The 112,117-nt window shown below is 55.4% G+C and carries 118 protein-coding genes and 2 pseudogenes (2 of these 120 only partly in view); 49 read left to right on the forward strand and 71 right to left on the reverse strand.

Translation table 11 applies throughout. From position 1 onward, the window contains the following. Positions 1–888: the 5' end (the start) of a TonB-dependent receptor gene (locus MFLA_RS04475; RefSeq protein ID WP_011479237.1), read on the reverse strand. Its footprint begins 1,515 nt before the window's first position; the window shows 888 of its 2,403 coding nt (coding positions 1–888); its start codon is at positions 886–888; its stop codon lies beyond the left edge, outside the window. Between the two features lie 189 nt (positions 889–1,077). On the opposite strand from MFLA_RS04475, the gene htpG reads away from it, so the two are divergent. From htpG to MFLA_RS04540, 13 genes are all read left to right on the forward strand, one after another. Continuing rightward, positions 1,078–2,964, forward strand: a complete 1,887-nt coding sequence (gene htpG / locus MFLA_RS04480; protein ID WP_011479238.1) for a molecular chaperone HtpG — start codon at positions 1,078–1,080, stop codon at positions 2,962–2,964. A gap of 247 nt (positions 2,965–3,211) precedes the next feature. After that, entirely contained in the window at positions 3,212–3,829 is a 618-nt protein-coding gene (gene rpsD / locus MFLA_RS04485; RefSeq protein WP_011479239.1) for a 30S ribosomal protein S4, read from the forward strand. Positions 3,830–4,149: 320 nt separating this feature from the next. Beyond that, a complete protein-coding gene (locus MFLA_RS04490; RefSeq protein WP_229407177.1) occupies positions 4,150–4,305 on the forward strand; it encodes a hypothetical protein in 156 nt (51 codons plus the stop codon). Continuing rightward, positions 4,295–5,122, forward strand: a complete 828-nt coding sequence (locus tag MFLA_RS04495) for an energy transducer TonB (protein WP_011479241.1) — start codon at positions 4,295–4,297, stop codon at positions 5,120–5,122. Before MFLA_RS04490 ends, MFLA_RS04495 begins: the two co-directional genes overlap by 11 nt. A gap of 49 nt (positions 5,123–5,171) precedes the next feature. After that, the gene (locus MFLA_RS04500) at positions 5,172–5,921 is read left to right on the forward strand and encodes a MotA/TolQ/ExbB proton channel family protein (protein ID WP_011479242.1); all 750 of its coding nucleotides are present in this window, start codon (positions 5,172–5,174) and stop codon (positions 5,919–5,921) included. Next, positions 5,921–6,343, forward strand: coding sequence for an ExbD/TolR family protein (locus tag MFLA_RS04505; RefSeq protein WP_048811859.1), 423 nt, complete (start codon positions 5,921–5,923; stop codon positions 6,341–6,343). Before MFLA_RS04500 ends, MFLA_RS04505 begins: the two co-directional genes overlap by 1 nt. A 323-nt stretch (positions 6,344–6,666) precedes the next feature. Beyond that, positions 6,667–9,147, forward strand: coding sequence for a glycogen/starch/alpha-glucan phosphorylase (locus tag MFLA_RS04510; RefSeq protein WP_048811569.1), 2,481 nt, complete (start codon positions 6,667–6,669; stop codon positions 9,145–9,147). Positions 9,148–9,228: 81 nt separating this feature from the next. Further along, positions 9,229–9,909, forward strand: a complete 681-nt coding sequence (locus tag MFLA_RS04515; RefSeq protein WP_011479245.1) for a DUF4197 domain-containing protein — start codon at positions 9,229–9,231, stop codon at positions 9,907–9,909. 85 nt (positions 9,910–9,994) lie between these two features. Next, positions 9,995–10,564: an RBBP9/YdeN family alpha/beta hydrolase gene (locus MFLA_RS04520; protein WP_011479246.1), complete on the forward strand. Its 570-nt coding sequence runs from the start codon at positions 9,995–9,997 to the stop codon at positions 10,562–10,564. Between the two features lie 128 nt (positions 10,565–10,692). Continuing rightward, the gene (locus MFLA_RS04525; RefSeq protein ID WP_011479247.1) at positions 10,693–11,064 is read left to right on the forward strand and encodes a glyoxalase superfamily protein; all 372 of its coding nucleotides are present in this window, start codon (positions 10,693–10,695) and stop codon (positions 11,062–11,064) included. A gap of 3 nt (positions 11,065–11,067) precedes the next feature. Further along, positions 11,068–11,400 (forward strand): DMT family transporter, encoded by a 333-nt coding sequence (locus MFLA_RS04530; RefSeq protein WP_011479248.1) that lies wholly within the window; start codon positions 11,068–11,070, stop codon positions 11,398–11,400. Between the two features lie 60 nt (positions 11,401–11,460). Then, complete coding sequence (locus tag MFLA_RS04535) at positions 11,461–11,868, forward strand: bZIP transcription factor (protein WP_011479249.1); 408 nt, start codon at positions 11,461–11,463, stop codon at positions 11,866–11,868. Beyond that, a complete protein-coding gene (locus tag MFLA_RS04540; RefSeq protein WP_229407185.1) occupies positions 11,835–12,977 on the forward strand; it encodes an endonuclease/exonuclease/phosphatase family protein in 1,143 nt (380 codons plus the stop codon). Before MFLA_RS04535 ends, MFLA_RS04540 begins: the two co-directional genes overlap by 34 nt. On the opposite strand, the gene MFLA_RS04545 is transcribed toward MFLA_RS04540, so the two are convergent. Continuing rightward, a complete protein-coding gene (locus tag MFLA_RS04545) occupies positions 12,955–14,130 on the reverse strand; it encodes a GGDEF domain-containing protein (protein ID WP_011479251.1) in 1,176 nt (391 codons plus the stop codon). The genes MFLA_RS04540 and MFLA_RS04545 overlap by 23 nt on opposite strands. A 440-nt stretch (positions 14,131–14,570) precedes the next feature. Next, on the reverse strand, positions 14,571–14,762 hold the full coding sequence (locus MFLA_RS14395; protein ID WP_195742090.1) for a hypothetical protein: 192 nt from the start codon (positions 14,760–14,762) through the stop codon (positions 14,571–14,573). Between MFLA_RS14395 and purL the strand changes: the two genes are divergently transcribed. The 6 genes from purL to MFLA_RS04575 all read left to right on the forward strand — a co-directional run bounded on the left by purL (position 14,761) and on the right by MFLA_RS04575 (position 23,542). Then, the gene (gene purL / locus MFLA_RS04550) at positions 14,761–18,654 is read left to right on the forward strand and encodes a phosphoribosylformylglycinamidine synthase (RefSeq protein ID WP_011479252.1); all 3,894 of its coding nucleotides are present in this window, start codon (positions 14,761–14,763) and stop codon (positions 18,652–18,654) included. The two genes, MFLA_RS14395 and purL, sit on opposite strands and share 2 nt — an antisense overlap. Positions 18,655–18,784: 130 nt before the next feature. Next, positions 18,785–19,264: an ankyrin repeat domain-containing protein gene (locus MFLA_RS04555; protein ID WP_011479253.1), complete on the forward strand. Its 480-nt coding sequence runs from the start codon at positions 18,785–18,787 to the stop codon at positions 19,262–19,264. A 187-nt stretch (positions 19,265–19,451) separates the two neighbouring features. Further along, complete coding sequence (locus MFLA_RS04560; RefSeq protein WP_229407187.1) at positions 19,452–20,648, forward strand: PQQ-dependent sugar dehydrogenase; 1,197 nt, start codon at positions 19,452–19,454, stop codon at positions 20,646–20,648. Between the two features lie 19 nt (positions 20,649–20,667). After that, the gene (locus MFLA_RS04565; protein ID WP_011479255.1) at positions 20,668–21,237 is read left to right on the forward strand and encodes a hypothetical protein; all 570 of its coding nucleotides are present in this window, start codon (positions 20,668–20,670) and stop codon (positions 21,235–21,237) included. Positions 21,238–21,381: 144 nt separating this feature from the next. Beyond that, the gene (locus MFLA_RS04570) at positions 21,382–22,569 is read left to right on the forward strand and encodes an MFS transporter (RefSeq protein ID WP_011479256.1); all 1,188 of its coding nucleotides are present in this window, start codon (positions 21,382–21,384) and stop codon (positions 22,567–22,569) included. Between the two features lie 106 nt (positions 22,570–22,675). Continuing rightward, positions 22,676–23,542, forward strand: a complete 867-nt coding sequence (locus MFLA_RS04575) for an SMP-30/gluconolactonase/LRE family protein (protein WP_011479257.1) — start codon at positions 22,676–22,678, stop codon at positions 23,540–23,542. 166 nt (positions 23,543–23,708) lie between these two features. Here the strand turns inward: MFLA_RS04575 and MFLA_RS04580 are convergent, their stop codons facing one another. Continuing rightward, positions 23,709–26,084 carry a phosphoketolase family protein gene (locus MFLA_RS04580; protein WP_011479258.1) on the reverse strand — a complete coding sequence of 792 codons (2,376 nt, stop codon included), beginning with the start codon at positions 26,082–26,084 and terminating at the stop codon, positions 23,709–23,711. 137 nt (positions 26,085–26,221) lie between these two features. Here MFLA_RS04580 and MFLA_RS04585 point away from each other — a divergent pair, with 137 nt between their 5' ends. Further along, on the forward strand, positions 26,222–26,464 hold the full coding sequence (locus tag MFLA_RS04585; RefSeq protein ID WP_229407189.1) for a hypothetical protein: 243 nt from the start codon (positions 26,222–26,224) through the stop codon (positions 26,462–26,464). 3 nt (positions 26,465–26,467) lie between these two features. Here the strand turns inward: MFLA_RS04585 and MFLA_RS04590 are convergent, their stop codons facing one another. From MFLA_RS04590 to MFLA_RS04600, 3 genes are read right to left on the reverse strand one after another with little or no spacing between them, the layout of a single operon-like run. Beyond that, positions 26,468–26,737: a PAAR domain-containing protein gene (locus MFLA_RS04590; RefSeq protein ID WP_011479260.1), complete on the reverse strand. Its 270-nt coding sequence runs from the start codon at positions 26,735–26,737 to the stop codon at positions 26,468–26,470. 11 nt (positions 26,738–26,748) lie between these two features. After that, positions 26,749–28,386: a phage baseplate assembly protein V gene (locus tag MFLA_RS04595; protein ID WP_011479261.1), complete on the reverse strand. Its 1,638-nt coding sequence runs from the start codon at positions 28,384–28,386 to the stop codon at positions 26,749–26,751. Continuing rightward, a complete protein-coding gene (locus MFLA_RS04600) occupies positions 28,383–29,882 on the reverse strand; it encodes a phage tail sheath family protein (RefSeq protein WP_011479262.1) in 1,500 nt (499 codons plus the stop codon). The genes MFLA_RS04595 and MFLA_RS04600 overlap by 4 nt, the downstream gene beginning before the upstream one ends. Positions 29,883–30,011: 129 nt before the next feature. Between MFLA_RS04600 and MFLA_RS04605 the strand changes: the two genes are divergently transcribed. Then, positions 30,012–30,854 (forward strand): ferritin-like domain-containing protein, encoded by an 843-nt coding sequence (locus tag MFLA_RS04605; protein WP_011479263.1) that lies wholly within the window; start codon positions 30,012–30,014, stop codon positions 30,852–30,854. A gap of 53 nt (positions 30,855–30,907) precedes the next feature. On the opposite strand, the gene MFLA_RS04610 is transcribed toward MFLA_RS04605, so the two are convergent. Then, positions 30,908–32,806, reverse strand: coding sequence for a sigma-54-dependent Fis family transcriptional regulator (locus MFLA_RS04610; protein ID WP_011479264.1), 1,899 nt, complete (start codon positions 32,804–32,806; stop codon positions 30,908–30,910). 307 nt (positions 32,807–33,113) lie between these two features. Between MFLA_RS04610 and MFLA_RS04615 the strand changes: the two genes are divergently transcribed. After that, positions 33,114–34,724 (forward strand): metallophosphoesterase, encoded by a 1,611-nt coding sequence (locus MFLA_RS04615; RefSeq protein WP_011479265.1) that lies wholly within the window; start codon positions 33,114–33,116, stop codon positions 34,722–34,724. 144 nt (positions 34,725–34,868) lie between these two features. Here MFLA_RS04615 and ccoG read toward each other — a convergent pair whose 3' ends face one another. Then, positions 34,869–36,254 carry a cytochrome c oxidase accessory protein CcoG gene (gene ccoG / locus MFLA_RS04620; protein WP_011479266.1) on the reverse strand — a complete coding sequence of 462 codons (1,386 nt, stop codon included), beginning with the start codon at positions 36,252–36,254 and terminating at the stop codon, positions 34,869–34,871. 124 nt (positions 36,255–36,378) lie between these two features. Continuing rightward, positions 36,379–36,804, reverse strand: coding sequence for an Mth938-like domain-containing protein (locus MFLA_RS04625; protein WP_011479267.1), 426 nt, complete (start codon positions 36,802–36,804; stop codon positions 36,379–36,381). A gap of 53 nt (positions 36,805–36,857) precedes the next feature. On the opposite strand from MFLA_RS04625, the gene MFLA_RS04630 reads away from it, so the two are divergent. The 7 genes from MFLA_RS04630 (at position 36,858) to MFLA_RS04660 (ending at position 44,772) form a co-directional block, all read left to right on the forward strand. Continuing rightward, positions 36,858–38,147, forward strand: a complete 1,290-nt coding sequence (locus tag MFLA_RS04630; RefSeq protein WP_011479268.1) for a pyridoxal phosphate-dependent aminotransferase — start codon at positions 36,858–36,860, stop codon at positions 38,145–38,147. 51 nt (positions 38,148–38,198) lie between these two features. Then, a complete protein-coding gene (locus MFLA_RS04635) occupies positions 38,199–39,512 on the forward strand; it encodes a homoserine dehydrogenase (protein ID WP_011479269.1) in 1,314 nt (437 codons plus the stop codon). 50 nt (positions 39,513–39,562) lie between these two features. After that, positions 39,563–40,990: a threonine synthase gene (gene thrC, locus MFLA_RS04640; protein ID WP_011479270.1), complete on the forward strand. Its 1,428-nt coding sequence runs from the start codon at positions 39,563–39,565 to the stop codon at positions 40,988–40,990. Positions 40,991–41,002: 12 nt separating this feature from the next. Further along, the gene (locus tag MFLA_RS04645) at positions 41,003–41,797 is read left to right on the forward strand and encodes a thymidylate synthase (protein WP_011479271.1); all 795 of its coding nucleotides are present in this window, start codon (positions 41,003–41,005) and stop codon (positions 41,795–41,797) included. 122 nt (positions 41,798–41,919) lie between these two features. Further along, entirely contained in the window at positions 41,920–43,821 is a 1,902-nt protein-coding gene (locus MFLA_RS04650; RefSeq protein ID WP_011479272.1) for a putative bifunctional diguanylate cyclase/phosphodiesterase, read from the forward strand. Positions 43,822–43,894: 73 nt separating this feature from the next. Further along, a complete protein-coding gene (locus MFLA_RS04655; RefSeq protein WP_011479273.1) occupies positions 43,895–44,422 on the forward strand; it encodes a PepSY domain-containing protein in 528 nt (175 codons plus the stop codon). Positions 44,423–44,577: 155 nt separating this feature from the next. Continuing rightward, entirely contained in the window at positions 44,578–44,772 is a 195-nt protein-coding gene (locus MFLA_RS04660) for a YjfB family protein (RefSeq protein ID WP_048811863.1), read from the forward strand. Between the two features lie 127 nt (positions 44,773–44,899). On the opposite strand, the gene MFLA_RS04665 is transcribed toward MFLA_RS04660, so the two are convergent. The 4 genes from MFLA_RS04665 to MFLA_RS04680 all read right to left on the reverse strand — a co-directional run bounded on the left by MFLA_RS04665 (position 44,900) and on the right by MFLA_RS04680 (position 48,959). Further along, positions 44,900–45,355: a hypothetical protein gene (locus MFLA_RS04665; RefSeq protein ID WP_011479275.1), complete on the reverse strand. Its 456-nt coding sequence runs from the start codon at positions 45,353–45,355 to the stop codon at positions 44,900–44,902. Positions 45,356–45,586: 231 nt separating this feature from the next. After that, complete coding sequence (locus tag MFLA_RS04670) at positions 45,587–46,957, reverse strand: sigma 54-interacting transcriptional regulator (protein ID WP_011479276.1); 1,371 nt, start codon at positions 46,955–46,957, stop codon at positions 45,587–45,589. Beyond that, positions 46,954–47,526 carry a hypothetical protein gene (locus tag MFLA_RS04675; RefSeq protein ID WP_011479277.1) on the reverse strand — a complete coding sequence of 191 codons (573 nt, stop codon included), beginning with the start codon at positions 47,524–47,526 and terminating at the stop codon, positions 46,954–46,956. Before MFLA_RS04675 ends, MFLA_RS04670 begins: the two co-directional genes overlap by 4 nt. After that, a complete protein-coding gene (locus MFLA_RS04680) occupies positions 47,523–48,959 on the reverse strand; it encodes a sensor histidine kinase (protein ID WP_048811572.1) in 1,437 nt (478 codons plus the stop codon). Before MFLA_RS04680 ends, MFLA_RS04675 begins: the two co-directional genes overlap by 4 nt. Positions 48,960–49,105: 146 nt before the next feature. Between MFLA_RS04680 and MFLA_RS04685 the strand changes: the two genes are divergently transcribed. Continuing rightward, the gene (locus MFLA_RS04685; protein ID WP_011479279.1) at positions 49,106–49,609 is read left to right on the forward strand and encodes a dihydrofolate reductase; all 504 of its coding nucleotides are present in this window, start codon (positions 49,106–49,108) and stop codon (positions 49,607–49,609) included. A gap of 29 nt (positions 49,610–49,638) precedes the next feature. Here MFLA_RS04685 and MFLA_RS04690 read toward each other — a convergent pair whose 3' ends face one another. The 4 genes from MFLA_RS04690 to gnd all read right to left on the reverse strand — a co-directional run bounded on the left by MFLA_RS04690 (position 49,639) and on the right by gnd (position 55,105). Further along, positions 49,639–51,879: an arginine/lysine/ornithine decarboxylase gene (locus MFLA_RS04690; RefSeq protein ID WP_011479280.1), complete on the reverse strand. Its 2,241-nt coding sequence runs from the start codon at positions 51,877–51,879 to the stop codon at positions 49,639–49,641. A 133-nt stretch (positions 51,880–52,012) separates the two neighbouring features. Next, positions 52,013–52,579 (reverse strand): dCTP deaminase, encoded by a 567-nt coding sequence (gene dcd / locus MFLA_RS04695; protein WP_011479281.1) that lies wholly within the window; start codon positions 52,577–52,579, stop codon positions 52,013–52,015. Positions 52,580–52,651: 72 nt separating this feature from the next. Then, entirely contained in the window at positions 52,652–54,130 is a 1,479-nt protein-coding gene (gene zwf, locus MFLA_RS04700) for a glucose-6-phosphate dehydrogenase (RefSeq protein ID WP_011479282.1), read from the reverse strand. Between the two features lie 63 nt (positions 54,131–54,193). After that, positions 54,194–55,105, reverse strand: a complete 912-nt coding sequence (gnd, locus tag MFLA_RS04705) for a phosphogluconate dehydrogenase (NAD(+)-dependent, decarboxylating) (protein ID WP_011479283.1) — start codon at positions 55,103–55,105, stop codon at positions 54,194–54,196. Positions 55,106–55,253: 148 nt separating this feature from the next. Between gnd and pgl the strand changes: the two genes are divergently transcribed. Then, the gene (pgl, locus tag MFLA_RS04710) at positions 55,254–55,961 is read left to right on the forward strand and encodes a 6-phosphogluconolactonase (RefSeq protein ID WP_011479284.1); all 708 of its coding nucleotides are present in this window, start codon (positions 55,254–55,256) and stop codon (positions 55,959–55,961) included. Positions 55,962–56,023: 62 nt separating this feature from the next. On the opposite strand, the gene apbC is transcribed toward pgl, so the two are convergent. Beyond that, a complete protein-coding gene (gene apbC / locus MFLA_RS04715) occupies positions 56,024–57,112 on the reverse strand; it encodes an iron-sulfur cluster carrier protein ApbC (protein ID WP_011479285.1) in 1,089 nt (362 codons plus the stop codon). A gap of 112 nt (positions 57,113–57,224) precedes the next feature. Between apbC and metG the strand changes: the two genes are divergently transcribed. Then, positions 57,225–59,303, forward strand: coding sequence for a methionine--tRNA ligase (metG, locus tag MFLA_RS04720; protein ID WP_011479286.1), 2,079 nt, complete (start codon positions 57,225–57,227; stop codon positions 59,301–59,303). Positions 59,304–59,362: 59 nt separating this feature from the next. On the opposite strand, the gene MFLA_RS04725 is transcribed toward metG, so the two are convergent. The 11 genes from MFLA_RS04725 to aat all read right to left on the reverse strand — a co-directional run bounded on the left by MFLA_RS04725 (position 59,363) and on the right by aat (position 68,674). Then, positions 59,363–59,662, reverse strand: coding sequence for a ComEA family DNA-binding protein (locus MFLA_RS04725; RefSeq protein ID WP_011479287.1), 300 nt, complete (start codon positions 59,660–59,662; stop codon positions 59,363–59,365). A gap of 117 nt (positions 59,663–59,779) precedes the next feature. After that, the gene (gene pyrF, locus MFLA_RS04730) at positions 59,780–60,478 is read right to left on the reverse strand and encodes an orotidine-5'-phosphate decarboxylase (protein WP_011479288.1); all 699 of its coding nucleotides are present in this window, start codon (positions 60,476–60,478) and stop codon (positions 59,780–59,782) included. Beyond that, entirely contained in the window at positions 60,475–61,638 is a 1,164-nt protein-coding gene (gene lapB / locus MFLA_RS04735; RefSeq protein WP_011479289.1) for a lipopolysaccharide assembly protein LapB, read from the reverse strand. Before lapB ends, pyrF begins: the two co-directional genes overlap by 4 nt. 73 nt (positions 61,639–61,711) lie before the next feature. Then, the gene (locus MFLA_RS04740) at positions 61,712–61,969 is read right to left on the reverse strand and encodes a LapA family protein (protein WP_011479290.1); all 258 of its coding nucleotides are present in this window, start codon (positions 61,967–61,969) and stop codon (positions 61,712–61,714) included. A gap of 103 nt (positions 61,970–62,072) precedes the next feature. Next, entirely contained in the window at positions 62,073–62,360 is a 288-nt protein-coding gene (locus MFLA_RS04745) for an integration host factor subunit beta (protein WP_011479291.1), read from the reverse strand. A gap of 12 nt (positions 62,361–62,372) precedes the next feature. Continuing rightward, positions 62,373–64,082, reverse strand: coding sequence for a 30S ribosomal protein S1 (gene rpsA, locus MFLA_RS04750; RefSeq protein ID WP_011479292.1), 1,710 nt, complete (start codon positions 64,080–64,082; stop codon positions 62,373–62,375). Positions 64,083–64,172: 90 nt separating this feature from the next. Continuing rightward, a complete protein-coding gene (gene cmk, locus MFLA_RS04755; protein ID WP_011479293.1) occupies positions 64,173–64,853 on the reverse strand; it encodes a (d)CMP kinase in 681 nt (226 codons plus the stop codon). A gap of 23 nt (positions 64,854–64,876) precedes the next feature. After that, positions 64,877–66,166, reverse strand: a complete 1,290-nt coding sequence (aroA, locus tag MFLA_RS04760; RefSeq protein ID WP_011479294.1) for a 3-phosphoshikimate 1-carboxyvinyltransferase — start codon at positions 66,164–66,166, stop codon at positions 64,877–64,879. 2 nt (positions 66,167–66,168) lie between these two features. Then, the gene (locus MFLA_RS04765; protein WP_011479295.1) at positions 66,169–67,050 is read right to left on the reverse strand and encodes a prephenate dehydrogenase; all 882 of its coding nucleotides are present in this window, start codon (positions 67,048–67,050) and stop codon (positions 66,169–66,171) included. A 185-nt stretch (positions 67,051–67,235) separates the two neighbouring features. Beyond that, the gene (locus MFLA_RS04770; RefSeq protein WP_011479296.1) at positions 67,236–67,982 is read right to left on the reverse strand and encodes an arginyltransferase; all 747 of its coding nucleotides are present in this window, start codon (positions 67,980–67,982) and stop codon (positions 67,236–67,238) included. Beyond that, positions 67,979–68,674, reverse strand: a complete 696-nt coding sequence (aat, locus tag MFLA_RS04775) for a leucyl/phenylalanyl-tRNA--protein transferase (protein ID WP_048811574.1) — start codon at positions 68,672–68,674, stop codon at positions 67,979–67,981. Before aat ends, MFLA_RS04770 begins: the two co-directional genes overlap by 4 nt. 122 nt (positions 68,675–68,796) lie before the next feature. Here aat and MFLA_RS04780 point away from each other — a divergent pair, with 122 nt between their 5' ends. After that, positions 68,797–69,162, forward strand: a complete 366-nt coding sequence (locus MFLA_RS04780) for a hypothetical protein (protein WP_011479298.1) — start codon at positions 68,797–68,799, stop codon at positions 69,160–69,162. A 116-nt stretch (positions 69,163–69,278) separates the two neighbouring features. On the opposite strand, the gene MFLA_RS04785 is transcribed toward MFLA_RS04780, so the two are convergent. Then, entirely contained in the window at positions 69,279–69,560 is a 282-nt protein-coding gene (locus MFLA_RS04785; RefSeq protein ID WP_011479299.1) for a hypothetical protein, read from the reverse strand. An 11-nt stretch (positions 69,561–69,571) separates the two neighbouring features. Here MFLA_RS04785 and MFLA_RS04790 point away from each other — a divergent pair, with 11 nt between their 5' ends. Both MFLA_RS04790 and MFLA_RS04795 read left to right on the forward strand, forming a co-directional pair. Next, positions 69,572–70,969 (forward strand): TolC family protein, encoded by a 1,398-nt coding sequence (locus tag MFLA_RS04790; protein WP_011479300.1) that lies wholly within the window; start codon positions 69,572–69,574, stop codon positions 70,967–70,969. Beyond that, positions 70,969–72,336, forward strand: coding sequence for a multicopper oxidase family protein (locus tag MFLA_RS04795; RefSeq protein WP_011479301.1), 1,368 nt, complete (start codon positions 70,969–70,971; stop codon positions 72,334–72,336). The genes MFLA_RS04790 and MFLA_RS04795 overlap by 1 nt, the downstream gene beginning before the upstream one ends. A gap of 28 nt (positions 72,337–72,364) precedes the next feature. On the opposite strand, the gene MFLA_RS04800 is transcribed toward MFLA_RS04795, so the two are convergent. Continuing rightward, a complete protein-coding gene (locus MFLA_RS04800) occupies positions 72,365–72,556 on the reverse strand; it encodes a heavy-metal-associated domain-containing protein (RefSeq protein WP_011479302.1) in 192 nt (63 codons plus the stop codon). Between the two features lie 129 nt (positions 72,557–72,685). Between MFLA_RS04800 and MFLA_RS04805 the strand changes: the two genes are divergently transcribed. The 4 genes and pseudogenes from MFLA_RS04805 (at position 72,686) to speG (ending at position 78,882) form a co-directional block, all read left to right on the forward strand. Then, a complete protein-coding gene (locus tag MFLA_RS04805; protein ID WP_011479303.1) occupies positions 72,686–74,878 on the forward strand; it encodes a heavy metal translocating P-type ATPase in 2,193 nt (730 codons plus the stop codon). 218 nt (positions 74,879–75,096) lie between these two features. Continuing rightward, complete coding sequence (locus MFLA_RS04810; RefSeq protein ID WP_011479304.1) at positions 75,097–77,334, forward strand: YgiQ family radical SAM protein; 2,238 nt, start codon at positions 75,097–75,099, stop codon at positions 77,332–77,334. Positions 77,335–77,446: 112 nt separating this feature from the next. Continuing rightward, positions 77,447–78,135 (forward strand): annotated as a pseudogene (locus tag MFLA_RS14820) (TraB/GumN family protein); the annotation flags it as partial. A 180-nt stretch (positions 78,136–78,315) separates the two neighbouring features. Further along, positions 78,316–78,882, forward strand: coding sequence for a spermidine N1-acetyltransferase (gene speG, locus MFLA_RS14825; protein ID WP_229407293.1), 567 nt, complete (start codon positions 78,316–78,318; stop codon positions 78,880–78,882). A gap of 200 nt (positions 78,883–79,082) precedes the next feature. Here speG and MFLA_RS14405 read toward each other — a convergent pair whose 3' ends face one another. From MFLA_RS14405 to MFLA_RS14410, 7 genes are all read right to left on the reverse strand, one after another. Next, complete coding sequence (locus tag MFLA_RS14405) at positions 79,083–79,232, reverse strand: DUF2474 family protein (RefSeq protein WP_195742092.1); 150 nt, start codon at positions 79,230–79,232, stop codon at positions 79,083–79,085. Then, positions 79,219–80,226 carry a cytochrome d ubiquinol oxidase subunit II gene (gene cydB / locus MFLA_RS04825; RefSeq protein ID WP_011479307.1) on the reverse strand — a complete coding sequence of 336 codons (1,008 nt, stop codon included), beginning with the start codon at positions 80,224–80,226 and terminating at the stop codon, positions 79,219–79,221. The genes MFLA_RS14405 and cydB overlap by 14 nt, the downstream gene beginning before the upstream one ends. A 3-nt stretch (positions 80,227–80,229) precedes the next feature. Further along, complete coding sequence (locus MFLA_RS04830) at positions 80,230–81,660, reverse strand: cytochrome ubiquinol oxidase subunit I (protein ID WP_011479308.1); 1,431 nt, start codon at positions 81,658–81,660, stop codon at positions 80,230–80,232. 158 nt (positions 81,661–81,818) lie between these two features. Next, positions 81,819–82,253, reverse strand: coding sequence for a response regulator (locus tag MFLA_RS04835; protein WP_229407191.1), 435 nt, complete (start codon positions 82,251–82,253; stop codon positions 81,819–81,821). Between the two features lie 95 nt (positions 82,254–82,348). Beyond that, positions 82,349–82,981: a response regulator gene (locus MFLA_RS04840; protein WP_011479310.1), complete on the reverse strand. Its 633-nt coding sequence runs from the start codon at positions 82,979–82,981 to the stop codon at positions 82,349–82,351. Positions 82,982–83,099: 118 nt separating this feature from the next. Next, positions 83,100–83,513: a hypothetical protein gene (locus MFLA_RS04845; protein ID WP_011479311.1), complete on the reverse strand. Its 414-nt coding sequence runs from the start codon at positions 83,511–83,513 to the stop codon at positions 83,100–83,102. A 73-nt stretch (positions 83,514–83,586) separates the two neighbouring features. Then, positions 83,587–83,751: a DUF1328 domain-containing protein gene (locus MFLA_RS14410; RefSeq protein ID WP_048811867.1), complete on the reverse strand. Its 165-nt coding sequence runs from the start codon at positions 83,749–83,751 to the stop codon at positions 83,587–83,589. Positions 83,752–83,870: 119 nt separating this feature from the next. On the opposite strand from MFLA_RS14410, the gene MFLA_RS04855 reads away from it, so the two are divergent. Further along, positions 83,871–85,283, forward strand: a complete 1,413-nt coding sequence (locus tag MFLA_RS04855; RefSeq protein WP_011479313.1) for a sensor histidine kinase — start codon at positions 83,871–83,873, stop codon at positions 85,281–85,283. Between the two features lie 23 nt (positions 85,284–85,306). Here MFLA_RS04855 and MFLA_RS04860 read toward each other — a convergent pair whose 3' ends face one another. Continuing rightward, positions 85,307–86,002 carry a DUF2490 domain-containing protein gene (locus MFLA_RS04860; protein WP_011479314.1) on the reverse strand — a complete coding sequence of 232 codons (696 nt, stop codon included), beginning with the start codon at positions 86,000–86,002 and terminating at the stop codon, positions 85,307–85,309. A gap of 229 nt (positions 86,003–86,231) precedes the next feature. On the opposite strand from MFLA_RS04860, the gene MFLA_RS04865 reads away from it, so the two are divergent. Further along, entirely contained in the window at positions 86,232–86,747 is a 516-nt protein-coding gene (locus tag MFLA_RS04865; RefSeq protein ID WP_011479315.1) for a BON domain-containing protein, read from the forward strand. Between the two features lie 66 nt (positions 86,748–86,813). Here MFLA_RS04865 and MFLA_RS04870 read toward each other — a convergent pair whose 3' ends face one another. From MFLA_RS04870 to MFLA_RS04895, 6 genes are all read right to left on the reverse strand, one after another. Beyond that, on the reverse strand, positions 86,814–87,383 hold the full coding sequence (locus MFLA_RS04870; RefSeq protein WP_011479316.1) for a lipocalin family protein: 570 nt from the start codon (positions 87,381–87,383) through the stop codon (positions 86,814–86,816). An 8-nt stretch (positions 87,384–87,391) separates the two neighbouring features. Further along, positions 87,392–87,844 (reverse strand): YaiI/YqxD family protein, encoded by a 453-nt coding sequence (locus tag MFLA_RS04875; RefSeq protein WP_011479317.1) that lies wholly within the window; start codon positions 87,842–87,844, stop codon positions 87,392–87,394. Between the two features lie 17 nt (positions 87,845–87,861). Continuing rightward, on the reverse strand, positions 87,862–89,697 hold the full coding sequence (gene recQ / locus MFLA_RS04880; RefSeq protein ID WP_011479318.1) for a DNA helicase RecQ: 1,836 nt from the start codon (positions 89,695–89,697) through the stop codon (positions 87,862–87,864). A 12-nt stretch (positions 89,698–89,709) separates the two neighbouring features. After that, positions 89,710–91,257: a DEAD/DEAH box helicase gene (locus tag MFLA_RS04885; protein ID WP_011479319.1), complete on the reverse strand. Its 1,548-nt coding sequence runs from the start codon at positions 91,255–91,257 to the stop codon at positions 89,710–89,712. Between the two features lie 237 nt (positions 91,258–91,494). Continuing rightward, on the reverse strand, positions 91,495–92,208 hold the full coding sequence (locus MFLA_RS04890; protein ID WP_011479320.1) for a pseudouridine synthase: 714 nt from the start codon (positions 92,206–92,208) through the stop codon (positions 91,495–91,497). 12 nt (positions 92,209–92,220) lie between these two features. Continuing rightward, complete coding sequence (locus MFLA_RS04895) at positions 92,221–92,724, reverse strand: DUF3617 domain-containing protein (protein WP_011479321.1); 504 nt, start codon at positions 92,722–92,724, stop codon at positions 92,221–92,223. 217 nt (positions 92,725–92,941) lie between these two features. On the opposite strand from MFLA_RS04895, the gene MFLA_RS04900 reads away from it, so the two are divergent. The 3 genes from MFLA_RS04900 to MFLA_RS04910 all read left to right on the forward strand — a co-directional run bounded on the left by MFLA_RS04900 (position 92,942) and on the right by MFLA_RS04910 (position 94,050). Then, positions 92,942–93,196, forward strand: coding sequence for a hypothetical protein (locus tag MFLA_RS04900; RefSeq protein WP_048811576.1), 255 nt, complete (start codon positions 92,942–92,944; stop codon positions 93,194–93,196). Positions 93,197–93,369: 173 nt separating this feature from the next. Beyond that, positions 93,370–93,708, forward strand: coding sequence for a zinc ribbon domain-containing protein YjdM (locus tag MFLA_RS04905; RefSeq protein WP_011479323.1), 339 nt, complete (start codon positions 93,370–93,372; stop codon positions 93,706–93,708). A gap of 3 nt (positions 93,709–93,711) precedes the next feature. Beyond that, the gene (locus MFLA_RS04910) at positions 93,712–94,050 is read left to right on the forward strand and encodes a tRNA-binding protein (protein WP_011479324.1); all 339 of its coding nucleotides are present in this window, start codon (positions 93,712–93,714) and stop codon (positions 94,048–94,050) included. A 632-nt stretch (positions 94,051–94,682) separates the two neighbouring features. Here the strand turns inward: MFLA_RS04910 and dhaK are convergent. From dhaK to rpiA, 3 genes are read right to left on the reverse strand one after another with little or no spacing between them, the layout of a single operon-like run. Then, positions 94,683–95,672: a dihydroxyacetone kinase subunit DhaK gene (gene dhaK, locus MFLA_RS04915; protein ID WP_011479325.1), complete on the reverse strand. Its 990-nt coding sequence runs from the start codon at positions 95,670–95,672 to the stop codon at positions 94,683–94,685. 28 nt (positions 95,673–95,700) lie between these two features. Beyond that, complete coding sequence (gene dhaL, locus MFLA_RS04920; protein ID WP_011479326.1) at positions 95,701–96,336, reverse strand: dihydroxyacetone kinase subunit DhaL; 636 nt, start codon at positions 96,334–96,336, stop codon at positions 95,701–95,703. Next, positions 96,337–97,029 carry a ribose-5-phosphate isomerase RpiA gene (gene rpiA, locus MFLA_RS04925; RefSeq protein WP_011479327.1) on the reverse strand — a complete coding sequence of 231 codons (693 nt, stop codon included), beginning with the start codon at positions 97,027–97,029 and terminating at the stop codon, positions 96,337–96,339. It abuts the gene before it with no gap. Positions 97,030–97,121: 92 nt separating this feature from the next. Between rpiA and MFLA_RS14415 the strand changes: the two are divergent. Next, a pseudogene (locus MFLA_RS14415) lies at positions 97,122–97,265 on the forward strand (RNA methyltransferase); the annotation flags it as partial. 221 nt (positions 97,266–97,486) lie between these two features. On the opposite strand, the gene MFLA_RS14420 reads toward MFLA_RS14415, so the two are convergent. The 20 genes from MFLA_RS14420 to MFLA_RS05010 form a co-directional block, all read right to left on the reverse strand. Beyond that, positions 97,487–97,651 (reverse strand): hypothetical protein, encoded by a 165-nt coding sequence (locus MFLA_RS14420; protein WP_195742080.1) that lies wholly within the window; start codon positions 97,649–97,651, stop codon positions 97,487–97,489. Next, positions 97,651–97,788 carry a hypothetical protein gene (locus MFLA_RS14425; RefSeq protein ID WP_195742081.1) on the reverse strand — a complete coding sequence of 46 codons (138 nt, stop codon included), beginning with the start codon at positions 97,786–97,788 and terminating at the stop codon, positions 97,651–97,653. Before MFLA_RS14425 ends, MFLA_RS14420 begins: the two co-directional genes overlap by 1 nt. Before the next feature lie 12 nt (positions 97,789–97,800). Further along, positions 97,801–98,193, reverse strand: coding sequence for a hypothetical protein (locus MFLA_RS04930; protein WP_011479185.1), 393 nt, complete (start codon positions 98,191–98,193; stop codon positions 97,801–97,803). Next, on the reverse strand, positions 98,186–98,365 hold the full coding sequence (locus MFLA_RS04935; RefSeq protein WP_048811557.1) for a hypothetical protein: 180 nt from the start codon (positions 98,363–98,365) through the stop codon (positions 98,186–98,188). Before MFLA_RS04935 ends, MFLA_RS04930 begins: the two co-directional genes overlap by 8 nt. A 9-nt stretch (positions 98,366–98,374) precedes the next feature. After that, a complete protein-coding gene (locus tag MFLA_RS04940) occupies positions 98,375–99,010 on the reverse strand; it encodes a lysozyme (RefSeq protein ID WP_229407164.1) in 636 nt (211 codons plus the stop codon). After that, positions 99,003–99,224 carry a hypothetical protein gene (locus MFLA_RS04945; RefSeq protein ID WP_048811558.1) on the reverse strand — a complete coding sequence of 74 codons (222 nt, stop codon included), beginning with the start codon at positions 99,222–99,224 and terminating at the stop codon, positions 99,003–99,005. The genes MFLA_RS04940 and MFLA_RS04945 overlap by 8 nt, the downstream gene beginning before the upstream one ends. Positions 99,225–99,232: 8 nt before the next feature. Beyond that, positions 99,233–99,535: a hypothetical protein gene (locus tag MFLA_RS04950; RefSeq protein WP_195742082.1), complete on the reverse strand. Its 303-nt coding sequence runs from the start codon at positions 99,533–99,535 to the stop codon at positions 99,233–99,235. Positions 99,536–99,591: 56 nt separating this feature from the next. Next, positions 99,592–100,191: a ubiquitin-like domain-containing protein gene (locus MFLA_RS04955; protein WP_011479188.1), complete on the reverse strand. Its 600-nt coding sequence runs from the start codon at positions 100,189–100,191 to the stop codon at positions 99,592–99,594. Position 100,192: 1 nt separating this feature from the next. Next, positions 100,193–100,657 (reverse strand): hypothetical protein, encoded by a 465-nt coding sequence (locus MFLA_RS04960; protein WP_011479189.1) that lies wholly within the window; start codon positions 100,655–100,657, stop codon positions 100,193–100,195. Further along, entirely contained in the window at positions 100,658–101,008 is a 351-nt protein-coding gene (locus tag MFLA_RS04965) for a hypothetical protein (protein WP_011479190.1), read from the reverse strand. It abuts the gene before it with no gap. Continuing rightward, complete coding sequence (locus MFLA_RS04970) at positions 101,008–101,286, reverse strand: hypothetical protein (RefSeq protein ID WP_011479191.1); 279 nt, start codon at positions 101,284–101,286, stop codon at positions 101,008–101,010. Before MFLA_RS04970 ends, MFLA_RS04965 begins: the two co-directional genes overlap by 1 nt. 9 nt (positions 101,287–101,295) lie before the next feature. Further along, positions 101,296–102,102 carry a major capsid protein P2 gene (locus MFLA_RS04975; protein ID WP_011479192.1) on the reverse strand — a complete coding sequence of 269 codons (807 nt, stop codon included), beginning with the start codon at positions 102,100–102,102 and terminating at the stop codon, positions 101,296–101,298. A 9-nt stretch (positions 102,103–102,111) separates the two neighbouring features. After that, the gene (locus MFLA_RS04980) at positions 102,112–102,291 is read right to left on the reverse strand and encodes a hypothetical protein (protein ID WP_048811559.1); all 180 of its coding nucleotides are present in this window, start codon (positions 102,289–102,291) and stop codon (positions 102,112–102,114) included. A gap of 144 nt (positions 102,292–102,435) precedes the next feature. Continuing rightward, positions 102,436–103,062, reverse strand: a complete 627-nt coding sequence (locus MFLA_RS04985) for a hypothetical protein (protein WP_195742083.1) — start codon at positions 103,060–103,062, stop codon at positions 102,436–102,438. Then, on the reverse strand, positions 103,059–103,547 hold the full coding sequence (locus tag MFLA_RS04990) for a hypothetical protein (protein ID WP_011479194.1): 489 nt from the start codon (positions 103,545–103,547) through the stop codon (positions 103,059–103,061). The genes MFLA_RS04985 and MFLA_RS04990 overlap by 4 nt, the downstream gene beginning before the upstream one ends. A gap of 2 nt (positions 103,548–103,549) precedes the next feature. Then, entirely contained in the window at positions 103,550–103,870 is a 321-nt protein-coding gene (locus MFLA_RS04995; protein ID WP_011479195.1) for a hypothetical protein, read from the reverse strand. Continuing rightward, on the reverse strand, positions 103,863–104,027 hold the full coding sequence (locus MFLA_RS14430; RefSeq protein ID WP_195742084.1) for a hypothetical protein: 165 nt from the start codon (positions 104,025–104,027) through the stop codon (positions 103,863–103,865). The genes MFLA_RS04995 and MFLA_RS14430 overlap by 8 nt, the downstream gene beginning before the upstream one ends. Before the next feature lie 56 nt (positions 104,028–104,083). Then, on the reverse strand, positions 104,084–105,775 hold the full coding sequence (locus tag MFLA_RS05000; RefSeq protein WP_011479196.1) for a replication endonuclease: 1,692 nt from the start codon (positions 105,773–105,775) through the stop codon (positions 104,084–104,086). Then, on the reverse strand, positions 105,775–106,059 hold the full coding sequence (locus MFLA_RS05005) for a hypothetical protein (RefSeq protein WP_011479197.1): 285 nt from the start codon (positions 106,057–106,059) through the stop codon (positions 105,775–105,777). The genes MFLA_RS05000 and MFLA_RS05005 overlap by 1 nt, the downstream gene beginning before the upstream one ends. Beyond that, entirely contained in the window at positions 106,049–106,255 is a 207-nt protein-coding gene (locus MFLA_RS05010; RefSeq protein ID WP_052286270.1) for a hypothetical protein, read from the reverse strand. Before MFLA_RS05010 ends, MFLA_RS05005 begins: the two co-directional genes overlap by 11 nt. A gap of 206 nt (positions 106,256–106,461) precedes the next feature. On the opposite strand from MFLA_RS05010, the gene MFLA_RS14435 reads away from it, so the two are divergent. From MFLA_RS14435 to MFLA_RS05025, 3 genes are all read left to right on the forward strand, one after another. Then, complete coding sequence (locus MFLA_RS14435) at positions 106,462–107,697, forward strand: TonB-dependent receptor family protein (protein WP_011479198.1); 1,236 nt, start codon at positions 106,462–106,464, stop codon at positions 107,695–107,697. Between the two features lie 201 nt (positions 107,698–107,898). After that, on the forward strand, positions 107,899–110,424 hold the full coding sequence (mutS, locus tag MFLA_RS05020) for a DNA mismatch repair protein MutS (protein WP_048811855.1): 2,526 nt from the start codon (positions 107,899–107,901) through the stop codon (positions 110,422–110,424). Positions 110,425–110,524: 100 nt separating this feature from the next. Then, positions 110,525–110,773 (forward strand): hypothetical protein, encoded by a 249-nt coding sequence (locus MFLA_RS05025; protein WP_011479200.1) that lies wholly within the window; start codon positions 110,525–110,527, stop codon positions 110,771–110,773. 118 nt (positions 110,774–110,891) lie between these two features. Here the strand turns inward: MFLA_RS05025 and MFLA_RS05030 are convergent, their stop codons facing one another. Both MFLA_RS05030 and MFLA_RS05035 read right to left on the reverse strand, forming a co-directional pair. Further along, the gene (locus tag MFLA_RS05030) at positions 110,892–111,371 is read right to left on the reverse strand and encodes an FKBP-type peptidyl-prolyl cis-trans isomerase (RefSeq protein WP_011479201.1); all 480 of its coding nucleotides are present in this window, start codon (positions 111,369–111,371) and stop codon (positions 110,892–110,894) included. 13 nt (positions 111,372–111,384) lie between these two features. Beyond that, positions 111,385–111,846, reverse strand: a complete 462-nt coding sequence (locus MFLA_RS05035) for a peroxiredoxin (protein ID WP_011479202.1) — start codon at positions 111,844–111,846, stop codon at positions 111,385–111,387. A 241-nt stretch (positions 111,847–112,087) separates the two neighbouring features. Between MFLA_RS05035 and MFLA_RS05040 the strand changes: the two genes are divergently transcribed. Then, on the forward strand, positions 112,088–112,117 hold the beginning of the coding sequence (locus MFLA_RS05040) for a cupin domain-containing protein (protein WP_048811856.1). It continues 1,131 nt past the right edge of the window; the window shows 30 of its 1,161 coding nt (coding positions 1–30); it begins with the start codon at positions 112,088–112,090; its stop codon lies beyond the right edge, outside the window.

Raw genomic sequence — 112,117 nt, forward strand, 5'->3', positions numbered from 1 at the left:
AGGCAGGTTACTGGAATAATCAGGGCCGAAAACCGGCTGGCCTGTTACCGGATGTATCCCTAGAAACATGAATGCATTGGGTGTCCATGGCCCATACCGATAAGGCACCAGGGTGCCAGTGCTGGAATCTTCCTCGTTGTGCTCGGCAATCAGGCGCAGGTCAAACGATTCGCTGGGTTGCAGCAGCAGTTGCCCACGTGCGCCAGTACGGTTGATTTCGTTGAGGTTCTTGCCGTCGTAGGTGTTCTTTACCCAGCCGTCATCATGGGTTTTATAGGCGGCAATGCGCAATGCTGCCATCTCATTGATTGGCTGGTTGAGCATGACCTTGTATTGCTCAAAGTCGCGCGACCCGTAACTCGCTTCCGCCGAATATTCCGGTTTGAAAACCGGCTTGCGGGTGGTGATGTTAAGCACGCCGGCAGTGGTGTTCTTACCGAATAGTGTCCCTTGCGGGCCGCGCAGCAGTTCGGCCTGCTCGATATCCAGCAGGTCGAACACGGCCAGGCCGGGGCGGCCGAGGAATACGTTGTCGAGATAGATACCGGCGCTGCCTTCCAGCCCCTCGTTGGCCGGGTTGTTGCCTATGCCGCGGATGGCGATGCTGGACTGGCGCGGATGCAGGAATTGCGCCGTGAGGCTGGGCATGAGCTGCGGCAGGTCCTGCAATTGGTAAATCCTGCCGGCTTCCAACTGATTGCCTTTGACTACCGATACGGTGGCAGGGACGTCCTGCTCTTTCTCCAGGCGCCGTCTGGCAGTTACGCTGGTGGTCTCGAGTTTCTGGATTCGCTCTGTTGAGTGTAAAGGTAATTCATCATGGGCATGGCTGGGGCCGGATGTGGCGATGAGGGCGAGCATGCTGACGCCCATGGTACTGTACTTCAAGACTGGAGCTCCCGTACGAGGCTGGCAGAACCTCCGCCTCACTTATGGCAATGAATAACTTAATTTCTGATTATTTTTTGCGTATTTTATATCTAAATGACACCGGCTTACTGCCTGGTGCTTGAAATTCGTTTCGCTGCCCTTATATAGGCAACATTGTCGTTCAACTGCATAACGGGAGTGAGCAAGATGTCCACAGAGACACTACAGAAGGAAACCCTGGGTTTCCAGGCGGAAGTCAAACAGCTTCTGCAATTGATGATTCATTCGCTCTACAGCAATAAGGAAATCGTATTGCGCGAGTTGATTTCCAACGCCAGTGATGCCGCGGATAAGCTGCGATTCGAAGCACTGGCAGATAACAGCCTCTATGGCAATGACAGCGACCTCAAAATCCGTGTCAGCTTCGACAAGCAGGCGCGCACCATCACTATCTCCGATAACGGCATTGGCATGAGCCGCGAGGAGGTGATCAACAATATTGGCACTATTGCCAAGTCTGGCACCAAGGAATTCCTACAATCACTCACTGGCGACCAAGCCAAGGATGCCAACCTGATCGGCCAATTCGGCGTGGGCTTCTACTCTGCATTCATTATTGCCGACAAAGTGACCCTGACCACCCGCCGTGCAGGCAGCAATGAGGCTGTGCGCTGGGAGTCCACCGGCGAGGGCGATTACACCCTGGAGCCTGCCGAGAAGGAAAGCCGCGGTACAGATATCGTTCTGCATTTGCGCGAAGGCGAAGATGAGTTCCTCAACGATTGGAAACTCAAATCCATTATCCGCAAGTATTCCGACCATATCACCCTGCCCATCGTCATGAAGAAATCCGAGTGGAAGGATGGCGAGCAAGTGCCGACGGATGAGGATGAAACCGTGAACAAGGCTTCTGCCTTGTGGGCGCGCAACAAGAGTGATATTTCCGAACAAGAATACCAGGAATTCTACAAGCACGTCTCACACGATTTCGAGAACCCGTTGACTTGGAGCCATAACCGGGTGGAAGGCAAGCAGGAATACATTTCCCTGCTCTATATTCCTTCCAAGGCGCCGTTCGACCTCTATGACCGTGAGCGCCAGCACGGCATTAAGCTTTATGTGAAGCGCGTATTCATCATGGATGATGCCGAACAATTGATGCCGCAATATCTGCGCTTCGTGCGCGGCGTCATCGATAGCGCCGACCTGCCTCTGAACGTGTCGCGCGAGATCCTGCAACACTCCAAGGATATCGAGGCCATCAAGACCGCCTCCGTGAAACGCGTATTGAGCATGTTGGAAGACCTGGCCGAGAACAAGCCGGAAGAGTATGCCAAGTTCTGGAAAGAGTTTGGTCGCGTGCTCAAAGAGGGCCCAGGAGAAGATTTTGCCAACAAGGAACGCATTGCGGGTTTGTTGCGCTTCGCCAGCACGCATGCCGATACTGACGAACAGGTGGTTTCCTTCAAGGATTACATCGCCCGCATGAAGGAAGGGCAAGAGGCCATCTACTATATTACCGCTGATAGCTTTGCTGCGGCCAAGCATAGTCCGCACCTCGAAATCTTCCGCAAGAAAGGCATTGAGGTCCTGCTGCTGTCAGATCGCGTCGATGAGTGGCTGGTGAGCAGCCTGACCGAGTTCGATGGCAAGAAGCTGCAGTCTGTTGCCAAGGGCGACCTGGACTTGGGCAAGCTGGAAGATGAAGCCGAGAAGGAGCAGCAGAAAAAAACCGAGGACGAATACAAACCATTGGTCGAACGTATCCAGGCCGCACTGGGCGATAGCGTGAAAGAAGTACGCGTGACTCACCGCCTCACGGACTCCCCAGCTTGCCTGGTGGCGGGCGAACACGATCTATCCGGCAACCTGGAGCGCCTGCTCAAGGCTGCAGGCCAGAAAACGCCGGGCAGCAAGCCCATCCTCGAAATCAACCCCGATCACGGCATTGTGCAGCGCCTGAAGGATGTGACGGATGAGGCGAAATTTGCCGACTGGGCGCATCTTCTGTTTGATCAGGCATTGTTGGCAGAGGGCGGCCAGCTGGAAGACCCAGCTGCTTTCGTGCGCCGCGTGAACGCGATGCTTGCCTGAGCCCGCAACGTCAGGTCAGCATTGAAAAAACCGCCATTGGCCCTTGGTCAACGGCGGTTTTTTATTGTATAATCCGCCGCTTCGCATAAGCCGTTGAGCGTATGCGAAGGTTCGTAGTGTGCAGGTATGCTATGCCTTCGGGCGTGGTGATAGCGTCGAGCTATCCATTCCGTGCGTGATTGCCGGGGTGCAGGAAGCGAAGTGTCAGGTCAGCCTGATCAAACCAACTAATGAGGAGTTTTAAAGAATGTCTAGATTCACCGGCCCACGTCTTAAAGTAATGCGCGCACTTGGTATTGATCTGCCTGGCTTGTCCCGCAAGACCATAGAGGCACGCCCAACCCCTCCTGGCCAGCATGGTGCCAAGAATACACGCCGCAAGAAGTCCGACTTCGGTGTCAAGCTGCAGGAAAAGCAAAAGCTGCGTTTCAATTACGGCCTCTCAGAAAAGCAACTGCGTCGCCTGATGGTGGATGCGCGCAAGGGCAAATCCCCTACCGGCGAAACATTGCTGCAACTGTTGGAGCGTCGCTTGGATAATGTGGTCTTCCGCGCAGGTTTCGCACCAACGATTGCCGCTGCCCGCCAACTGGTTACCCATCGCCATGTAATGTTGAACGGCAAGTCCGTCAACATCCCCTCTATTCGCGTGCGTGTGGGTGATGAAATATCACTGAAAGCGAGCAGCACCAAACTGCCTATCGTAGTGGAAACATTGGCCAACCCACCTTTGACACGCCCTGAATGGATCTCCTGGGCTGAGCAAAGCCAGCAGGCCAAGGTTGCGCATCTGCCGGCAGCGGAAGATGTGCCGTTCCCAGTTGATGTTCAGCAGGTTGTCGAGTATTACGCTAACCGTCTGTAATTTTTGACAGGAATTTCAAAAGGCCGCAATTGCGGCCTTTTTTATTGCTGAAAGCCCGCAACATGATGCCATTCGACTTAGGGATAGCAAATAAGAATAATTAAGGAGTAGGCGTAATTAACTGATAGAATGCGTATTATTCTTGACTACATATATGAGAATAGTTATCATTTTTCGCTCGTGTTGCAGGGTGCTTGGCACCGTTGGTTGCAACCTAAACAACGAGCGGGATGATGATGAAGACAGCGAACAATTGTAGGCGTGTAGTGCTTGCTGGAGCTGAAGGATGCAGGGTGTTGTACTGTGAGGAGTGTAATGTCATGGAAATTGAAGTCGGCGCATTGAGTCTGCGCCTGGAAGATCATGCATTCAACTCGTTTGCTGAAATGATTCAGGAAGCGGCCACCCGCTTGGCAATATACACTGCCAACAAGTCCCATAGTCAATTTGCAACCAGCATCAAAAATGTCCACTGAATCTGCACTGGCACGTCTTTCAAAAGAGCAATATATTGAGGGGCAATTGAGTCAGACATCAACTCGCAATCTAGTTCCAAAGCGGACTCCCAGGACACCAGACGCACAGCACTTTTCTGTCAAGGCGTTGATTGTCACTATCTTGGTTCATGCCGCAGTGTTTACCGCATTGATCATTGCTTCCACCCGTGAGCCTCACCGGGAAGAGTCCGCGCCGCCTATCATGGTCAGTCTGGTACAGAGCCCAGAGCCTGTGCCTGAGGTAGCGATTACTGAACCGGAGCCTCAGCCTACACCTAAGCCGCCCCAGCCCAAGCCGAAACCAAAGCCCAAACCCAAGGTAGTGGATAAGCCTGTCCCCATTGAGGCTCCACAGCCTGTGGAGCAGGTGGAGGAGGTCAGGGAGGAGGTGTCGGAGCCACAACCGCAGGAAGCGCAGCAGGCCCCTTCGCAGGCGCCAGTCCAAGATGCGCCAGTGGTTGCTGAAAGGATAGAGCCGGTGCCGCCGCCAGAGCCAAAAGAACAGCCTATCCCGGAAGTGGCGATCAGCGGGGTCTCGTATTCGCACCAGGAAATTCCTGTTTATCCTGCCATGTCCAGGAGGCTGGGAGAACAAGGGGTCGTGATGTTGCGGATACTGATTTCTGAAACGGGCGTGCCTGAGTCCATTGAGATTGAAAGCAGCAGTGGTTCGGAGCGTCTCGACAAGGCTGCACTGGAGGCGACCAAGAAATCGAGGTTCAATCCATACAAGCGTAACAACAAGCCGATGAAGGTCTCCGTGATTGCGCCCGTCCGGTTCTCAATTGCGGATTAGCAAGTTCAACCAGGTTAGTCACACTTTAAATAAATAGGATTAATGCAATATGGAAAATGCATACGAATTTAACAGCTTGGATTTCATTTTGGACGGTGGCCCGGTTTCCATCCTGGTTGCAGTGGTGCTTGTCTTCATGTCGGTGGCAAGCTGGTATCTCATGGTGGTGAAGTTCTATCAGGCCTTGACCATTCGCAGCGCTAACCGGGAATACAGCAACAGTTTCTGGCAGGCATCCTCGATTGAGTCGGCATTGCGCCATGACAGCGGCGAGACCATTGTTTCCCGCGTCGCGAACCAGGCAGTGGATGCAGCCGAGCACCACCAGTCTCATGTCGGCAGCAACGTGGAAGATGCCTGCAACAAAGATGAATTCATTGCCCGTGCCATGCGCCGTCAGATTTCCGCTGAGAGCGAACGTCTTGATTATGGCTTGACCATGCTGGCATCGGTAGGCAGTGTCGCGCCTTTTGTCGGTTTGTTCGGTACGGTATGGGGTATTTACCATGCGTTGGCGAGTATTAGCCAAAGCGGGCAGGCGACTCTGGACAAGGTGGCCGGTCCGGTGGGTGAAGCCTTGATTATGACGGCTTTAGGCCTGGCGGTGGCGATTCCTGCCGTCTTGGCCTATAACGCGCTGGTGCGCCGCAATCGCCTGATTCTGAGCGAGGTCGAGGCTTTCGCTAATGACTTGCACATTTTGTTGACCACTGGCGCTCCATTGAATCCCAGCAGCAAGACCACGGCAGGCGTGGCCGCTGTCCGTACTGGAGCCAAGCTGAAAGAGGTGACAGCATGATGGCAGGCGGTGGAGTCGGTGGCGCGGAGGGCGGCAACCGTCCCATGTCGGAGATCAATACCACGCCGCTTGTAGATGTGATGCTGGTATTGCTGGTGATCTTCATCATCACCGCTCCCTTGTTGACTCATGCGGTCAAGATTGATTTGCCCCAGGCGACCAGTCAGCCTTCCCCGGAAAAGCCTGATATTATCGATATCGCGATTGATGGTGCTGGCACCATGTATTGGAATGACCAGGCCGTTACACTCGAAGAGCTGAATGCCAGGCTGCATGAGGTGGCTGACAAGGACCCTCAGCCGGAGCTGCATATCCGTGCAGACAAGGAGACAAGGTATCAAGTGCTTGCTGAAGTCATGGCGTATGCCCAGAATGCAGGTGTACAAAAGCTGGGTTTCGTGAGTGATCCCACTCCAAAGTAACTTTAGGTGTGTAAAGTAAAAAGCCGGCGATGACCGGCTTTTTACTTTTTTGTCACTCAGTTCCCCTGATAAGGTCTCATTTCAATCCGCTTCTTGCCATCACTGTTCAACTTTCTGCCACTATTGTAGTCTTGTAAAGAGTTCACCTGTTGTAAGCGCGTGGAGTTGGTCATGCGCGCAATACGACTCCCGGATGGCCTGATTTTTGCTCGCTGAACAATGAGAGTGCTAGGTTCGCGAGAATTTCATGTTGGTCATTCAATATGGGTTCCCACACTCAAGCCAACGGGTGGCATTTTGTAAACTCACATGGAAAGACGCCAATGACTGCTGCAAAAGAATCTAACAAGCCGAAAGCCTCCACGCTTGTGATTACCACCGAGAAGACCCCGATAGCACAAGCATTGCAGAATCACCTGATTTTTTCTGCGTTCAAGACCAGTGAAGCTTCCACGCCCCGTGACTGGTATGTGGCGACCGGATATACCATACGTGACCATGTCGTCGAACGCTGGGTCAAAACTGCTGAGGCATACAATGCCCAGGATCCTAAGCGAGTGTATTACCTTTCTCTGGAGTTCCTGCTTGGCCGCATGCTGCAAAATGCTGCACTGAATCTGGGCATCGAGGGTGAAGTGGCTGAGGGCTTGAAGACGCTGGGACACAAACTGGAGGATGTCGTCGAGCTGGAAAACGATGCTGCGCTGGGAAATGGCGGCTTAGGGCGCTTGGCTGCGTGCTTCTTGGACTCCATGGCGAGCATGGATATTCCTGGGACAGGCTATGGCATCCGCTATGAATATGGGATGTTCCGCCAGTCAATCAGCCAGGGGCAACAGGTGGAAAATCCAGACAATTGGCTGCGGTACGGCAATATCTGGGAGTTTCAACGACCAGAAAGCCAGTATCCAGTAAGGTTTTATGGCAGGGTGGTGGAGTTCCCGACTGCCAAGGGCATGGAATACCACTGGGTGGATGCGGAAAGCGTGCTCGCCATTGCCTATGACATGCCGGTACCAGGCTACGACACAGAGACCGTGAACACCCTCCGCTTATGGTCGGCCAAGGCGGCGCGTGAATTCGATCTTGCGCATTTCAACGAAGGCAACTATGAAAAGGCCGTCGAAGAGCGTAATGCCTACGAGAATATCTCCAAGGTGCTTTATCCTAACGATACCTCCGTATTGGGTAAGGAGCTGCGCCTGAAGCAACAGTATTTCTTCGTTTCGGCCTCGATCCAGGATATCTTGCGCCGCTTCTTGGCCAAGCACGACGATTGGAGCGTGTTGCCGGACAAGGTGGCGATCCAGCTCAACGATACGCATCCCGCGATTGCCGTGGCCGAGCTGATGTATCAGCTGGTGGATGTGCATCACCTGGACTGGGACAAGGCATGGAAAATCAGTGAAAAGGTATTTGCCTATACCAACCATACCTTGATGCCGGAAGCACTCGAGACCTGGTCGGTGGAGATGTTCGGCAGGCTACTGCCACGGCATTTGGGTATCATCTACCGTATCAATCATGAGTTCCTGCAGATGGTAAACCACAAATTCCCTGGCGATACCGATTTGCTCAGGCGCGTGTCTATTATTGATGAGGAGCATGGACGCCGCGTGCGCATGGCGCACCTAGCCGTAATTGGCAGCCATACCGTCAACGGGGTGGCTGCCTTGCACAGCGAGCTGTTGAAATCGACCTTGTTTGCCGATTTCAACCGCATTTTCCCCGGGCGCTTCATCAATATTACCAATGGCATTACCCCCCGTCGCTGGCTCAATCAATGCAATCCCGGATTGACCAAGCTGTTGGAAAGCGTCATCGGCAAGGATTTCCACCATGACCTCTATAAGCTGCGCGCATTGGAGCCATTGGCTGACGATGCCGATTTCCGTAAAGCGTTCCATGCGGTGAAATTGGCGAACAAGGAGCGGCTTGCCAAGCGGATTGAGCAAGTGACAGGCGTCAGGCTCAACCCTGCTGCCTTGTTCGATGTGCAGATCAAGCGCATACATGAATACAAGCGCCAGCTGCTGAATGTGCTTCACATCGTGACCTTGTACAACCGTATCCGTAGCGGGCATGTCAAGGACATCACGCCACGCGCCGTGATTTTTGGTGGCAAGGCAGCGCCGGGCTATTGGATGGCCAAGCTCATTATCCGCTTGATCAACGACGTGGCTTCTATTGTCAATGAGGATCCTGCCGTGGGGGATAAGCTCAAGGTCGTGTTCTACCCGAATTACGAGGTGTCGGCAGCGGAGCTTTTGTTTCCGGGTAGCGATCTTTCCGAACAAATATCCACCGCCGGCACCGAGGCGTCGGGCACCGGCAACATGAAAATGGCCCTGAATGGCGCCCTTACCATCGGAACGCTGGATGGTGCCAATGTGGAAATCCGCGAGGAGGTCGGGGAGGACAATATTTTCATTTTCGGCCTGACCACCCAACAAGTGGCGGAGCTGAAAGCCAATCATTACAACCCGTGGGACTACTACCATGGCAACCCCGAGTTGAAGCAGGCTCTGGACATGATCACCAACGGCTTTTTCTCCGTCGATGAACCAGATCGTTATCGTGCCATCGGGGAGGCTTTGCTGCAAAACGGGGATCAATACCTGCTGCTGGCCGATTATGCGAGTTATATCGACACCCAGGATGCGGTGGGCCAGCTATACAGGGACAAGGATGAGTGGAACCGTCGGGCGATCCTCAATGTCGCGCGTATCGGCAAGTTCTCGAGTGATCGCACCATTGGTGAGTACGTAGAGAAAGTCTGGCACGTCAAACCCGTGCAACATTAAGCGGCAATACTTGTGCGCATGGTTGTGTGTTGCGGAGTAAAATGCTGAGCTAACCTTGTGGACCATCTTCTGGGAGGAACCATGCGTCATCTTGTGACTGCATTATCATTTGCCATTTTTTCCACCCATGCGGCTGCGCTGGATCTGGGCAGCATCAGCAATGCCGATGCCAGCCAGGGACTCAAGCAGGCGCTGATGCAAGGGGCAGAGCGCGCGGTCACCCAGCTGGGACAGGCCGGGGGATTTCTCGATAACCCGGAGGTCAGGATTCCTCTGCCTGAATCTATGCAGAAGGCAGAAAAGGCCATGCGCATGTTCGGCATGGGCAAGCAGGCGGACGAGCTGGTACTGAAAATGAACCAGGCCGCGGAAGCCGCAGTCCCTGAAGCCAAGGCATTGCTCGTGAATTCAGTCAAACAGATGAGTGTGCAGGACGCCAAGGATATTCTGACTGGCGGGCAGGATTCTGCCACACAGTATTTTCGCAGAACCACGTCAGCCTCGATGGCGGAGAAATTCCTGCCTATCGTGAAAAACGCAACGCAAAATGTGGAGCTGGCACAGCAATACAATAAGTTTGCCGAAATGGGCAGCAAGTACGGATTGGTCGGCAAGGACCAGGCCAACATTGAGCAGTATGTCACCCAGAAGGCGCTAGACGGGGTTTATCGTATGATGGCCGAGGAGGAAAAGGCCATCCGCCAGGATCCGATGGGGCAGGCCAGCAATCTGCTCAAGAAAGTTTTCAGCGCCGTTAAGTAACCTTGCTTTTTTATCTCCCGGCGCCTGAGAGAGAACTAACGCCGGGAAAGTGTTCTAACCACATATTTGTGATGCGGGGAGGAACATGCAAGCAGGGACTGTCTATATCATTCACGGATACCAGGCTTCGCCGGAAAGCCATTGGTTCCCATGGATCAAGCAGGCGTTGGAAAGCCAGGGCTTCAGGGTCTTAGTGCCTGCGTTGCCGGCATCTGACCGTCCTGAAATGGAGGGCTGGCTTGACTGCCTGCATGCGCATGTTGTCCAGCCGGATCAGCATACCTATTTTGTCGGACACAGTCTGGGTTGCATCACCTTGCTGCGTTTCCTTGAGCAGCATGAGCAGCCGGTAGGCGGCATGGCGTTGGTATCGGGGTTTGCCGAGCCGTTGAGTTTTCTGCCGGCGCTGGATGCATTCACCGCAGCACCGCTTGATGTGGAAAAGCTGATCAGCCTGGTTCCCCGACGCCTGGTGTTGGCCGCTCAGGATGATTATATCGTGCCTTATCCCTATTCGTTGCGGCTCGCGGAGAAGCTTGATGCTGCATGGGAGTTGTTTGAACGCGGAGGCCATTTCATGGCACAAGATGGATTTACCGAGTTTCCAGCACTATATGACATGATTGTCGGCATGCGTGGTACATCAGATCAGTGACACTTTCCCCTGGCGCCATTGCTCTGCATTGACGCACCAAGGTCTATTTCCTGCGACAGGGCAACTGTGATGGACACCTTGCTGAGATGTGTTCGCTGTGCCAAGCCCTATTGCAAAAAGGAGGAAACATGAAGAAAGTTACCCAGCATGTCATTCCGGCGGTACGCGTCGCGTCATATGCATTAAGCAGGCCGTATTATGAAAAGCTCGGGTTTCGTGAATTGTGGACGCACCAGTTTGAACCTGGACATCCTGTTTTTGCCGCCATTGCCCGTGGTGATATGCAGATATTCCTGACCGAGCATGTCGGGGACTGTGCTTTCGGTGCGCTGGTGCATTTTTATGTGGACGATGTCGATGCAGTACATGCGGAGTTCGTGAGACAGGGCTTGCATGTCACAGAGCCGCCCGGCAACGACTTGGGGCCTAGTGTACGCAATATGCTGATGGTCGATCCGGATGGCAACCGCCTGAGTTTTATTACCGTGACCGAGCTGTGATATATGCAGCATTGGATATACTTGGGAATTGCCATCACGGCTGAAGTGGTGGCGACATCGGCGCTCAAGGCCAGCGACGGTTTCACGCAATTATTGCCCAGCACGCTGGTGATCGTTGGCTATGCGACGGCATTTTATTTTCTCGCTTTGACGTTGCGCAGCATTCCGGTTGGAGTAGCCTATGCGGTCTGGTCGGGACTGGGCATTGTGCTGGTTTCAGTGATTGCCTCGTTGCTGTATGGACAGAAACTTGACTTGCCTGCAGTGATCGGGATGGCGTTGATCATCGCGGGCGTGGTGGTCATGCAGTTGTTTTCCAGGACAACAGGGCATTAAGGTATATTTGTTGTTAGATTGATCAATGGGTATTGCCCTTTTGAATGAAAGGAATGGATTGTGGCCGCACCATGGCTGACTGTATTGAAAGTGGTTCCCTGGGTCGAGGTGATCCGCAAGGCGCCGGAGATTGCCGAGGGTGCCAGGAAGTTTTGGCATGCCGTCTCCGGCAAGCAGAATCATCATGAGCCCCCGGTATACGATGTGCCTTACAGTGAGTTGCCAAGCGATGATGACAAGGAAGCGCGCATCCAGTCGCTCGAAGTGCGCATTGCCCAATTGCAGACCCAGATGGTGGAATCCTCGAAGCTGCTCAAGACCTTGGCAGACCAGAATGAGCAGTTGGTTGCCAAGCTGGAGGATGGCCGACGCCGGGTGGCACGCCTATCCAGGATCGTCATGGTCCTGGTGATTGCCATGCTGGCGGTTTCAGCATGGATTTGGCACTTGCCACCGATGGCGGCATAGTACCTGACATCATGTTATTGGCGGGATACGCCCTTACTGCCCTGGTCGCGCTATTAACGGCGGGATCCCTGGTGCGCCGCAGCGAATGGTGGTTCCGGGGGCTTGATTTCCCGCGACTGCAGATCATGACGCTCGGGATGCTGGCATTGCTCGGGCTGGTGCTGCCCGATGCCGAGTGGTCACCGATGCGCTGGGTGGCGCTGGCGGTCCTGATGTTGGCATTGGCCCACCAACTGCGCATGGTCTTGCCTTATACCTTTCTGTTTCCGCAGGAAGTGAAATCGATCAGACCCAAGCATTACCGCCGCGACAGGCAAATTTCCTTGATCGTCGCCAATGTGCTGATGACCAATCACCAGCATTTCAAGTTGATTCAACAGGTCAGGTCACTTCGGCCTGACTTGCTGCTAACCCTGGAGACTGACCGGGTGTGGGAGCAGGCACTGACAGCAATCGAGCCTGAATACCCCTATGTGGTGCGTGCGCCGATGGATAATCTGTATGGCATGCATTTATATAGCCGCTTGCCATTACGTGATGCCGAGGTCAAATTCCTGCTCAGCCCGGAAATCCCTTCCATCCATGCCACGGTGATGCTGCCATGCGGTGCCCCGGTCAAGCTGTATTGCCTGCATCCAGAACCGCCCAGCCCGACCGAGGCACCGGATTCCGTCCTGCGGGATGCCGAGCTGTTGATTGTCGGGGATGCTGTGAGTGACACCGAGGAGAGCGTGATTGTCATGGGAGACCTCAATGACGTGGCCTGGTCGCGCACGACGCGGTTGTTCCAGCGCGTGAGCGGATTGCTGGACCCGCGCAAGGGGCGTCACCATATCAGTACCTACCATTCGGATTATCCGTTCATGCGCTGGGCGCTTGACCATATCTTTCACAGCCCGGACTTCGGCCTGATCAAGATGCAGCGCCTGCCACACATCGGTTCGGACCATTTTCCCGTGCTGACCCATTTGCAGCTTGAGCGCCATCTGGAGCACGTTCAGGCACTCGAAGAAACATCGGATGCAGAAGAACAGGAGGCTCAGGATAAAGTGGAGGAAGGCATGGAAAAATCGGAGCAATCCGGCTTCAAGCCGCTTGGGCCGATGTGATGCGGTTGCGGCCCTGATGCTTGGATTGATAGAGCGCCGAGTCGGCTCGCGCCATGAGCTGGTGCAGCGAGCCGCTTAGCTGGTCACTTTCGGTGACTGCAATGCCTATACTCAAGGTCACCGCCAGCCCATCGGGTTTCACTCTGTCAGTCTCCTGTGCAAACGCGTTTTGCAGCCGTCCAGCCACATCCCTGGCCTCCTTCTCGCCGCTCGAGGGGAGAATGATGACGAATTCGTCACCCCCCTGGCGTGCAAACAGGTCGGAGCTGCGCAATTGGTGGTGCACGATATCCGCAAAGCTTCGCAGCAGTTCGTCGCCGAATGCATGTCCCAGCTGGTCATTGACTTGCTTGAAGTGGTCGATGTCCACCAATAGCAAGGCAGTGAACGGATGGCTGTCGGAATGGCGGCGCATGGTGTTGTTTTCCAGGGCGCGCTTGAGTCCTTCGCGATTGAGGGCGCCGGTGAGCGGGTCTCGTAAGGCGCGGCCGATCCAGTTGCGGTTGATGCGTTCCATGATCATAAGCAGCATCGACATATTCCACAACGGACCGATGCTGGCCGCCAAGAGGATGACCCACATGCTCATGCCTCCGGACGAGAAAATCGAATCCCCTCCCAGGTGATAGGTGAGGCTGGCCAGTATGCGCATGCCCAACACGAGAGCTGCGAGTGTAAATATCCCGAAAACCAGGTAGGCCGACACGATGTCCTCTTCGCGTGCGATCTGTTTGGTGATCTTGGCCACCCGCAGGGCATAGTAACCACAGGCAACCGAGCTGAGCGCGGTTCTCTCATTGTAGTAACTATCTGCGTTCTGCATCATCAGGAACAAGCCCGCAATCAACCCCAGGAATAGCAAATGCGGCCACCACGTCATGTTTCGGTGATGCAGGCCCTGTGCCGTGGCCATCAAGAGAAAATAGCCGATGATGACCAGCATATTGGCGACTGCGATACTATAGAAGTCAGGCACAATGTCGCGAAAGGTGAGCAGCAGAATCCCTGCGCCTGTGCATAAATTGCTGATTCCCCAATATTTCAGCCAGCGGTCAAAACGCCCCGTCAGGGCGAGGATGGATAACACCGCACCTGTGGTCGTGGCGAATAGGCCGACTAGAAAGTAAATGGTTTTGACGTCAAGCTGCGGCATTGGTGAATGCAATAGGCCTATTGGAAACAAGTGATTATAGCGGTTTACCCTTGAGCTAAGCGCTGATCCACGATCTTTCTCGAAATCCGTGGCCGGGGGAAGGGAAGGTCAGGTTAGTACCGATGCGTTCAGCCTCTTTGCGCAGTGATAATTTTCCGTGCGGCAGCTCTCGACAGGCAGGGCCTGGAAGCTGCCACCTTGCCAGGCAGTCCTTGTCAAGGCCATCGGCATTATCTGTCTTCTGTGCTGGAAACATTCTGCCGCCCTATGGACATAGGTATTTCATGAAAAAAGAGTACATATAGGCACTCAATTTGCGCAAAGACGCGGTATCTTCCAGTCAACATTGCTGACGGGTTTGCTTTTCTTCATAGATGTCGAGCCCACTGCAGGTGTGGGGGGCTGACGGCGAACGCGCATGGATGGCCGGTTGGCAGTGATCAAGCTGATTGTGCATGGCATTGACGGTTCAGCCAAGCTTTGGCAAGCGGGGTACCTGTCCAGCAGTTTGAGCGGGTAGGCATGCTGTCGCGGGCGGCAGCGGAAAGCCGCTTATCCTTGGCCGTCAAAGCGCTAAGGGGGTGCATAATCTGGTAAAATCCCGCTTTTGCCATCACTTCGAATTTCTTCATGTCCAGCCCAATGATCAGTCTTCGTGGCAGTGCCGCTTTATCTCCGTTCCGTATCGAGAAAATCCTGGCTGCGCTGAAAGGTTCAGCGCCGCGCATCACGCATTTGTACGCAGAATTCTGGCATTTCGCCTGGTCTGACCAGCCACTGAGCGAGGCGCAGCAGGAGGTGTTGAAGCAGATCCTGACCTATGGACCGCGCATGAGCGAAGAGGCGCCGGCGGGCGAGCTGTTCCTGGTGATTCCGCGCCCCGGGACGATTTCTCCCTGGTCCTCACGCGCCACGGATATTGCGCGCCATTGCGGCATCGAGGCCATCCAGCGCCTGGAACGCGGCATTGCGTTTTACGCTGCCACTGCCGATGGCAGCCCGCTCACGGATGCGGAAAAAGCTGCATTGCGACCTTTGATTCATGACCGCATGACAGAGGCGGTGTTTGCCTCCCTGACAGATGCGCAAAAGCTGTATCACACGGCAGAGCCCGCGCCCTTATCCACTGTGGATATCCTCTCCGGCGGCAAGGCCGCGCTGGAGGCCGCGAATGCCGAGATGGGCCTGGCGCTTTCCCCGGATGAGGTGGATTACCTGATAGAGAATTTCCAACGCATGGGCCGCAACCCGACCGATGTGGAACTGATGATGTTTGCACAGGCCAATTCCGAGCACTGTAGGCATAAGATTTTCAATGCAGACTGGGTGATCGACGGTGTGGCACAGGCACAGTCTCTGTTCGGCATGATTCGCAATACACACAAGCTCAACCCTGGCAAGACGGTAGTGGCCTATGCCGACAATGCATCCATCGTCGAGGGTGGCAAGACCAAGCGCTTCTATCCGCTGGCGGATGGCCAATACGGCTTTGTGGAAGAGGATATGCATTTCCTCATGAAAGTGGAAACCCATAACCACCCGACCGCGATCTCGCCATTTGCGGGTGCCGCGACCGGTGCGGGCGGAGAAATACGCGACGAGGGTGCGACCGGATCCGGCTCCAAGCCCAAGGCCGGCCTGACCGGTTTCTCGGTGTCCAATCTGCATATCCCCGGCTTCAAGCAGCCCTGGGAGCATAACAATGGCAAGCCCGACCGCATCGCTTCGGCATTGCAGATCATGGTGGACGGCCCGTTGGGCGGGGCGGCCTACAACAATGAGTTCGGCCGTCCGAATATCGCAGGTTATTTCCGCACCCTGGAAATTGAGTCCGCAGGAGAAATTCGCGGCTATCACAAGCCCATCATGCTTGCGGGCGGTGTGGGCAATATCTCTGCCAGGCATGCGAAGAAGAACCCGATTCCCCCGGGGGCGGCGCTGATCCAACTAGGTGGCCCCGCGATGCTGATCGGCCTGGGGGGCGGTGCGGCATCAAGCATGGATACCGGGGCTAATACCGAGAACCTGGATTTCGATTCCGTGCAGCGCGGCAACCCCGAGCTGGAGCGCCGTGCGCAGGAGGTCATTGACCGTTGCTGGCAGTTGGGCGACAAGAACCCGATCCTGAGCATACACGACGTCGGCGCCGGCGGCATTTCCAATGCCTTCCCTGAGCTGGTGAACGATGCCGGCGTGGGCGCGAGGTTCCAGTTGCGCGATGTGCACAACGAGGAGCCCGGCATGTCGCCGCGCGAAATATGGAGCAATGAGGCGCAGGAGCGCTACGTGATGGCGGTACGCAAGGAGGATTTGCCATTGTTTGCGGAAATCTGCGAACGCGAGCGCTGCCCATTTGCCGTGGTAGGCGAGGCGACCGAGGAGAAGCGCCTGGTCGTGTCCGATCGTCATTTCGGCAATACCCCGGTGGACATGGATTTGTCCGTGTTGCTGGGCAAGCCGCCCAAAATGACGCGGGACGTCCAGCATGTGGCGCGTGAGCTGCCAGCCTTCGATCATTCCCGCATCGACTTGAAGGAAGCTGCCCAGCGTGTGCTGCGCCTGCCTGGCGTGGCGGACAAGACTTTCCTGATCACCATTGGTGACCGCTCTGTGACCGGCATGATCGCGCGCGACCAGATGGTCGGTCCCTGGCAAGTGCCAGTGGCTGATGTCGCAGTGACACTGGATGGTTTCGAGACTTATCGCGGCGAGGCCTTCGCCATCGGTGAAAAAGCGCCCCTGGCGCTGATTGACGCACCTGCTTCGGGCCGCATGGCGATTGGCGAGGCGATTACCAATATCGCTGCCAGCCTGATCGAGGATATTGCAGACCTCAAGCTTTCCGCCAACTGGATGGCGCCTGCCGGCCACCCGGGTGAAGATGCTGCCTTGTTCGATACCGTCAAGGCCGTGGGTATGGAGTTGTGTCCGCAACTGGGCATCAGCATTCCGGTCGGCAAGGATTCCATGTCCATGAAGACCGTGTGGGAAGAGCGCAATGAAAAGAAGGCGGTGACTGCGCCTATATCGCTGGTGGTCACTGCCTTTGCCCCAACGGCCGATGCGCGTAAGACCTTGACGCCGCAGCTGCGCACTGACTTGGGCGATACCCGCCTGCTCCTGATCGACCTGGGTGCGGGCAGGAATCGCCTGGGTGGCTCTGCCCTTGCGCAGGTCTATGGCAGTGTCGGCAATGTGGCACCGGATGTCGAGGATGCGGACAGCCTCAAGCATTTTTTCAATGCCGTACAGAAGCTTAACCGTGAAGGCCGCCTCTTGGCCTATCATGACCGATCCGATGGCGGCTTGTTTGCCACTGTGGTGGAAATGGCCTTTGCCGGACGTACCGGCCTGGAGCTCGACATTGCCAGCCTTGGCGAGGATGCCGTGGCAGTGCTCTATAACGAAGAACTGGGTGCCGTATTGCAGGTGCGTGCTGCCGACCTGGACGCCATTACCGCCGAGCTGGAGACAACCCTGCGCGGTAAGGTCCATGTGATCGGCGCGCCTGCCAGCCATGGCGATATTGTGATCCGGCAAGGCACTAAGCTGGTGTTTGCCGAAAGCCGCGTGGCATTGCACCGTGCCTGGTCGGAAACTACCTACCAGATGCAGAAGCTCCGCGACAATCCAGTATGCGCGCAGCAGGAATATGACCGCTTGTTGGACGAGCGCGATGCCGGCCTGCATGCCAAGCTCACCTTCGACATCAACGAGAATATTGCCGCACCTTATATCGCTTCGGGCGCGCGCCCCAAGATGGCGATCCTGCGCGAACAGGGCGTCAATGGGCAGGTGGAGATGGCGGCGGCATTCGATCGCGCTGGCTTCAATGCTTTCGATGTGCACATGAGCGACATTATCAGCGGGCGTGTCAGCCTCAAGGATTTCGCCGGCTTCGTTGCCTGTGGCGGCTTTTCCTACGGAGACGTGCTCGGTGCCGGTGAGGGCTGGGCCAAGTCCATCTTGTTCAATCCGCGTGCGCGCGACGAGTTTACCGCATTCTTCAACCGGACGGATTCGTTCGCGCTGGGCGTCTGCAACGGTTGCCAGATGATGAGCAACCTGCACAGCATTATTCCCGGTGCCGGGCACTGGCCGCATTTTGTGCGTAACCGTTCCGAGCAGTTCGAAGCACGTGTCGCCATGGTGGAAGTGCTGGACTCGCCATCGCTGTTCTTCAACGGTATGGCTGGCAGCCGGATGCCGATCGCCGTGGCGCATGGCGAAGGGTATGCCGAATTTGCCGATGCAGCAGCGCAGCAACGCGCACAAGATGCGCGATTGGTGACGCTGCGCTATGTCGATAATAGCGGGCTTCCGACCGAAGTATATCCATTTAACCCGAATGGCTCGCCTCAGGGAATTACCGGCCTGACTACCGCTGATGGCCGTTTCAGTATTATGATGCCTCATCCTGAACGGGTTTTCCGCACCGTGCAGCACTCCTGGCATCCCGATGGTTGGGGTGAGGATGGGCCGTGGATTCGGATGTTCCGCAATGCCAGGAAGTTCATTGGCTAGCGGTCAACAACGAGTATTAGATGTGCGTTAGGCATGTCAGCATGCGGTGCGAATTTCCGTACCCTGCAGCCTAGACAATCATAAGCACACTTAAAATCAAATGATGATTACTATGGAATGGAGAAGTCGCATGAAGAAGATGTTGAAAGTGATGTTGGCAACGTTGGTGCTGGGCTGGGCGGTCATGGCTCATGCCGAGGATCCTCACGTAGAATATACCGATGCCATTGGCAAGGGCGACCTAAAGGTTGTGAAACAGTATTTCAACAATCCTTACAAGGTTGATGAACTGTTTTTTGCCTGGAGCGGTCTTGAAATCGCCGCTAACAAGGGCCAGCTGGAGATGGTGAAGTTCTTCGTCGAGAATGGTGCCGATGTCAACTACAAGCACCCGATTACCAAGATGACAGCCTTGCACCTGGCTGCTTATCAAGGCAATAAGGATGTGGTCAAATACCTCATAGACCATGGTGCAGACGTGAACGCCAAGCTGCGCGGCAATGTTTCCATCCTGCGTGCCTTGCGGGATGAGGGCCGAACCGACATGGTAGATTTCCTGATTGCTGCAGGTGCCAAAGATGATGGCTGCCAGGAGAAGAAATGCTATTGATTTGACAATCTCCTCGTTGTGTCATGGAGAGGACAAGGCATAGCCCTTCAGGCTTGCCGGAAAATGGATGCCGGTTTCGTACCGGCATTTTTCATCGGCTTCCGGGAACCTAAGTCTGATCCCAGGCTCGTAATCTGTGAATATCAAACTTGCGCCTAGTATAGGGAACGCCATGAGGAAAACGCCGATGCGTGCAATGACTATCCTGGCCGCCAGCGCCGCGCTGGTGGCATGTACTACCGTCGCGGCAGTGAGCAAGACACCGGATGACATTGCCCGTAGCCTGACATTGCCGCCGGGCTTCCATATCAACACGTTTGCCAAGCTCAATCCGACCAAGGGCGATTATTTCCGTGGACCGCGCTTCATGGCGTTCGGTCCGGACGGCAATCTGTATCTTGCCAGTAGCGTGGACAACACCGTCTATATGCTGCCGGACCGCGATCACGATGGCGTGGCCGACGATGTCGTTCCTGTCGTGGAAGGGCTGAATGCCCCCAACAGCCTGGTCTTCGCCAACGGCAGTATGCTGGTGGCAAACCAGGATGGCGTGGTCCGCATCGAGTTGGCGCAGGATGGAAAGCGCTCGGCTGCCAGGCAGGTGCCCCTGATCAGCAATCTTCCCTCTGGCGGGCATACCCTCAAAACCGTCAAGCTTGGGCCGGACGGTCATCTTTACCTGAACGTGGGCTCCAGCTGCAACGTATGTGTCGAAAAAGATCCCTTGCGTGCCACCATCCTGCGCTACACCCTGGATGGCCGGCCGGCAGGTGCTCCTGACGGCAGCGTCAGTGGTGCCAGGAGCGCGGTCTGGGCGAGCGGGCTGCGGAATTCCCAGGGGCTGGCCTGGCACCCTGCTACGGGCGACCTCTATGCGACTAATAACGGCGCGGACATGCGTTCAGGAACCAAGGGGGGTGCCATGGATGACGAATTGCCGCCCGAGCATATCAACAAGATTGAGCCTGGCAAGCACTATGGCTGGCCGCATTGCTGGGGTAACCGGGTGACGGATCCCAACTTCCCGGGCAAGCCCGGTTTCTGTGACAATATGCAGCCGCCCGCAATTACCTTGCGCGCGCATTCCACGCCTATAGGCATCACCTTTCTCGATAAGACGGATTTTCCTGACGAGTATAAGCAGGGTGCAATCGTAGCCCTGCATGGCTCATGGAATCGTGTCCAGCCATATGGCTACAAGCTGGTACGCATTCGCTTCCAGAACAATCAGCCGGTGGCCGTGGAAGATTTCGTCACTGGTTGGCAAACCAAGAACAGCGCCTGGGGGCGTCCTGTGGATGTGATTGCCGGGCCTGATGGCGCACTGTACGTATCAGATGACCGGGCCGGTTTGGTTTATCGTATTACCTACAACAATAAATAACCTTGTAAGGAGCAATGCAATGAAAAAGCGCGTGATCGGATTGGTAGCCTTATTGTTCGCTTCATGCCTGGCTCATGCCGAAGGGCCGCAGCCTGCCAGCAAGGTGGCGGTTTACATCAGTCCGTATGAATACACCAACGAGATCAAACTCTGGCACTTCATGAAGGATTACTGGTTCGCGCAGGGTCCCTTGATAGAGCCGGTGTTGACCAAGACGCTCAGCGCCAGGCTCGGCGACACTGTCATGTGTGAGGCAGGGGTTACGGCCAATGTATTGCTCTGGGTCAGGCCCAAGATGTTTTACAACCCCCATATGCGCAATTTCTACGGCACCATCAATGCCACCATTTATACCGGGAGCGGCAGGGCCATCGCGAGCTATACTGGTGAATCGCGCCTGAGCGGCGACCTGGACATCCTGCCAGCCAATACGGTGCAGGCAACATATGATCTCGCAATCCAGCAGGTGGCAGACAAGATAAAGGCCGATCCTGTCATCACGCGGCTGATTGATGAAGGGCTGCCAGATAGCGAATCGTATACACCCTGTGCCATGATTGCGATATTGCCAGGCCTGAAAAAGCCATAGAACACCTGATCCTTGCGTAGCGCTTCGCTCGCGCTACGCAAGATAACGTATGGCGTCGTGCGGTGGCGCCAGGCTATATTGCCTCTCATCCTGACCGAGTAGGGAGGCAAGCATTGCATGACCACATCCGTTTAAACTGCTGCCATGCCGCAGCATTCTGCCAGGGCCGCTTCCCAGGTGCCTGTCGGATTTGCAATTGTGGCGATCATTCTGGTTGCCGTTGCCTTGCGTCCCGGCATTGTTTCCATCGGCCCTTTGCTGCCTGCCATCATTGATGAGTTTCAGCTTTCCCACAGCACGGCTTCACTGCTGACTACCATTCCCGACCTGCTGATGGGCTTGCTTGCCCTGCCTACACCGTGGCTGGCGCGGCGATATGGGCGTGACCCCGTTCTGTTGCTGGCCTTGCTATTGCTGTGCGTGGCGATCGCGGCGCGCGCGTTCTCCCGAAGTGTGGACATGTTGCTGCTGAGCACCGCCGGGGTGGGGGCCGGCATTGCGGTAGCCGGTGCGCTGATCGCAGGCTACATCAAGGGAAATTTCCCGCACAAGGCGGCGATGGTCATGGGTATCTACGCGACAGCACTCTCTTTCGGCAGCACCTTATCTGCTGCGGTCTCTGGCCCTGTGGCCATGCACTCCGCTGCCGGGTGGCGCATGGGAGCCGGGATGTGGAGCCTGTGCGCCGCCATTGGCCTGCTTTGCTGGCTGGGGATCGCGAGACTAGAGCGCGGGCGCGCGCATGCGGCGAGCCACCCGGTGCGGTTGCCGTGGGGTAATCGCACCGCCTGGCTGGTGGCCCTGTTTTTTGCCGCCGACAATTTTTTGTTCTATGCCGTGCTGTCATGGACGGCTCCCATGTATATAGAACATGGCAGCTCGCCTGCTGTTGCAGGCTTCATTCTCGCGACCTTTACCACGGTATTCATGATATCCAATCCTATCCTGGGCGCCATCAGCAAATCCACGGATAGACGTGGCCTGCTTGCGGCCTGTGCTGCGCTAGCCGTTATTGGCTTGCTATTGATTGCGATGGTGCCCACCTGGGCGCCATTCATCAGCATTGCCATTTGTGCGTTCGGCCTGGGGGGAGCATTCACCCTGGGCATGACACTGCCTTTGGATAATACGCATAGCGTGGATGAGGCTAACGCCTGGAATGCTTTTGTGCTGACGGTAGGGTACCTGATTGCGGCTGCCGGGCCATTGTCCGTGGGATTCCTGCGGGATTTGACGCAGAACTTCCATATGTCGAGCTGGTTGTTGGTGCTGGTGGCCATGGTCATGCTGCTGCTTACCCCATTGTTGAGGCCCCATCAACCCGGAGGATAGCTTTCCGCCTTGTGAGGTTGAGTTAGCCTGTGTTCAACCGCATAATCCTCGATACGGTCAGGTCGCGATGATCGGCCGATCATACGGATAAGTGCAGGAGGGATAAATGGTTAAAACCGTGGTGGCTGTCTGGCTGGGCAGTGCATTGATGCTTTCCGCAACGGCCTCAGGGCACGAGTTGAAGGTGGTGCAAGGCTTCAACAACCCGGAGTCCGTGCTCGCAGACAGGGCAGGCAGGGTATTTGTTTCCGAGATCGGCGAATTCGACCAGGACGGCGACGGACAGATCAGCGTGATCGAGCCGGATGGCCAGCGCCGCGTATTGGCGAGCGGCATGAACGACCCCAAGGGGCTGGCCCTGATCGGAAGGGATCTGTATGTCACTGACAAGGACCGGATACTCAAAGTGGATGGGGATGGACAATGGGAGGTTCTGGTCGATAAAAGCGCGTTCCCTGTCTCCCCCCGTTTCCTCAATGACCTGGAGCCTGATTACGAGGGGAAGTATCTCTATGTGAGTGACAGTGGCGATATCGCCAACCAGGGCGGCACCAGCGGCGCGATATACCGGGTTATTCTTGCCACCAACAAGGTCGAGACCGTGATCAGCCATCAAATGGATGACAGGATCAAGGCGCCCAACGGGTTATGGATGGATGATACGGGCGAGGTATTGATCTTTGCCGATTTTGCGCGCGGCGTGTTATACAAGCTCGACTTGCTCAACCGCCACCTGATCGAGCTTGCAACGGGGCTGGGCAGCAGTGACGGTGTGGCGATGGGAGCGAACCGCAAGCTTTATGTCAGCGATTACGTGGGTGGCAAGGTGTTCAGCCTCAATATGGAAGATGAAGTCGCGCTGGAGCATGAGGGATTCCAGAGTGCAGCCGATATCGGCGTGACGCCTGACGGCAAGATATTGCTGGTCCCGGATATGAAGGCAGGCACAGTCACTTGGCTGCATTTGCATTGAGAGGACACAGCCATGGAATTCCGCTGGTTTGGTTAAAGTCGCTTGATCAGCACGTGATCGTTTGGCGGTGCAAGAGCGAAACCGGGCTGGCAGTATCAATAACCGCCAACCTGACCTTGAATAGGCGTATTGTGCCTATTGCACTGAATCGTCCCTTCCAGAACCATCAATGATCTGCAGGCTGCCATTTCCAATCCCGGATTTCCGGCATGTCCTCGCCATGCTGCCAGATGTATTGCTTGTGTTGCGCGAGCTTTTCGTCCATGAGCGCATCCAGAACCGGAGCATTGTCGATATGCGGTAGCCAGCGCAAGGTATTCTTGACCAGATTGTAGCGATCCAGCCTGTTCAGCACCGTCATGTCGAAAGGCGTAGTGGTCGTGCCTTCTTCCAGGAAGCCGTGCACATGGAAGTTGGCATGATTGTGCCGCTTGTAGGCCAGGCGGTGGATCAGCCCAGGATAGCCATGGAAAGCGAAGATCACTGGTTTATCCCGGGTGAACAGTTCGTCGAAGGCATCGTCGGTGAGGCCGTGTGGATGCACGTCGTGAGGAACTAGGGTCATGAGGTCGACCACGTTGACGTAGCGTATCTTGAGCGCGGGCAGATGCTCGCGCAACAGCATGACGGCGGCAAGCGACTCCATGACCGGCACATCGCCCGCGCTGGCGATGACCAAGTCGGGTTCCTCGTCTGCTGCGCAGTTGCCGGCCCAGTGCCAAATACTGGCGCCACGGCGCGCATGTTCAATCGCGGCGGGCATGTCCAGCCATTGCCCTTGCGGTTGCTTGCCTGCAACGATGACATTGATGAGGTTGCGGCTTTGCAGGCAATGATCGGTGATTGCGATCAGGGTATTGGCGTCGGCAGGCAGGTAGATGCGGATGATGTCCGGCTTTTTGTTGGCGACATGGTCGATGAAGCCGGGATCCTGATGCGAGAAGCCATTATGGTCCTGGCGCCAGACATGCGAGCTCAGCAGGATGTTGAGCGAGGCAATCGGTTTGCGCCAGGGAATGTGGCGACATTCCTTGAGCCACTTGGCATGCTGGTTGAACATGGAGTCGATGATATGGATAAATGCCTCGTAGCAGGAAAAGAATCCATGGCGGCCAGTGAGCAGGTAACCTTCCAGCCAGCCTTCGCAGCTATGTTCTGAGAGTATTTCCATCACGCCGCCATGCGCTGCAAGATGCTCGTCGCTTTCCAGACGTTCGGCCATCCATTGCCGATTGGTGACCTCGAACAATGCCTGCAGGCGATTGGAGTTATTTTCATCCGGGCTGAATACGCGGAAGTTGTTCGGATTGAGCCGCCAAACTTCGGCCAGATACTTGCCGAGCTCGCCCGTGGTGCTGGTCTGGCGTTCGCCCGGCTGGGTCACGGCATAGGCAAACTTGCGGAAATCCGGCAGTGCCAGAGGCTTGAGCAGCAGGCCGCCATTGGCGTGCGGGTTGGCGCCCATGCGCCGTTCGCCCTTGGGGGCAAGCGCGCGCAGCTCTTCCTTGAGCCTGCCTGTATCGTCGAACAGTTCGTGCGGCGCGTAGGATTGCATCCAGTCCTGCAACAGCTTGATGTGCTCCGGCTTGTCTAACTCACCGAACGGCACTTGGTGCGCGTGAAAGGTGCCAGTGTTCGGTTTGCCGTCCACTTCCGCAGGTCCGGTCCAGCCCTTCGGCGAACGCAGGATGATCATGGGCCAGCGCGGACGGCTGACTTCGCGTTTCAGGCTGGCTTCGCGCTTGATCCGTTGTATTTCCCCGATGACCTGGTCCATGACGCTGGCCATGCGCTGATGCATGAAGTCAGGGTCGCTGCCTTCGACGAAATAGGGCGTGTAGCCGTAGCCTTCGAACAGTTTCTGCAGCTCTTCATCGCCAATGCGCGACAGGATGGTGGGGTTGGCGATCTTGTAGCCGTTGAGGTGCAGGATAGGCAATACCACGCCGTCGGTCTTGGGATTGAGGAATTTGTTGCCGTGCCAGGAGGTGGCCAGCGGGCCGGTTTCCGCCTCGCCGTCGCCGACTACGCAGCAGGCGATCAGGTCCGGGTTGTCGAACACTGCGCCGAACGCATGCAGCAGGCAATAGCCCAGTTCGCCTCCCTCGTTGATCGACCCCGGTGTCTGCGCCGAGGCATGGCTGGGGATGCCGCCAGGGAAGGAGAACTGCTTGAACAGCTTGAGCATGCCGGTCTCGTCCTCGGTGATTTCCGGGTAAAGCTCGGTATAACTGCCTTCCAGGTAGGTATTGGCGACGACGGCCGGACCGCCATGCCCCGGGCCGGTAATGTAGATCATGTTGAGGTCGTGCTCGCGAATGACCCGGTTGGCGTGGACATAGACGAAATTAAGCCCCGGTGTCGTTCCCCAGTGGCCCAGCAAGCGCGGCTTGATATGCTCTGGCAGCAAAGGCGTCTTGAGCAACGGGTTGGCATAGAGGTAGATCTGGCCGACCGAGAGATAATTGGCGGCGCGCCAGTAGGCATGCAATTGCGCCAATTGTTGAGCATTCAGGACATGGTCCGCGGCTTGGGATTGCATTGACATTCTCCTTGGGAGGGGCGTGATTCCATCATAACAGCAGGGAGGGGTATGGCAACCTTGAAACAATGAAGTTTCATCGTTGGCGACTTGGGCAGGCTGGTCCTATACTCTAGGACATGAATGCACAGACTTTGATGCAGTTATTGCTGGAAGTAGAGCGCGAGGATCCCATCGATTTTTCTGGATTGCCTTTTGACGTGGATGATCTGCGGCGGCTCGCCTGCCTCAATGTGGTAGAGATCATGCAGCAACTCCGGGCCGGCAATTCTGCGGAGGACGGGGAGATGGTCATGGCGGCCACTGTCACCCGCCTAGTGCTGGAAAATATGGTGTTGCAGGCAAGACTGGCCATTTTGTTGCAACAAGAGGGAGAGTAGGCCTTATCCGCCAATCAGGACATTGACTGCCCCTGGACCCATGACGATTCCACCTGTTCCTGTCATATCTCCAACGCGTGCTGCAGGCAGGCCATTGATGAAAACAGTCGATGATCCTTGGACTATGATGTCTATCCCGTTGCCATGACCCCTGCAAGCCCCTGGTTTGCCACCAATCAGCACGGTGGCGATGCCAGTATTGATTGGCTTAATGGGCTGAGTAGGCAGGAGAATATGCATCAGCATATCCCCCATTCGGGCAGCAGGTTTCATGGGGGCCTTCCTTAGTTGATGTGGATCATACTTCCCTTGAGGGCCAATATGCTGGTAGCGCTAATTTCGGCAGTGGCTTCACTGTTCAGTTTGAGGGATCCAGCCTTTATTTCAATATTTTGTCCATTCATCTTGATATCGTTGCCTTCCAGGGACAAACAACGGCTTTGCAAATGTATTCCGGCTTGGCTGAAATGGATGGAATTGTTGTGTTGATCTTCAAGCACGAGACTTTCTTTTTCATCCTTGCTCAGTTTTAACAATGGACCGTTCTGGGTGGATATTTGTATTTCCTGTCCTGCGTCATCCAGCGATAGCAATAACCCGTTGGGGCTTTTGTAACCATACTGGCTTGGATTGGCCCATGGTCTTGGCATGGCTGGGCTATGAACTGCCCCAATCACCACGATATTATTCAAGTCGCTACCATTCAGGCCTAATATCACCTCATCGCCTATGGAGGGCGTGAAGATCGTGCCGGAGAATTCACCTGCTTGTAATGTAGCCAGTCGCGCCCACACACCCTGGCCTGTGGGATCAATCAAGGGGCAGGTGACTTTGATTCTTTCGTTGACAGCTGGATCATCACTGACTTCTTGCACGATACCCGTTAGCATGGTGGGGAGTTGTTTGCTATTGGTTGGCTCAGCGCATATCTTTCGCGGCAATCCAATCTGGAAGTGGGTGACTGGTGCTGCTCCTGGAGCAAGTTCATAAGTGATCCCACTAATGTAATAGTATCCAGATAAATGGTGACTGATGTCTGACAGTAGTAATGTTTGTCCTGGATAGGCGACATGTAAGGATTGTGCCGTAATCGTGCCTTGCACCAGACTTAATCTGGAGTATGCGAGTAGGGCATCTGCCATGATTTGGAGTTGAGGTAGGGTATATTCCCCGCTAATTCGCTGTACCTTTGTGACTGGATGATCTTTGCCCAACAGTGCAAAGGCTGAAAGATGCGCATTGACTGGAAAATCAATATTTTTTGCTTCAACAGTCTCCAGCGCCTGATTGCTGTAACACCATGCCTGGAGTTCCAAAGCATCTACCTGATGGTAGGTGTCTATATCAATCTCTAGGTTGATGATGTTTTCATGTGGTAGCGGAAACCCATTTGCCGTCCCTAATTCTGGAGAGGTGACTGTGACGGTATTACCGTTACAACAGGCGACCAAGCCCGTTTCCTGAAGGCGTTGCAAGACAAAATTCCAGTCACTCGTGTTGTGCTGAATTAAATACTCATGCTGTACACCTGAGGAGTCAATGTAGGCTTCGATGCCGTGGCTAGCCAGTATTTGGTGAATGATTTCACCATCGGTCATTTCATGAAAAATTTGGTTTTGAGGCAGGGTGGTCAATGCAGTGGCTGCATGACAGCAATTCAGGATAAGTAAAGTATCTTTGACCGAGTACTGAATTTTTTGTGTCGCGATAACGCCTAAAAATAGTGGGGTGTCATTCGAGTGGATGTCTACTTTATTTCCTGGAAGTAGTCTTTTAGCAACTTGATCAAGTTCTGTGAGTGAACTGAATGCCAGTTGGATAGATGCAGAAGGCAGTGCATTCAAGCGATGTTGTATTGATAATGCATGGGGCGTGCTTAATCGCTCTCCAGCAACCAACACTTCGACGCTAGATATCGTCACGAAACCGGCTCCGATGGCAAAGGTTTGCTAGGAGGACTGGGTTGTTGTCGCTGACGGATGACAACATTGATCGGGCTTGTCTTAGCCCGGATCTTGACTCGATTTACCGGTTTTCCAGGCCTGGTGATTGCTGGTTTCAAGTCGGGGGCTGATATGACTTTATGTAGCTTTAGTATGATAAATTCGGCAGGCCTGAGCAAGGCAATGCCTACATGCACAATTATTCGTCCCGCTGCGATATCCTGGGTGGACATGGTCTGGTTAAGGCCTATCCTGACATAGAATGCTTGTTCAGGTTTATCTCCAACTAAAGCACCCTCCCGCCAAAGCGTGTGCAGAAAATCCTGGCACTGGTGACCAACCAAACTCCATGTAGCTTCATCATTTTTCTCAAAGGTTTGCTGATCCAGGAATCGACGTAGAGAGGCCTGCACAAATCCACGGGTAAGCAAATGGGCTATATAACGCCATTCGCTGTCATTGCTGGCTAATGTGTGTCCTCCCCACATCAAGAGAGCATTGTCGAAGCGACGAATGGCATTGATTGATTTACCTGTTGGGTGAATATTCAGCGATTCTTGAATGATGTTATCAATGGTGGCGCTTAATGAAATGATTTCCTTGATGGGGGTATGGTTAGGGGTTGTCCAAATGTTACGCTTGCGGGCATTGGCTTCAAATAATGCCATGATGCTGCCGCTGGGAGGAAGCATCCTGTTGAATCGTATCGCAGGGGATGCTTCCAGTTGTTTATGAAGCAGGTGAGATTGGAGCTTGGTGGCTTTGTGAAAATCATTCCAGGCTGTGGCAACGCCAGGCGTATATTTGATTTCCAGGTCGACATAGCCTGAGATGCCAGCCGCAGCTGTTTCCAGCCATGGCATGAACGCTGCACCGTGTTGCAGGCCTCGCTGACCGATATCATGGCGGAACGTATTGACCGTCATCTCCCGAGTCTGGTCATTGCAATAGGGGACATCCAGAATTGCTAGGCAATAATCCTGTTGTGCACAATATTGCAGTAGTTTCCTTTGGAGTTGAGGTAATTCTGCTAGCGAAACAGCATCGGGGATCGCAACCAGTGTAAATGCGGCGTTTAGGGGTAATGCTCTAATGGCCGCTTTCAGCGCAGAAGCATCTGGTGCCCGGGAATATGGGCCAACGGAAAGAATTTCGCATTGTCCACCTCCATTGGCGAAGTATTGATGTACGGCTGCATAAAGGTAAAAAGGACTGTAGCTGTGGGCATTGACGATATTACCTTTGCCGTCCAATAGCACGCGTAGGGTTTCTGGCGCACCTTTGCCAAAGTGTTCTTCGTATTCTGCAAGTGAGGAAACGCTGTAGCGCTTACCCAATGGTAATGGATGTCCATTGGCATCCTGGGATTTTTCTGTATGGCCAATGAATAGGGGCAGGCATGCGGCAACAGGCTCAATGTTGGGTGCAATAGCTATTTCCTGTACATAAATGCCAGGATGTTGATAGTTCCCCATGTAAAGCTCCCCTATCATTATTTTAAATATAACCATATTACGGCAATTTGTTGTCAGTATTTAAGTATTTCGTGAATTGAATGAAAAATTCTATGTGATGGATACGATGCACGCCGCTAAAATGCGCACATGAATCATCAAGTGCTTACCTCTCCCTTACCGGGAAGCAAAACAGAATTACGGCAAGCGGCACTGATGTTGCTCTGTGAATGTGACCCGGTACGCAAGTCTCAAGACGTGGCAGCCCTGCAAGCAGCCTGGAATGAAGGAAGCGTGAGCTTGGTGCCTGAGCTGCATTTGAATGCTCCCGGCAATATTCCGGGTCGTCCGGAAAAACCGGAGCTGGTAGCCCCTCAAGCATTGGGGCGACGCTCAATGAGGACTGAGCAAGGCAGGGCCGCGCTTATTCATGCTTTATCCCACATTGAGTTTAACGCGATCAATTTGGCTTTGGATGCTATATGGCGCTTTTCCGCCATGCCGGCACAATATTATGTGGACTGGCTGAAGATTGCAGCAGAAGAGGCGTTGCACTTCACCATGCTGCATGACCACTTACAAAGCCTAGGCTATCGTTACGGTGATTTCACCGGGCACGATAGCCTATGGGAGATGGTAGCGAAAACCAGCGACGATGTGTTGGCGCGCATGGCTTTGGTACCGCGTACCCTGGAGGCACGTGGACTCGATGCCTCGCCGCCTTTGCGGGCCAAGCTGGCCCAGGCTGGCGACCTCAAGGCGGCAGCCATTCTTGATATCCTCCTGCGTGACGAAATTGGTCATGTAGCAATTGGCAACCGCTGGTATGGCTGGCTGTGCGAGCAGCGGGGATTGGAGCCCGTCTCCACTTATGCCCGGCTTACCGCGCAATACCAGGCTCCCAAGCTGCGCGGCCCGTTCAATTTCCCGGCACGCCGGGCAGCCGGCTTCAGCGAAGCCGAACTGGCGCTGATGGCCGAGCGTCGGGAGTAGCAAGGCACAGATTGAAGGATGGCTCACTTTTGCTAGCAGTTCTAAAGCGCTACCTACATTAGATTCATTGCACGCATCCGCCGGTACAGCGTATTGCGGCTGATACCGAGCTGCCGCGCCACTGCAGAGACATTGCCGGCATGCGATTGCATGGCCGCCTTGATGGCCTCCGCCGTCAGTTTGCTCAATGAAAGCGCCGCGTCTTCCTCAACGCCGTTTTTCATGTCGTCGAGAAAGTCCTGCGTCAAGTGCATCATGGAGATGGGGCTTGCTCCCGACAGTGCCAGTGCCGTACGCAGCACATTATGCAATTGGCGGACATTGCCTGGCCAAGGGTGAGACTTGAATAACGCCATGACCTCCCGGTCTATCGTCTTGCCTGCGGCATTCTCTGTCTGCAGGATGGTGTTGATCAGTGCAGGCAAATCCTGGCGCTGCCGCAGTGCAGGCAGGGTGGCGGTGAGGCCGTTCAGGCGATAGTAGAGGTCGCGGCGGAATTCGCCGCGCTCGACCTTCTCGCGCAGTTTCTGGTTGGTGGCGCTCAACAGCGCGAAATTGACGGGCTTGGGTTTGGTGCTACCCAGGGGCGTGACGCTGCGTTCCTGCAATACCCGCAGCAAGCGCGCTTGCAAGGCTAGCGGCATGTCGCCGATTTCATCCAGGAACAGGGTACCGCCGTCGGCCTGCTCCAGTTTGCCCACGCTGCCCTTGCGGCGCGCCCCGGTAAAGGCGCCTTCCTCGTAACCGAATAGTTCTGATTCAATCAGGCCTTCTGGCAAGGCTGCGCAGTTGACGGCAACCCATGGACCCCGGCTGCGGGTGCTGGCTTCGTGGATGGCCCGTGCGAACAACTCCTTGCCTACGCCGGTTTCACCCTCGATCAGGATGGGAATGTCCTGATCGAGGACAAGCTCTACCTGGCTGATGATGCGGGCAACGCGCGGGTCGCCGGTATTCAGCATCTGCAGGCTGGCAGCGCAATGCCGTTCGCTGGCCGAGGAGTTGGTGGCCCCAGGCTGGCGGACGCCAGGTGCTTGTCGCAACGTCATGCGCGCGTAAAGCCGCGCTTCCCGCGTAGTATAAAGCGGTGTTACCAGTGAACTTCCCTGCGCCGCCTGCATCAGCGATTCCGGCCTGCAGGCAAACAATTCGCTGAATAGCGAGTCTTCCAGTTTCTCATGTGTGATGCCGAGCTGGAACTGGCCACTGCGATTCAGTGCCATTAGTCGGTGCCGATCGTCGAAGATGGCAATGCCTTCCCACAATGTGCCGATGAATTCCGGCCGGGCATGAAAATGCAGTGAATACGCCCCGGCATGGCTGGCGATGAACAGCCGGTTCTCGATCATTTGCGCCGACATGCGCACCAGTGCCAGGGTATGCTGCTGCGGCATGCTGGCGTCTGTCGACACGTCCAGCGTGCCCATTATCTGGTTGCGCGCGTTCAGTATGGGCACTGCCGAGCAAGCCAACACATGATTGCGTTCGAGGAAATGTTCCGCGCCTTGTACCGTCATGGGGGAACGTTCCACCAACGCCGTGCCGATGGCATTGGTGCCGCGCAGGCTTTCCTGCCAGGATGAGCCGGGAATCAGGGCCACGCGCTGGGCATCATCAAGAAATTCGCTATTGCCTTGGCTATGCAGGATGAAGCCCTGGGCGTCGGTCAGCACGATTACGCTGCGCGTATGGCTGATCTGCGCGTTGAGGCTTTCCATTTCAGGCCTGGCGTGCGATAGCAGTAACTGATTGGCTTCCTGCTTTTCCAGCAGTTCCTGTTGGGTCAGTATTTCGGTGCGCACTGGAGCGCCAGCTTCCATGCCGTTTTCCACACACCTGCGCCAGGAGCGCTCGATTTCCTTGGAAACGCTGCCTTTTTCCACGGCACCATGCGCAAGGAATTGGCTTTTTGCATCCAGAAACCGAGGCCCGTCAGGATAAGGATTATGCATGGGTTAAGTCCCTGATTGTATGGGGTTGAACTAGTGTGTTAGGCAATTTAGCACCTGTTCACGGATGACACAACTTTTCCTGAGGCTGGTGTGGCGGCATGCACGCGCAAGGCTAGCAATCGTGCTGGGAAATCCCTTGCCCCGTCTTGGTTTCGGCATCTTCTCAGAGGTCAGAGGATTGGCGTGGGATCGGGCAGGTGGCGGCGCTACCTGGGTGTTGTGACTAGTCCCGCATTCATTCAGGGGTCACGGCGGGGGAAGAAACTCGCTGCATTCATGTTTGCTCATTATTGATTGGGGAGTTGTGATGAAGTTGAAATCCGTTGTTCGAAATCGATTCGCCATTGCTGCATGGTTGTTGGCAGCCATTGGCGTGCAGCCGGTGGCTGCGGTATCCGCTGCCACTGCGGCGCCTACCCAATGGTCTTTTGGCATCCTTGCTGATACCCAGGGGGCAAGCGATCCGCGAGGTGTTTCCGTCAGGCTGATGCAGCCAGTCATTGACCGCTTCGCCAACCACCACGACATTGACTTGCTCATTTCCATCGGCGATCTGACCGAGGACGGTACCGTCGCTGAGTTCAACACTTGGAAGCAGGCCGCAAAGCCATTGACCGATGCCGGCATTCCGCTTTATCTGACGCGCGGCAATCATGATGTCCGCGCCGAAAGCAGTACCGTAGGTATCGATCCTTTGCTCGGTCCTTCCACTTCCCGAGGTACCGAGGTCTGGTCCGCAACCTTTCCTGAACTGAGCGGACCCAACGTGACCGCTGGACCAGGCGCATCCTACTCGTTCACCTATAACAACACGCGTTTCGTTTCGCTCGACCTTTACGGCGCAATGCCTAGCGAGCTCGTTGGCTGGGCAGCCAGCCAGCAGAAAGGTAGCCATGACCATATGTTCGTCTTTGCCCATGAGCCTTTCTTCGGGCGTGCGCGGGAAGGCGTAATCGGCGATGACCCGCTGCGGATGCAGATACTCTCGCAATTGAGCAGCAATGGGGTTGATGCCTATTTGAGCGGGCATGACCACCAGTACAGCCGCTCGGCTGCTGTCGATGGCCAGGACGTATTGCTTCACCACTTCGTCGCGGGTTCTAACGCCGAGAAATATTATCGGTTCGAGAATGAATTCAATGTTGGAGAGGAAGTTGGTGCCGCACTGGAAAACAATAAGGTTGGCTACAGCGTCGTCGATATCGATGGGCCCTTCGTGACCTTCACCTATTACTCGGCGACTCCACCAGCTTCATCGGATTTCCTGGAAACTTGGGAGCCAGAGTGGGCCGTGGCTGACCGTACGACCTTCTCGACCAACGGCCACTCCTATGGCATCAACGCAGGTGAGTCCTACGCTGGTCTGGACAGTTCGATTGCAGCGGGCGATGGATTCATCGGTACGCAGGCAGAAATCCTGGCCGGACAAAATCTCGATGGACGCACCGTGACCACTGAGCCTGATTCCGGCGATGGCATCACCCAGAAACTTGGCAATATCGTCAACTTCGGCTGGCGGGCGAATACGGACGGCCTGCACAGCGATATCCTCTACCTGGGTGGTATGGATGACCAGCTTGATGGTGTTGCCGATCCTTTCGTGCTCGCCCTGAGCTATGGCGAGGATGTGGCAGTCGACGAATCATTGCTGCGCCTGATGTATCTGGTGGATGGTGAGTGGGTATTGGCAGTGGAAGCCAACACAGAGGGGACGCCGTTCTTTGTCTCAGGTGCTTGGAATGCCACCTATGGCCTGGGGACGTATGGCGTGGATACTGTCAACAACCAGGTATGGGCGGTGATTGACCGCAACGGGCAGTTCGCTGTGGCTGCCGTGCCTGAGCCTTCTGCAATGGCACTGATGCTGTGCGGACTTGGACTGTTGGTGCCACTGGCAGCGCGACGTCGGCGCAGCTGAGTGGAGAATACCGGCGCTCTCAAGCCAGATAAAACAAGGGCTGCTGTGGCAGTCCTTGTTTTTTGTCCAACCTGTGCGGTTGTGACCGTGGGACCAGTGGCACATGCCGGGCTGGAAGGCATCATTGTGCAACATAGCTGACGTTCACGTTCTCAGCCGCGTCAGGCTGCGTTTGCGGTGTGATGCTGAGGATGAAGCTGGAAGTGCTAGTCGCCAGTGTTGGCGGCAAGGATACACTGAAGCGGATAGCATAGGATTTGCCTCAGGAATAGTGATTTCACTATTGCCCTTGAAGCTGCCTGCCGGAAGTCCATGCGCCTTGATGTAGTAGGTTTCCGTATTGCCTGACTTATTCGTGATGCGCAGCTCGTAACGGTTGCGCAGGCTGCCGTCGGCAAGTTGGATGACTAGCGGCTGCCGCTGTTGTTGCACGATGGCAGTAAACGGCGTAAGCGTGCTGATGGAGTGCCAGGTGAAGGCAATGCTGGCAATCAGTAGGCCAACGTAGCCGAACCGTTTGGCCCTGGCCAGTCGTTTCATGCGGACATCTGGTTCCTGGATATTTTCATCACGGTCGAAACGGATCAGGCCATGAGGTAGCTTGAGGCGGTCCATGATCTGGTTGCAGGCATCCACGCACAAGCCGCACGAAATGCAGCCAATCTGGAACCCCTTGCGGATGTCCACGCCTGTTGGGCAAACATTCACACAGTAATTGCAGTCTATGCAGTCGCCAAAACCTTGCTGGCGACGGCTTTCCACAGTCTTGAGCTCGGCGGTGGGTGCTTTGCGCCCACGGCGGCCTTCGCCGCGCACCCAGTCGTAAATGACCGTGACGGTGGCGGGATCCTGCATTACTCCCTGGAACTTGCCATAAGGGCAGGCCACGAAGCATACGTCTTCGCGTGCAAACCCGGCGGCCACATAGGTCGTGGCGGTCAGGACAGCGATGGTGATATAAGCCGCCACCGCTGCTTCTCCTGCAAATACCTGCCTGAATAACATCCCTGCCTCGGCAAAATAGAGGGTGAAAGTGAGGGCTGTGGCGAACGACAGCATCAACCACAGTGCATGGGTGCTGCCGAGCAGGATGGCTTTTCGCGGGCTCCAGGGGGCTTGCTGCAGGCGCTTCCTGGCCGGGGCTTCGCCTTGTATCCATTTTTCGATGAAGAGAAAAGCATCCGTCCATAGGGTCTGGAAACAGAAAAATCCGCAGAATACCCGCCCGAACATGGCGGCGGAAACAAACAGCAGGCTGGCGGCTACCACGAGGATGCCCACGAGCACCATCAAGTCCTGAGGGTAGAGGATGAGGTTGAAGATATGGAAGCGCCTGTTCCCGATATCGAAAAGTAATGCTTGGCCAACCTGGTTGGGCCATGGCAGCCAGGGCAGCAGGAAATAGACAGCAAAAGCGATATTGAGGATGATGGATTTCAGGGTGCGGTAACGCCCCTTGACCGAATAAGGCACGATGGGAATGACTTTTCGCGAGGCGGCGGGGCGGGAAATGGTAGCTTCTGCTTGCATGACAATTCCTGAATGAACGATGCTATGCAAAATTGTGAAGAAGCAGGTAGTCCTATAACAGATTCAGATGGTAATGAATTTATAGTGTCAGATTGCCGGAGCGGGCTGCAGTTCCTGCATTGGGTCAAATAATCAAAGCTGCGGCCACCTGACGGCTTTCCGCCATCAGGATATTGTAGGTGCGGCAGGCTGCTTCTGTGGTCATGCATTCCATGCTGATGCCGGCTACGACGAGGTCGCGGCCAATGGATGGATGCAGAAAGCGGTGCCTGCTGCCCGTGCCGAGCAGGATCAGCTCAGGCTTGAGTGCCAGCAATGCCTGGAAATGGGTTGGCTGTAATTGGTCGAAGTCTTCAACCGGCCAGGCAGGCAGCAGGCTGCCTGGCAATACGATCAGGCTGTGTTCGTGGCGCTGATGGTTGATTTCAACCCAGCCGTCGCCGTAACCAGTGATCAAATGGCTGCCCGCAGCCTGTGTCAGGTGCAATTTCATAAGCAGAGGTGTCGAATAATCAAGAAAGTCTTTTGGGGCGCCATGCTTCAATTGCATGTCAACTCAATGTAAGATAGCACATTTTCCCCAACCGGAATTTGCAGGTCGCCATGCAAGAAATTTCCAAGTCCAGCAAGCTCAGCAACGTATGCTACGACATTCGTGGCCCGGTGCTGGACCGAGCGCGGCAGATGGAGGAGGACGGGCACCGCATCATCAAGCTCAATATCGGCAATCCTGCGCCTTTTGGTTTTGCCGCGCCCGAGGAAATCCTGCAGGACGTGATTCGCAACATGGATTCCGCTTCCGGTTATACGGATTCCAAGGGTCTGTTCGCCGCACGTAAGGCGATTATGCATTACACCCAGCAGAAGAATATCCAGGGTGTGACCATCGATGACATCATCATCGGCAATGGCGTTTCCGAGCTGATCGTCATGGCCATGCAGGCATTGCTCAACAACGGTGACCAGGTACTGGTGCCGATGCCTGATTATCCGTTGTGGACTGCGGCAGTGAACCTGGCGGGCGGGACGGCGCGGCACTATGTCTGCGACGAGCAGACTGGCTGGCTACCCGACCTCCGGGATATCGAGAACAAAATCACGGCGAATACGCGCGGCATCGTCATTATCAACCCGAACAACCCGACGGGTGCCTTGTATCCGCGGGAAACGCTGGAAGGCATCATCGAGATCGCACGCCATCACGGCCTGGTGATTTTCGCGGACGAAATCTACGACAAGGTATTGTTCGACGGCAATACGCACACCTCGATTGCTTCATTGGCTGATGATGTGCTGTTCGTGACCTTCAACGGTCTGTCCAAGAATTATCGTACCTGCGGTTACCGCGCCGGTTGGCTGGTGATCTCGGGAGAGAAGCGGCATGCGGGAGACTACATCGAGGGGTTGAACATGCTGGCTTCGATGCGCCTGTGCGCCAATGTGCCCGGGCAGTTGGCGATCCAGACCGCGCTGGGCGGCTACCAGAGCATAGACGACCTTGTGGCGCCGACCGGCCGGTTATGCAAGCAGCGCGACCTTGCCTACAAGATGCTGACCGATATTCCTGGTGTAAGTTGCGTCAAGCCCAAGGCTGGCCTGTACCTGTTTCCGCGCCTTGATCCCAAAATATATCCCATCCAGGATGACCAGCAATTCATCCTCGACCTGTTGCTGGAGGAGAAAGTCCTGCTGGTGCAGGGCACGGGCTTCAACTGGCGCGCGCCGGATCATTTCCGCGTCGTGTTCCTGCCGAATGTGGATGACCTCACCGAGGCATTTACCCGAATTGCCCGCTTCCTGGAAAATTACCGCAAGCAGCACAGCACCATCACCATAGTGGAAGGCAAAGCCTCGAAAGAGGCACAAACAACCTCCCAAAGCGCGTCGGCATGACGGCGCTGTCGCTGTACAAGATTGAATAAAGCAAGATAACTGGAAACCTGAATGAAACCCATCAATGTTGGCCTGCTTGGCATCGGTACTGTCGGTGGCGGCACCTATACCGTTCTTACACGCAATCAGGAAGAAATCGCGCGCCGTGCTGGTCGCCCGATTGCCATCACGCGCGTTGCCGACCGCAATCTGGAATTGGCCCGCAAGGTCACGGCAGGTCAAGTTGACGTGACTGACGACGCATTTGCCGTGGTGGCAGATCCCAGCATCGACATCGTGGTCGAGCTGATCGGCGGGTGCACTGTCGCACGCGAATTGGTGATGAAGGCGATCGAACATGGCAAGCATGTGGTCACCGCCAACAAGGCGCTGATCGCGTTGCACGGTAACGAGATTTTTGCCGCGGCGCAGCAGAAGGGGGTGATCGTTGCTTTTGAAGCTGCGGTGGCAGGGGGTATTCCCATCATCAAGGCCGTACGCGAGGGCCTGGCCGCCAACCGTATCGAGTGGATTGCGGGCATCATCAACGGTACCACCAATTTCATCCTCTCGGAAATGCGTGAGAAGGGGCTGGCCTTTGCTGATGTGCTCAAGGAGGCGCAGCGCCTGGGCTATGCCGAGGCCGACCCGACCTTCGACGTTGAGGGTGTGGATGCGGCGCACAAGCTCATGATCCTGGCTGCAATTGGCTTCGGTATCCCGATGCAGTTCGACAAGGCCTATGTTGAAGGCATCAGCAAGCTGGACTCCATTGATATCCGTTATGCGGAAGAGCTGGGCTACCGCGTCAAGCTGCTTGGCATTACCAAGCGCACCAGCCAAGGCGTGGAGCTGCGCGTGCACCCGACCTTGATCCCCGAAAAGCGCCTGATTGCCAATGTCAACGGCGCCATGAATGCGGTGCTGGTGAAGGGGGACGCGGTTGGGCCTACCTTGTATTACGGCGCAGGCGCAGGTGCCGAGCCCACCGCTAGCGCCGTGGTGGCTGATATTGTCGACGTAACGCGCACACACACGACCGATGTGCACCAACGCGTCCCTCACCTGGCGTTCCAACCCGACCAGCTCGTGGATTTGCCCATCCTGGCAATCGGCGAGGTGAGCAGCGCTTATTACCTGCGGCTGCGCGCGGTGGACAAGCCAGGCGTGCTGGCCGATGTGACCCGCATCCTGGGTGACCGCCAGATTTCGATTGATGCCATGATCCAGAAAGAACCACAGGAAGGCGAAGACCAGGCCGATATCATCATCCTGACCCATGTCACGGCCGAGAAGAACATGGATGACGCGATTGCCGCCATCGAGGCATTGCCTGCCATTTCCGGCAGCGTGACCCGCTTGCGTATGGAAGAGCTGAGCCGATAACTTGAGAAAGGGTTGCAGGTAGCGCAGTTGCTGCCTGCATCAGTTGTGCCATGAGATATATTTCCACCCGCGGGCAATCGCCCGCACAGTCGTTTACTGAAATCCTGCTTGGCGGCCTGGCGCCCGATGGCGGCCTCTATTTGCCCGAGCAATATCCGCAATTCAGCCAGGACGAGCTGAATGCGATGCGCGGCATGCATTACCGCGACCTGGCGTTCACCATCCTCTCGCGCCTGATCGATGATATTCCTGCTGCTGACCTGCGCGCCATTATCGACAAGACCTATCGTGCGGATGTCTATGCCTATGCGCGCGCTGGACAGAATGCCGAGGACATCACTCCCACGCTCAAGCTGGAGGACGACCTCTACCTGCTGTCCTTGTCCAATGGCCCGACCCTGGCATTCAAGGACATGGCGATGCAGTTGCTTGGCAACCTGTTCGAATATGTGCTGGCGCAGAAAGGCGAGACGATCAATATCCTCGGCGCAACTTCCGGAGACACCGGTTCTGCTGCGGAATACGCCATGCGCGGCAAGCAGGGTGTCAAGGTGTTCATGCTCTCGCCTTACCAGAAGATGAGCCGTTTCCAGACTGCGCAGATGTTCAGCCTGCAGGATGACAATATTTTCAATATCGCGGTCAAGGGCGTGTTCGACGATTGCCAGGACATCGTCAAGGCCGTGTCCAATGACCATGCCTTCAAGGCAAAGAACAAGATCGGCGCAGTAAACTCCATCAACTGGGCGCGTGTGGCGGCCCAGGTGGTGTATTACTTCAAGGGTTACTTTGCCGTCACCGCGGACAATGCGCAGCGGGTCAGCTTCGCCGTGCCTTCCGGCAACTTCGGCAACGTCTGTGCCGGGCATATCGCCCGCATGATGGGCTTGCCGATTGCCAAGCTGGTAGTGGCGACCAACGAAAACGATGTGCTGGACGAATTCTTCAAGACCGGTGTCTATCGTCCGCGCGGTTCTGCCAATACTTACCACACCTCCAGTCCTTCCATGGATATTTCCAAGGCATCCAATTTCGAGCGCTTCGTCTTCGATCTGGTGGGCCGTGATGCGGCCAAGGTGCGTGAGCTGTGGGGCAAGGTAGATGCGGGTGGCAGCGTCGACCTCAATGAAGGCGGTTGGTTTGCCAAGGTGGCGGATTACGGCTTTGTCTCCGGCAGCAGCAACCACGCCAACCGCATGCAGACCATCAGGGTGACCCATGAGCGCTATGGCGTCACCATCGATACCCATACCGCCGATGGTCTCAAGGTGGCGTTGGAGCAGCGCGAGGCGGGCATTCCGATGCTGGTACTTGAAACCGCGTTGCCGGCCAAATTCGAGGATGCGATTGTCGAGGCGCTGGGCCAGAAGCCCGAACGCCCGCACAGCCTGGAGGGCTTGGAAGCCCTGCCGCAGCGCTTTGAGGTGATGGAGGCCGATGTGGCCGCTATCAAGCAGTTCATTGTCGAGCATGTTTGATCGGGAGAGGGAATGAAGGTCTATCACGACTTGATGCGCCACGTACTGGAGCAGGGCCACAAGAAGGAAGACCGCACCGGCACCGGTACGCTGTCCGTATTCGGCTACCAGATGCGCTTCGACCTGTCCGAGGGCTTTCCGCTGCTGACCACCAAGAAGGTTCACCTGAAGTCCATTATTCATGAGCTGCTCTGGTTTTTGCAGGGCAGTACCAACATTGCCTACCTCAAGGAAAACGGCGTGACCATCTGGGACGAGTGGGCGGATGCCGAGGGCAACCTGGGGCCAGTGTACGGCTACCAGTGGCGCAATTGGCCCAAACCGGATGGAGGCCATATCGATCAGATCAGCGAAGTGATAGCGGCCATCAAGCGTAATCCGGACTCTCGCCGTCTGATTGTGTCCGCATGGAATGTCGCCGATGTTGACAAGATGAAATTGCCGCCTTGCCATGCGTTTTTCCAGTTCTATGTGGCGGATGGCAAGCTTTCGTGCCAGTTGTACCAGCGTAGTGCGGATATCTTTCTCGGCGTACCGTTCAATATCGCCTCCTATGCCTTGCTCACCATGATGGTGGCGCAGGTATGTGATCTCAAGCTTGGCGATTTTGTACATACACTGGGTGATGCGCATATCTATCTCAATCATCTCGAGCAGGTGAAGGAGCAATTGTCGCGTGAGCCTTATCCTCTGCCTGTGATGCGGATCAATCCCGAGGTCAAGGATATCTTTGCTTTCCGTTTCGAGGATTTCACACTGGAGAATTACCAGTCGCATCCCGCTATCAAGGCCCCCGTTGCAGTGTAGTTCCCCGGTTTGAGTCTATGTGGTCGTTTTCCCTTCATGCGCTTGCAATGCGGGCACCGGTGGTCGCGCATTTGTTTTCTGTATCAGGCTGCCAGCGGCATGGTCCGGGAAGGTAGCATTCAATGATGAGTCCCGTGCATCACCAGCCCGTATCGCCCAAATTGCGTAAGGCCCATATCCTGGCTGTGGGCCTCGCCTTGTTGATTGCCACGGTGACGCTGATCAGCATGGAGTATGCTTCGCTCAGGCGCAACATGACCGTCACCATGCAGATCCAGATGCGGATTATGGCAGGCAATATTGCTCAGGCGCTGGTGCGGGGCGAACATGAGGTGGCATCTGAAGTCCTGGCAAGCTTGGCCGAAGCGCCTGAAATCGATACGGCGGTTCTATATGACATGCAACAGAACCGTTTTGCCGAATATGTACGTCCCGGTAGCCTGTCGCGCTTGTTTGACATGATGGTCGCGGACCAGGTACAGCGTCATTCAGACATGCACAAAAGTGAAATATGGCAGCCTGTCGTATATGGCGGCATGCAAGTCGGGATGTTGTACATGCGATCCAATATGAAAGGATTGTATCGCCAGCTGCTTTGGTATGTTGGTACCACGGTAATGGTGATGTTGGTGACTTTGTTTGCCGCTGCCCTGCTGCTCAGCCGATTGCAACGCGCGATGCTCAAGGCCGAAGAGCGGGCGGGTTTTCTGGCCAATTATGATACGGTGACCGATCTTCCCAACCGCCATGCTTTCAGCAGACATTTCCATTTGCTGCTGGAAGGGGCGCGTCATCGGCGTGGCGTATTGGCATTGCTGGTATTTGACCTGGATGATTTCAAGGTGATCAACGATACCCTGGGGCACGATGTCGGGGATAAGCTGCTGCATTTGGTCGCGCAGCGCCTGATGGTCGCAGCAGGCAAGAAAAATACAGTGTATCGCGTGGGTGGGGATGAATTTGCCATGATGCTTGACCAGCCCGCGGATGTCGAGAATGTGGAGGCTGTTGCCAATCGGTTCATTCGAGCGCTGGCGCCGCCTATTGTCTTGAATGACCGCAACTTTTATATCGGTGTCAGCATTGGCGCGAGTATCTATCCTTACGACGGGGAGGATGCCGCCCATTTGCTGCGTGATGCCGATGCAGCCATGTACTATGCCAAGAGCCGCGGCAAAAACAATTTCCAGATGTTCTCTGCAGAAATGCATCACAAGAGCTCGACTCGCTTGCTCCTCGAAACCGAATTGCGCGTCGCGCTGGAAGAAAAACAGTTCGAGCTTTACTATCAGCCGCAGTTCAGTCTGCCGGATTGCAAGCTGGTGGGGGTGGAGGCTTTGATCCGCTGGCATCATCCACAGCGTGGTCTATTGTGCCCAAGTAGCTTTATTCCGGTTGCCGAGGAGACTGGCCTCATCGTGCGCATCGGGGAGTGGGTATTGCGCGAGGCTTGCAGGCAGGCCATGGAGTGGAAGGCGTTGGGAGTGCCACTGCGCATGAGCGTCAACCTCTCGGGGCGCCAGTTCCGCCAAGAGAACCTGGTACAGACCATGACCAAGATCATTGAGCGAACTGGCATGGATAGCAGCCTGCTCGAATTGGAAATTACCGAAACCGTCCTGATGGAAGACGCGGAAGCGACCACTACTCGCCTGGCAGACCTCAAGGCCATGGGCATGCATCTTGCCATCGATGATTTCGGCACAGGTTATTCATCCATGGCATATCTCAAGCGTTTTCCCGTCAGCCGGCTTAAGATAGACCGCAGCTTTATCCGGGATATCCCCAATGATCCCGACGATGTCGCGATTACCACGGCCACTATCCAGATGGCGCACAGCCTGAAGCTTGAGGTCGTGGCAGAAGGCGTGGAGACCAAAGCACAGTTGCAATTCCTGCGGGAGCAGGGAAGCGATATGGTGCAAGGCTATTTATTCAGTCGTCCAGTGAGCGCACGGGAGATGGCAGAGCTTGTCATCACTGGCAAGGGGCATCAGGAAAATGATTTTATCCTGGAGCAATAAGGAATTTGTCCTGAATGCTAATTGTTCGTTTATAATCGCAACATTAGGTTGAATAATGATTATATGGAGATAAATGGTGGGAAAAACCTTAGTTGTGCTTAGTACTTTTGCATTGGCGATATCCAGCAGCTTGGCGATTGCTGATCATCACTTTCCCAAAGGAAAGGTCAGCTTGGAAACCTGCCTGGAAGCGGCGCTCAAGGCTAAACCAGGAACAGTGGTCAAGGTAGAGTACAAGCTGGAAGGCGAGACACCAGTTTATGAATTTGATATTGAGTCTAGCGATAGTACCGCTTGGGATGTAGAATGCGACGCTAATACAGGCAAGATCGTGGAAATAGAGCAAGAGGTCGACTCCGCAGACCATCCTCTGTTCAAGGCCAAACAGAAGGTAAGCGAAGCCGAGGCACGCAAGACAGCCCTTGCTGCGCATCCCGGTGAAATTGTCGAGGTTGAATACGAAATTGAAGAGAATGGCGCAGCCTCCTACGAGTTCGACATCAAGACCAAGGATGGCAAGGAATTCAAGGTCGAAGTGGATGCCTCTACTGGTAAAATCGTTGAAGCCAATCAAGAGTTTTACCAGATTGGCAAGGAATGATAGCTTTTTGACTGGACGGACAGTCGACAACGCTCCTTCGGGGGCGTTTTTTTTCGCCACTGCCATGAGAAATGCGATGATCAAGTGAGCAGAAGCCTTAACTTGAGCCCAAACCTGCCGTTAATGCATATATTATCGTCAAAATGGAAATCAACATGGATGTGAGTGCAATTGCGAGTGTTGCCTCCGATCTTTCAGCTACGCGCTTGCAGCAGGAAGTGGGGACGACGGTACTGAAAAAAGCCCTGGATATCAGCTCAGCCAATGCGTTGGCATTGCTGGAGGCGCTACCAGCTCCCTCCGCCAATCTGCCGGCACATCTAGGACAGAATGTGAATACGGTGGCTTGAAATATCCATATCAATATCAGGAAAAAATAAAGCCCTGCTTTGCAGGGCTTTATTTTTGAAGAAAAAAAGCAGACCTTCTCGGGGAGGATAAAGGCCTGCTATGAGGAGCTTGGAGATTCAATATACGTTAGGCATTCACCAGTCGGCCACTCTTGAGCTTGACACTGTCCCCTACAGAATAGTGGGGCATGTTGTACTGGGTAAAAGTATACAAGTGCCCATCGCTCATTCTGACTTTGATGATGTAGGTTGCGCCTTCCGCTGTTTTATCATTGATGTGGTAAGCATCGCTATTATTCGTATGAGAAGTAAAAGAGCGAATCGATATGATAGTGCCACACTCCAGGCAAGTATGAGTCGATTCGTTCTTACCCGCTTCGTTAGTGTCTTGTGTCAGTATATTGCTGATCACCATGGCGGCATTGGGATCGGTAATTAATTCCTGAGCAAGGTCGGGGCGATAGGTATGCGCCACAGGAATCAGGCCAGTCATCGCGGCGCTCCCTACCAAGCTGAATATCGTCATGGCGGTTGCTGCAACCAAGACCATGGGGTGCGTTTTTTTTGTATTGGATCCCATCATATGTTTAGTATCTCCGACTCATGATTTTCGTTTGGAGTATGCAGCCGAAAAATTCAATTAATCTATAGCGAAGAGTGTGCCAACATTAATAAATCTATATTTATCATTGGGTTAATTGAATTTGGAGCGAGCGGGCCCTTCTGTTTCATGTCTCAAAATTGAGACGTATTGCGTGCATGATGAGTTAACTTGTTGAAAATCAATGGGTAATTCCGTCTCTCAGAGGAGACATTAATGTGCGGTATTGTCGTTCTTGAACAACGCCGGCGTGAGCTGGTGGCGTTGCAATAGCTTGTAAAACTCGGTGCGATTGCGTTGCGCCAGGCGGGCAGCTTGTGTAACGCCTCCATTCGTGGCCTTGAGCAGCTTGATCAGGTAGTCGCGCTCAAAATTCTTCCGTGCAACTTCAAACGGTACAATGCCGCCGATGTTTTCTTGCAATGCTTTTTGTACCAAAGTGGCCGGGATTAAGGGTGTGGTGCAGAGCACTACGGTTTGTTCGACGATATTCTGCAACTGGCGGACGTTGCCAGGCCATGGCGCAGTGATCAACAGCTCCAAGGCTTCGGGGGCAAAGCCGTTGAGTTTTTTACGGTACTTGGTGGCCAGTTCGTTGAGAAAGTTATTGGCCAATAGGGAAATATCTTCACGACGTGCAGCCAGGGGAGGAATTTCAAGTCCGACAACATTGATGCGATAGTACAGGTCTTCGCGGAACCGTCCGGCTTTCATCTCCTCTGCCAGGTTGCGGTGAGTCGCAGAAATCACACGCACATCAATGTTGATGCTGGTATTGGACCCGACGGGACGGATGGCGCGCTCCTGCAGGGCTCTAAGCAGTTTTACCTGCAATGGCAGCGGCATGTCGCCGATTTCGTCCAGGAACAGGGTGCCGCCGTCAGCCGTCTGGAACAGCCCTTTGTGATCGCGCAAGGCGCCGGTGAATGCCCCTTTGCTATGACCGAATAGTTCAGACTCAAGCAGGGCTTCTGGAATGGCACCGCAATTGATGGCGATAAAAGGCTTGTCCCGGCGAGGACTGGCCTGATGGATGGCGCGTGCCAGCAACTCCTTGCCCGTCCCGCTTTCACCTTGGATAAATACGCTGGCATCGGAAACTGCCATGAGCTTGGCTTGCCCGAGCAAGTTTTCCATTTGCGGACTGCGTGTAATGATGCTCTTGCGCCATTCATTGTCGATATCCTGGTCATGAGGCTGCAGATCGCCTGTGCCGATGCGTAATGCGGCCTCTACCTGCTGCAGCAGTGACTTGCTGTCAAAAGGCTTAGTGAGGAAGCCGAATACGCCGCGTTGTGTCGCATCGACCGCTTCAGGGATCGAGCCGTGGGCTGTAACCATGATCACGGGCAAGGCAGGATCGGATTGATGGATGGCATCGAACAGGGCCAAGCCATCCATGCCAGGCATGCGTAAGTCTGTAATCACCAGGCTTGGTCGGCTGATGGCAATTTGGGACAGCGCCTCTTCTGCATTGGTGGCAGTGATGACTTGGTAACCTGCTGCCTGCAGCCTCATTCCCATGAGTTTGAGGATGTCGGGATCATCATCGACAGTCAGGATTTTCTTGGTTGTTCCTATCATTTACCGTTGCTCCGGGTTGGAGGGTTGTTCAGTGATTTCTGCATCATGGTTCTCTCAATTTTCTTCAATTCATCCAGCTTCTTTTGCAAGTTATCAGCTTTTTGCTGACTTTCGTCCGCGCGTCGCATTTCGTCGCGCAGGCGCTGGGTAAGCTTGGCGATTTCCGCTGCATTTTCTCTCAAGATGGAAACGATGGCTTTTTCTTCCTTGCCCAGCTGTTTTTCACGTGCCAACTCCTCAAGCAAGGGTTGTGCCTTGATCGGATCACGCAATTTGCTGCCAGGGATGGCATAGATAATGGCAACGCGGGTCTTTTGATGTAAGTCTTTATTGTTACTGCTGATTTTATTTAAAGCTTCTGCCAGCTCTTTTTTTTGTGACTCGAGCGACAGCTCGGAGAAATGACTGATGAATTCCAGCAGGTTGGAGGCAGCGTAGCGTTCCTTGGTCGGCTGAGGGGGGGGAGGAGGCGCCTGGTGGATAGGAGCTTGGGCAGGTGTCGGCTGGTGAGCGCAGGCGCTGAGCAAAGTTGCTGTCATGGCGATGGTAAGCAGGTTATTCAGGTTCATTTTGTTAAAGCTTTCAATGGAAGGGTAACGCGGAAACGGGCACCGCGCTCAGAAGGCAAGAGAATGATTTCACCGCCATGCGCGTCGACGTATTCTTTGGCGATGGAAAGCCCAAGCCCGCTGCCGCTGACCAGGCTCTCATGGGCGCTGTCGCCACGGTAGAAGGGCTCGAACAGTTTGGCCTTGTCGGATGCCATGACGCCGGGGCCGCCGTCGTGGACTTCGATGATGGCTTGGTGTGCCTGATGTGTAATGCTGATACGAATGCTGCTGGATGGCGAAGTGTACTTGACGGCATTGGAAATCAGGTTGTCCAGTACGGAGTGAATTTTTTCCCGGTCGGCCTGAATGAGAGTAGGAAAGAAGTCACGCTGGATATTGATATTCTTGTTGCTGATTGTCAGGGAGTAGTCTGCGAGAATTGCTTCCGCAAGTCCGGTGAGGTCTACAGTTTCCAGATTGAGCTGTGGCGCATGGAATTGCGCTGCAGTGAAACTGAGCAGGTTTTCTATCATTTTCTGCAGCCGTAAGCTGCTTTCACGCAGTATCCCGGCAATTTCGCGCTGTTGCGGCGTGAGAGGGCCACCCACTTCGTCACTCAGTAGCTCGCTGCCTTCCCGGATTGCGGTAAGCGGAGTTTTAAGCTCATGGGAGACATTGCGCAAGAAGCGCTGCTTCTGCTGGTCAAGCTCGTTCAGTTGTGCACGCAGCCAGTCCAGGCGTTCGCCCAGGTTGCGCAGGTCGCCAGGACCGTCGATGCTGATCGGCTCGCTATAGTCGCCCTCGCCAAGCTTGCGGATGGCGGCATCCATGCGCCGGATCGGTTGGGCGACGAGAAATGTGATCATGAGGGCGACCAGCAGCGCAACCGGGATCAGGGTAAGTGTCTGCCAGAGCATGATTTGCTGTGTTCGCTCTGCAGTTTCTGCAAGGATGGCGGATTCCCGATCTATCTGACGATTATTTTCATCGAGAATATCTTGAGCCTGTACCGTCAGGTCGGCAAACCGACCAACGATTTCTTCGATTGACGAGGATTCCGTGGAATGCTGCGCGACATTTTGAAAAAGTGCTTGCTCCTCTGCAGACAACTTGCTTAAAGCAAGCCTTTGCTTGCTGGTCATGGGAAGCTGGTCCAGATCGTGCCATGAATCGACGAACTTTTCATGCGCCTTCTCATAGTTTTCCAGCAGCAATTCATCTTCCAGCACAAAATACTGCCGCGCGCTGCGTTCCATGAAGGCGATCTGTTCGACGAGGGCACGGCTTGCCCGGGTAGCCTGTACTGCCTGAGTGACTGCATCGCTGCTCTGAGTGGCAAGCCGGTCCAGGTAAAGGGCTGCATTGCCGAATGCAAACAATAGCGGCAGCATCGCAAGTGCGAAACCGATCAGCAGTAGCTTGAGAAAGGATTTTGGGTATGTAATTTGCAAAGCGTGCGTTCCGTTCCTTTTCGTTGGCGAAGCTGGGATAATTTGAAGAAGCAAATTGCCTTCATCTTAAACCATCTCTTCTGTCACGGGCATACGGTGCTTGTCCTACAAAAGCCTGCCATCCAACATCCAAGTATAATGTCGCGATGGCTAATTTATCTCTTATCGTGGCGGTTGCCCGGAATCGTGTCATCGGCCTCAACAACGCCTTGCCCTGGCACCTTCCGGAGGACCTCAAGCGCTTCCGGGCCCTGACCACTGGTCACCATATCATCATGGGCCGCAAGACTTATGAATCGCTCAACCGGCTATTGCCGGACCGCACGACTATCATTGTGACTCGCAACCAGAATTATCATGTGCCAGGTGCCATGATCGCGCATAGCCTGGAGCAGGCGATAGACATGGCGGCAGATGATGCCGAGGCATTCCTGATCGGTGGCGCGGAGCTATACCAAGCTGGATTGAAGCTGGCCGACCGCCTCTATATTACGGAGATCGACGCCGAGTTTGCCGGTGACGCTTTCCTGCCCGCATTTGATTTACGGGATTGGCAGAAAGTGGCGAGTGAAGAGATGGTCAGCGCCCAGGGCTTGCCATTTCGCTATATCACTTATGTGCGTAAAAATAGCAAGATGCCTACGGGCTGAGTCTGTAAGGGGCAGACTCAGCCCCGTTTTCAATTGGCAACGCAGTCCACATAGTAGTGCGCCTTGCCATCCACGATTTCCTTTACCAGGCCGTGGACATCCGTCTCGAAACCGGGGAAGCGCTCATTGAAGTCGCGTGCGAAACGCAGGTAGTTGATGATGACTTTGTTGAAACGCTCGCCGGGAATCAGTAATGGAATGCCGGGTGGATAGGGCGTCAGCAATACCGCGGTGATGCGGCCTTCCAGCTCATCAATCAGGACGCGGTCGATCTTGCGATGGGCTACCTTGGCGAATGCATCGGTAGGCTTCATGGCGGGTACCATGTTGGACAGATACATTTCCGTGGTAAGGCGCGCCACGTCATTAGCTTTGTATATTTCGTGGATCTGCGTGCACAACTCTCGCAGGCCGATTCGCTCGTAACGCGGATGCTTGGCGACAAACTCAGGCAATACCTTCCATAACGGCTGGTTCTTGTCGTAGTCGTCCTTGAACTGCTGCAAGGCCGTTACCATCGTGTTCCAGCGGCCCTTGGTGATGCCGATGGTGAACATGATGAAGAAGGAGTAGAGGCCGGTTTTTTCCACAATGACGCCATGCTCGGCCAGATACTTGGTGACGATGGCGGCGGGAATGCCAATCTCGTCGGAAAATGCGCCATCTACATCCAATCCCGGCGTGATAATGGTGGCCTTGATCGGGTCGAGCATGTTGAAACCTTCGGCGAGATTGCCGAAGCCGTGCCAGCGTTCGCCAGCCTTGAGCATCCAGGCGGCGCGCTCTTCGATACCTTCCTCGGAGAGGTCGTCTGGCCCCCACACCTTGAACCACCAGTCACTACCCCACTCTTCGTCCACCTTACGCATCGCGCGGCGGAAATCAAGGGCTTCCATGATGGACTCCTCCACCAAGGCAGTGCCGCCCGGCGCTTCCATCATGGCGGCGGCGACATCGCAACTGGCAATGATGGAATATTGCGGGCTGGTCGAGGTATGCATCAGATAAGCTTCGTTGAACAGGTCGCGATCAAGCTGTATGTCCTGTGCGTCCTGCACCAAGATTTGCGATGCCTGGCTGAGGCCGGCCAGCAGTTTGTGGGTGGATTGGGTGGAAAACACCATGGACTGCTTGCAGCGCGGACGGTCGGCTCCAATCGCGTGATAATCGCCATAGAAGTCATGGAACGTGGCGTGCGGCAGCCAGGCTTCGTCGAAATGCAGGGTATCGATCTTGCCATCCAGCATTTCCTTGATTTCCTCGACATTGTAGAGCACGCCATCGTAAGTGGACTGAGTGATGGTCAGCACGCGCGGTTTGACATTCTTGTCCCCAATGAAGGGGTTGGCTTCCAGTTTTTTCTGGATGTTCTCCCAGGAGAACTCTGCCTTGGGGATTGGCCCGATGATGCCGAAATGGTTGCGGGTCGGCATCAGGAAGATGGGAATCGCGCCGGTCATGATGATGGAGTGCAATACCGACTTGTGGCAATTGCGGTCCACGATCACTACGTCACCCGGCGCCACAGTGGAATTCCAGACGATCTTGTTGGAGGTGGATGTGCCGTTGGTGACGAAGTAGAGGTGGTCGCAATTGAAGATGCGGGCTGCATTGCGTTCGGAAGCCGCCACCGGGCCGGTATGATCGAGCAACTGTCCTAGCTCGTCCACTGCATTGCAGACGTCGGCGCGCAACATGTTCTCGCCGAAGAACTGGTGAAACATCTGGCCGACCGGTGATTTGAGGAAAGCGACGCCGCCGGAGTGTCCGGGACAGTGCCAGGAATATGAGCCGTCCGCCGCATAATGAGTGAGTGCACGGAAGAAGGGCGGCGGCAGGCTGTCCAGGTAGGCGCGCGCCTCACGTACAATATACTTGGCGACGAACTCAGGCGTATCCTCGAACATATGGATAAAACCGTTCAGTTCACGCAGGATTGCATTCGGGATATGGCGCGATGTGCGGGTTTCGCCATGCAGGAAGATGGGAATTTCCTCATTGCGGAAGCGGATTTCATCCACGAAATTACGCAGGTTCTCCAGCGCTTCCGGGGATTCTTCAATGAATTCCTCATCGTCTATCGACAGGATAAAGGCAGAAGCACGGCTTTGCTGCTGGGCAAACGAAGTCAGGTCGCCGTAACTGGTGACACCGAGCACCTCGAAGCCTTCATTTTCAATGGCCTTGGCCAGCACGCGGATGCCCAGGCCGGAAGAGTTTTCTGAACGGAAGTCCTCGTCAATGATGACGACAGGGAAACGGAATTTCATGAGGCCTCCTGAAGGCATACAGGGCCTGCTGCCACATTGTTCATGGAGAACATGGCAACAGACCCCTCATTAAAAAAAGCGCAATATAGCATAATCACTCGCGATGCATATGACCGCGAAGCGTGCGTTGCGGTCAGATCTTGGGCAGGGTGACTCCTACCTGGCCCTGGTATTTGCCACCCCTGTCCTTGTAAGAAATTTCACATTCTTCGTCAGACTCAAAAAAGAGCACCTGGGCGCAGCCTTCTCCCGCATAAATCTTGGCCGGCAACGGGGTGGTATTGCTGAATTCCAGTGTGACATAGCCCTCCCATTCGGGCTCGAACGGGGTAACGTTGACGATAATCCCGCAGCGCGCATAAGTGGATTTTCCGAGACACACGGTCAGAACGCTGCGCGGAATGCGGAAGTATTCAACCGTACGGGCCAGGGCAAATGAGTTAGGCGGGATAATACAGAAATCGTTCTTGAATTCGACAAATGAGTTGGGATCGAAATTCTTGGGGTCGACAATCGTGCTGTTGATGTTGGTGAAGACCTTGAACTCATCTGCGCAACGGATATCGTATCCATAGCTCGAGGTGCCATAGGAGACGATCTTCTCGCCATTCACTTGGCGGATCAGGTTGGGCTCGAACGGCTCGATCATGCCATGCTGTGCTGCCATGCGGCGTATCCATTTATCGGATTTAATGCTCATTGCAATCTCTTTCGCTGAAAGACAAAAAGCGGAGTGTATGCACTCCGCTTTGGTTCGTCATTTAAGATGAAATTATTTTTTATCGCCACCCAGCGCAATACTGTAGCGCCAGAATTGGTCCTCATGCTCGAATATGACCTTGGACGCTTCAGGGTCACTGCTGCCGGCAGGATACTGGTGTACAGGCTTGCGGTCCTTGGCCCAAGCCTCGATGACAGGATCCACTAAGCGCCACTGGGCTTCCACTTCGCTGATGTGCAGGTAGAGCGAGTTATCCCCTTCCATTAGGTTCAGCAGCAGGGCCTCGTAAGCATCGATGGTTTCATCACCTTCCTGGCGGTTGGCGCCGTCGAGCTCAATCGTGCGGGTCGCGATATCCAAGCCGGGAATCTTGGACTGGATTTCAAACTTGATGCATTCTCTCGGCTGGATGCCGATGATGAGCCAGTTCTGATCCTGCCCGTTGCCCAGTTGCAGCGGTGCTTTCTTGAAGCGGATCGCAATGCGGGTATCTGCCTCGTGAAGGCGCTTGGCCGTGCGGATGTAGAATGGCACGCCTTCCCAGCGTGGGTTGTCGATGAACAGCTTGAGCGCGGCGTAGGTTTCCACCACACTGCTGTCGTCGCCGAGTTCTTCCAGATAGCCAGGCACTTTTTCACCCTTGATTTCACCGGACGAATATTGTGCGCGGAATGCGTATTTTTCCAGCTCGTCGACCGGAATAGGGCGAATGGCTTCCAGGACCTTGATCTTCTCGGCGCGGATGTCGTCCGGATTCAGCGAGGCTGGTTGTTCCATGGCGGTCAGCGCCAATGTCTGTAACACATGGCTCTGAATCATGTCGCGCAGCGCGCCGGTAGCATCGTAGAACTGGGTGCGCTCGCCAACCCCGAGTTGTTCGGTATTGGTGATCTGCACATGATCGATGTAGTCCTTGTTCCACAAAGGTTCGAGGATGGTATTGGCAAAACGTTGCAGCATGATGTTCTGCAAGGCGGATTTACCAAGGTAGTGGTCAATGCGGTATATCTGGCTTTCCTTGAGGTGCTTGGTGATCGAGGACTGCAGCTCTTGAGCGCTCTTCAGATCAGTGCCGAATGGTTTCTCGACGACAACGCGACGCCAGTATTTGCCTTCCTCGGTCAATCCAACGCTGGCGAGCTGGTCAACAATCGCTGCAAAATCAGATGGCCGTACAGAAAGGAAATAGGCCAAGTTTTGCGGGAAGATAGCCTCGTCCGATAAGGTTTCCTTCAGGCGGGTGAAGGAGCTGGGGTCATCAGGCGGATTGGCATGGTAATGATGGCGCTCGATAAAGCGCTTGAACACTGCCTGGTCATAGCCCTTGGGGAACTTGGCATCCAGCATGCTCTTGATGTCTGCAAGCCAGTCCTCGCGAGAAACCTGGCTGCGGCCAACGGAGAGGATGGCCATTTTCTCAGGCAGGCGACCAGCCTGGTCAAGACGGAATAGTCCAGGCATGAGCTTGATGCGGGAGAGGTTGCCGCTCGCACCAAACAGAACAAGGGTACAGGGGTCTATGACTTTCATTCAGTGTTCTCTAATTTTGGGTTGGTCATGACGACCATGCAGGGGACATGGCCGTCGCATTGCTTACTTGGTTTTGACGGCATGTCCGCCAAAGGCGTTGCGCATCATGGATAGCAGCTTGTAGCTGTAGCCAGTATCCTCCTGGCTGGCGAAGCGCATTTGCAATGCCAGGGTCAGCACAGGGGCGGCAACACCCTGGTCAACAGCCTCGACCACTGTCCAGCGGCCTTCGCCGGAATCTGCAACGTATGGTGCAATCGCGGACAACTCCTGATCGTGCGCCAGCGCTTCCGCTGTCAGGTCGAGTAGCCAGCTGCGGACGACAGAACCATGGCGCCAAAGCTCCGTGATCTGCGCGAGGTCAAGGTTGAACTCTTCCTTGCCCTTGAGCAGGTCGAGGCCTTCGGCAAATGCCTGCATCATGCCGTACTCAATCCCGTTGTGGATCATCTTGGTGAAGTGGCCGGAGCCGACTGGTCCGACATGCGCCCAGCCGCGATCTGCATGTGCGAGCGCCTGCATGATGGGCACCACGGCATCGGCAGCATCCTTGCTCCCGCCATACATCAGGCAGTAGCCATTATCTAGGCCCCAGATGCCGCCGGAGGTACCACAGTCAATGAATTCAATGCCGTGCTCGGCCAGCCAAGCGCCGCGGCGCTGACTATGTTTGTAATTCGAGTTTCCGCCATCAACGATGATGTCGCCTTTGCTCAACAAGGGGACAAGGTCCTTGATCTGGTTTTCGGTGATGTCGCCGCTAGGCAGCATGATCCACACAATTTTCCGGGGTTCCCCCGACAGCTTGGAGACAGCATCCTCGACAGAGCTGGCAGGAATCATGCCGTTAGTCAGGGAAATCTGGTTGACCGCATCCTGATTAAAGTCGAAGCCTACGACTTCGATGCCATGTTTAAGGAGACGGCGTGCCATGTTGCCGCCCATTTTTCCCAAGCCGATAATTGCAAGTTTCATTGAATTTTTTCCTTGATGAGGATCATGCCATCTTTACTCCGTGGCGCTTCCTTTTGGGCAAGGCCATTGAGATTGAGATGGGTGGGGGTTGATAATGTTAGAATTCTCAAGATATAGCCCGGTAATTATAACGTGAAGGTTTTATATCATGCAAAATACAACACAGTCCCTGATGATTAATGATCAGGTAAGCCGATGGCAAGTGTACACGGCGCAGGAAGCGTTATACAGCAGTGCCGTCAAGCATATCGAGGAAGCCGCGCGCAACGCTATCGCCGGTCACGGCAAGTTCAGCATTGTGCTCGCGGGCGGTAGTACGCCCAAGAGCATCTACCAGTTGCTACCGAAGATCGATACCGACTGGAGCAAGTGGCATGTGTTCTATGGTGATGATCGTTGCCTGCCACCCGAGCATGAAGAGCGCAACAGTTTGATGGCGCATGAAGCCTGGCTCAAGCATGTGGCCATCCCTTCATCCCAGATTCACGATATCCCAGCAGAACGTGGCCCGGTGGAAGCGGCACATGCGTACAATCAGACATTGGCAGCGGTGGGAGAGTTTGATCTCGTGTTGCTGGGCTTGGGGGAAGATGGCCACACGGCCAGCCTATTCCCAGGCCATACCTGGGATGATACACAGTCCGCAGTGCCGGTGTTTGGTGCACCCAAGCCGCCGCCAGAGCGGGTTTCCCTTACGGCTGCACGCCTTAGTCAGTCGCGGGAGGTCATATTCTTCGTGACCGGCGCGGGTAAGCAGGAAGCCGTGGACAACTGGCGCCGCGGCGAGCCGATTCCGGCCAGCCTGATCAAGCCCAAGAACGGGGTGGATGTCTATATCTTCGGCGTTAACTTGTAACGGATATATGCCGTTTTTTTAGGAGCTCAAGGTCCACGAGAGAGCCTTCTTGCTCAAAAACGCTAAGTGTTCTGGATCACGATATTGGGGAACTTGCTGCTGTGGTCTTGACGCAGGTTGGCCAACTTGACTGCGGCACGGCGGGCAATGGACTTGTAGATGCCGGCAACCTGGCCTGCAGGGTCGGCAACTACTGTTGGCTTGCCGCTGTCAGTCTCTTCGCGGATGCGGATGTCCAGTGGCAGGCTGCCTAGCAGTTCTACATCATAGTCGGCGCACATCCGGGCTGCACCCCCGGAACCGAATATGTGCTCTTCATGTCCGCATTGCGAGCAGATATGCGTGCTCATGTTCTCGACAATGCCGAGAATGGGAATGCCGACCTTCTCGAACATTTTGAGCCCCTTGCGGGCATCCAGCAGGGCAATGTCCTGCGGCGTGGTGACAATGATGGCGCCGGTGACCGGTACTTTCTGCGCTAAGGTAAGCTGGATATCGCCGGTCCCCGGGGGTAGGTCGACTACCAGATAGTCCAGGTCTTTCCAGCGGGTGTCTCGCAATAATTGCTCCAGTGCGCCGACAACCATCGGGCCACGCCAGACCATGGGGGTGTCGATATCCACCAGGAAGCCGATGGACATGGCTTGCACGCCGTAGCGCTCTAACGGCTCCATGCTTTTGCCGTCGGCGCTTTCCGGCTTGCCCGAAATGCCCAGCATTTGCGGCTGGGAGGGGCCATAAATATCGGCATCGAGTATGCCGACGCGCGCGCCTTCTGCGGCCAGTGCCAGTGCCAGATTGACCGCCGTGGTGGACTTCCCGACCCCGCCTTTGCCGGAAGCGACGGCAATGATGTTCTTGACGTTCGGGATAAGCTGAACGCCTCGCTGTACTTCATGGGAGACAATGCGGCTGGTGACGCCGACTGTCACATTCTCTACTCCAGGCAAGGCTGCTAAAGCCTGTGTTACCAGATCCCTGATTTCTCCGAGGATACTGTTCGCGGGATAATCGAGTAAGATCTCGACCGAAACATGGCTGCCGGCAATGGTAATCTGGCGCGCGGATTTGCTGCTGATGAAGTCTTTGCCGGTGTTGGGGTCAATCACTGAGCGAAGGGCGTCCTGTACCAGGGATTCGGTAAGCGGCATAAGGTTTTCCTGCGGATTCGTTGAATGGACATTCTAGCTTATGAGGATTGCTTATGTGAAACCGTGGCAGTTTGTTAGAATGCGAGATTCCTTTTGTTGCTTGCTATAGAGAATGATGCCCGGAACCGGAAATACCCCTGCCAACGCTTGGAGCGCACCACGAAAATTGCTGGTTACCTCTGCCTTGCCTTATGCAAACGGCAGCATCCACCTTGGTCACATGGTGGAGTACGTGCAGAGCGACATCTGGGTACGTTTCCAGAAGATGCAAGGGCATACCGTACACTATGTCTGTGCCGATGATACCCATGGCACGCCCATCATGTTGCGTGCGGAAAAGGAAGGCATCACGCCGGAGGAACTGATACGCCGTGTCCATGCCGAGCACTATGCTGATTTCAGTGATTTCCTCGTGGCTTTCGATAATTATTATTCCACCAATTCCGAGGAGAATCGCGAATTGGCAAGCCAGATCTACCGCGCGCTGAAAGCGAATGGCAAGATCGCGACGCGCACGATTGAGCAGTATTATGACCCGGTCAAGCATATGTTTCTGCCTGACCGCTTCATCAAGGGAGAATGCCCCAAATGCCATGCCAAGGATCAGTATGGCGATTCCTGCGAGTCCTGCGGTACGACATATAGTCCGACGGAATTGATCGCACCTTATTCCGCAGTGTCAGGCGCGGCGCCGGTACGCAAGGAAACCGAGCATTATTTCTTCAAACTGAGCGAGTGCGAGGATTTTCTCAGGCAATGGACGCGTTCCGGCACCCTGCAGCCGGAAGCGGCCAACAAGATGGGGGAGTGGTTTGCCTCAGGCTTGTCGGACTGGGATATCTCCCGTGATGCGCCGTATTTCGGCTTCGAGATTCCCGATGCGCCCGGCAAGTATTTCTATGTCTGGCTGGATGCGCCTATCGGCTACATGGCCAGTTTCAAGGATCTCGCAACGCGTGAGGGCCTGGATTTCGATGAGTACTGGAAGCCAGACAGCCAGGCCGAGCTATACCACTTTATCGGCAAGGATATCCTGTATTTCCATGCGTTATTCTGGCCCGCCACATTGAAGTTTTCTGGTTATCGCCAGCCGACGAAGGTATTCGCTCACGGCTTCCTGACCGTCAACGGCGAGAAAATGTCCAAGTCGCGCGGCACTTTCATTACCGCGCGCAGTTATCTTGACCACGTCAAGAATCCCGAGTACCTGCGTTATTACTACGCAGCCAAGCTCAACGGCAGCATGGAGGATATCGATCTCAACTTGGAGGACTTCGTCGCACGCGTGAATAGCGACCTGGTGGGCAAATACGTCAATATTGCCAGCCGTACTGCCGGCTTCATTGCCAAACGCTTTGACGGCAAGCTGGGTACCGTGGGCGAGAACGCGGTGATTGCTGAATTGCGTGCTGCTGCCGACAGTATCCGCGAGAGCTTTGAAAACCGGGATACCGCACGTGCGGTGCGCGACATCATGGCACTGGCGGACAAGGCCAATGCCTATGTGGCAGAGCATGCCCCGTGGGACATGGCAAAGCAGCCGGAGCAAACGGCAGCGCTGCATGCAGTCTGTTCTGTCGCCCTGGAAATGTTCCGCCTACTCACTTTGTACCTCAAGCCGGTATTGCCTGGATTGGCGCAAGCTGTCGAGAAATTTCTCAAGATCGACCCATTGACCTGGGCGGATATTGACCGCCCGCTGCCAGCTGGCCACCAGATACAGGCTTACCAGCACCTGATCACCCGCATTGACCCCAAGCATGTGGAGGCCATGGTCGAGGCGAATAAGGAGTCGCTGCAAACCCACGCTGCTGTCGTGCCAGAACAAAAACAGGTTGCTTCGGAAGCGACACCGGAAAGTGTTTACATCTCGATCGATGATTTCGCCAAGGTCGATTTGCGTATTGCGCGCATCGCCAATGCCGAGCATGTCGAGGGCGCTGAAAAATTACTCAGGCTGAGTCTGGATATTGGCGAGGAGAGGCCGCGTCAAGTTTTTGCAGGCATCAAGTCCGCCTATGACCCTGAAAGCCTGAAGGGGCGTCTGACGGTGATGGTGGCTAACCTTGCGCCGCGCAAGATGAAGTTCGGCTTGTCGGAGGGCATGGTGCTCGCTGCGAGTGACGAGCGAGGAGGGCCATTCATCCTATCGCCGGATAGTGGCGCCCAGCCAGGGATGCGCGTTAAGTAAAATAAATTGCCAGATGAAAAAAGCCCCGGTGACGGGGCTTTTGTTTTTTTGCGTGGTGCTTATTTTTTGTCGTTTTTCGCCGTGGTTGTTTTTTCCGCCTTGGGCGTTTTGCCGACGGAAACCTCACTACGCAGCTTGTCTATGCTTTTCTTACCAAACCCTTTTACGTTGTCCAAGTCGTCCACCGATTTGAAACTGCCGTTCGCTTTGCGGTAATCAATGATTGCCTGGGCTTTTGCTGGGCCGATGCCTTTCACTGATTCCAGTTCCACCGCAGAGGCAGTGTTGAGGTCAACCGCCGCCATGGCATTGAATGTCAACCCAAACAACACGAGGACTGCAAACAACAAAGACTTCATGATGCTCTCCTTAGATATGATGGAATTGCCCTTTCATTCCAGGGCCAGAACATCATATGCTTCATGTTGAGCATGAGCTATTGGTGGAAAGTATAGTTTTTTTGTGAGTGTTTTTCCTTATTTTCCTAGGATTGATTCCCGAATTTGATCCAGTGTGGCTAGTGGGTCGGCTGCCCTGGTGATGGGACGGCCCATCACCAGGTAGTTGGAGCCCATGGCAAGCGCCCTGGCGGGCGTCACCACGCGGGATTGGTCGTCGAGCGCGGCGTCCGCAGGGCGGATACCAGGCGTCACCAGGCAAAAATCATGACCCAGTGCCCGGCGCAGTGCTGGAGCCTCCTGGGCAGAACAGACGACACCATCCAGGCCTGCCTGCTGGCTGAGTCTTGCCAAGTGTAATACATGCTGCTCGATCGGGGCATTCACTCCCAGCTCGGACAGCTCCTCCTGGTTCATGCTGGTCAATACCGTCACTGCAATTAGCAATGGAGCGTGGCCACTCCGCGCTACGCCCTCGCGTGCAGCCTGCATCATCTGGCTACCGCCAGAAGCATGCACATTGAGCATCCATACGCCCAGCTTGCTTGCTGCTTCGCAAGCCTTGGCGACCGTATTGGGGATGTCGTGAAACTTGAGGTCTAGGAACACGCCAAAGCCGAGCTTGATTAATGCCTCCACTAGCTGCGGACCAGCAGCGGTGAACAATTCCTTCCCTACCTTGACCCGGCACAATGCTGGATCAAGCTGGCGGGCTAGCCCCAGGGCGTGTGCAGCATCAGGGTAATCAAGGGCGACAATGATCTTTGGGTCGGTCATACGGCGGATTCTTTGGTTTCGGGAGAGAGAGATTCCCACGCGTTGCATGCGGGGCACTGCCAGTGGAAGTTGCGGGCGCGGAAGCCGCACTGGTCACAATAGTGTGCGCTACGATTGCCAATGGCATAACGCACGGTTTGTTGCATCAGCAAGGCATCCTGCTGGTTGGCGCCTTCCAGCAGCGATTGCGCACGCAGAAACTGATCCAGGGCTTGCAGGCTAGGTTTACGGCGCAGTTCTTCCCGTGCAAGCTTTTCAGCGCTGGCAGCGCCTTCTTCGCTCAAGGTGGTTTCATAGACCAGGTTGAGAATAGACGGAAGCTTGTATGTCTGCAGGTAGCCCTTCAGCAGGGTGATGCCCTCATCCAGATTGCCTAACGCCTTATAGCTGTTGAGCAGCTTTGGGGCGACAAGTCCGAGATATTCAGGCCGCTGGAATTCGACGCGCTTCCAGAAGGAAATAGCCTGTTTGTGGTTGCCTGCGCCAGCTTCGAGATCGCCCAGCATGATATTGGCGCGGACGCAGCCCTTATCGGCTTCAATCGCTGTGTCCAGCGCATGGCGTGCACTATGGACATCGTGTTCAAGGATAGCCTTCATTGCGATTTCGCAGTGGAACTGGGCTACTTCCTTGCGGAAAGAAATACCAGACAGTCGTTCAAGCTCTACCGCACTTTTGATCGCATGATGCCATTCCCGCTCGCGGATATAGATTTCCAATAGCGCGCGCAAGGCGGTCTGCTTGTAACGGCTGTCGTGCAATGAGGTAAACAGCTCTTCCGCGCGGTCAAACAGGCCTGCCTTGAGATAATCCTGCGCCAGTTCTGCCATGACGGCCTGCTTTTGCTGGTCCGGTAATTCTTTGCGTTCCAGCAGGCTGAGATGCAGGTGGATTGCACGGTCTACTTCACCGCGGCGGCGGAACAGGCTGCCCAAGGCAAAATGCAGTTCCATGGAGTCTGCATTGGCTTGCACCGCTTCGATGAAGGCTTCTATCGCCTTATCGTGCTGGTCGCTGATGAGGAAGTTCAAGCCTTTGAAATAGGCTGCGGGTAAAGTCGTGGATTCGGTGAGCAGCTGATTGATATCCACGCGTGCGGCCAGCCAGCCGAGCGTAAAGAAGAGGGGGAGGGCGAGCAGCCACCAGTATTCAAATTCCATGGTTGGTTTCCAGGCCTGTAATCAGCACGACAGGCATCTAACTAGAAGGATGACGTTGCAAGTCATGTGCTTGTCATTTGGTCATCTTGAGGTTCTTGATTTCTTTTTCCAGAGCAAGCAGCTTGCGGCGCTGGCTAATCAACGAGCCCAGGCAGGCAACGACGCCTGCAATGATGCCGCTGAAAAATGTCACCAGAAGCATGAGGGAAAGCGGTGCTTTCCAGGAGTAGCCCAGATAATAGGCTAGCTCGACGGGTTCCGCGTTCTTGAAGGCAAACCCGAGCAGTAGGATGAACAGCAAAACGCCAAGTACGGTATATAAGGTGCGCATGGCTCAATTTTACCCAAGCATTGCCGAAGCGTGCAGGATTTAATGTAAAAAAACGGTAGCATCATCGATGCTACCGTTTTTCCCAGCACAGCAGTCTGCGTGCTTAATTGCTGTTGCCGTCTACACGCTCACGCAATTCCTTGCCTGCCTTGAAATGAGGTACGTGTTTCTCAGGTACCTGCACTTTTTCACCAGTCTTGGGGTTGCGTCCTAGCCGCGGTGGACGGTAGTTCAGACTGAAGCTACCGAAACCACGGATTTCAATACGCTCACCAGAAGCAAGATTCTCCGTCATGGAGTCAAGAATCGTCTTGACGGAAAGTTCTGCATCCTTGACGACCAGTTGCGGAAAGCGTGCAGCCAGGTTGGCAATCAACTCCGATTTGGTCATGACGCTATGACCTTACTCGTTGTTTTTGCCGTCGAGCTTGGCCTTCAGCAATGCACCAAGATTGGTAGTGCCAGCAGATCCGGCATCATTGCTGAACTTTTGCAACGCATCAGCTTCATCGGCAATATCCTTCGCCTTGATGGAAAGAGCGATGGAACGGTTCTTGCGGTCGATATTAGTGATGCGGGCTTCGATCTCGTCACCCTCCTTGAGAACGGTAGAAATGTCGTCCACCTTGTCACGGGAAACTTCGGAAGCGCGCAGGTAGCCTTCAACCTCGTTGTCCAGCGCAATCACGGCACCCTTGGCCTCGATGGACTTGACAGTACCCTTGACGATAGCACCCTTGTCGTTCAGTGCGGTGTAAGCACTGAATGGGTCGCTATCCAGTTGCTTGACGCCCAGAGAGATGCGCTCTTTCTCAACATCAATGCTAAGCACCACTGCCTCGAGTTCATCACCCTTCTTGAAGTTGCGGATTGCTTCTTCACCAGGCTGGTTCCATGACAGGTCGGACAGATGAACCAGACCGTCGATGCCGCCAGGCAGACCGATGAATACGCCGAAGTCGGTGATGGACTTGATCTGACCGCTAACCTTGTCGCCCTTCTTGTGGGTGGCAGCAAAGTCATCCCATGGGTTGGCTTGGCATTGCTTCATGCCCAGGGAGAGGCGGCGACGGTCTTCGTCGATTTCCAGAATCATGACTTCTACTTCGTCACCCAGCTGAGCAATCTTGGCAGGATGGACGTTCTTGTTGGTCCAGTCCATTTCGGAAACGTGTACCAAACCTTCGATGCCTGGTTCGATTTCAACGAATGCACCGTAGTCGGTCAGATTGGTGACCTTGCCGAACAGGCGGGTACCGACTGGATAGCGGCGGCCCAAGGCAACCCATGGGTCATCGCCCAGTTGCTTGATGCCCAGGGAAACGCGGTTTTTCTCTTGATCGAACTTGAGGATTTTGGCTTCGACTTCTTCACCAACGGTCAATACTTCCGATGGGTGCTTGACGCGGCGCCATGCGAGGTCGGTGATGTGCAGCAAGCCGTCGATACCACCCAGGTCGACGAACGCACCGTAGTCGGTAATATTCTTGACGATGCCCTTGACCACTGCACCTTCTTTCAATGACTCCAGCAGGGCTTCGCGGTCGGCGCCCATGGTTTCTTCCAGTACAGCGCGGCGTGAAACCACAACATTATTGCGCTTGCGATCCAGCTTGATGACCTTGAAATCCCATTCCTTGTTTTCGAAAGGCGTGGTGTCCTTCACAGGGCGCAGGTCAACCAGTGAGCCTGGCAGGAATGCACGAATGCTGTTGACCATGACGGTCAGGCCACCCTTGACACGACCATTGACCATGCCCTTGATGATACGGGATTCGTTCATCGCTTCTTCGAGTTCTTGCCATGCCGCGAGGCGCTTGGCCTTTTCGCGGGAAAGTTTGGTGGAACCATAACCATCTTCCAGGGATTCGATGCAGACTTTAACGAAATCGCCTACATTCACTTCGAGTTCGCCACGATCATTGCGGAACTCCGAAGCGGGAATCACGCTTTCGGACTTCAGGCCAGCGTTGACAATGACAAAGTCGTCATCGATGGAGACAACTTCAGCGGTGATCACTTCACCGGAGCGCATTTCCTGGCGAGCCAGGCTTTCCTCGAACAGGGCTGCGAAGCTTTCCATGGAGGAGGTTGTGGTTGAAAGGTTAGTCATTAAAAAAATATCCAGATAATCCCGCCGTGCAGCGGGTCAAATTAAAAAAAACCATGAACCGGTGAGATTCACGGCACTCATACTGAAAGCTTATTTTCCAGCGTCAGCTCGGCTATAATCCAGAATAGCCTCGACTGCCTGGTCTATGCTGAGGTCGCTGGTTTCCAGCAACCTCGCGCTCTCGCTTTTTTGCAGCGGCGCAACGGCTCTTTGGCTGTCCCTTGCATCGCGGGTTTGCAAATCCTGCAAGATTTCCGCGAGATTAGCATGGATTCCTTTTTCTATCAACTGTTTATAACGCCTCTCAGCCCTGACTTCCGCGCTGGCAGTAAGAAATATCTTGGTTTGTGCATCAGGGAAGACGACCGTGGCCATATCCCGGCCATCTGCAACCAGGCCTGGTGCCTTGCGGAAACTCTGTTGCAGATTGAGGAGTGCGCGGCGCAGGGCAGGATGAACAGCAACTTCTGATGCACCACGACTGATTTCTTCAGTACGTACAGCCTCGGTGATGATTTCGCCATCCAGGTAGATTTCATCGTCCAAAAAGCAGATATCCAACTCTTGCGCCAACTTTGCCAGCGCGGCTTCATCCTGCCAGCTGATGCCGCGCCTGAGTGCTGCCAGCGCGGCGATGCGATAGATGGCGCCCGAGTCCAGGTAGTGGTAGCCCAAGGCCTTTGCTACGCGCTGGGCCACGGTCCCCTTGCCGGAGGCGGAGGGGCCATCGATGGCGATGACGGGTACGGCAGAGGTTTGCATGTCAGTCATTGGCAGTGCGGAGATAATCGGTTTTACGCATGAACCAGCGCGGAAAATCGCTCGAAATAGTCAGGGAAGGTCTTGGCAACGCAGTTCGGGTCATTGATCACGATGGGGACGCCGCCGAGTGCAACCAGCGAGAAACACATCGCCATGCGGTGATCGTCGTAGGTGTCGATACAGGCGTTGGGCGTCAGTGCGTCTGGGGGCGTAATCCGGAGGTAGTCGTTGCCTTCCTCCACAACAGCCCCGACCTTGCGCAGCTCTGTTGCCATGGCGGCCAGGCGGTCGGTTTCCTTGACGCGCCAGCTCGCGATATTGCGCAAGGTGCTTGTGCCGTCGGCAAACAAGGCCAGGATCGCCAGCGTCATGGCGGCATCCGGGATGTGGTTGCAATCCATATCCAGCGCCTTGAGTTTGCCTGGCGTCGAGTGGACCTTGATCCAGTGGTCACCGGTATTGACGTCGGCCCCCATCCGTTCAAGGGCCTCGACAAAGCGCACATCACCTTGAATGCTGTTGCGGCCTACGCCTTCTACCGTGACCGGGCCCTGCCCGATCGCTCCTGCTGCAAGAAAGTATGAGGCAGAGGAGGCGTCTCCCTCGACATGGACAATGCCGGGGCTTTTGTAGCGGCTGCCGGCAGGAATGGTGAACGTGCGCCAGTGCTCGCGCAGCACTTCGATGCCGAATTGACGCATGAGGTTGAGCGTGATGTCGATGTAGGGTTTCGAGATCAATTCGCCGATGACTTCGATTCGCGCTTCCTCGCCCGTGAGAGGCAAAGCCATCAGCAAGGCGGTCAGGAATTGGCTGGAGACATCGCCGCGTACCCGCAATGCCTCGCTGGTATTCAGTGTCGCAGGGCGGATATGCAAGGGAGGAAAGCCTGGGTTCTGCAGATATTCAATGGCGGCGCCAGCTGCATTCAGCGTATCCACCAGGTCGCCAATCGGTCGTTCGTGCATGCGGGCGATGCCGGATAGTTCATAGTTACCGTGCGACAAGGCCAGCGCCGCAGTCAATGGCCGAAAAGCGGTGCCGGCATTGCCAAGAAACAACGCGGCCTGTTTGACCGGGAATTCCCCGCATGTGCCATGAACCTGCCATTGATGGAGACCGGTCTGCTCCAGCTTGACGCCTAGTATGCGCAGGGCGTCGAGCATGCGTTGCGTATCGTCCGATGCCAGAAGCTCATGAATTTCGGTATCGCCCTGTGCCAGCGCTGCAAGCAACAGGGTGCGGTTGGAAATGCTCTTCGATCCAGGCAGCTTGACGGTGCCATAGGCATGGCGTACGGCCGGTAGGGTGAGGCTTTCCATACCTAGTTACCCCCTTGCGCTGATTGGGTGCGCTCGGCCCATGCATTGCGGGCGTGGCTGGCACGTTCGAAGATGGCTTGCAGGCTGGCAGCGTTGCCTTGTTCCAGAGTTTGGCGCAGGCGAGCAAGGCTGGCTTGGTAGTGATCCAGCTCTTGCAGCAGGGCGGTGCGGTTGGCCAGGCTGATGTCGCGCCACATTTCCGGGGAGCTGCCTGCGATGCGGGTGAAGTCGCGGAAGCCGCTCGCTGCAAACTCGAAGAACTGGTCTGCGTCGGGGCGTGCCGCCAATTCGTCTACCAGGGCAAATGCCAGCAGGTGAGGCAAGTGGCTGACGGCGGCAAACACCGTGTCATGCTCGGCCGGGCTCATTTGCCGCACAATGGCGCCAGTGCTCAGCCAGAGTTCATGAATTGCCTGGATTGCGGCTGGGTCGGTGTGCGCGCAGGGTGTGAGAATGACCTTTTTGTTCTGATAAAGCGTGGCTTGCGCGGCAGATGGACCGCTTTTTTCTGCCCCTGCAATCGGGTGACCTGGCACGAAGCGCGAGGCAGCCTCGCCGAGGATGCGGTGGGCCTGTTCGACAATCTCGGCCTTGGTGCTGCCTGCATCGGTGACGATGGTATTTTCTTCCAGATGCGGTGCAATACGCTCGAGGATGGAGGCAATCTGGGCCACGGGGGTCGCGATCATGACCACGTCCACGTCCTTTAGCGCCGTGACCGGGTCGCTGGCAGCTTCATCAATGATGCCAAGCGCTAAGGCTTCCTGCAAGCTGTCACCTGTGCGTCCAATGCCGGTGACATGCCAGTCTTTGTTGGCTGCCTTGAGCGCGAGTGCAAGTGAGCCACCGATCAGGCCTACGCCAAAAACAAGCAGTTTTTTCAAGGTGCGAACAGTGCGAGGTGAATGAAAACGGCAATTGTATCATGCCAGCGGTGATTGGCTGGACGGAGAAAGGCAACCGGGGCGTTCCTTGTCAAGGCAGACGAAGCAAAAACGCCGGTTGCTGGAGATAGCAAGGAGTAATGGCTAAGACTGGCCAGCGGAAAAATGGTTCACAGGCAGCAGGGCTATTTTGGCTGTGCGTATCGCTCGGTGTGAATGGGGCGCCATTCGCCGTCAATTAACCCTTCCTGGGGCAGAAAATTTTGCTTATAGGCCATCTTGCGGCTTTCCTTGATCCAGTAGCCGAGATAAAGGTAAGGCAGGTTGAGGCTGCCGCACCAGTCAAGCAGCCACAGGATATTGTAAGTGCCATAACTGGCATGTTTGTCGGCAGTGTCATAAAAGGTATAAACGGCGGAAATGCCATCGCGCACGATGTCCACCACGCTGACCATTTTGAGTACGCCGTTCTCGCGGAATTCCACCATCAGGCTTTCCACATTGCTTTGCACCAGGAAGTTACGGTATTGCTCTACGGTTTCCGGATCCTCCGAGCTGCCTTCATGCCGGGCAGCCTGGTAAGCGGAATACAGGGCAAAGTGCTCTTCCGAGAAGGCCAGCTCAATGAGGGCGACAGAGAGGTTGCGATGCTGTTTCCATGCCCGCCGCTGGCTGCGGCTGGGCTGGAATTCTGCAACGGGTAGCCTGACGGGAATACAGGCATGGCAAGTCTCGCAGTGAGGACGGTAGGCGAACTTGCCGCTGCGGCGGAAGCCAAGCTGGATCAGCCCGCTGTATGCGTGAGCGTCTATCAGGTGATGTGGTGTGGCAATCAGCGATTGCGCTGGTTTGTCCGCAAGGTAGCCGCAGGAATACGCGGTGGTAGCGTAGAACTGGATTTTGTGCAGATGCTGTTCGCCAGGCAATGTCATGCTGGGTAGTGTACCAATTCATTCAGTCGTTGGGAAAATTCCGCGCGGGTAATCTCGCGTGCGCCTAGCGAGGCCAGGTGCCGGGTTTTCATCTGGCAGTCGATCATGCCATACCCCAGTGCTTGAAGGCGTCGCACCATATGCACAAATGCGAGCTTGGAGGCATCGGTTGTATGATGAAACATGGACTCCCCGTAGAACATCCTGCCCAGGCTGACGCCGTACAAGCCGCCCACCAGTTTGCCATCCACCCAGGTCTCGGCGCTGTGGGCGTGGCCTAGCAGATGCAGCGTATTGTAGGCTTCCATGATGCCGTCGGTAATCCAGGTACCATCCTGGCCTTCGCGCGGAGTGGCGGCGCATGCGGCAATGACCTGGCTGAAAGCCGTGTTGAAGCGGATTTCATAATCTCGGCGCTTGAGCCGCTTGGCCAATGACCGGGAAATTTTCAGTTCGCCGGGGAACAGCACCATGCGAGGATCCGGACTCCACCACAGTATGGGCTCTCCCTCGCTGAACCAGGGGAATATGCCCTGCGCATATGCGTTGAGCAGGCGTTCGGCAGTCAGGTCGCCGCCAATGGCAATCAGTCCATTGGGCTCCCGCAGAGCGGCCTCCAGGGGAGGAAAGGGTGTACCGGCCTGCAATACACGTACCGGGCCGCCAGGCAAGCGGTAGTATTGATGTGTCATGCGAGGGTCATCTTGTTGAGTTGTTGTGGAATCGACCATGAAGCAGCAATTCAGTCAGGATCGGTGCTAGCATAATGCAGATGCAGCTTTGCTGCATGCCCTGATTATGCTACTATTCTTCCATGCGCCTTTATCGCACCATTATCCTGTTGCTGCTGACCATGTTTCTTGCGGATACCGTGGCGGCCAGCAGCAGCCTGCATCTGCCTGCCGTTTCCCCTGCGACAGCGCAGCCAGCGGCGCATCAGCATCATGCTACCCACGATCATGCGCGTCATGATGACGGCGCGTATCAGCATGATGAGCAGCATGGCGACAATTGCAGGAACTGCCATGATTGCCTGTCATGCTTCAGCGTATTGCCTATTTCCATCCGCATGTCTACGCCCGATTTGCCGCCTCGCCAGGTGGACATCGCGCCAAGCCTGATTTATTTCCCGCCCGCCCTGGCGCAATGGCAGCGCCCGCCGATCCTGCCCTCCATCTGATCTCGTCATGGCCGCCGCTGTCTCTGCGGCCAAAGGTTTTAATGGCCCGCTTGCATCAAGCAGGCTTCATATCATGAATGGAGAGTATCATGCGATTCAATATAGCCTTGTCAGCTTTAGGCTGCCTGTGCCTTGTCCTGCCCGTGGTGGCGGCAGAGGCTGAAACTGAGTTTAGTCCGGCCTTGCGCCATGAGCCGGTCCTCGGGCAATACCAGAAATTCGAGCAGGGCGCCGCAGCCGCGCCGGTGCAGCCGCATGCCGAACACGATATGCACCACGACCATGCCGAACACGATATGCACCACGACCATGCCGGCCATGAGCAGCATCAGCATGCTACGCAACATGATGCTGGACAGCGCGGGGACGGACAGCATGACGGCCACCATCGCATGCATGGGGAATGATCATGGCCAAGTTGTTGCCTGGACAATATGTGTCCTGCCTTCCCGTCGTTGCTCTTGCCATCGTCACTAGCCTGCTCGCCGGCTGCGCCACGTTCAGCCGCAACGGCGGCATGGACGATGTACGCTCCACGGTTGCCCAACGCCTGAAACAGGACGTGGCCTTGGATAGTGCTGGAGAGGTTTCTTCGCAGCAGCGGACGGAGGAATTGTTAGCAAAGCCGCTCGGAGTCGAGGAAGCTGTGCAGCTGGCCTTGTTGAACAACCGGGGCCTGAAAGCCGGTTTCGCTGCGCTTGGCATTGCCGAAGCGGACCTGGTGCAGGCCGGGCGCTTGCCCAATCCGCGTTTCTCCATGCTGTACACGCGCCATGACGGCGACTACAAGATCGAGCAGTCGTTCACCTTCAATCTTTTTTCCCTGCTGACGATGCCGCAGGCCAAGGCTGTGGAGCAGCAACGCTTCGAACAGACCAAGCGCGAGGTAAGCCTGCAGGTGCTGGTCTTGGCGCAGGCAACCCGGCAGGCCTGGGTTGCGGCTGTCGCTGCGGAGCAATCGTTGCTGTATGCCGCGCAGGTGATGCAGGCGGCGGAAGCGGCAGCCGAGCTGGCGCGGCGCATGCACCAGCAAGGCAACTGGAGCAAGCTGGACCAGGCGCGCGAGCAAAGCTTTTATGCCGATGCCGCGCTGGAGTATGCGGCGGCGCGCGAACACCAGCGCATGACGCGCGAGCGGTTGTCACGCGTGATCGGGCTGGGGAACAGCGAGCAATTCACGCTGCCGCCGCGCCTGCCTGATCTGCCGGCTACGGAGGAAGATCTCCTGCAGGTGCAGCAGCAGGCTTTCCTGCAGAGGCTGGACTTGCTGGCGATGCGTGCCGAGGTGGATGCGCTCGCCAAGCAGCTCGGCTTGAGCAAGACCACGCGCCTGATCAATGTGCTAGATATCGGCCCGGCCCGCGTGCTGGAGGGGCGGCGCGGCGAGGCTTACAAGAAGGGCATCACGCTGGGCTTTGAACTGCCATTGTTCGACTGGGGCAGCGCGCGCGTGAAGCGCGCCGAGGCAATCTATACGCAGGCGCTCGAGCGTACGGCACAAACAGTCATCGATGCGGAAACCGAGGTGCGGGCCGCCTATGCACGGTACCGCGTGCGTTACGAAATGGCGCGCCATGTCCAAGACGAGATCGTGCCGCTGCGCAAGCGCATCCTGCAAGAGCACCAGCTGCGCTACAACGGCATGCTGCTCAGCGCCTTCGAATTGCTTGCGGACGCGCGGGAGCAGGTCAGCAGCGTGAGCCGGTATATCAATGCCGTGCGTGATTTCTGGCTGGCGGACGCCGGGCTGACGATGGCGACCATGGGGCCCGTGGCATCCCTGGATGAGAATGGAAGGGGAGAATGATGCTGAATCGCCGTGATTTTTTCAGGCTGGGAGCGGCTGCCGTAGCTGCGGGCACGGTCAGCAAGGTGGCGATGGCGGCCTTGCCGGAAATTGCCAGCATGGGCAGTGCAGAAACCCAGGTGCCCCGCGCGCCTGGCAACGGCAGGCCTTTTCACCCGGTGGTGACCTTGAATGGCTGGAGCCTGCCCTGGCGCATGCGCGATGGCGTCAAGGAGTTCCACCTGGTGGCGGAACCCGTGGTGCGGGAGATCGCGCCCGGCATGCAGGCGCATCTGTGGGGTTACAACGGCCAGAGCCCTGGGCCGACGATCGAGGTGGTGGAGGGGGATCGTGTGCGCATCTACGTCACCAATCGCCTGCCGGAGGCAACCAGCGTCCACTGGCACGGGCAGCGCCTGCCCAACGGCATGGACGGCGTGAGCGGCCTCACGCAACCGGCGATCCCGGCCGGCAAGACCTTTGTCTATGAGTTCGAGGCCAAGCGTGCCGGCACCTTTATGTACCATCCGCACGCCGACGAAATGGTGCAGATGGCCATGGGCATGATGGGGTTCTGGGTCACGCACCCTAAAAACCCCGATTTCATGCGCGTGGACCGGGACTATGTCTTCCTCATCAACGCCTATGATATCGACCCCGGCAGTTACACGCCCAAGGTGGCGACCATGCTGGAGCACAATCTCTGGACTTTCAACAGCCGCGTGTTTCCAGGTATCGCCCCCATGGTGGCTGGGCTGAACGAGCGGGTGCGTATCCGCGTCGGCAACCTCAGCATGACCAACCATCCCATCCACCTGCACGGCCACGAGTTTACCGTGACGGGGACTGACGGCGGCTGGGTGCCGCCTGCAGCACGCTGGCCTGAGGTGACCACCGATGTTGCCGTCGGCCAAATGCGCGCGGTGGAGTTTGTCGCCGACGCGCCGGGAGACTGGGCTTTCCACTGCCACAAAAGCCACCATACTATGAATGCCATGGGGCACCAGGTGCCGACCATGATAGGCGTCGAGCAGAAAGGGCTGGTTGACAAGATCACGCAGCTGCTGCCGGACTACATGCCCATGGGGGAAAGCGGCATGGCGGAAATGGGCGAGATGGACATGCCGTTGCCGGAAAATACCCTGCCGATGATGAGCGGCAAGGGCCAGTTCGGGGACATGCACATGGGCGGCATGTTTACTGCGGTCAAGGTGCGTGCGGGATTGAAGGCCGGAGATTACAGCGATCCGGGAGATTACCCGAATCCTCCCGGCACTGTGGCGCACGAAGTCGACGCCAGCGGGGTGCCGGTGAGCAGGGCGCCCGCTGCAAGCGGCGAGGGGCATACCTTGCATATCAGGAAGCCGGGCGGGCATGAAGGGCATTAGCGTCACGCCCGCCGGGTTGGCCCGGCAGCTATTCAGGCGTATAGCCGGCTTCGCTGATCGCATCGCGAAAGCGGGCGATATCGGCGCTGCTGTCTATATGCACGGCCTTTCCCGCGAGGTCCACCGTGACTTTTGCCTGCGGGTCGACCGCCTGCGCAGCCTGGGTGATCGCCTGTACGCAATGATTGCAGCTCATGTCGTTGACCTTGAATGTATGCATGAATAGCTCCAGATTGAAAAATTGAGGATTGGTTGGATATTGGATTATGCGCCTTTCCCGCATGGTAAAGTCAAGCCTTGGTGTTGTGAGAGGCCCGTGCAAGATTGATATGATAAGGAAGTTGCCGCGATGACAAAGCAGCCACCATTGGAAAAACTGGATTTCGCCATTACCGGCATGACTTGCGCGGCTTGTGCCGGGCGCATCGAGAAATCCTTGAACAAGTTGCCGGGCGTGCAGCTGGCGAATGTCAATCTGGCAACCGAAAAAGCGCATGTGGAAGCGGTTGGCGCCGACCTGGCGCAACAGGTCGAGCAGGCGGTGTCCAAGCTGGGCTACCAGGCCCGCCTGATCAGGCCGGACGCCCCCATTGCGCCGGTCGAGGATATCCAGGGCGGCTGGAAGGTCGGCATCGCCGCCTTGCTGACCTTGCCGCTGGTGCTGCCGATGGTGGGAATGCTGCTGGGACAGCACTGGATGCTGCCCGGCTGGGTGCAGTGGTTGCTGGCAACGCCGGTGCAGTTCTGGCTGGGTGCTCGGTTTTACCGTGCCGGCTGGAAGGCTGCAATCCATCTTTCGGGCAATATGGACTTGCTGGTCGCCATTGGGACTTCTGCGGCGTATGGACTTTCCGTATATCTGCTCTGGCAGCATTCCCCCCATCTGTATTTCGAGGCCAGCAGTGCCGTCATCACCCTGGTTCTGCTGGGGAAGTGGCTGGAAAGCCGGGCCAAGCGCCAGACGACCGAGGCCATACGCGCATTGCAGGCGCTGCGCCCGGATACTGCACGTGTCCGACGCAATGGCTTAGAACAGGATGTGCCGTTGGCCGAAGTCATGGTGGGTGATCAAGTGCTGGTGCGCCCGGGCGAGCGGGTGCCTGTGGACGGGGTGATATGCGAAGGTGACAGCCACCTTGATGAATCCATGCTTACCGGCGAAAGCGCGCCGGTCAAGAAAGGCGTGGGCGGCAAGGTGGCCGGCGGTGCCGTGAACCTGGACGGGGTCTTGCTGGTGGAGGTGACGGCGATTGGCGCCGAGACGACATTGTCCCGCATCATTCGCATGGTGGAGGATGCACAGATCGCCAAGCCGGCCATCCAGCGGCTAGTCGACAAGGTGAGTGCCGTATTCGTGCCGCTGGTGTTGCTGATTGCTGTGCTGACGTTGGCAAGCTGGGCCTGGTATAACGGACAGTGGGAACAAGCCGTGCTCAATGCGGTTGCAGTGCTGGTGATCGCCTGTCCCTGTGCGCTCGGTCTGGCGACGCCTACTGCCATCATGGCCGGGACAGGCGTCGCAGCACGTTACGGTATCCTGATCAAGGATGCCGATGCCCTGGAGCTGGCGCACAGGATCGATACGGTGGCATTCGACAAGACCGGTACGCTGACGGTGGGCAAGCCGCGTGTGATCAAGGTCGCCAGCATGCCAGGGCGGGCGCTTGAATTGCTCAGGCTGGCGGCGGCACTGGAGCGAGGCAGCCATCACCCCTTGGCGGTAGCGGTACTGGAGCATGCGCAAGCAGCAGGGGTGGAGGCGGCCTCTGCGGCAGAGGCCATGGCATTGCCGGGCAGCGGACTGATGGCCAAGGTTGATGGCCGTCGCGTCTGGCTGGGCAACCAGCGTGCCATGGAGCAGGCTGGTGTAGCGGTTGACAGCATGCAAGGCGAGGTGGAGCCATTGATGAACCGCGGATGCACCCTGTCGTGGCTCGCTGCCGAGAACGATGCCGGTCAGCCCGAATTGCTCGGCCTCATGGCGTTTGGCGATGAACTCAGACCAGAAGCCGTGGCAGCAGTACAGCATTTGCATGCATTGGGCATCAAGGTGTTGATGCTGACCGGGGACAACCACGCCAGCGCGCAGCGCATCAGCCAGCAATTGGGGCTGGATGAGGTGTATGCGGAACAATTGCCCGATTCCAAGGCAGCCGTTGTGGCGGCGCTGCGCCGGCAGGGCAGGGTGGTTGCCATGGTGGGAGACGGCATCAATGATGCACCTGCGCTGGCTGCGGCGGATATCGGCTTTGCCATGTCCAGCGGAACGGATGTGGCGATGCACACTGCAGCCGTCACCTTGATGCGGAGCAGCCCGCTACTGGTTGCCGATACGATTGCAATTTCGCGTCGCACTTATAGCAAGATACGACAAAACCTCTTCTGGGCGTTTATATATAACCTGGTGGGGATCCCGTTAGCAGCCATGGGAATGCTGAACCCGATAGTGGCCGGTGCGGCAATGGCCTTGAGCTCTGCAAGCGTGGTCACCAATGCCCTGACGTTGCGGCGCTGGCGGCCTGCGGCGGAAGAGCGGCATTGAGAGTGTGTGGTACTGGCGCATCATGCAAAGTCCAACCTGAGGAGTTGCTGGTGCCGTCAGCCTGAGCCTGGAGACCATCTTTGTATACCCAGACTCGCTTGAGCGATGCCATAGAGGCGGATGCGGTTTTAATAATTCACTGATTTATCAGTTGAATTTTTAAAATTTTGGTGGTTTTTCGTCATGTCGCAGGGATTCCAAGGTAAAATGCCGACGCTATGGAATTACGCCCGGAATCACCTCGTTTATTGAGTGCTTACCGGCCCTATTGGGCCAAGCGCTTTGGCACCGCCCCGATCTTACCCATGACGCGCGAAGAAATGGATCAATTGGGCTGGGATAGTTGCGACATTATCCTGGTCACGGGCGATGCCTATATTGATCACCCCAGCTTTGGCATGGCCTTGGTGGGTCGGCTGTTGGAGGCCCAGGGTTTTCGCGTCGGCATCATTGCCCAGCCGGATTGGCACTCGGCAGATCCGTTCCGTGTGCTGGGAAAACCCAATTTGTATTTTGGCATCACGGCCGGCAATATGGATTCCATGGTCAATCACTACACGGCGGACCGCAAAATCCGCTCCGATGATGCCTATACACCCGGCGCGGTAGCTGGCAAACGACCGGATCGTGCCGTGCTGGTGTATTCCCAGCGTTGCCGCGAAGCTTTTCCTGGCGTCCCACTGGTGATCGGCAGTATCGAGGCTTCGTTGCGCCGGATCGCGCATTACGATTACTGGTCCGACAAGGTGCGCCGTTCGGTGCTGGTCGATTCCAAGGCGGACATCCTGATCTATGGCAATGCCGAGCGTGCATTAGTTGAGATCAGCCACCGCATTGCCAAGGGCGAACCCGTCAGCGAGATGACCGATATACGCGGCACGGCTTTCCTGCGCAAGCATGTGCCTGAAGGTTGGGAGGAAATCTCGTCCACCGCCCTGGATCGGCCGGGCAAGATAGACCAGGCAGTGAATCCATATGCGATGGAGCCGGCCATGGAGCAGACCGGCGCCTCCTGCGCATCCACAGCTGCCGCTGCGGCCAGCCAGGGTCTGGAGCCGGGCGTGCAAGCCATCACCCTGATGCGCAAACCGAACAAGCCCAAGGCAGGGCGCGACAGGCAATTCATCCGCCTGCCGTCATTTGAGGAAGTTTCCAAGGATCCTGTGCTCTACGCCCATGCTTCGCGCGTGCTGCACCTCGAGTCCAACCCGGGCAACGCGCGTGCGCTGGTGCAGCGACATGGGGATCGCGAGGTTTGGCTGAACCCGCCGCCCATTCCGCTGACCACCAAGGAAATGGACTATGTCTACGACCTGACTTATGCGCGCACCCCCCATCCGGCATACAAGGGAGAGCGTATCCCTGCCTGGGAGATGATCCGCTTTTCCGTCAATATCATGCGCGGCTGTTTCGGCGGCTGCACCTTTTGCTCCATCACCGAGCACGAAGGACGCATTATCCAGAGTCGCTCTGAAGCCTCCATCCTCAAGGAGCTGGAGGAAGTGCGCGACAAGGTGGAAGGATTCACCGGCACGATTTCCGACCTTGGCGGGCCAACAGCGAACATGTACCGTCTTGCCTGCAAGAGTGAGACCATAGAAAAGAATTGTCGTAAGCTTTCCTGTGTGTTCCCGGGCATTTGCGAGAACCTCAATACCGATCATTCGCATCTGATCCAGCTTTACCGGAAGGCGAGGGCGATCCCCGGCATCAAGCGTATCCAGATCGGTTCTGGTCTGCGTTACGACCTTGCCGTGAAATCGCCGGAATACGTGAAGGAACTGGTGCAGCACCACGTCGGCGGCTATCTCAAAATAGCGCCCGAGCATTCGGAAGAGAATGTGCTCAGCAAGATGATGAAGCCGGCGATGACCGCCTATGACGAATTCAAGGAAATGTTTGAAAGGTTCTCGCGCGAGGCGGGTAAGGAGCAATACCTGATCCCTTATTTCATTGCGGCGCACCCGGGTACCACTGATGAAGACATGCTCAACCTGGCCCTATGGCTGAAGAAATACGATTTCAAGCTCGACCAAGTCCAGACTTTCACCCCCACACCGATGGCGATGGCGACCGCCATGTACCACTCCGGCAAGAACCCCTTGCGCAAAGTGACGCATGACAGTGAGGATGTGCCTATCCCCAAGGCTGGCAGCGTGCGTCGACTGCATAAGGCATTCATCCGCTATCACGACCCCAACAACTGGCCGATGTTGCGCGAGGCATTGAAGCGGATGGGCCGTGAAGACCTGATCGGCAACGGCAAGAAGCACTTAGTGCCTGCCTGGCAGCCCATCCTGCCCAAGGAACAGGCTAAGGCCAACGGCAGCCGCCGCCCGGCCAAGCCTGTAGCCTCTGCACCGCGTCCAGTAGGCCGAGCGCCCGCTGCTGGCAAGAAAAATCACGTAACAGTTCAACGATCTGGCAAGCCTGCTAGGAAACCTGGCCGACCATAAAGCCCGTATGCTGCCAATGCGTTTTTATTCCAGCCTCACAAGTTTACTCTTGCGGGGCTTTTTTTCTGCCTACTGTCTGTGCTCCGCCATGGCGATGGCGGCAGGAGACGGCATGCTGTGGAAGGTGCAGGCGGGTCACGGTCCTGTCAGCTACCTGTTCGGCACCATCCATGTCGATGATCCCAGGGTCACTACATTGGCAGAGCCCGTCAACGCCGCCCTCGAGTCTGTGCAATCGTTCATGATGGAAGTCCTGCCCTCCAATGATGTCTCACCCTACTATATGCAAGGTAGCCTGGCTCAGTTGCTGACTGAGGCAGAGCTTGAGCAGGTCTATGCCGCTGCCGATTTTCACGGCTTACCGCGCGACATGGCATTGCGTATGAAGCCATGGCTGCTGGCCATGGTGTTCGACCTGCCCGTGTCGCAATCTCCCTATACCCTGGATGTGCACAGCTTTACCTGCAGGCGCAACGCGCAGGCAAGGCTGTCGAGGCGCTGGAAACGCCAGAGGCGCATTTTTCCGTGCTGGAAAGCATCAGCCTGGAAGAGCAGATGCTGATATTGCGCAGTGTGCTCAAGCGCAGCCAGGAGCAAAGGGAAAAAGACTTCGAGTTGATGATCCAGGCGTATCTTTCCGGCAACCTGGATAAGGTGGGTGCACTGGATTCAGCATTGGGGGTGGATGGTCTGCCTGCCGGATTGTGGGAGAAGATACGTGTCAAGCTGCTGGACGAGCGCAATATGCGCATGGCAGAGCGCATTGCCGCTGCTGCCAGCCTGCAGCCGGTGTTCGTGGCGGTCGGTGCAGCGCATTTGCCGGGAGAGGGTGGCTTGATTGATCTGCTCAGCCGCGCAGGCTTACCGTATCTCCCGTCAATAGCCAGTGACGCACGGCGGCGTCTGACATTCATGCCGCATTTGCCCCTAACTCACGCACGCTATAATTCAAGCTATTTCCGTAGAATGGATGGATTGACCATGGCTGACCGCATCAATTTGCGCCCATTGGAACGCAACGATCTGCATTTCGTACACAAGCTCAACAATAACGATACCATCATGCGTTACTGGTTCGAGGAACCTTACGAAGCTTATGACGAGCTGGTTGCCCTGTATGACAGGCACATCCACGACCAGAATGAGCGGCGCTTCATTATCGAGCTGGATAACGGCGAGCTGGCCGGGCTGGTCGAGTTGGTGGAGATCAATTACATTCACCGGCGTGCCGAATTCCAGATCATCATTGCCCCGGATTACCAGGGGCGCGGCCTGGCCAAGTCGGCGACGCGCATTGCCGTGGGGTATGCCTTTCGTGTGCTCAACCTGCACAAGGTATATCTGGTCGTGGACAAGGAAAACCAGGCGGCGATCCATGTGTATGAGGCTTGTGGTTTCGAGGTAGAGGGACGCTTGAAGGAGGAGTTCTTTTCCAACGGTTCCTACCGGGATGTCTTGCGTATGCGCTTGTTACAGGACGACTACCTGCGCCATGTCGGTCCGGCGCCGGTGGACGCCTCTGTGTTGAGGGAATGGCAGGACCAGTGAATCCTGCCTTCGCGGCAACGGCTTATGACACAAGCTTCAGGCCGATAATGGCACTGATCAACAACAGCAGAAACAATAGGCGGGAGTCATGCTGGCTGAATCGCCAAACAGGCAGATGCCGATGAGGATGGTGCCGAAATGCCGATGCCGGCTTTCACTGCGCGACACGGCTGTCAAAACAGGTCGCGTTGCCTAGGCATTCAGGAATGCAAGCCGATGGCCTGCATGAAAAGTCGCATGAGGAGGGCTGCCGCCAGCATGACCGTGACGCTGGCGGCCCAGATCAAGACCAGCCAGAGTAGTCTCCGGAGCCAGTGTGGGCGCGCTTTCTCTTGTTCAGTGGTAGCCATCGCCGTGTCGTACCTTACCCTTGAACACGCGGTATGACCAGATGGTATATCCTAGAATGACGGGGATGATGGCCAATGTGCCGACCAGCGCAAATTTGAGGCTTGCAGGCGGCGCTGCAGCATCCCATATCGTCACGTGCGGCGGAATGATCTGGGGCCAGATGCTGATCGCCAGGCCAAGCAGTCCAAGCAGCACGATGATCAAGGCGGAGATGAAAGGCTGGCAATCGTAGCCTGACCGGAGTTCGTGCATGAGGGAATATAGGCTGATGGCGACCAGTATAGGCACGAGTGAGAGGAAGTAGAAGTTAGGCAGGCTGAACCAGCGCTCGGCAATAGCGGGGTGGGCCAGGGGCGTCCAGATACTCACGCCTGCCAGTGCGATTACCACGAGGCCTACCAGGGGGCGGGTGAGTTCTAACATGCGCTGCTGGAGCTTGTCCTCGGTTTTCATGATGAGCCAGGTGCTGCCCAGCAGGGCGTAGGCTACCATCACGCCCAACCCGGTAAACAGCGAGAACGGGCTGATCCAGTCAAATGTACCTCCGGAAAATGCATTGTCGTTCAACGCGATACCGTTGATATAAGCACCCAGCGTTACGCCTTGGAAGAATGCGGCAGTGATTGAGCCACCAATAAACGCCTTGTCCCACAACGACTGCTCATGTGCCGGCGCCTTGAAGCGGAATTCGAATGCCACGCCCCGGAAAATCAATCCCAGCAGCATCAGGATAATCGGCTGGTACAGGGCGCTCAACACCACGGCATATGCGAGCGGGAAGGCTGCCATGAGGCCGGCGCCTCCCAAAACCAGCCAGGTTTCATTGCCGTCCCAGACTGGGGCTACTGTATTCATCATCACGTCACGGTCATGCTTGTCCTTGACGAACGGGAAAAGGATGCCGATTCCCAGATCGAATCCATCCATGATCACGTACATGGCAATGGCGAACAGGATGACCAGCAACCATATCATGGGTAAATCAAAATCCATCGATTACGATTCCTTAGTGTTTGGTAATTGCGACTCCAGTGAAAAGGACGCATCCGGTGTGGACAGTGGCCGCATAGGCTGCCTGGGCTGGCCCGGGCCGCCCTCTGGCTCCGGCGCTCTATGCTGCACGGGCAGGCGCATGAGATGCATCAGGTAGCTGATGCCGATACCGAAAACAAAGAAGTAGACAATAATAAACAAGGCCAGTGAAGCGGCCAGAGAGCTGATGTCGTGATTGGACACCGCGTCGGCGGTACGCATGATGCCATACACTACCCAGGGCTGGCGGCCTATTTCCGTGGTAAACCAGCCGGCCAGGATGGCGATTACCCCGGCAGGGCCCATCCATAATGTCATACGCAGGAATCCCTGGTGGCTGTACAAACTGCCTCGGTAGCGTAAACATAAACTCCACAGGCCCAGGGCAATCATCAGCATGCCCAGTCCGACCATGACGCGGAAAGACCAGAAGATGATGCTGGCATTGGGCCGGTCTTCCGGCGGGAAATCCTTGAGCGCCGGCACCTGACCGTCCCAGCTGTGAGTCAGGATCAGGCTGCCCAGATGCGGGATGCCCACGGCGAAACGGGTGGTTTCCGCTTCCATGTCCGGTAGGCCGAACAGCAATAACGGCACGCCGCCCTCATGATGCTCCCAGTGCCCTTCCATGGCTGCCAGCTTGGCGGGCTGATGTTTGAGCGTGTTCAGGCCGTGCAAGTCTCCGACGACTGCCTGTAGTGGTGCAACCACCACCAGCATCCACATGGCCATCGACAGCATGGTGCGGGTTGCCTCCGTCTTTTGTCCTTTCAGGATATGCCATGCGCCGGCTGCCCCGACGATCAGAGCCGTTGCCAGGAAGGCGGCAATGCCCATATGGACCAGGCGATAGGGGAAAGACGGGTTGAAAATGATGGCCCACCAGTCGACGGGGACCACGACGCCATCCAATATCTCGAAACCTTGGGGGGTCTGCATCCAACTATTGGATGCCAGGATCCAGGTCGCTGAAATCAGCGTACCCAGGGCTACCATCGCTGTGGAGAACAGGTGCAGCCCAGGTCCCACCCGACTCCACCCGAACATCATTACGCCGAGAAAGCCGGCCTCAAGAAAAAATGCGGTCAATACTTCGTAAGTGAGCAAAGGGCCGGTAACGCTGCCGGCAAAAGCAGAGAAGCCGCTCCAGTTCGTACCGAACTGATAAGCCATGACTAGCCCCGAGACCACGCCCATACCAAAGTTGACGCCGAATATCTTGAGCCAGTAGTGGTAGAGGTCCTTGTATACTTCGCGTCCGGTTTTCAACCATAAGGCTTCCAGCACGAACAGGTAACTGGCAAGACCGATGGTGATTGCTGGAAAGATGATATGGAAGGATACAGTGAACGCAAACTGGATGCGCGCCAGGTCCAGTGCTGAAATGTCTGGCATGGTGGTATTCTAACTCCTTGATAAACAACCTGAAGGCATGTCTAACCTAAAAAAGTTGCCTGGAACTCAAGATCGCTAGCTTACGGTGAGTCCTTGCCTCCCAATAGACCCAGATTCATCAAAAAATATCCATCACAGATGTCATGACAAGTGAAATCTCAGGGAGCAAAGCGCGCAGCCTGGGCCTCTATTGTCTCGATCGCCAGATCGAAATCCATGGATTTGTCGAAGAAATGATCCACCCCCAGCTCATTCGCCATTTGCCGGTATTGCGGATAGGTGTGGTTGGTCAGGATCAGGTAGGTGGGGCGGGGAAATGGGTAGTCGGGCCGTTGGGTTGCCTTGATGACTTCAAAACCATTGCCTTGGGCTAGTTCGATATCCACGAGCAATAGGTCGAATGGCTGTTTGTAAAGCTGTGCGATGGCTTCATCCTGGCTTAACGCGACACCTTTGAAGGATAAGCCACGACAGTCGGACAGGATATCCATGATCGTTTCGCGCAATAGCGACGAGTCTTCGACCAGCAATACTTTCATTGTTTTCGTATGCGGCTCCACGCTACTGCGTCTTTCCTTCATGATGATATTCATGGGCTCAAACTCATTGCTTGTGAATTCTATCGGGCAATATAAAGCACTGCCATCCGCCTTACTCCTACAATCTCTGACGTTGATTGCAGCCATGATTATGATATCAACTGATTCTTGATGGCATAGTAAGTGAGATCTGCATTGGTCTTCAAGCTCATTTTTTCCATGATGCGGGTACGGTAAGTGCTGACAGTTTTCACACTGATGCAGAGTTCTTCGCCGATTTCAGTGGCGCTCAGGCCGCTGGCAAGTTTGAAGAATACCTGGAATTCCCGGTCTGAAAGCGTTTCATGCAGCAGCTTTTCCGAGGGGTTGCTCAGTTCGTTAGTCATCAGCTCGGCAAGTTCGGCCGAGATGTAGCGCTTGCCGTTGGCAACGGTGCGGATCGCCTTGATGATCTCCTCCGAGTCCGCATCCTTTGAAAGGTAGCCTTTGCATCCGCTGCGCATGAGGTTGAGTGCATATTGTTCTTCGCCGTAGCCACTCAGGATCAGTACGGGCAACTCTGGCGCAACATGTCGCAGGTCGTGCAAGGTGTCCACGCCGTTCTTGTCTGGCATGGCGATGTCCATCACGATCGCATCATATTGATTGCTGCGTACCAGCTTGATGGCCTCTAGTCCCGAGGCGGCCTCTCCGGTCACCTCGAGGTCGGATTCCAGTTCAATTAGGTTGCGCAATCCCTGTCGGACAATATTGTGGTCATCAACCAATAATATTTTTTTCATGTATGCTGACGATCCTTGTCATCAAATAATCTATAGTGATTTGAGGATACTAAGATGGCTTGCCGGTCTCTGCAAGCCATCATCCAAGCTTGCCGGTGCGGTTGGCAATGCCAATGCTTCAATCGTCCTTGCCCAGGGCATAGCCCACCAGCACACCCGCTCCCACTGCCAGTGATAATGTGAGCAAGGAAGGCTTACGCAGCCATTGTCGCGGTTGGATCCGGCTGTTTTTCAATACCTGGGACAACTCCTTGTCCAACGACTCGGACCATTCGGAAAAATTTTCTGAAAGTTGCTCGATTACATGCTCTGTGGCGTTACTGTGTGCGTCTGGATCCAGAATGTCCCTGAGGCTTTCGAGCAGAGCCAAGGCTTCCTTCTTGCTGTCCCGGGCCTTGTTTTCCAGCTTGCGACCCAGCTTGCGTACGGATGCCTTGCCTGCCTTGGCGCTATCGCTCAGGGTTTCCTGGGCCGTCTCCGCTAGCTCGGAAGCCTGGTCTTTTATTTCGCTTGCTGTGTTGCTGTTGAACATGTCGTGCTCCAATACTGTCTATGAAAAAATCTCACAAAAATCCGCACCGCTCTCCTAAATACCGCGTGGCTGATCAACGCTTGTGAAAAATACCCGCAACCAAGGAGACGATGGTGATGATCAGAAAAACGAAGAACAGGATCTTGGCAATTTCTGCCGCCCCTGCCGCTATCCCGCTAAAGCCGAAAAAAGCAGCGATCAATGCGATGACAAAGAAAATTACGGAATAATGCAGCATCATTTTTCTCCTTGGCTGGTCAGTCTACGGTTTACACTGTAGGCTTTTGGTCCGTCAGGAATTAGCAGACAGCCACTGAATCGCTTGTCAGAAAATACTTACACGATGTTTGGAATGTCATGAATATCAACGCCATCGGCAACAAAATGAAGGGGTGGGCAGAGAGTCTGGTCAAGCGGCTCGGGGGAAAGGTATTGGCCATTCTGTTTGCCTCCATGATCTTGGCATTGGTGTCCGTGATGTTCACCGATGCCTGGCTGGTGGAAATTGAGAAGCAAAACGCCCAGATCGAACAGGTGCAGCGCAATATCACCGTCCTGCAGCAGTTGCGCACCAGCCTCAACCTGGCTGAGAGTGCGCAACGAGGATACCTGCTGACCCAGCGCCAGGAGCTGGTTTCCACCTTTAACCAGGAAATCGATGCTGCACGCCGGCATATCCGCAAGATTGAGGGGTTGTTCAACAGTGAGAAGATCGCTATGCAGGGCAAGCAGGAGCAGAGCTGGCTGATTGCTCTCAATTCGGCCCTGGAGGCCAAGAATGCGGAGATGAAGCTGGCCATCTCACTGGTGCAGTCCGGCAAGGCGGAAGAGGCGATGCAGGTCATCAAGCTCGATCAGGGCGTCATCGAGATGGCCAAGTTCATGCAGTATTCCCAGACTCTGCTGGATCAGCAGCACGAGGCGCAGGCGCAGTTGATGAAAAAGCGCGCGCAGACCATCGTCATCACCCGTATTGCCCTAGTCGGTACGGCACTGATCCTCCTCCTTCTCGTGATCATGGTGATCCGACAGCTGGTGCGGGAAATGAACAGCCGTGATCATTTGCGCCAGCAGCTGGCGCGAGACTGTGCGGCCTATGAGGAGCGCATTCGCAGCAACTCCCACATGATGAAGACGCTGGCACTGGATTACCAGTCCGATGTAGAGCGTGCTCGGCAAAAGCTGGCACGCGACCTACATGACGAGCTGGGTTCGATATTGACTGCCACCAAGATGGATATCTCCTGGACGATACGCCGCGTGAAGGATCAAGATCCGGAAATCGTGGAGAAGCTGGACAAGACGATGCGCTATCTGAACCAAGGCATTCAGTTCAAGCGGCAAGTCGTGCAAAACCTGCATCCCTCCATCATTACCACGATCGGTTTCTGGCCCGCGCTAAGGTCACTGATCGAAGATATGGCGGAGCGCAATGACTGGAATCTCGATCTTATCCTGCCTGGAGAGCAGATCGAGCTACCTGAAACCCTGGGTCTGATTGCCTACCGGGTGGTGCAGGAGAGCCTGAATAATGCCAGCAAGTATGCCTATGCCACCAGGGTATCGGTGCATATGGTGAATGAGCTGGATTACCTCAAGTTGGAAATTGAGGATAACGGGGTGGGGGTCGACTTGAACAAGACCTCTTCCGCGACCCACGGCCTTTCTGGTATTCGCAACCGTATCATGGCGATTGGCGGGCGGGTGGATATCGTCAGCTCTCCCAATCAGGGCTTCCTCCTAGTCGCTATCATTCCCACCAAGCTTTGAGCCCGGGGCTGGGCTCTGCATCTCTAGAAGCGCAGGAACAAGGATGTCGAGAACACGTGGTGCATGCGGTCGAAGGTATGGCCGCGGACATACTGGTTGACGTAGCCGATCTCGAGCCGGGCATTTGCAGCTGCCTGCCAGGCCAAGCCAGCAAATGCGCGGTTTTGGTCGAAGCCGCTCAGCGCCCCCCAGTCCGTGCTGCGTGTGCTGACGAACAATTCATCCCATACCAGCCAGTTCAGCGACTCTGTGCCTTCGATCTTTTTGATGGCGCGTACCAGCTGGCGTATGCGGTGGCCTGTGTCGTTGCCAGTGTCGAAATTGCGTTGCTCCAGCCGGGTGCGGCTAGTAATGACAATGCCGCTTGGGGTAGGAGGAAAGGTATACATGAATTGCTGCCACCAACGTTGCTCATGGTTCTTGCCTTGGTCAGTATGTGTCCTGACGTCAGCGTAGCCCAGCCAGATGCTGGCCCGGTCTGAAAGCCAGTAGTTGATGGCAGGCCTCAAGATGGTCTGGTCATGCTCGCGGCCTTCCTCTTTCAGCCGCGGCTGTACTTCTGCGTACCAGCCGATATGCTTGTCCTCCGATAACATGCCCTCCATAGTGAGGTTGATCCAGAGCCGTCCGTCCTCTTCAACCTCGGCATGTGCCAGGCAGCTACTGGCACACAATATGGTGGTCAGCAGTGTATGCAATAAGGGTGTATCAATTCTCATGCCTTTTCCTTCCTCCAACGCAATCTGCAGCCATCACGGCTGCCATGGCCTGTCATTGAGGGGGTGACTGTAACCCACCCTCGTGCAAAAGGCGAGGCCAAGGGGATGTATTGTCAGTTGGCTCTGACATGATTTGCAGCCCCATGCTGACGGTCAGAGCTGTCGGAAGACATTACCATGCAAGCACATCACTGGAATTACTTTCCTAATTTAACTGGAGGAGCACAATATGCATCGTTCGACCAAGACCAACATCATTTCCAGCGTCATCACCATCCTGCTGGGGGCGGCTGCAAGCGGCGCATGGGCAGTATCCATTTCGGAAGAGCTCAACCAGAGCCCTGACGTGAAGCAGTTTCATGAATTGGACGTCAACAATGACGGTCACCTTACTCAAACTGAGGCGAGCCGTGATAGTTTTTACACCAAGGAGCATTTCAATGCCGCCGACAAGAACAAGGACGGCAAACTGACTCAGCAGGAATACAGTGACTACAAGACGGCCCAGCAGAAAAAGGAAGTGGGACGCGTTGTGGATGACACTACCATCACCACCAAGGTGAAAGCCAATATTCTGAAAGAAGAGGGCTTCAAGGGCCTGCAAGTCGGCGTGGAAACCTACAAGGGCGTGGTGCAGCTGAGCGGATTCGTCAGCACCAAGGCACAGATACAGAGGGCCGGAGAAATCGCCAAGGCGGTAGAGGGCGTGAAATCCGTCAAGAACAACCTGAACGTGAAAAATTAAATCACTGCTGTAATGCATGACCAAAGAAGCCCGTGGTGTTTGACGGGCTTCTCTTTATTTTGGCTGCTAGCGATGCAAGGTATCCTGGTGGGGGAGTTTCATGCCGGGGGTGGAGTCATGCTCGACAAAAATCAGCTTGCTGGTATCGAAGCCCAGTTGCTGAGCCCTGGCTATCAACTCGGCCTTAATGGGATAGGATAATTCGGGTGTGCGTGACAGTATCCAGAGGTAATCGCGATTGGGTCCCGCCACCAGCGAGAAATTGTAATTGACGTGATCCAGCACCAGGATGTTGTAGGCCCCGTAGAATGGGCCGAAGAAAGATACTTTCAGTTTGCCTGTATCGGGACCATCGACGAAATACGCTTTGCCTTCCGCTTCTTTCCAAATGCCTTTTTCAACATCGTATCCCCGGTTGATGACTTTCAGCCCGCCGTCGTCGCGCTTGCTATAGGTCGCGGTGACCTGTTGCAAGCCTCGCTCGAATGAATGATCCAGGCGAGCGATCTCGTACCAGGTGCCCAGGTATTGGTCGGGCTTGAAATGAGTGACGGGCCTGGTGCCTTCGGGCGTACCGGTGCCGGCGCATGCCAGGAGTATGCATGGAAGGAGGAGCCAGAATAGACGTTTCATCATGGTGGTTTCTATCCGGATAATGATGTTGCAATGAAGCGGTCAAGTGCCGCTGCGAACGCCTGCCGGTCTGCCTGGCTGAATGAAGCCGGGCCGCCCAGTGCCACACCGCTGCTGCGCAAGTCTTCCATGAAGTGCCGCATGGCAAGCCGCTCGCCTATGCTGCCCTTGTCATACATTTCTCCGCGCGGGTTGAGCGCGTGGGCGTCTTTTGCAATCACCTCTGCTGCAAGCGGAATATCTGCGGTAATGACAAGATCGCCTGGCTGAAGTTTTTGCACGATCTCCTTGTCCGCCACATCGAACCCATCCGGCACCTGCAAAGCGCGGATATGGGGTGAGGGCGGTACCCGCAGCAGTTTGTTGGCCACCAGTGTGACCATGATGCCGGTCCGGTCTGCAGCGCGGAACAGGATTTCCTTCACCGCTACCGGACATGCATCTGCATCAACCCAGATATGCATGGCGAGTGTCCTTTGTCTTAATGGGCATATTCTTCCAGTACTTCGAGGAACGCGTCCCCGTATCGTGCCAGCTTGGCCGCGCCTATGCCGCTGATGCGGCCCATTTCCGGCAGACTGCCGGGTTTCTGGTTGAGTATTTCCAGCAGGGTGCTGTCGTGAAAAATGACATAGGGAGGCACTTCCTGCTCGCGGGCAAGCTCCAGCCGCTTGGCCTTGAGTGCGAGCCAGAGCGGGTCGTCCTGCACTTCATTGTAGGCTTCGCGGCTGCGGCTCGCGCGCTCGGCTTTGCTTGAGCTTGCACGCACATCGGGTGGGTCGCTGCGCAGCCAGATTTCCGTTTCCCCGCGCAGCAATGGTCGGGCTTCCTCAGTAAGACGCAAGCCGCCGTAGCCTTCCATGTCGGTGGAGAGTAGCCCGGACGCCACCAGCTGGCGGAACACGCTGCTCCATTGCGCCTGGTTCAGGGCCTTGCCGATGCCGAAGGTAGACAACGACTGGTGGTTGAAGCGCTTGATCTGCTCCGTCGTCTTGCCCAACAGGATATCGATGAGGTGGCCCGCGCCGAAGCGTTGACCGCTGCGGAACACGCATGAGAGTGCCATGCGGGCTGCCTCGGTGCCGTTCCAGGTGTCCACCGGGCTGAGGCAGTTGTCGCACTGTCCGCAATTGCCCGGGTGCTGCTCACCAAAGTAGCGCAAGATGGCTTGGTGGCGGCAGGCCGTGGATTCGCAAAAGCCCAGCAGGGCGTCCAGCTTCTGCCGTTCCAGGCGCTTTCTCTCCTCCGGCGTGTCGCTGCCGTCGAGCAATTGGCGCATATTGACCACGTCACCCAGGCCATACACCATCCATGCGTCCGCATCCAGGCCGTCGCGGCCAGCGCGCCCGGTTTCCTGATAATAGCCTTCCATACTCTTGGGCAGGTCGAGATGGACGACGAAGCGCACGTTGGGCTTGTCTATCCCCATGCCGAAGGCTACGGTGGCGACCATGATGATGCCTTCCTCACGTAGGAAGCGCTGTTGGTTGGCCTGGCGCACTGTGGCGTCAAGTCCCGCATGGTAGGGCAGTGCATCCCAGCCCTGCTCCTTGAGCCAGGCTGCTGTTTCCTCCACCTTGCGGCGCGACAGGCAATAGATGATGCCCGCGTCGTTGGGGTGCTCGGATTCGAGGAAGCCGAGCAACTGCTTGCGGGCGTTGTTCTTCAGCGCTACGCGGTAGCGGATGTTGGGGCGGTCAAAGCTGGAAATGAATTGCCGCGCGTGCTCCAGTCCCAGGCGCTCGACAATTTCGTTGCGGGTCGGCGTATCGGCAGTGGCGGTAAGCGCGATGCGCGGTACTTCGGGGAATTCCTCGTGCAGCACCGTCAACTGACGGTATTCTGGCCGGAAGTCATGTCCCCATTGCGATACGCAATGCGCTTCGTCGATCGCGAACAAGGCAATACCGAAGCGCTGCTGGATGTCATGCAGGGTGCTGAGAAAGCTCGGTGTCATGAGCCGCTCTGGCGCGACGTACAACACCTTCAGCTCTCCGCGCATCAAGGCCTGATAAACATGGCGTGCGGTATCGGCATCCAGGCTGGAATTGAGGAAGGCCGCCTGGATGCCAAGCTGGCGCAGGGCATCCACCTGGTCCTGCATCAAGGCGATCAGCGGGGAAACGACAATGCCGACGCCTGGTCGCAGCAGAGAGGGAATCTGGTAGCAGAGCGACTTGCCGCCACCTGTCGGCATGAGCACCAGCGCGTCGCCACCGTCAACCACATGATTGACAATGGCTTCCTGCTCGCCACGAAAGGCACTATAGCCAAAAGTTTGCTCCAGCAGTTGCTGGGCGGCAGTGTTTGCCTGCATGCTTGCCAGGTTCTAGCGGCGACCCCGGTTGGGGCGCTGCCCAGAGGTATTGTGGAATTGACGCTTGGGTGGCTGTGGCGGCACGAACAGCCCGACCTGCGGCATGGCCTGGTGGCGTGCGGCTTCGGACAAGAGCGGTTCCGGTTTTTTCTTGGCTTGAACCGCCTGGCCCTGGCCCTGAGGCTTGCTGCGTTGCGCTTGTGGCTGAGGCTGGCCTTGAGCCTTGGCCTGGTGATTCCGGCCTTGACGCGGCTTGTTGCCGGAGCGCGGTTCGGCGCTGTTGCCAGCCGCGTCACTGCGCTCACGCTGGGCTTGCGGACGGTTACTTTTCGTTTGGCGCGCTTGGGCAGGCTGCTGCCTGGGCGGGCGGCTTTCCACGCCTGGTTTATCACTGGGAACGAAAGCGCCGGGAATGTCCAGGCGCGGGATTTCACGCTTGATCAGACGCTCGATGCCCTTGAGCAGCTTGATTTCCTCGCCATCCACCAGAGAGACGGCAGCGCCCGAGCATCCTGCGCGGCCGGTACGGCCAATGCGGTGCACATAGTCTTCCGGCACGTTGGGCAACTCGAAGTTCACCACTTGCGGCAACTGGTCGATATCGAGGCCGCGCGCGGCAATATCGGTTGCCACCAGGACCGGCAGGGTACCGTTCTTGAATTCGGCTAGCGCCTTGGTGCGGGCGGATTGGCTCTTGTTGCCGTGAATCGCGGCAGCGGCGATGCCGTCCTTGCTGAGTTTTTCCGCAAGTCGGTTGGCGCCATGCTTGGTGCGGGTGAATATCAGCACCTGCTTCCAGTCGTGGTGGCGGATCAGATGCGCGACCAAGTCGCGCTTGTGCCCCTGGCTGACGAGGTGAACGGCTTGTTCGACCAGTTCGGAGGCCGTATTGCGTCTGGCCACTTCCACAAAGCCGGGGTTGTGCAGCAGGCCGTCGGCCAGCTCCTTGATCTCGTCTGAGAACGTGGCGGAAAACAGCAGGTTCTGGCGCTTTTTCGGCAGCAATGCCAGTACGCGCTTGATATCGCGGATAAAGCCCATGTCCAGCATGCGGTCTGCCTCATCCAGGACCAGAATCTCGATCGCGGACAGGTCTATGGTTTTCTGCGCTGCATGGTCAAGCAGGCGGCCGGGCGTGGCGACCAGAATATCCAGTGGCTTTTTCAGGCGCTCGATCTGCGGGTTGATGCCCACACCGCCGAACATCACCATGGATGTCAATTTCAGGTGTTTGCCATAGGTTTGTACCGATTCTTCCACTTGGGCGGCAAGTTCGCGCGTCGGGGTCAGGATCAGGCAGCGAGGCTGGCCGGGCTTGACCTTGACCGGCTTGGCATGCAACAGGTGAAGCACGGGCAGGGTGAAGCCCGCTGTCTTGCCGGTGCCGGTTTGCGCACCTGCCAGCAGGTCGCCGCCATTCAATACCAAAGGAATGGCCTGGGCCTGGATAGGGGTCGGGTGGGTATAGCCGGTATCTGCAATGGCACGCAGGATGGGTTCTGCCAGGCCGAGATCGGAAAATTGTAAGTTGGAAAGGGTAATGCTTACGTCAGTAGACAAGCTGAAACTCCATTATTCAAAGGGTGTTTTGTCGGCCTGTTACGATGACATAACTCCAATCTAGGCAGACAGCAGGAAGGTATCTGTTAGGATTCAAGACCGCTGCGCGGATTGGATGTAGCGCAGGGAATAGGGATTATACGGCAAAAACAGGCAAGCTGTGGCCATGCAGTTTGAAAATATCTCTGTCACCATGCTGGCAAGGTGCTGATATCTGTGATGAGCACTGCCGGGAGCCTATGCCTGCCGCATCGGCGCTACTGCTGCCAGCATCGCTGCATCCAGCCAGCGCCATGCCCCCGGTGCCAGGTCCTCCGGCAAATCAAGGCTGCCGATGCGGATGCGTTTCAACGCCTCCACCCGGTTGCTAACTGCGGCCAGCATGCGTTTGACCTGGTGGTATTTCCCCTCCGCCAGCGTCAGGTGCAGCACATGGTCGCCCACTATTTTCGCGGACAGTGCGGCTACCGGCGCCGGTTCGTCAAGCAGTTGTACGCCGCTCAACAGCGAGGTAACTTGCGTTTCATCCAAAGGATGCTTGGTGGTGACCTCGTAGACCTTGGGCACCTTCCACTTTGGCGAGCTCATGCGATGGATGAACTGTCCGTCGTCTGAAAGCAGCAGTAGCCCGGTCGTGTCCTCGTCCAGCCTGCCTATGCTTTGCACCCCGCGTTCCAGCAGCGGCGCAGGCAGCAGGCTGAAAATGCTGGGGTGGTGCTGCGGCTTGTGCGAGCATTCATAATGCGCTGGCTTATTCAGCATCAAGTACGCTTTTTCCCGGTATGTCCATGTCTCGCCACGCACGGTGAAAACAAGGTGTTCTGGGTCAAATTCGGTAAAGGGGAAATCACACACCTCGCCATTTACCGCGACCTCGCCGTGGCGGATCATCGAACGGCAAATCTTGCGGGAGCCAAAGCCCTGCGAGTGCAGGATACGTTCAAGTTGCATAGGGATCAGGAATTAAGGTTGGTCAGTCGGAATATCGGCATCGCAGGCGGAATTCACCCACTTGCCAATGATGGTTGAGTTCTGGTTGACGGGCAGGCCCTGCGCAATGCCCTGCATGGAGATACGACCCTCGAAAGCGCTGTCGCTAAGCAAGGTCATGTCGAAGCGACCATTGCCCTGAATTGCGCCATTGCAGCTGATGTCCCCGGTGACTTTGTCGCCGCTGTGCTGGTAATTGCGCACGCTGCAACCGTCTTCCGTTTGCGGCAGCAGCGGTTGCTTGAGCTTTGCCTGCTCAGGCGTAATGCATTGCTGCGTCACGATTGCATGACCGCCGACAGGCAGTTCGATGCCGAATTGCCGCAACTGTTCCAGTTGCTCAGGCGCAATCGCGGGCAGGCCTTGTATCGTCACGGAGGTTTCCCACTGGCCCGGCTTGATCTGGTCGATGGCAAGCGCAGTGAAGGGACTGAGGAGCAAGGCGCAGAGAGATAATCTTGCAATGCGGTTAGGCATGGGCTAAGGGAATATTGATCATGAGAAGGCAAGTATAACACCCGGCAGGCAACTACTTCCGACCGGAAAAACCAACTAGTGGCAGCATGGGGAGTTGGTCCGCAGAGGCGCCCGGTTTCCGGTTTAGAATATGCTTGGATATTCATGCATGTCCATGTTGTGCGACTCCCCATAATTTTGCGAGAAAATGCCAATGAAACCCTGCATTACCTCTTTCATGATCCTTGTTTTTTGCCAAGTGCTTCCCGCTGGCGCTGGCGGGAGAAATTGTATCGATGAGGCTGGCAAGCGCCATGCCGACATCCTGGTGGAATGGTGCAAGGCAGTCAGCCCCGCCACGCATCCACCCTGCAATACAGCAAATAGCTGCGATTTGATCATAGACGAGATTAAGCGCGGCTGCGCCTTCGTCAGGCAAGAAGAAGCTTCGCCTTACTATTGCCAGCTGACCTATCCCCGCAACTACGAATAAGGCAAGTTAGCCATACCCTTCTTAAGGGGTTGCCTCGGATCAAGACCGCGTGGCTCAAGGGGAGAGGGACGGTAAGTGTATAATAACCATGTTGCAGTATTGGTTAATCGGCAATCAGTCACGTGCTGGGGTTTGCCATGCAACATCTTTGTTTAATCCAGAAGTGAGTCAAAATGAGCGAATTACCTAATTGTCCCCAATGCAGTTCCAGCTATACCTACCAGGATGGCGCCTTATTCATCTGCCCGGGATGCGCGCATGAGTGGACAAGCGAGGACGAAGAGGCGGCGGGCAGCGATTTCATCGTCAAGGACGCCAACGGCAACCTGCTGCAGGACGGCGACACGATTAGCGTGATCAAGGACCTCAAGGTCAAAGGTTCATCTCTTGTGGTGAAAGTAGGTACCAAGGTCAAGAACATCCGCCTGGTGGATAGCGACCACAATATCGACTGCAAGATCGACGGCATCGGCGCAATGAAGCTGAAATCGGAGTTCGTGAAAAAGGCCTGAGTCATGAACGACATCAGCTTCGAGGATTTTCTTAAGGTGGAATTGCGCGTGGGCGAAGTGGTTTCTGCCGAGATATTCGCCGCAGCCCGCAAGCCCGCCTACATATTGCATATTGATTTCGGTCAGGAGATTGGGATATTGAAATCCAGCGCCCAGATTACCGTGCGCTACCAGCCTGATGACTTGATCGGCAAGCAGGTGGTGGCGGTGGTGAATTTTCCTGCGAAGCAGATTGGCCCGATTCAGTCGCAATGCCTGGTGACCGGGTTCCATGATGAGAATGGAGCAGTGGCTTTGTGCGTGCCGGATAAATTGGTGCCTAAGGGGGCGAAGTTGCTTTAGATATGGCTTGTCAATTGAATTGAAGATGCATGTTCAGAAGTTTTATTGCGATTAATTAGTAAACAAGTTTAGTGCTTATGATAAAAGTCATCTACCTAAATTTTAGATGAGCTAATTGCTTATTCCAAGCCTGTAATATTGGAGTGGTTGGAAAGAGCATTGACTTAGGTCTTGATGCTTAAATACCATCTGGCTATCTAAAAAACATATTTAGAAGTGCAGTTGACCCGTGGCCTGTGAAATGTGTCATGCCCTTAATGTTCGGCCTCATTAGCACTACTACCATCCAGAACAATCATCTTTAACAGAGGAAAAACGTATGCGCTTCAAGTGCGTTGAGTTTTCTTGGCGTGCAGCCTTTATTGGTCTTTATCTCACCCCAGAACGCGACAAGCTTTGGGTAACGATCGTGCCGTTTTTCCCGCTTTATTTCAAGAAGTCAACGTAGTATCGAATTGGTTGCTTTTCGCATGCTTCGCTTTCATGCAGCATATCGGTGGATGCAATGCTTAGGCTTAATCTGGCTGTCAGTCCCAGCTAGTTAGGGTTTATCCGCTTCAGGATCAAGATAAGGATGACCGTTTTTGGTAGATCAGGCCCCGATTGAGGCCGGGTTAATAGTTATATGAGCTTTAGCACTGCCAGCGCAAGGCTGCAGTATGCACCGGACTATCCCAGTGCTGCCTGATTTCATCATCAAGCAGGGTGACGGTGATAGAGGCACCTGCCATGTCAAGGGCGGTGGTGTAGTTGCCTACCAGTGATCGACTGATGACCAGGCCTTGCGCTTGCAGCAGCTTGGCTGCGCTGTTGTAGAGCAGGTACAGCTCCATGAGCGGAGTGGCGGCGAAGCCATTGATCAATAGCAGCACCTCGCTGCCCGGTGTCGGCTTGAGGTCTTCCAGGATGGCGGCGACCAGGTCTGCGACGATGGCATCGGCGTTTCTCATCGCTTCGCGCCTGCGTCCGGGCTCGCCATGGATGCCGACACCCATTTCCAGTTCAGTGTCGCCAATATCGAAGGTTGGCCGGCCCGCTGCGGGCACGGTACAGCTGGTGAGGGCGACGCCCATGGAGGCGGTGCGGCTGTTGACCTTGTCGCCGAGCGCCTTGCAGGCGGCGAGGTCGGCTCCGGTCTCGGCGAGGCTGCCGACGACTTTCTCCACGATCATGGTGCCAGCCACGCCGCGACGGCCGGTGGTGTAGGTGGAGTTCTCCACCGCGACGTCGTCGCTGGTGAGCACGGTGGCGTTCTCGAACGTCAGCATCTCGGCCGCCATCTCGAAGTTCATCACGTCGCCAGCATAGTTCTTGACGATGAACAGCACGCCCTTGCCTGCATGTACGGCTTCGGCTGCGGCAAGCATCTGGTCGGGGGAAGGGGAGGTGAACACGTGGCCTGGGCAAGCGGCATCCAGCATGCCGTAGCCGACATAGCCGCTATGCAGCGGCTCGTGGCCCGAGCCGCCGCCGGAGATGATGGCGACCTTGTTTTCTGCTTTCTGCCTGCGGGTGAGGAAGTGCGGCTCCAGATTGAGGCTGACGATGTCCGTATGCGCCGCAGCAAAGCCACTCAGGCTTTCGGTGAGGATGTCGTCGACGTTGTTGATGAATTTTTTCATGTTTTCCTCTTCCTCCTTTGCGCTGGCATCAGACGGCCTGCTGCTTTGCCAATTCGGCAATGGTATGGATGATGATCTGGCTGCTGCGTGCGCCGGGATCGATATGGCCGATGGCGCGTTCGCCGAGGAAGGCGGCGCGGCCTTTGGTGGCGACCATGTCCTTGGTGGATAGCATGCCTTGTTCGGCAGCCTGCTGAATGGCGTCGAACACCTGGGCCGGTTCGGCATTGACGGCTGTGAGGCGGCTGAAGGTGTCAGCAACCGGGATCAGGGTATCCAGCAGGGTTTTTTCGCCAGCATCGGCCTTGCCACGCTGCTTGATGGCCTCGACGCTGGCATGGAAGGCGGCGGCAATTTCGGCCAGGCTGTTGAGGTCGCCGGCTTTTTCCACCTTGGCCATGGTCATGAAGAAGGTCGCGATCAGCGGGCCGGATGCGCCGCCTATGGTGGAAAGCAGTTTCATGCCGATGCGCTGCAGCACGTCGGCAGGCGGTAGCGGTGCGAGCTCGTCACGCATGGCGAGCAGGGCGGCACAGCCGCGCTTGAGATTGATGAAGTGGTCGCCGTCGCCGATCTCGCGGTCCAGAGACTCCAGTTCGGCCTCGCTGTTGAGGACGGCGTCATTGACCGCGGCGATGGCTTCAAGGATGAATGCGGTTCTCATTTAAATATTTCCAGGCCTCTTCCAGATTTCTTCCACCTGGCCGTTGTCGGCCACGAATACGGCATCGGCAAGCTCGTCGAACACGCCATGCTCGACAATGCCCGGGATGTCGTTCAGCAGCCGGTTGAGCTCATCGCTCTTGAAGGTTTTCGGCAGCGTGAGCTCCAGTACCAGGCTGCCGTGGGAGGTGATGGCCCAGCCATCCTTGGCGGCATTTTGCCGCAGGCTGCTTGCGATGCCCAGTTGTTGTAATGAGGCCTGGACCAGTTGCCATGCGAACGGGATGACTTCTAGCGGGATGGGGAATTTTTCGCCCAGGTGGCCCACCAGCTTGCTTTTGTCGACCAGCACGATGAAGCGCTCGCTGGCGCGGGCCAGCAGCTTTTCGCGCACGAGGTCGTAGCCGCGCCCCTTGAGCAGGGCTAGGTTGGTGGTGACCTCATCGGCGCCATCCACGTAGAGGTCGAGCCTACCAAGATGCTCGAGCGCCACCAACGGCAAGCCATGAGTCTGCGCCTGGATGGTGCTGGCTACGGAGCTCGCGGCTGCGGTGATATGCAGACCTTCGTCGCGGTGGCGCCGGGCCAGTTCCTCGATGAAGTAATTGGCGGTCGAGCCGGTGCCCAGGCCAACCACCATGCCGTCCTGCACGTGCTGTGCCGCCTGTATGGCGACGAGTTGCTTGTCGTTCATCGGTTTTCTCCTCCGTGTAGCGGGTGTTTTACGCGAGCTGTGAGCGATGAATCGAGTAAAATGGTCCGGTCTCAAGCTGCGTGCGATTTTTCATGACATTTAAACATATCACCTCCCGCGATAACAGCCTGTTCAAGCAATTGAAAAAACTGGCCGACAATGCACGAGAGCGGCGCAAACACAATGAAACCCTGCTCGATGGGCCGCACTTGCTCACGGCCTATATGGAAGCCTTTATATAGAAGTTCCGCTAGATAGACAAGGTAACGGCCAAGCAACAGGCGGCACTTTTGAAGATAAAAGCACCGAGGCATCTTGCCATAGCAAACCCGTTGCAAAAGGCATCGCCAATATAGATTGCATGGTTTTCATCGACAATGAAAAGACCGTCACCCTTACGTTTTAACGCTTGATAAAACGGCCTGTACGCTTCGAACGTGCAGGCTTTTTTGTTGCCTTACGCTTTTTTCTGGTAGCCATATCTAACAACCCTTTCCAGTGAATCTATACGACGATGTGCTGTATCAACATCCCTGCGCAGGTATTTGATATGCACTCCGATGGCGGCATAACTGCCCACGAATGAGCAGAGCGCCGCCAGCCCTGGCATCAGCCAATCCATTACAGAATAGCCATTACCACAGCGCCTACCGCATTCACGGTATTTGCTGCCTGCTCACCAAAGATCGCACCAGCAGCAACGCCGATTGCGGCCCATGTACTACGCGCATCAAAGAGCGCTTTCAATTTCTCACGCATATTCCCCCCGAGTTACCAAGAACCGGTAGCACCATGCCCACCGAATGAGCCGCCACCGCCTATAAAATCAACCTGCCCACTGGTGAACAAGTCATTAAATTGCCATGCGATAAAATCGCCCGCATCGCAATATCTTGAAGCGTCCCAAGAATTACCTAGACGCTTTGCCATTTCGCATTTGCTCTCATTGGTGCGAGGCACCCCCAGCAGGTCGCCAACACCCACCACCACCCCGCCCCCAACGCTCCCAGCGAGACTACCAACACCGCTAATTGCACCCGCAACCGCATCTTGTGCCGCTGCCGCCACACTGCCTTTTTTTATGATGTACAGAGCGACCCCCGCCGCGCCCAACATCCAGAACCAAGGCGGGATTGCATCCAGTGCTTTCAGCGCCTTATACATTGATGACCCCGTTGTTATTTGTCGCATTGTTGCCCGTTATATTGTCCGACCATGACGGCGCGTATTGCGTGGGCCAGAACAAAGCCTGTTCCGTCTTTTTCTGGTAGCGCGTCAGCAGCAGGAATGCACCAACGCCAAGGCCAACCACGGCCAGAATCTGAATTGTTTTCATACGTTCACCTTATGCAAGAAACAGCGCCCGCTCATTGGCACGGCGCTTGACCAAACCGGCCATGACAACGCCGCCAGACATGCGCCACGCCGGGAATTGATTCGCGGCCCCCTGATAGTCCCCGGCATTCAGCAGCTTGAGCAGTGTTGAGCGGCTGAAAGCGCCTGAACCTACGTTGAACACGAATGACACCAGGGCGTCATATTGATTTTGCGTCAGCGGCACCTTTACCAAGCGATTGACGGCGGATTCTGCATCAACCAGATCAGATACCAGCAAGCGCGTTGCTTCCGCTTCCGTGATCGTCCATAAATCCTCAAACGTCCCGAGCTTATGGCCGTACCCGATTGTTGGATAACCTTTCGCCTTTTGCCCCCTGGCAAGCGGCTGGCCTGTTGCATCGTCATATCTGACAAGCTTTAAGCCCTCTTCTTGTTTGATTTTTGCCAGCCCGTTAAGGCTTATGCGCATTCCAGATGCTGGCATTACTGTATTGCTCATTTGAAGAAAATCCCCCGTAATTCCATCAAGCCAGCCCGTACCCTCGCCGTCCGGCGTTGTTACAGTGTCGCTATTGTTGAGATAGCGCCAGATCATATAACCGCCGAACCCCAAGGCAAGGCCGGTAATGATGTTTTTAAGCACCGGCCAGCCCCTTGATGATGGTTTGCGCCTGGAGTAAGTCATCTGGCGACATATCGACAACGAGCATTGGCAGATGGACGGCCAATTGCGCGGCGCTGATGCTGCGCGATGTTTCTTGCTCTACTTCTTGCGATTCGCCGCCACCCTCCACAACTACGGTAACAACTTCACTCACTGTTAAATTGCCGTATTCATCGAAAGTAAAAGTTTTCATTTTTTTCCTCATAAAAGCGAGTAAATAACCTGCATCATTCCACCATCCCGATTTTTGTTACTGATGAAATACACCCCCAAACCAGCTGGCACAAAAAATTCCCTATCCAGCTTCAAAATATCGGCATCGCTGTTTGTGAAAGCAGAATATCCAGATGTAATTGCCAGCGCCTGACCATCAAAAATATTTGCCGGCGCACTAGTCTTTACAATCAATGACGAAAGAACCGCCGGCCCCCGCACCATGGATGCAGCTGCATGAATGATGCAGCCCCTTGCATTTGCGGCAGGTGAGATGACTTCTTGAGCCACATTTACCCCAGCAACTATGCCAGCCAACCAGCATGCGCCGTATCGAATTGGCCTCATCAGTAGCTACCCTCCCACACCATGACATTCGGATTGCTGGCAGCATTACCTATGGCGATCAAGACGCCAGTGAACACGGCACCGCCTATAAATTCGATGCTTTCACCCGGCCCCAATTCCCAACCATTGCCCACGGATACCGAGCCAGAGGAAACCCAAATAGTGCCGACCTCATCCTGATTTTTTATAGATATAAATGCCCGGTTCGGATTGACCGCGGCCAGCTCCCCGGCTGATGTTGTAATCGTCCGGCGCACAAGGTTACTATTGCCAACTTGCACCGCACTACGCAGATTGTTGACATTCACCCCACCCGGCACCGAGACTCCCCCGGATACTTTGGCAGAGCCGACACGCGCCCCGCCGGTGCCGACAAACAGGCGTATTTCCTCTTCCCCTACCCCACCATGCCCCAATATCAGTCGCTTGAATTCGCCGATATTGGCCTCTTCCCCTTCATCTAAGGTGAAGTCATCGCCGTTTTCCGTGCGGACGCGCACCGGGACAAGGGCTTTTTCAATGCGGATATAGTCGCCAGTCAAAGCCGGTATTTCTTCCCCGCCCGCCTGGACTTTAAACGTATAAAGTTTGAGACTCATTTCAGCGCTTCCGATTGAAGTAGAAATAGAGCGCGGCCAGCCCGGCCACTACCCACAGTGTTTTGTTTGTCAGCTTTTCTTGCGTCAGCTCGGGATTGGTGGAATCAGAGACGTATTGCATGGCCTGATTGCCTGCCTTTTCTGCAAAGCCGAGTGCCTGAATATTGGCCTGCTGTACCGCATCCAGAAACTTGACCGTCAACCCGGCCACGGTATCGACGGATTTACCAGCAAGATCAATCGCGCCACCGTCCAGAAAGCTGATTACAGAATTTGCCCCCGCCGAAAAATTTCCGCCAAAGAAGGTTCCATCCCCGATATTGACGCCCTTGCTACCCGCGACATTGTTCACAGCCAGAGGCGTATCAATATCTTGAAGGGTTAGAGGCGCCTGGATATTTTCGTTAAATGTGGCACTGGCTGACCCCTTGTAACCCGTTAAACTCACCGATTCAGGCATTGCCATTTACAGCCACCCTCTCTTTTTTGCATATACAAACCCCAGCCCGATCGCCGCCAGCACGGCGATATGAATCGGGTTTTCGAGATCAATCAGCGGCTTGTTATAGACTGGTGCACTGGTGTTTGTCGGTGCAAACGCGCCCAGCCCCGAATATGCCGCGCTGGAATTGGTTTCCGTATCAGAACCGAACAAACCGCCACCCCCACCTAATAAAGCCAGCCCGGCAAGCCAGGGATTGCCAGAGGCGAGCGCACCCGCTCCGGCTGCACCTGTTGCGCCTGCCGCCCCGCTGGCATAACCGCCCCCGACCGACCCCCACGAACCCGGAGCCACAAGGCCAGCAATTCCCGCCATTACTTACCACGCAGCAGCATGAAGCCCACAAGGCCAGCACCGGCAATCACGGCCACCCATAACAGGCGGTTATTGCTGGCGCTGGTGTTTGCTTGCAGGGCTTGTGCCTGCATTTGCGCTTGCAGTGTGAGCAACGAGGCTTGGTTCTGCCATTCGGCCTGCTGCTGCGTGGTTTTTGCCACGCCTTTGGCGATTTCTTGCTGGTTCCAGAAGGCGGCAATATCCAGCGCATCCTTAATGCTGAACGCTTTTAAATCGTCCCATAGCTGTAGCGCCATGATGCCCCCTTAAGCCCAAACGGCCAGTGTCTCAGCGACGATATTTGCCAAACCGGCAGTATCAAATGTCATTTTGAGTCGCAGATCGGACACGCCGCGCGTATTCAGCAGGTCGCCCGCATCGCCTTCAAGCAGGAAGTCAATATGTGTTGCCTTGCCTGTTTGCGGTACGCGTGGCACCGGATAGACGTTTTTCTGAGCACGCTCAAGAATCGGCTTGGTAGCATCGATCACCTGGACGCCATCAACCAGCAATTCCACATTGCTAATATCAGACTTGAAGATATGGATAGCCTTGTACACGTCACCAGACTTCGGCAATTTGTCGTTTTCGACTACGCCAGATACAGCGCTTGAAATGCCGTAATCGCGGATTTGGGTATATACGCCCAGCTTTTGCGGCACGGTATCAATGAACGCTTGTGCCTTCATGGTGATGTCCGCAGGCGCACCGGCTGCGAGTTCCAATTCCACAGTGAAGGTTTGCAGATCATCAGTACCGAACGCTGGCGCTCGCTTGTAGGCAAGCTGATCGTAGGCGTTATCCGTGAAATGAATCATGAACTGATTCACGGTATCAGGGCTGCGGCCATAGTAGGCATTCAGATCAAACAGGCGTTGCAGGCTGGCAAAAGTTTGTACTTCCTTGCCATTGGCGAGAACGCGAATTTTGCCGATGTCGGTTACGTCCAATCCTGTACCTGTCACAGAAAACAGGATGTTGTGATATGTGGGCTTGATTGGAATCTCAAGCACGGCAGTGCTACCAGCAACAACACGGCTGATAGAGGGCAGTTTGATATGCTTTTTAGCCATGATGCCCCCTTATGCAGCCAATGCGGTGTTGACGTATGGAATTTGACGGGCAACGATCATGCCCAGAACGCCAAGCGCAGCGCCCTTTACATGATTACCCGGCGCGAACTTGTAAACAGCAAAAGCGATGCCCGCACCGATGGCGATAGTAACCCACTTGCTATTTGCTGTTGTGGTTGTGGAATCCATTTAAAACCCCTGTTAGTTAGAAATAAGTTATGACAGGGCGAAGATTGCGACGAAAGCCGCGCCGCGTATATAGGCGGTAACGGTTACGGTTACAGGAAAAAGGGCCATTTTTGGCCCTTTTCTTTACAAACTTTTACACTTTTTTCATCGAAAAGTGAGTTTTGACCCTGTTACCTGGCCCGTCAATGCGTCCTTATGCAGGTATTCCAGCGGCTGCAAGTGAGCAATGCGCTCCCTAGGCAGGCCGGTTTTCTTTGCCATGTAATCGACATCCGACCCGGTAGCAGCGCGGAACACGTAGAAATCTGTGGCGTTGCCTATGGCAGTCTTATCTGCCTCTGCCCAGCGCTGGGATATGGGGAACAGACTGATACCCCGCTTCAGGCCGCGCCGCACCAGGATGCCCCAGCCCTCGGGTGCCTTGCTCATGGTTGTCACGTCTGCCAGTTCTTCCAGCACAGCGGCACACTCGCCGAAGTACGAGCCGTAATGAAACACAGCCCGGCAGAATCTATCGAAGTCTGCCTTCATGTCGCCCTGGCTGACGTAGGCATATTTGCCCGGCTTGCCTTTCTTGACCACTTCCAACAGATCGGCAAATGCAGTAATGCGCTTATAGCCCTGCAACTTGCTCCACTGGTCCTCAATGTCCCACACGAACACGGCCTTGAATTTGCCCTGGCGCACGAGGCGCACCGTCATGGCCGTTTTACCCGACCGGCTGGCCCCGGACATGATGCATAGCCGTCCGTCCCTTGTCGCCAACGTCATGACGCGTACCTATCCACGTCTGCCGCGCATTCATCCGCCGGGACTGGCTCGTATTGCGGCGCTGGCTCTGCTGGCTTTTCTGGCTCTTTTTCCGGTTCCGGCTTTTTCAAATCCTGCTGCACGGCGTTGACTGTTGCCATGGTGAGCGGCATTGCCACGGCGAACAGCGCCATTTCCTCGACACCGGCGCCGGATTCCAGAAAGGCCAGCACCCTGCCGCCCCATGGGTATTTGCGCAGCACAGGCACGGCGGCACCGGCAAAGGCGTTGCATGAATCTTGATTCCAGACGGCGGCGGTATTGCGCATGCCGCCAGCCAGCAAGGCCAAATGTCCGATTTGCAGCAACCCGGCAAGGCTTTGTTCGGCGCTGATTTGTGGCACCGGCCCGGCTTCCTGCCCCGGCTCCGCTGTTTCTTGTACAGGCTCATCCGCCAGCATTTCAAGCTGGGTTTCCGATGCGATTTGTTCAGGTGTTTTTTCCATGACTAGAACTCCAATGAGAAACCGGCTTTTTTCTGCGCTGGCTTCGTTTCAGGTATCGGCGCGGGCTTGTTTTCCGGCACCGGCGTTGCTGTTACGGTAACAGGCGGTTTTTCCTGTTTCGGCTGCATGGCCTGGGCAATGTGCGGATACTGTTTCAGGAACGCATCCACGCGTCGGGCTTTTCCGCCTACCCGCAATTGGCCGTCACATGACGCTTCACAGAAGCCGAACGGCGCACCGTTTTTGTCGGACGTGATACGCATGCCATTGGCCGTGCCGCAATATGGGCAATTGATATGCCCTAGAATGGATTTTTCAGACATGCAGCACCTCAAGATCATCGGGGTTCACCCAGCGAATTGAGCCGTTGACCATGATGCCCACGTTGCCTTTGCCGCTGACCTGGCGCACCTGGCCGACTATTTCCGGCCTACTCACCACGCGCACCAATTGGCCGCGCACTATCTCTTCAAGCGTCATTTTTCCCTCTCATTTCCAACTTTGTGACAATCTCAGCCAGCAACTGCACCTGAAAATCATGCAGCACCATGACAGCCGCCCCCAATTCCTCTACTGCTGGCACCTTTTGAAACATCGGCGCGTGCTTCGCTTTCTCTGAAAGCACTTCGACCACCCGCATTTGGCGCTGCAAACGCGCCATTTTCTCTACCATCGCCATTCCCCCGGTTACAGTTATTTACAGAACTCCAAGCGGGCCTAACGGCCCTCTTTAAAACCCACTCGCGCAAGCGAGTTTTGACGTAATCGCCCCAGCGCGTTTCCAATCCTTCAACCCTCTCCATCCCCGCCCCGTCATAGCGCGTCATGGCCTCATCAAACCAGACCCGGCGCACCTTCACGGCGTGAAACCTGCGCTTTGCAAATGCCCCACCCATCAGCGCCGTATAGCCTGCCCAATCGCCCGCATCAGCCGCCGCCACAAGATCAGGCAGAATTCCGCCCATCTGATCGTCGCCAGCATCGCCAAGGCGACGAAGCTCACGCCATACGCCCACCCCTGCACCGCCGATTTGCTGGAACTGCCGAATTCCCCAGCAAGCAGCCCAAGCGTCAACCCGGACAGCATTGCCAGTAACAGAACCACCCTCAAAGTCATCAGCATCCTCAAGCCCTTTTCCATTGATATTTTTTGATATGTACTTAGCCAGATAGCCCACCGCAGACCCCTTTTTGCGATCAATAGGCTCAAACTTGAAACGGTGTTCAGACGCGCCGAATTCGTCGCCATCCTCACGCAGGGCATAATGACGCAACACCTCGCGCACTCGCTCGACGTGCGCAGGCTGCATAAACAGCACCATATGCCAGTGCGGCGTTCCATCATGGTGCGGTTCGACCACGCGGAACCCGTAGACCTTAATACCCTCTTTTGCCAGCGCGGCGCGTGACAATGCCCAGCCCTTGCACAGGTGCGCTTGCGCCTCGCGTGGTGTTTCCGCCTTGTATTTGGGATTTGGTTTGCCATCAGACCGGACGGCGTGAAAACGGCTAGGGGCCGTGATGGTGTAGAACTCTGCTGCATGACCGTGAGTGCGTGAGTAGGAATCAAACCCGGCCATGCGCGCCATCAATTCCATGCGCCTAATTTCAGGATTGGAGACGCCCAGCGCGGAAAGCTGGGCAAGTGTGTATTCCTGGCCCTCATCATTGACGGCGAGGATTGTTTCCAGCAAGGCCGCATTGCGCCGCCGCTGGCCCTTGCGCCGCGCTACGGTTTCATCGCTGGAATAGATACCGGCCCGTTTGCTGACCATGCCAAGGTTGATTGCCGCAGCTTCGACCTGACGCCCCACCACCTTGCGCAACTGCCGCCGCCACCACAATTCGCAGCACAACCGCGCCCGCTGGCCGGACTTCTCGACACCCTTGAATTGCGGCTTGATGCCGTACTTTTCTGCAAGCCCAATCATGGCCCTGAGCGCTAAATCGGCATCTTTCCAGTACCCGGCCAGCCTAAAGCACTCATCCGCCCGCGCCTTGGCATAAGCGCATATCTCATCATCGCTTGCAGCCAGCAGCGCTTTGTTTCCGCCGATGGCTTCCGTGATGTCAAGCAAGGCAAGGTTTGCCGCCGCCCTGCCCTCTCGCTGGTAAAGCTCTACATACCGCCTATTGATCGCAGGCTTGAACCGCTTGGGATATTTGGCGAAATGGGCGCGGATATGCTTGTGATCCAACCACTCGCCGGTTACTTCAATTGCCAGCATCAGGCCGCAACCCTCGCACCTTTTGGCGGCTCAATGCCCCAAAAAAGAGGATCATTCAACAGTTCGGAAAACGCGATTAATTCCGCCTCGTTATACCGCCTGCCCTTCAATTGTGTAGGCTCAAACAGATGCAACTGCCCCGAACCGTCCCGCACGTCCCACAGCTCGACAAAGACCAGAACAACATGCGTTTGATCGCATATTCTGACGTCCCGCACCCTGCCGAACCGGCCAGCCTTGGAACCTTCGCAGACGTTTACCAGCGTCCCGGCCTTAATGAACATCGGCCATCACCATGCGCACAGGTGCCAGCTTTTTAGCTGCCTTGCAGCACTGTTCCTCGTTGCGAATTGCGCCGTTCAGAATGTCGGCAAGGTATTCAGAGAAGGAGATTTCAGCGCCGGTAAAGGCTACGTATTGCAGGCGGCATGCCTCAATACGTTTGCGCTGCATTGCGGATAGTGGAAATTCATAGACCATTTCAAGCCCTCGCAGTTGGTTGTCAACCAGCGAGAAATTGAAACGTTATAGACAGTGTGCAGATTGCACACCGGGTAAAAGGTTAGATTGTTGTAAATTAAGAGATTAGTTAGCTAAGTCACTGATTCAGTGTATATTATGTAAAATCTGATCGGGCCTCTTTCCGACAAATTAATGAGCCAGGAGGCTTGGGAGGACGATCAGAAATGGATCGATGCCCAGGTGTTGTAGCGACAGAAGCAAATTCTGCTCAATGTGGCGGTCGCTGGCGTCCTCGAGAGTTCGAGTATTGGGGAATTGAGCCAAGGTTAGATATTAGTCACAACTTATTTGGAGTAGAAAGTGATGCAGTCCTTGGCTTGCGCTACCATAGGGAGACCCAAGATCGAAATCAATTTAGAGGAGCGGATCCTCGATTTCAAAGTTTAAGTTATGCAGAAAGTTTTTATGGAGTAAATGGGGGAACTGGACACAGAGAACAAGTAGATATTGATGTTGAAGCTAAGTCTTACTATGCACAAAATACCTTTTATCTCGGTAATTGGTCATTAACACCAGGCATTCGTGTAGAAGATATTAGAATTTCTACAAATGTGAAACGTGCCGAAGGTCAGCCACAAAATAATCCTGAGTCTGACCTTACTAACAATCAGACTAAGGTGTTACCAGGTTTTGGTGTGGCATGGAGTGGTATCGAAAACACGACTGTATTTGCAGGTGTTCACCGAGGGTTTGCACCTCCACGGCCTGATCGTGATATATCTGCTGGTGGCGCTAATACTGCAGTTGTTGCTAAAACAAAACCTGAGGAGAGTACCAATTGGGAGTTAGGTATTCGGTCTAATTATTTAAAAGGGATTAGCTATGAAACCACCCTTTTTCATACTCAATTTGATGAAATCGTAATCAGCGATGGTTTTGGCTCATTCAGAAATGGAGGGGAGTCTCAGCATTCTGGTATCGAGGTGGGCGGACGTATTGACTTTGGTACCATCTACAATACTTCTCATAACTTCTATATCAGTGGAGCATATACGAATCTCTTTACTGCTAAGTTCAAGAAGACTAGCCTTGATGATGACATTCGCAGTGGTGATCGTCTTGCCTATGCACCCAAGCATATTGCTTCCCTGAGCTTTGGTTACGAGCACCCGATTGGTTTTAATGCACGTATAGGTGTGGATTACGTGAGTGAACAGTATGAAGATGTGCCCTTCCGTGAGGGACGTAGTGAGTATGATCCACTCAGTGGACAGAGTGGCAAGATTCCATCTTACACACTGGTTAACGCTTCTCTCAGCTACCGTCCAATAGGCAGCAAGGCAACCTTCTTCGTCAGCGGGCATAACCTGGGTGACAAGGAGTATCTGGCAACCCGTGTCGATGGCATGCATGCTGGTCGTCAACGCCAGGTGTTCGGCGGTGTCCGTTACGATTTCTAATCCTTAACCGCATCCTTCCTCTGGCTTTTTGCTGGAGTAGTTGTACTTGCGCCCCGTTATCGGGGCGTTTTTTTGCATGGAGAGCATGATCGTGGCGGCGTTATAATCAAGGTTTGTGATGATGTGCTGGCGCTGGCCGGCAAGCATGAACGGGCAATCAATTTGACTAAGTTAGACAATACCTTGGAACAACATACCCCGATGATGCGCCAGTATCTTGGTATCAAGGCGCAATATCCCGATATGCTGGTGTTTTATCGCATGGGGGATTTCTACGAGTTATTCCATGATGATGCGGAAAAAGCATCGCGCCTGCTCGGCATCACGCTGACCAAGCGTGGCAGTTCCAACGGCGAGCCTATCCGCATGGCAGGTGTGCCTTATCATGCGGCGGAGCAGTATTTAGCCAAGCTTGCCAAGCTGGGGGAGGCGGTTGCCATCTGCGAGCAGGTGGGCGACCCTGCCAAGAGCAAGGGGCCCGTGGAGCGCCAGGTCACACGTATTCTGACCCCGGGGACGTTGACCGACGCGGCCTTGCTGGACGATACGCGTGACAACCTGCTGCTTGCCATTGCACATGGCGAAGGTGTATTAGGGTTGGCACGCATCAATCTTGCTTCAGGCCGGTTCATTCTGAGTGAAATAACGCCCGGACTATTGGCGCAGGAGTTGGAGCGCATCAGTCCGGCTGAAATTCTTTATCCCGATGATTTTTACCATATGGCGCTGGAGCAGGTGAAATGCCCAAAGAAGCGTCTGGCGCCTTGGCAGTTCGACCTGGATTCATCCATCCAGACCTTGACCAAGCAGTTCAGCACCTACGATCTGGATGGCTTCGGCTGTGCTCATATGCTGGCCGCCATCATGGCGGCTGGCGCCTTGCTTGATTATGTCAAGCATACGCAGCGTACGAGCCTGCCACATATCCAGTCCCTGATGGTTGAGCAGGGAAGCCAGTTCATCCAGCTGGATGCTGCGACACGCCGCAACCTGGAAATCGACCAGACCTTGCGTGGTGAATCTTCGCCCACGTTGTACTCTTTATTGAATACCACCGTCACTGCCATGGGTGCGCGTTTGCTGCGCTCTTGGCTGCATCATCCTTTGCAGCATCAAGCAGATATTCAGGCACGCCTGCAGGCGGTGAAGGTTTTGCAGGCGCAATATGATGGATTGCGCCCCTTATTGCGCAATGTCGGGGACATCGAGCGCATGGCAGCAAGGGTGGCTTTGAAAACGGCGCGACCCCGGGATTTGTCCGGTTTGCGCGACAGTCTGCAACAGCTTCCCGCACTGCAACGAGTGTTGCGGCCTGAAGATTCCGCACTGTTGCACTCCTTGCAACAACAACTGGATGTGCCACAAGCAGCGCTTGATATGCTGATTGCTGCGATCAAGGATGAGCCGGCTGCTGTGCTGCGCGAAGGCGGCGTGATCGCCGATGGTTTTGATGCCGAGCTGGATGAGTTACGCGCCATACAGAGCAATTGCGGGGAGTTTCTCCTTCAGTTTGAAGCGCAGGAGCGCGAGCGCAGTGGTATCAGCAACCTCAAGGTAGAGTACAACAGCGTGCATGGCTTTTACATCGAAATCAGCCGTGCGCAATCTGAGAATGTACCGGCCGAATACCGCCGTCGCCAGACGTTGAAGAATGTCGAGCGCTATATCACCCCTGAGCTGAAAACCTTCGAGGATAAAGTACTGTCCGCCAATGAGCGTGCCTTGGCGCGTGAAAAGTTCTTGTTCGATGAATTGTTAGGGAATTTGCAACCCGCATTGGCTGCCTGGCAACGCAATGCAGAGGCTGTGGCGCAGCTGGATGTGCTGGCAACGTTTGCCGAGCGCGCAGATGTTCTGAAGTATGTTGCGCCTCAGTTCAGCAGCGAAGCCGGATTGGATATCGTGGATGGTCGCCATCCCGTGGTGGAGCAGCTTGCCCAACCTTTCATTGCCAATAGTGTTTCATTATCGCCTTACCGTCAGCTTTTGCTGATTACTGGTCCGAATATGGGCGGTAAGTCAACCTATATGCGGCAGACGGCTTTGATCGTGCTGCTTGCACACTGTGGATGCTTTGTTCCGGCGAAATCGGCGAGGATAGGACCTATAGACCGTATTTTCACTCGCATCGGCGCATCAGACGATTTGGCCGGGGGGCGCTCTACTTTTATGGTGGAAATGACCGAGACAGCGAACATCCTGCACAATGCCACTGAGCGCAGCCTGGTGCTGCTGGATGAGATTGGACGCGGTACCTCGACATTTGACGGGTTATCCCTGGCATGGGCAGTGGCCCGACAGTTGCTGGAGAAGAACCGTAGCTATACCTTGTTTGCCACCCATTACTTCGAGCTAACCAGAATCAGCGAAGAGTTCAAGCATGCAGCCAATGTGCATCTGGATGCGGTTGAGCACGGTGATGGGATTGTGTTCCTGCATAATGTGGAGGAAGGGCCAGCAAGTCAGAGCTATGGTTTGCAGGTGGCCCAGTTGGCAGGCATTCCACGCACTGTGGTGAATGCCGCCAAGCGCAAACTGGTGCAGCTTGAGCAAAGCCAGGTCATGCAACAATCATTGGCGGGGCAGGGCGATATGTTTGTTGCTGCCAATGTCGAGCCAGAGCCCGCCACACATCCGGTGGTATCCGAGTTGGAAAGCATCGATCCTGACAGCCTCACCCCCAGGCAGGCACTGGATGTTTTATACAAATTGAAAAAATTAATATAAGAATCAGACATATTTTTGAAACAACTGCCTGCCAGAATACACAACATAGTCCTTACCGGGACTCCCGTTTTGTTACTTTAGAAAATCCCAAAAGGAAGATATGGTTGTCGAGTATTTCATCAAAATAGTGATTCCAGTAGTATTTGCGTCCTTTGTGGCCATGATAGGCTGGTTTGTCGGCGAGAAGCCGGGCGCAATGATCGCTGGGGGCGCTTCTCTTGCCCTTTCATTCGGCTGGACCAGTTATAGCTGGGCATTGTCTGTGCGGCAATCGCGCATCAATGCGCGATTGGCCAAACGCAAGCAGGCCAGGGCCAAGAAGACAGTGCGCCGAGTGTCTTGCGCATAATGCATGCATGAGCGGCTCTCTTGAGTTGGCAGCCGCACTGAATACAAAAAGGCAGCCTAGGCTGCCTTTTTCATTGATCACAAGATGGCTGAGTTGAGCTCATCAACTCGCAATGGGCCTAATGATGGTGACCACCTGCACCATGTACATGCCCGTGATCGATTTCTTCCTGGCCTGCTGGACGCACGGCGGTCACAGATGCCTTGAACAATACGCGCTCTCCGGCCCAGGGGTGATTACCGTCGACAATGACCTTGCCATCTTCAATATTGGTAACGGTATACAGTACGATGTCGCCAGTTTCGTCTTCGCCCTCAAATTGCATCCCGACCTTCAACTCTTCCGTCGGGAAGGCGGAAACAGGTTCTATCTGCACGAGTTCCTCATCATATTCGCCGAAGGCATCAGCTGGTTCCAGCGTCAGTTCGATAGAGTCGCCCACAGACTTGCCATGTAATTCCTCTTCTACTCGCGGGAAAATATTGTCATATCCGCCGTGCAGGTAGCTGACGGGATCCTTGCTGGCCTCCAGAATATTTCCATCGCTATCGCGTAATTCATAGGTGATGGTGACAACAGTGTTCATGGCGATCTGCATGAAAGATCCTTCTTTAAAGTGATTTGATAAATTTGAGTATTTCTGCGGCATGGCCTTTGGCCGTTACCCCATATTGTGCCAAGCGTACCACTCCAGTCCGGTCAATGACAAATGTGGAGCGGACTATGCCCATTTTTCTGATCCCGTCCTTCTCTTTTTCCTGCCACACACCATATTGCCTACATACCTCTCCATCCTCGTCGGATAGCAGGCAGACTGCCAAGCCGTGCTTGTCTCGAAAGGTGGCGTGGCTGATGCAGTCATCCCGGCTGATGCCGATCACGATCGTATCGTGGCGCTTGAATTCGTCTTCCAAGTCGCTGAACTCTATTGCCTGCAACGTGCAGCTGGGGGTGTTATCTTTGGGATAAAAGTAAAGTACTACATTGTGACCGCGTAGCGCGGAAAGGGTAATGGGCTCAATATCTGCATCTAGCAGGGAGAAGTCAGGAGCTGGTGAATTGGGTTGCAACATGGCTTGAATATACTTTAGAAAAGAGATTGCTCATGTTTTTATCCTACTACGGTGTTTTGCCAAGTAGGGGCAAGGCGAGAATTGTCAGCATGATGAGCATTGCCTGCGGATCACATCTTGAACGAGCATGTGTTGCGGCCATGCGTATGCGATGAAATGACATTGGACTGACTTCAAGAAAGGATGGGGAAGATTCTAACCTAATTTCTTGGCAGCGTAAGCAATGCGCTATCATGCACGCATGAAAAATAAACAAAATTCACTAGATGGC

It is taken from the genome of Methylobacillus flagellatus KT (assembly GCF_000013705.1).
In the GTDB taxonomy this organism is placed as follows: Bacteria; Pseudomonadota; Gammaproteobacteria; order Burkholderiales; family Methylophilaceae; genus Methylobacillus; species Methylobacillus flagellatus.

Coding starts and splice junctions, on each gene's coding strand:
- htpG (WP_011479238.1), top strand. CDS start 1,078: ATGTCCACAGAGACACTACAGAAGGAAACCCTGGGTTTCCAGGCGGAA.
- rpsD (WP_011479239.1), top strand. CDS start 3,212: ATGTCTAGATTCACCGGCCCACGTCTTAAAGTAATGCGCGCACTTGGT.
- MFLA_RS04490 (WP_229407177.1), top strand. CDS start 4,150: ATGGAAATTGAAGTCGGCGCATTGAGTCTGCGCCTGGAAGATCATGCA.
- MFLA_RS04495 (WP_011479241.1), top strand. CDS start 4,295: ATGTCCACTGAATCTGCACTGGCACGTCTTTCAAAAGAGCAATATATT.
- MFLA_RS04500 (WP_011479242.1), top strand. CDS start 5,172: ATGGAAAATGCATACGAATTTAACAGCTTGGATTTCATTTTGGACGGT.
- MFLA_RS04505 (WP_048811859.1), top strand. CDS start 5,921: ATGGCAGGCGGTGGAGTCGGTGGCGCGGAGGGCGGCAACCGTCCCATG.
- MFLA_RS04510 (WP_048811569.1), top strand. CDS start 6,667: ATGACTGCTGCAAAAGAATCTAACAAGCCGAAAGCCTCCACGCTTGTG.
- MFLA_RS04515 (WP_011479245.1), top strand. CDS start 9,229: ATGCGTCATCTTGTGACTGCATTATCATTTGCCATTTTTTCCACCCAT.
- MFLA_RS04520 (WP_011479246.1), top strand. CDS start 9,995: ATGCAAGCAGGGACTGTCTATATCATTCACGGATACCAGGCTTCGCCG.
- MFLA_RS04525 (WP_011479247.1), top strand. CDS start 10,693: ATGAAGAAAGTTACCCAGCATGTCATTCCGGCGGTACGCGTCGCGTCA.
- MFLA_RS04530 (WP_011479248.1), top strand. CDS start 11,068: ATGCAGCATTGGATATACTTGGGAATTGCCATCACGGCTGAAGTGGTG.
- MFLA_RS04540 (WP_229407185.1), top strand. CDS start 11,835: ATGGATTTGGCACTTGCCACCGATGGCGGCATAGTACCTGACATCATG.
- MFLA_RS04545 (WP_011479251.1), bottom strand. CDS start 14,130: ATGCCGCAGCTTGACGTCAAAACCATTTACTTTCTAGTCGGCCTATTC.
- purL (WP_011479252.1), top strand. CDS start 14,761: ATGTCCAGCCCAATGATCAGTCTTCGTGGCAGTGCCGCTTTATCTCCG.
- MFLA_RS14395 (WP_195742090.1), bottom strand. CDS start 14,762: ATGAAGAAATTCGAAGTGATGGCAAAAGCGGGATTTTACCAGATTATG.
- MFLA_RS04555 (WP_011479253.1), top strand. CDS start 18,785: ATGAAGAAGATGTTGAAAGTGATGTTGGCAACGTTGGTGCTGGGCTGG.
- MFLA_RS04560 (WP_229407187.1), top strand. CDS start 19,452: ATGCGTGCAATGACTATCCTGGCCGCCAGCGCCGCGCTGGTGGCATGT.
- MFLA_RS04565 (WP_011479255.1), top strand. CDS start 20,668: ATGAAAAAGCGCGTGATCGGATTGGTAGCCTTATTGTTCGCTTCATGC.
- MFLA_RS04570 (WP_011479256.1), top strand. CDS start 21,382: ATGCCGCAGCATTCTGCCAGGGCCGCTTCCCAGGTGCCTGTCGGATTT.
- MFLA_RS04575 (WP_011479257.1), top strand. CDS start 22,676: ATGGTTAAAACCGTGGTGGCTGTCTGGCTGGGCAGTGCATTGATGCTT.
- MFLA_RS04580 (WP_011479258.1), bottom strand. CDS start 26,084: ATGCAATCCCAAGCCGCGGACCATGTCCTGAATGCTCAACAATTGGCG.
- MFLA_RS04585 (WP_229407189.1), top strand. CDS start 26,222: ATGCAGTTATTGCTGGAAGTAGAGCGCGAGGATCCCATCGATTTTTCT.
- MFLA_RS04590 (WP_011479260.1), bottom strand. CDS start 26,737: ATGAAACCTGCTGCCCGAATGGGGGATATGCTGATGCATATTCTCCTG.
- MFLA_RS04600 (WP_011479262.1), bottom strand. CDS start 29,882: ATGGGGAACTATCAACATCCTGGCATTTATGTACAGGAAATAGCTATT.
- MFLA_RS04605 (WP_011479263.1), top strand. CDS start 30,012: ATGAATCATCAAGTGCTTACCTCTCCCTTACCGGGAAGCAAAACAGAA.
- MFLA_RS04610 (WP_011479264.1), bottom strand. CDS start 32,806: ATGCATAATCCTTATCCTGACGGGCCTCGGTTTCTGGATGCAAAAAGC.
- MFLA_RS04615 (WP_011479265.1), top strand. CDS start 33,114: ATGAAGTTGAAATCCGTTGTTCGAAATCGATTCGCCATTGCTGCATGG.
- ccoG (WP_011479266.1), bottom strand. CDS start 36,254: ATGCAAGCAGAAGCTACCATTTCCCGCCCCGCCGCCTCGCGAAAAGTC.
- MFLA_RS04625 (WP_011479267.1), bottom strand. CDS start 36,804: ATGCAATTGAAGCATGGCGCCCCAAAAGACTTTCTTGATTATTCGACA.
- MFLA_RS04630 (WP_011479268.1), top strand. CDS start 36,858: ATGCAAGAAATTTCCAAGTCCAGCAAGCTCAGCAACGTATGCTACGAC.
- MFLA_RS04635 (WP_011479269.1), top strand. CDS start 38,199: ATGAAACCCATCAATGTTGGCCTGCTTGGCATCGGTACTGTCGGTGGC.
- thrC (WP_011479270.1), top strand. CDS start 39,563: ATGAGATATATTTCCACCCGCGGGCAATCGCCCGCACAGTCGTTTACT.
- MFLA_RS04645 (WP_011479271.1), top strand. CDS start 41,003: ATGAAGGTCTATCACGACTTGATGCGCCACGTACTGGAGCAGGGCCAC.
- MFLA_RS04650 (WP_011479272.1), top strand. CDS start 41,920: ATGATGAGTCCCGTGCATCACCAGCCCGTATCGCCCAAATTGCGTAAG.
- MFLA_RS04655 (WP_011479273.1), top strand. CDS start 43,895: ATGGTGGGAAAAACCTTAGTTGTGCTTAGTACTTTTGCATTGGCGATA.
- MFLA_RS04660 (WP_048811863.1), top strand. CDS start 44,578: ATGGATGTGAGTGCAATTGCGAGTGTTGCCTCCGATCTTTCAGCTACG.
- MFLA_RS04665 (WP_011479275.1), bottom strand. CDS start 45,355: ATGATGGGATCCAATACAAAAAAAACGCACCCCATGGTCTTGGTTGCA.
- MFLA_RS04670 (WP_011479276.1), bottom strand. CDS start 46,957: ATGATAGGAACAACCAAGAAAATCCTGACTGTCGATGATGATCCCGAC.
- MFLA_RS04675 (WP_011479277.1), bottom strand. CDS start 47,526: ATGAACCTGAATAACCTGCTTACCATCGCCATGACAGCAACTTTGCTC.
- MFLA_RS04685 (WP_011479279.1), top strand. CDS start 49,106: ATGGCTAATTTATCTCTTATCGTGGCGGTTGCCCGGAATCGTGTCATC.
- MFLA_RS04690 (WP_011479280.1), bottom strand. CDS start 51,879: ATGAAATTCCGTTTCCCTGTCGTCATCATTGACGAGGACTTCCGTTCA.
- dcd (WP_011479281.1), bottom strand. CDS start 52,579: ATGAGCATTAAATCCGATAAATGGATACGCCGCATGGCAGCACAGCAT.
- zwf (WP_011479282.1), bottom strand. CDS start 54,130: ATGAAAGTCATAGACCCCTGTACCCTTGTTCTGTTTGGTGCGAGCGGC.
- gnd (WP_011479283.1), bottom strand. CDS start 55,105: ATGAAACTTGCAATTATCGGCTTGGGAAAAATGGGCGGCAACATGGCA.
- pgl (WP_011479284.1), top strand. CDS start 55,254: ATGCAAAATACAACACAGTCCCTGATGATTAATGATCAGGTAAGCCGA.
- apbC (WP_011479285.1), bottom strand. CDS start 57,112: ATGCCGCTTACCGAATCCCTGGTACAGGACGCCCTTCGCTCAGTGATT.
- metG (WP_011479286.1), top strand. CDS start 57,225: ATGATGCCCGGAACCGGAAATACCCCTGCCAACGCTTGGAGCGCACCA.
- MFLA_RS04725 (WP_011479287.1), bottom strand. CDS start 59,662: ATGAAGTCTTTGTTGTTTGCAGTCCTCGTGTTGTTTGGGTTGACATTC.
- pyrF (WP_011479288.1), bottom strand. CDS start 60,478: ATGACCGACCCAAAGATCATTGTCGCCCTTGATTACCCTGATGCTGCA.
- lapB (WP_011479289.1), bottom strand. CDS start 61,638: ATGGAATTTGAATACTGGTGGCTGCTCGCCCTCCCCCTCTTCTTTACG.
- MFLA_RS04740 (WP_011479290.1), bottom strand. CDS start 61,969: ATGCGCACCTTATATACCGTACTTGGCGTTTTGCTGTTCATCCTACTG.
- MFLA_RS04745 (WP_011479291.1), bottom strand. CDS start 62,360: ATGACCAAATCGGAGTTGATTGCCAACCTGGCTGCACGCTTTCCGCAA.
- rpsA (WP_011479292.1), bottom strand. CDS start 64,082: ATGACTAACCTTTCAACCACAACCTCCTCCATGGAAAGCTTCGCAGCC.
- cmk (WP_011479293.1), bottom strand. CDS start 64,853: ATGACTGACATGCAAACCTCTGCCGTACCCGTCATCGCCATCGATGGC.
- aroA (WP_011479294.1), bottom strand. CDS start 66,166: ATGGAAAGCCTCACCCTACCGGCCGTACGCCATGCCTATGGCACCGTC.
- MFLA_RS04770 (WP_011479296.1), bottom strand. CDS start 67,982: ATGACATTGCCTGGCGAACAGCATCTGCACAAAATCCAGTTCTACGCT.
- aat (WP_048811574.1), bottom strand. CDS start 68,674: ATGACACATCAATACTACCGCTTGCCTGGCGGCCCGGTACGTGTATTG.
- MFLA_RS04780 (WP_011479298.1), top strand. CDS start 68,797: ATGCGCCTTTATCGCACCATTATCCTGTTGCTGCTGACCATGTTTCTT.
- MFLA_RS04785 (WP_011479299.1), bottom strand. CDS start 69,560: ATGCATGCGATGGTGGCCGTCATGCTGTCCGTCCCCGCGCTGTCCAGC.
- MFLA_RS04790 (WP_011479300.1), top strand. CDS start 69,572: ATGGCCAAGTTGTTGCCTGGACAATATGTGTCCTGCCTTCCCGTCGTT.
- MFLA_RS04795 (WP_011479301.1), top strand. CDS start 70,969: ATGCTGAATCGCCGTGATTTTTTCAGGCTGGGAGCGGCTGCCGTAGCT.
- MFLA_RS04800 (WP_011479302.1), bottom strand. CDS start 72,556: ATGCATACATTCAAGGTCAACGACATGAGCTGCAATCATTGCGTACAG.
- MFLA_RS04805 (WP_011479303.1), top strand. CDS start 72,686: ATGACAAAGCAGCCACCATTGGAAAAACTGGATTTCGCCATTACCGGC.
- MFLA_RS04810 (WP_011479304.1), top strand. CDS start 75,097: ATGGAATTACGCCCGGAATCACCTCGTTTATTGAGTGCTTACCGGCCC.
- speG (WP_229407293.1), top strand. CDS start 78,316: ATGGCTGACCGCATCAATTTGCGCCCATTGGAACGCAACGATCTGCAT.
- MFLA_RS14405 (WP_195742092.1), bottom strand. CDS start 79,232: ATGGCTACCACTGAACAAGAGAAAGCGCGCCCACACTGGCTCCGGAGA.
- cydB (WP_011479307.1), bottom strand. CDS start 80,226: ATGGATTTTGATTTACCCATGATATGGTTGCTGGTCATCCTGTTCGCC.
- MFLA_RS04830 (WP_011479308.1), bottom strand. CDS start 81,660: ATGCCAGACATTTCAGCACTGGACCTGGCGCGCATCCAGTTTGCGTTC.
- MFLA_RS04835 (WP_229407191.1), bottom strand. CDS start 82,253: ATGAATATCATCATGAAGGAAAGACGCAGTAGCGTGGAGCCGCATACG.
- MFLA_RS04840 (WP_011479310.1), bottom strand. CDS start 82,981: ATGAAAAAAATATTATTGGTTGATGACCACAATATTGTCCGACAGGGA.
- MFLA_RS04845 (WP_011479311.1), bottom strand. CDS start 83,513: ATGTTCAACAGCAACACAGCAAGCGAAATAAAAGACCAGGCTTCCGAG.
- MFLA_RS14410 (WP_048811867.1), bottom strand. CDS start 83,751: ATGCTGCATTATTCCGTAATTTTCTTTGTCATCGCATTGATCGCTGCT.
- MFLA_RS04855 (WP_011479313.1), top strand. CDS start 83,871: ATGAATATCAACGCCATCGGCAACAAAATGAAGGGGTGGGCAGAGAGT.
- MFLA_RS04860 (WP_011479314.1), bottom strand. CDS start 86,002: ATGAGAATTGATACACCCTTATTGCATACACTGCTGACCACCATATTG.
- MFLA_RS04865 (WP_011479315.1), top strand. CDS start 86,232: ATGCATCGTTCGACCAAGACCAACATCATTTCCAGCGTCATCACCATC.
- MFLA_RS04870 (WP_011479316.1), bottom strand. CDS start 87,383: ATGATGAAACGTCTATTCTGGCTCCTCCTTCCATGCATACTCCTGGCA.
- MFLA_RS04875 (WP_011479317.1), bottom strand. CDS start 87,844: ATGCATATCTGGGTTGATGCAGATGCATGTCCGGTAGCGGTGAAGGAA.
- recQ (WP_011479318.1), bottom strand. CDS start 89,697: ATGCAGGCAAACACTGCCGCCCAGCAACTGCTGGAGCAAACTTTTGGC.
- MFLA_RS04890 (WP_011479320.1), bottom strand. CDS start 92,208: ATGCAACTTGAACGTATCCTGCACTCGCAGGGCTTTGGCTCCCGCAAG.
- MFLA_RS04895 (WP_011479321.1), bottom strand. CDS start 92,724: ATGCCTAACCGCATTGCAAGATTATCTCTCTGCGCCTTGCTCCTCAGT.
- MFLA_RS04900 (WP_048811576.1), top strand. CDS start 92,942: ATGATCCTTGTTTTTTGCCAAGTGCTTCCCGCTGGCGCTGGCGGGAGA.
- MFLA_RS04905 (WP_011479323.1), top strand. CDS start 93,370: ATGAGCGAATTACCTAATTGTCCCCAATGCAGTTCCAGCTATACCTAC.
- MFLA_RS04910 (WP_011479324.1), top strand. CDS start 93,712: ATGAACGACATCAGCTTCGAGGATTTTCTTAAGGTGGAATTGCGCGTG.
- dhaK (WP_011479325.1), bottom strand. CDS start 95,672: ATGAAAAAATTCATCAACAACGTCGACGACATCCTCACCGAAAGCCTG.
- dhaL (WP_011479326.1), bottom strand. CDS start 96,336: ATGAGAACCGCATTCATCCTTGAAGCCATCGCCGCGGTCAATGACGCC.
- rpiA (WP_011479327.1), bottom strand. CDS start 97,029: ATGAACGACAAGCAACTCGTCGCCATACAGGCGGCACAGCACGTGCAG.
- MFLA_RS14420 (WP_195742080.1), bottom strand. CDS start 97,651: ATGGATTGGCTGATGCCAGGGCTGGCGGCGCTCTGCTCATTCGTGGGC.
- MFLA_RS14425 (WP_195742081.1), bottom strand. CDS start 97,788: ATGCGTGAGAAATTGAAAGCGCTCTTTGATGCGCGTAGTACATGGGCC.
- MFLA_RS04930 (WP_011479185.1), bottom strand. CDS start 98,193: ATGTATAAGGCGCTGAAAGCACTGGATGCAATCCCGCCTTGGTTCTGG.
- MFLA_RS04935 (WP_048811557.1), bottom strand. CDS start 98,365: ATGAAAACAATTCAGATTCTGGCCGTGGTTGGCCTTGGCGTTGGTGCA.
- MFLA_RS04945 (WP_048811558.1), bottom strand. CDS start 99,224: ATGAAAACTTTTACTTTCGATGAATACGGCAATTTAACAGTGAGTGAA.
- MFLA_RS04955 (WP_011479188.1), bottom strand. CDS start 100,191: ATGAGTCTCAAACTTTATACGTTTAAAGTCCAGGCGGGCGGGGAAGAA.
- MFLA_RS04960 (WP_011479189.1), bottom strand. CDS start 100,657: ATGGCAATGCCTGAATCGGTGAGTTTAACGGGTTACAAGGGGTCAGCC.
- MFLA_RS04965 (WP_011479190.1), bottom strand. CDS start 101,008: ATGGCGGGAATTGCTGGCCTTGTGGCTCCGGGTTCGTGGGGGTCGGTC.
- MFLA_RS04970 (WP_011479191.1), bottom strand. CDS start 101,286: ATGGCGCTACAGCTATGGGACGATTTAAAAGCGTTCAGCATTAAGGAT.
- MFLA_RS04975 (WP_011479192.1), bottom strand. CDS start 102,102: ATGGCTAAAAAGCATATCAAACTGCCCTCTATCAGCCGTGTTGTTGCT.
- MFLA_RS04980 (WP_048811559.1), bottom strand. CDS start 102,291: ATGGATTCCACAACCACAACAGCAAATAGCAAGTGGGTTACTATCGCC.
- MFLA_RS04985 (WP_195742083.1), bottom strand. CDS start 103,062: ATGACGTTGGCGACAAGGGACGGACGGCTATGCATCATGTCCGGGGCC.
- MFLA_RS04990 (WP_011479194.1), bottom strand. CDS start 103,547: ATGGAAAAAACACCTGAACAAATCGCATCGGAAACCCAGCTTGAAATG.
- MFLA_RS04995 (WP_011479195.1), bottom strand. CDS start 103,870: ATGTCTGAAAAATCCATTCTAGGGCATATCAATTGCCCATATTGCGGC.
- MFLA_RS14430 (WP_195742084.1), bottom strand. CDS start 104,027: ATGACGCTTGAAGAGATAGTGCGCGGCCAATTGGTGCGCGTGGTGAGT.
- MFLA_RS05000 (WP_011479196.1), bottom strand. CDS start 105,775: ATGCTGGCAATTGAAGTAACCGGCGAGTGGTTGGATCACAAGCATATC.
- MFLA_RS05005 (WP_011479197.1), bottom strand. CDS start 106,059: ATGTTCATTAAGGCCGGGACGCTGGTAAACGTCTGCGAAGGTTCCAAG.
- MFLA_RS05010 (WP_052286270.1), bottom strand. CDS start 106,255: ATGGTCTATGAATTTCCACTATCCGCAATGCAGCGCAAACGTATTGAG.
- MFLA_RS14435 (WP_011479198.1), top strand. CDS start 106,462: ATGGATCGATGCCCAGGTGTTGTAGCGACAGAAGCAAATTCTGCTCAA.
- mutS (WP_048811855.1), top strand. CDS start 107,899: ATGATGCGCCAGTATCTTGGTATCAAGGCGCAATATCCCGATATGCTG.
- MFLA_RS05025 (WP_011479200.1), top strand. CDS start 110,525: ATGGTTGTCGAGTATTTCATCAAAATAGTGATTCCAGTAGTATTTGCG.
- MFLA_RS05030 (WP_011479201.1), bottom strand. CDS start 111,371: ATGCAGATCGCCATGAACACTGTTGTCACCATCACCTATGAATTACGC.
- MFLA_RS05035 (WP_011479202.1), bottom strand. CDS start 111,846: ATGTTGCAACCCAATTCACCAGCTCCTGACTTCTCCCTGCTAGATGCA.